Origin of the sequence: Massilia sp. BSC265 (assembly GCF_000740675.1) — a bacterium.
In the GTDB taxonomy this organism is placed as follows: domain Bacteria; phylum Pseudomonadota; class Gammaproteobacteria; order Burkholderiales; family Burkholderiaceae_D; genus Telluria.
In genome coordinates this window covers 285,911-401,253 of record NZ_JPXI01000042.1, presented here as the reverse complement: position 1 = coordinate 401,253, position 115,343 = coordinate 285,911, and the positions used below count along the sequence as shown (strand labels likewise).

Annotated in this window: 100 protein-coding genes, 1 tRNA gene and 1 pseudogene (2 of these 102 running past the window's edge); 38 read left to right on the top strand and 64 right to left on the bottom strand. The window is 65.2% G+C overall.

Annotation, left to right across the window (positions count from 1 at the left end):
- Together MA09_RS22850 and hemE are read right to left on the bottom strand one after the other, a co-directional pair.
- A protein-coding gene (locus MA09_RS22850) for a primosomal protein N' (RefSeq protein WP_036253437.1) crosses the window boundary here: on the bottom strand, positions 1-879 show its start. Its footprint begins 1,128 nt before the window's first position; the window shows 879 of its 2,007 coding nt (coding positions 1-879); its start codon is at positions 877-879; its stop codon lies off the left edge, out of view.
- Positions 880-1,468: 589 nt separating this feature from the next.
- The gene (gene hemE / locus MA09_RS22845) at positions 1,469-2,551 is read right to left on the bottom strand and encodes a uroporphyrinogen decarboxylase (protein WP_036253434.1); all 1,083 of its coding nucleotides are present in this window, start codon (positions 2,549-2,551) and stop codon (positions 1,469-1,471) included.
- 92 nt (positions 2,552-2,643) lie between these two features.
- Here hemE and MA09_RS22840 point away from each other — a divergent pair, with 92 nt between their 5' ends.
- The 5 genes from MA09_RS22840 (at position 2,644) to MA09_RS22820 (ending at position 11,881) form a co-directional block, all read left to right on the top strand.
- Positions 2,644-4,557 carry a prolyl oligopeptidase family serine peptidase gene (locus MA09_RS22840; RefSeq protein WP_036253431.1) on the top strand — a complete coding sequence of 638 codons (1,914 nt, stop codon included), beginning with the start codon at positions 2,644-2,646 and terminating at the stop codon, positions 4,555-4,557.
- Positions 4,554-8,675 carry a DEAD/DEAH box helicase gene (locus MA09_RS22835; protein ID WP_036253428.1) on the top strand — a complete coding sequence of 1,374 codons (4,122 nt, stop codon included), beginning with the start codon at positions 4,554-4,556 and terminating at the stop codon, positions 8,673-8,675. Before MA09_RS22840 ends, MA09_RS22835 begins: the two co-directional genes overlap by 4 nt.
- Before the next feature lie 42 nt (positions 8,676-8,717).
- Positions 8,718-9,200 carry a hypothetical protein gene (locus MA09_RS22830; RefSeq protein WP_036253425.1) on the top strand — a complete coding sequence of 161 codons (483 nt, stop codon included), beginning with the start codon at positions 8,718-8,720 and terminating at the stop codon, positions 9,198-9,200.
- A gap of 139 nt (positions 9,201-9,339) precedes the next feature.
- Positions 9,340-11,259, top strand: a complete 1,920-nt coding sequence (locus tag MA09_RS22825) for a DUF885 domain-containing protein (RefSeq protein ID WP_036253422.1) — start codon at positions 9,340-9,342, stop codon at positions 11,257-11,259.
- A 238-nt stretch (positions 11,260-11,497) separates the two neighbouring features.
- A complete protein-coding gene (locus tag MA09_RS22820) occupies positions 11,498-11,881 on the top strand; it encodes a hypothetical protein (protein ID WP_152594765.1) in 384 nt (127 codons plus the stop codon).
- 12 nt (positions 11,882-11,893) lie between these two features.
- Here MA09_RS22820 and tatC read toward each other — a convergent pair whose 3' ends face one another.
- From tatC to MA09_RS22665, 31 genes are all read right to left on the bottom strand, one after another.
- The gene (tatC, locus tag MA09_RS22815) at positions 11,894-12,649 is read right to left on the bottom strand and encodes a twin-arginine translocase subunit TatC (protein WP_036253418.1); all 756 of its coding nucleotides are present in this window, start codon (positions 12,647-12,649) and stop codon (positions 11,894-11,896) included.
- Positions 12,650-13,159, bottom strand: a complete 510-nt coding sequence (tatB, locus tag MA09_RS22810; protein ID WP_036253416.1) for a Sec-independent protein translocase protein TatB — start codon at positions 13,157-13,159, stop codon at positions 12,650-12,652.
- A 9-nt stretch (positions 13,160-13,168) separates the two neighbouring features.
- Complete coding sequence (gene tatA, locus MA09_RS22805; RefSeq protein ID WP_036253414.1) at positions 13,169-13,408, bottom strand: Sec-independent protein translocase subunit TatA; 240 nt, start codon at positions 13,406-13,408, stop codon at positions 13,169-13,171.
- Between the two features lie 126 nt (positions 13,409-13,534).
- Positions 13,535-13,909 carry a histidine triad nucleotide-binding protein gene (locus tag MA09_RS22800; protein ID WP_036253412.1) on the bottom strand — a complete coding sequence of 125 codons (375 nt, stop codon included), beginning with the start codon at positions 13,907-13,909 and terminating at the stop codon, positions 13,535-13,537.
- A 142-nt stretch (positions 13,910-14,051) separates the two neighbouring features.
- On the bottom strand, positions 14,052-14,390 hold the full coding sequence (locus MA09_RS22795) for a phosphoribosyl-ATP diphosphatase (RefSeq protein WP_036253409.1): 339 nt from the start codon (positions 14,388-14,390) through the stop codon (positions 14,052-14,054).
- Positions 14,383-14,796 carry a phosphoribosyl-AMP cyclohydrolase gene (gene hisI / locus MA09_RS22790; RefSeq protein WP_036253406.1) on the bottom strand — a complete coding sequence of 138 codons (414 nt, stop codon included), beginning with the start codon at positions 14,794-14,796 and terminating at the stop codon, positions 14,383-14,385. The genes MA09_RS22795 and hisI overlap by 8 nt, the downstream gene beginning before the upstream one ends.
- A 3-nt stretch (positions 14,797-14,799) precedes the next feature.
- The gene (hisF, locus tag MA09_RS22785; protein WP_036253403.1) at positions 14,800-15,561 is read right to left on the bottom strand and encodes an imidazole glycerol phosphate synthase subunit HisF; all 762 of its coding nucleotides are present in this window, start codon (positions 15,559-15,561) and stop codon (positions 14,800-14,802) included.
- 5 nt (positions 15,562-15,566) lie between these two features.
- Positions 15,567-16,343: a 1-(5-phosphoribosyl)-5-[(5-phosphoribosylamino)methylideneamino]imidazole-4-carboxamide isomerase gene (gene hisA / locus MA09_RS22780; protein WP_036253400.1), complete on the bottom strand. Its 777-nt coding sequence runs from the start codon at positions 16,341-16,343 to the stop codon at positions 15,567-15,569.
- Between the two features lie 40 nt (positions 16,344-16,383).
- Positions 16,384-17,025 (bottom strand): imidazole glycerol phosphate synthase subunit HisH, encoded by a 642-nt coding sequence (gene hisH / locus MA09_RS22775; RefSeq protein ID WP_036253398.1) that lies wholly within the window; start codon positions 17,023-17,025, stop codon positions 16,384-16,386.
- A 19-nt stretch (positions 17,026-17,044) separates the two neighbouring features.
- Entirely contained in the window at positions 17,045-17,635 is a 591-nt protein-coding gene (gene hisB / locus MA09_RS22770; RefSeq protein WP_036253395.1) for an imidazoleglycerol-phosphate dehydratase HisB, read from the bottom strand.
- Positions 17,636-17,688: 53 nt separating this feature from the next.
- A complete protein-coding gene (hisC, locus tag MA09_RS22765) occupies positions 17,689-18,777 on the bottom strand; it encodes a histidinol-phosphate transaminase (protein WP_036253393.1) in 1,089 nt (362 codons plus the stop codon).
- Positions 18,774-19,616, bottom strand: coding sequence for a site-specific DNA-methyltransferase (locus MA09_RS22760; RefSeq protein WP_036253391.1), 843 nt, complete (start codon positions 19,614-19,616; stop codon positions 18,774-18,776). Before MA09_RS22760 ends, hisC begins: the two co-directional genes overlap by 4 nt.
- Positions 19,613-20,935 carry a histidinol dehydrogenase gene (hisD, locus tag MA09_RS22755; protein WP_036253389.1) on the bottom strand — a complete coding sequence of 441 codons (1,323 nt, stop codon included), beginning with the start codon at positions 20,933-20,935 and terminating at the stop codon, positions 19,613-19,615. Before hisD ends, MA09_RS22760 begins: the two co-directional genes overlap by 4 nt.
- A 6-nt stretch (positions 20,936-20,941) precedes the next feature.
- Complete coding sequence (gene hisG, locus MA09_RS22750; RefSeq protein WP_036253387.1) at positions 20,942-21,616, bottom strand: ATP phosphoribosyltransferase; 675 nt, start codon at positions 21,614-21,616, stop codon at positions 20,942-20,944.
- On the bottom strand, positions 21,613-22,869 hold the full coding sequence (gene murA / locus MA09_RS22745) for a UDP-N-acetylglucosamine 1-carboxyvinyltransferase (RefSeq protein WP_036253384.1): 1,257 nt from the start codon (positions 22,867-22,869) through the stop codon (positions 21,613-21,615). Before murA ends, hisG begins: the two co-directional genes overlap by 4 nt.
- Positions 22,870-22,871: 2 nt before the next feature.
- Positions 22,872-23,108, bottom strand: a complete 237-nt coding sequence (locus MA09_RS22740; protein WP_036253382.1) for a BolA family protein — start codon at positions 23,106-23,108, stop codon at positions 22,872-22,874.
- 21 nt (positions 23,109-23,129) lie between these two features.
- Positions 23,130-23,891: an ABC transporter permease gene (locus MA09_RS22735; RefSeq protein WP_081897780.1), complete on the bottom strand. Its 762-nt coding sequence runs from the start codon at positions 23,889-23,891 to the stop codon at positions 23,130-23,132.
- Positions 23,892-23,893: 2 nt separating this feature from the next.
- A complete protein-coding gene (locus MA09_RS22730) occupies positions 23,894-24,829 on the bottom strand; it encodes an ABC transporter ATP-binding protein (protein WP_036253377.1) in 936 nt (311 codons plus the stop codon).
- A 240-nt stretch (positions 24,830-25,069) separates the two neighbouring features.
- Positions 25,070-25,339 carry a lipid asymmetry maintenance protein MlaB gene (locus MA09_RS22725; protein ID WP_036253375.1) on the bottom strand — a complete coding sequence of 90 codons (270 nt, stop codon included), beginning with the start codon at positions 25,337-25,339 and terminating at the stop codon, positions 25,070-25,072.
- Positions 25,339-25,971, bottom strand: coding sequence for a phospholipid-binding protein MlaC (locus MA09_RS22720; RefSeq protein ID WP_036253372.1), 633 nt, complete (start codon positions 25,969-25,971; stop codon positions 25,339-25,341). The genes MA09_RS22725 and MA09_RS22720 overlap by 1 nt, the downstream gene beginning before the upstream one ends.
- Before the next feature lie 105 nt (positions 25,972-26,076).
- Positions 26,077-26,889, bottom strand: a complete 813-nt coding sequence (locus MA09_RS22715; protein WP_051933713.1) for a VacJ family lipoprotein — start codon at positions 26,887-26,889, stop codon at positions 26,077-26,079.
- Complete coding sequence (mlaD, locus tag MA09_RS22710) at positions 26,886-27,359, bottom strand: outer membrane lipid asymmetry maintenance protein MlaD (RefSeq protein ID WP_036253367.1); 474 nt, start codon at positions 27,357-27,359, stop codon at positions 26,886-26,888. Before mlaD ends, MA09_RS22715 begins: the two co-directional genes overlap by 4 nt.
- Before the next feature lie 22 nt (positions 27,360-27,381).
- On the bottom strand, positions 27,382-28,164 hold the full coding sequence (gene mlaE / locus MA09_RS22705; protein ID WP_036253818.1) for a lipid asymmetry maintenance ABC transporter permease subunit MlaE: 783 nt from the start codon (positions 28,162-28,164) through the stop codon (positions 27,382-27,384).
- Complete coding sequence (locus MA09_RS22700; RefSeq protein WP_036253365.1) at positions 28,164-28,970, bottom strand: ABC transporter ATP-binding protein; 807 nt, start codon at positions 28,968-28,970, stop codon at positions 28,164-28,166. Before MA09_RS22700 ends, mlaE begins: the two co-directional genes overlap by 1 nt.
- A gap of 453 nt (positions 28,971-29,423) precedes the next feature.
- Positions 29,424-30,896 (bottom strand): helix-hairpin-helix domain-containing protein, encoded by a 1,473-nt coding sequence (locus MA09_RS22695; RefSeq protein ID WP_036253362.1) that lies wholly within the window; start codon positions 30,894-30,896, stop codon positions 29,424-29,426.
- A gap of 154 nt (positions 30,897-31,050) precedes the next feature.
- Entirely contained in the window at positions 31,051-32,514 is a 1,464-nt protein-coding gene (locus MA09_RS22690; RefSeq protein WP_036253360.1) for a glutamate synthase subunit beta, read from the bottom strand.
- A 31-nt stretch (positions 32,515-32,545) separates the two neighbouring features.
- Positions 32,546-37,270 carry a glutamate synthase-related protein gene (locus tag MA09_RS22685; protein WP_036253358.1) on the bottom strand — a complete coding sequence of 1,575 codons (4,725 nt, stop codon included), beginning with the start codon at positions 37,268-37,270 and terminating at the stop codon, positions 32,546-32,548.
- Between the two features lie 322 nt (positions 37,271-37,592).
- Positions 37,593-38,303, bottom strand: coding sequence for a transposase (locus tag MA09_RS22680; protein WP_036253356.1), 711 nt, complete (start codon positions 38,301-38,303; stop codon positions 37,593-37,595).
- Positions 38,304-38,401: 98 nt separating this feature from the next.
- Positions 38,402-39,277 carry a DUF5694 domain-containing protein gene (locus MA09_RS22675; protein ID WP_036253355.1) on the bottom strand — a complete coding sequence of 292 codons (876 nt, stop codon included), beginning with the start codon at positions 39,275-39,277 and terminating at the stop codon, positions 38,402-38,404.
- Between the two features lie 166 nt (positions 39,278-39,443).
- Entirely contained in the window at positions 39,444-40,124 is a 681-nt protein-coding gene (locus tag MA09_RS22670; RefSeq protein ID WP_036253354.1) for a response regulator transcription factor, read from the bottom strand.
- Between the two features lie 12 nt (positions 40,125-40,136).
- A complete protein-coding gene (locus MA09_RS22665) occupies positions 40,137-41,291 on the bottom strand; it encodes a HAMP domain-containing sensor histidine kinase (protein ID WP_051933712.1) in 1,155 nt (384 codons plus the stop codon).
- 172 nt (positions 41,292-41,463) lie between these two features.
- Here MA09_RS22665 and MA09_RS22660 point away from each other — a divergent pair, with 172 nt between their 5' ends.
- The gene (locus tag MA09_RS22660) at positions 41,464-41,712 is read left to right on the top strand and encodes a DUF3297 family protein (RefSeq protein WP_036253353.1); all 249 of its coding nucleotides are present in this window, start codon (positions 41,464-41,466) and stop codon (positions 41,710-41,712) included.
- Positions 41,713-41,815: 103 nt separating this feature from the next.
- Here MA09_RS22660 and MA09_RS22655 read toward each other — a convergent pair whose 3' ends face one another.
- The gene (locus MA09_RS22655; RefSeq protein ID WP_036253352.1) at positions 41,816-43,804 is read right to left on the bottom strand and encodes a BCCT family transporter; all 1,989 of its coding nucleotides are present in this window, start codon (positions 43,802-43,804) and stop codon (positions 41,816-41,818) included.
- Between the two features lie 158 nt (positions 43,805-43,962).
- The gene (locus MA09_RS22650) at positions 43,963-47,097 is read right to left on the bottom strand and encodes a DEAD/DEAH box helicase (RefSeq protein ID WP_036253351.1); all 3,135 of its coding nucleotides are present in this window, start codon (positions 47,095-47,097) and stop codon (positions 43,963-43,965) included.
- A gap of 271 nt (positions 47,098-47,368) precedes the next feature.
- On the opposite strand from MA09_RS22650, the gene MA09_RS22645 reads away from it, so the two are divergent.
- Positions 47,369-49,732 (top strand): Tex family protein, encoded by a 2,364-nt coding sequence (locus MA09_RS22645; protein ID WP_036253350.1) that lies wholly within the window; start codon positions 47,369-47,371, stop codon positions 49,730-49,732.
- Positions 49,733-49,755: 23 nt separating this feature from the next.
- Here MA09_RS22645 and MA09_RS22640 read toward each other — a convergent pair whose 3' ends face one another.
- Complete coding sequence (locus MA09_RS22640; RefSeq protein WP_036253349.1) at positions 49,756-50,043, bottom strand: hypothetical protein; 288 nt, start codon at positions 50,041-50,043, stop codon at positions 49,756-49,758.
- Between the two features lie 70 nt (positions 50,044-50,113).
- Entirely contained in the window at positions 50,114-50,422 is a 309-nt protein-coding gene (locus tag MA09_RS22635) for a hypothetical protein (protein ID WP_036253348.1), read from the bottom strand.
- A 164-nt stretch (positions 50,423-50,586) separates the two neighbouring features.
- Here MA09_RS22635 and grxD point away from each other — a divergent pair, with 164 nt between their 5' ends.
- Positions 50,587-50,901, top strand: a complete 315-nt coding sequence (gene grxD / locus MA09_RS22630; protein ID WP_036253346.1) for a Grx4 family monothiol glutaredoxin — start codon at positions 50,587-50,589, stop codon at positions 50,899-50,901.
- 4 nt (positions 50,902-50,905) lie between these two features.
- A complete protein-coding gene (locus MA09_RS22625; RefSeq protein WP_036253345.1) occupies positions 50,906-51,499 on the top strand; it encodes a UbiX family flavin prenyltransferase in 594 nt (197 codons plus the stop codon).
- A 26-nt stretch (positions 51,500-51,525) separates the two neighbouring features.
- Here MA09_RS22625 and MA09_RS25135 read toward each other — a convergent pair whose 3' ends face one another.
- The 3 genes from MA09_RS25135 to MA09_RS22615 form a co-directional block, all read right to left on the bottom strand.
- On the bottom strand, positions 51,526-51,699 hold the full coding sequence (locus tag MA09_RS25135; RefSeq protein ID WP_169728130.1) for a hypothetical protein: 174 nt from the start codon (positions 51,697-51,699) through the stop codon (positions 51,526-51,528).
- Between the two features lie 183 nt (positions 51,700-51,882).
- A complete protein-coding gene (locus MA09_RS22620; protein ID WP_036253343.1) occupies positions 51,883-52,302 on the bottom strand; it encodes a transcriptional regulator in 420 nt (139 codons plus the stop codon).
- A 268-nt stretch (positions 52,303-52,570) separates the two neighbouring features.
- The gene (locus tag MA09_RS22615; protein WP_036253341.1) at positions 52,571-53,623 is read right to left on the bottom strand and encodes an MBL fold metallo-hydrolase; all 1,053 of its coding nucleotides are present in this window, start codon (positions 53,621-53,623) and stop codon (positions 52,571-52,573) included.
- Between the two features lie 137 nt (positions 53,624-53,760).
- Between MA09_RS22615 and MA09_RS22610 the strand changes: the two genes are divergently transcribed.
- The 7 genes from MA09_RS22610 (at position 53,761) to MA09_RS22580 (ending at position 61,165) form a co-directional block, all read left to right on the top strand.
- Positions 53,761-54,162 (top strand): MerR family DNA-binding transcriptional regulator, encoded by a 402-nt coding sequence (locus MA09_RS22610; RefSeq protein WP_036253339.1) that lies wholly within the window; start codon positions 53,761-53,763, stop codon positions 54,160-54,162.
- 116 nt (positions 54,163-54,278) lie between these two features.
- A complete protein-coding gene (locus MA09_RS22605; protein WP_036253337.1) occupies positions 54,279-55,463 on the top strand; it encodes an isovaleryl-CoA dehydrogenase in 1,185 nt (394 codons plus the stop codon).
- Positions 55,464-55,641: 178 nt separating this feature from the next.
- On the top strand, positions 55,642-57,477 hold the full coding sequence (aceK, locus tag MA09_RS22600; RefSeq protein WP_036253332.1) for a bifunctional isocitrate dehydrogenase kinase/phosphatase: 1,836 nt from the start codon (positions 55,642-55,644) through the stop codon (positions 57,475-57,477).
- Positions 57,470-58,669, top strand: a complete 1,200-nt coding sequence (locus tag MA09_RS22595) for an acetyl-CoA C-acyltransferase (RefSeq protein WP_036253329.1) — start codon at positions 57,470-57,472, stop codon at positions 58,667-58,669. The genes aceK and MA09_RS22595 overlap by 8 nt, the downstream gene beginning before the upstream one ends.
- 138 nt (positions 58,670-58,807) lie before the next feature.
- On the top strand, positions 58,808-59,476 hold the full coding sequence (locus MA09_RS22590) for an SDR family oxidoreductase (protein ID WP_036253326.1): 669 nt from the start codon (positions 58,808-58,810) through the stop codon (positions 59,474-59,476).
- 31 nt (positions 59,477-59,507) lie between these two features.
- Entirely contained in the window at positions 59,508-60,635 is a 1,128-nt protein-coding gene (locus MA09_RS22585; RefSeq protein WP_036253325.1) for an acyl-CoA dehydrogenase family protein, read from the top strand.
- The gene (locus tag MA09_RS22580; RefSeq protein WP_229440824.1) at positions 60,632-61,165 is read left to right on the top strand and encodes a GNAT family N-acetyltransferase; all 534 of its coding nucleotides are present in this window, start codon (positions 60,632-60,634) and stop codon (positions 61,163-61,165) included. The genes MA09_RS22585 and MA09_RS22580 overlap by 4 nt, the downstream gene beginning before the upstream one ends.
- 92 nt (positions 61,166-61,257) lie before the next feature.
- On the opposite strand, the gene MA09_RS22575 is transcribed toward MA09_RS22580, so the two are convergent.
- The 4 genes from MA09_RS22575 to MA09_RS22560 form a co-directional block, all read right to left on the bottom strand.
- On the bottom strand, positions 61,258-62,301 hold the full coding sequence (locus MA09_RS22575) for an LD-carboxypeptidase (protein WP_051933711.1): 1,044 nt from the start codon (positions 62,299-62,301) through the stop codon (positions 61,258-61,260).
- Positions 62,302-62,388: 87 nt separating this feature from the next.
- Positions 62,389-65,145, bottom strand: coding sequence for a TonB-dependent receptor (locus tag MA09_RS22570; RefSeq protein WP_036253324.1), 2,757 nt, complete (start codon positions 65,143-65,145; stop codon positions 62,389-62,391).
- Positions 65,146-65,328: 183 nt separating this feature from the next.
- Positions 65,329-67,086, bottom strand: coding sequence for an ABC transporter substrate-binding protein (locus MA09_RS22565; RefSeq protein ID WP_036253323.1), 1,758 nt, complete (start codon positions 67,084-67,086; stop codon positions 65,329-65,331).
- A 107-nt stretch (positions 67,087-67,193) separates the two neighbouring features.
- Positions 67,194-68,633, bottom strand: a complete 1,440-nt coding sequence (locus MA09_RS22560) for a serine hydrolase (protein WP_051933710.1) — start codon at positions 68,631-68,633, stop codon at positions 67,194-67,196.
- Positions 68,634-68,945: 312 nt separating this feature from the next.
- Here MA09_RS22560 and MA09_RS22555 point away from each other — a divergent pair, with 312 nt between their 5' ends.
- A complete protein-coding gene (locus MA09_RS22555) occupies positions 68,946-70,184 on the top strand; it encodes a nucleoside recognition domain-containing protein (protein ID WP_036253322.1) in 1,239 nt (412 codons plus the stop codon).
- A gap of 10 nt (positions 70,185-70,194) precedes the next feature.
- Complete coding sequence (gene dacB, locus MA09_RS22550) at positions 70,195-71,682, top strand: D-alanyl-D-alanine carboxypeptidase/D-alanyl-D-alanine-endopeptidase (RefSeq protein WP_036253321.1); 1,488 nt, start codon at positions 70,195-70,197, stop codon at positions 71,680-71,682.
- Between the two features lie 16 nt (positions 71,683-71,698).
- Here dacB and MA09_RS24940 read toward each other — a convergent pair whose 3' ends face one another.
- From MA09_RS24940 to MA09_RS22500, 11 genes and pseudogenes are all read right to left on the bottom strand, one after another.
- Positions 71,699-71,854 carry a hypothetical protein gene (locus MA09_RS24940; protein WP_161783251.1) on the bottom strand — a complete coding sequence of 52 codons (156 nt, stop codon included), beginning with the start codon at positions 71,852-71,854 and terminating at the stop codon, positions 71,699-71,701.
- Positions 71,855-72,028: 174 nt separating this feature from the next.
- Positions 72,029-72,616 (bottom strand): PEP-CTERM sorting domain-containing protein, encoded by a 588-nt coding sequence (locus MA09_RS22545; protein WP_161783250.1) that lies wholly within the window; start codon positions 72,614-72,616, stop codon positions 72,029-72,031.
- A gap of 99 nt (positions 72,617-72,715) precedes the next feature.
- Positions 72,716-73,327: a M15 family metallopeptidase gene (locus MA09_RS22540; RefSeq protein ID WP_036253317.1), complete on the bottom strand. Its 612-nt coding sequence runs from the start codon at positions 73,325-73,327 to the stop codon at positions 72,716-72,718.
- Positions 73,324-74,229, bottom strand: a complete 906-nt coding sequence (locus MA09_RS22535; protein WP_036253314.1) for a LysR family transcriptional regulator — start codon at positions 74,227-74,229, stop codon at positions 73,324-73,326. Before MA09_RS22535 ends, MA09_RS22540 begins: the two co-directional genes overlap by 4 nt.
- A 342-nt stretch (positions 74,230-74,571) precedes the next feature.
- Positions 74,572-75,366: pseudogene (locus MA09_RS22530) on the bottom strand (N-acetylmuramoyl-L-alanine amidase); the annotation flags it as partial.
- A gap of 24 nt (positions 75,367-75,390) precedes the next feature.
- The gene (locus MA09_RS22525) at positions 75,391-76,320 is read right to left on the bottom strand and encodes an N-acetylglucosamine kinase (protein WP_036253308.1); all 930 of its coding nucleotides are present in this window, start codon (positions 76,318-76,320) and stop codon (positions 75,391-75,393) included.
- Between the two features lie 93 nt (positions 76,321-76,413).
- On the bottom strand, positions 76,414-78,021 hold the full coding sequence (locus MA09_RS22520; RefSeq protein WP_036253305.1) for a glycoside hydrolase family 10 protein: 1,608 nt from the start codon (positions 78,019-78,021) through the stop codon (positions 76,414-76,416).
- A gap of 19 nt (positions 78,022-78,040) precedes the next feature.
- The gene (locus MA09_RS22515; RefSeq protein WP_036253303.1) at positions 78,041-79,183 is read right to left on the bottom strand and encodes an acyltransferase family protein; all 1,143 of its coding nucleotides are present in this window, start codon (positions 79,181-79,183) and stop codon (positions 78,041-78,043) included.
- A gap of 60 nt (positions 79,184-79,243) precedes the next feature.
- Complete coding sequence (locus MA09_RS22510; RefSeq protein WP_051933709.1) at positions 79,244-80,554, bottom strand: AmpG family muropeptide MFS transporter; 1,311 nt, start codon at positions 80,552-80,554, stop codon at positions 79,244-79,246.
- Between the two features lie 54 nt (positions 80,555-80,608).
- A complete protein-coding gene (gene murQ, locus MA09_RS22505; RefSeq protein WP_036253301.1) occupies positions 80,609-81,487 on the bottom strand; it encodes an N-acetylmuramic acid 6-phosphate etherase in 879 nt (292 codons plus the stop codon).
- 133 nt (positions 81,488-81,620) lie between these two features.
- Complete coding sequence (locus tag MA09_RS22500; protein ID WP_036253299.1) at positions 81,621-82,364, bottom strand: GntR family transcriptional regulator; 744 nt, start codon at positions 82,362-82,364, stop codon at positions 81,621-81,623.
- 246 nt (positions 82,365-82,610) lie between these two features.
- On the opposite strand from MA09_RS22500, the gene MA09_RS22495 reads away from it, so the two are divergent.
- From MA09_RS22495 to MA09_RS22445, 12 genes are all read left to right on the top strand, one after another.
- A complete protein-coding gene (locus MA09_RS22495) occupies positions 82,611-83,993 on the top strand; it encodes a serine hydrolase (RefSeq protein WP_229440823.1) in 1,383 nt (460 codons plus the stop codon).
- Positions 83,994-84,105: 112 nt separating this feature from the next.
- On the top strand, positions 84,106-85,377 hold the full coding sequence (locus MA09_RS22490) for a D-amino acid dehydrogenase (protein WP_051933708.1): 1,272 nt from the start codon (positions 84,106-84,108) through the stop codon (positions 85,375-85,377).
- Positions 85,378-85,434: 57 nt separating this feature from the next.
- Positions 85,435-85,875, top strand: coding sequence for a YchJ family protein (locus tag MA09_RS24355; protein ID WP_081897779.1), 441 nt, complete (start codon positions 85,435-85,437; stop codon positions 85,873-85,875).
- Between the two features lie 24 nt (positions 85,876-85,899).
- Complete coding sequence (locus tag MA09_RS22485; protein WP_036253298.1) at positions 85,900-87,507, top strand: carboxyl transferase domain-containing protein; 1,608 nt, start codon at positions 85,900-85,902, stop codon at positions 87,505-87,507.
- Between the two features lie 26 nt (positions 87,508-87,533).
- Complete coding sequence (locus MA09_RS22480) at positions 87,534-88,319, top strand: enoyl-CoA hydratase/isomerase family protein (RefSeq protein ID WP_036253296.1); 786 nt, start codon at positions 87,534-87,536, stop codon at positions 88,317-88,319.
- Between the two features lie 28 nt (positions 88,320-88,347).
- The gene (gene bioA, locus MA09_RS22475; protein ID WP_036253295.1) at positions 88,348-89,688 is read left to right on the top strand and encodes an adenosylmethionine--8-amino-7-oxononanoate transaminase; all 1,341 of its coding nucleotides are present in this window, start codon (positions 88,348-88,350) and stop codon (positions 89,686-89,688) included.
- A 2-nt stretch (positions 89,689-89,690) separates the two neighbouring features.
- A complete protein-coding gene (bioF, locus tag MA09_RS22470) occupies positions 89,691-90,881 on the top strand; it encodes an 8-amino-7-oxononanoate synthase (RefSeq protein ID WP_036253294.1) in 1,191 nt (396 codons plus the stop codon).
- Complete coding sequence (gene bioD, locus MA09_RS22465; RefSeq protein WP_081897761.1) at positions 90,878-91,702, top strand: dethiobiotin synthase; 825 nt, start codon at positions 90,878-90,880, stop codon at positions 91,700-91,702. Before bioF ends, bioD begins: the two co-directional genes overlap by 4 nt.
- Positions 91,703-91,713: 11 nt before the next feature.
- Positions 91,714-92,745 carry a biotin synthase BioB gene (gene bioB / locus MA09_RS22460; protein ID WP_229440822.1) on the top strand — a complete coding sequence of 344 codons (1,032 nt, stop codon included), beginning with the start codon at positions 91,714-91,716 and terminating at the stop codon, positions 92,743-92,745.
- A gap of 79 nt (positions 92,746-92,824) precedes the next feature.
- On the top strand, positions 92,825-94,855 hold the full coding sequence (locus MA09_RS22455) for an acetyl/propionyl/methylcrotonyl-CoA carboxylase subunit alpha (protein ID WP_036253293.1): 2,031 nt from the start codon (positions 92,825-92,827) through the stop codon (positions 94,853-94,855).
- A gap of 42 nt (positions 94,856-94,897) precedes the next feature.
- The gene (locus tag MA09_RS22450; RefSeq protein WP_036253290.1) at positions 94,898-95,827 is read left to right on the top strand and encodes a glyoxylate/hydroxypyruvate reductase A; all 930 of its coding nucleotides are present in this window, start codon (positions 94,898-94,900) and stop codon (positions 95,825-95,827) included.
- Positions 95,828-95,832: 5 nt separating this feature from the next.
- Complete coding sequence (locus tag MA09_RS22445; protein ID WP_036253288.1) at positions 95,833-96,753, top strand: hydroxymethylglutaryl-CoA lyase; 921 nt, start codon at positions 95,833-95,835, stop codon at positions 96,751-96,753.
- A 164-nt stretch (positions 96,754-96,917) separates the two neighbouring features.
- Here the strand turns inward: MA09_RS22445 and MA09_RS22440 are convergent.
- Positions 96,918-96,994: transfer RNA gene (locus tag MA09_RS22440), tRNA-Pro, on the bottom strand.
- A gap of 97 nt (positions 96,995-97,091) precedes the next feature.
- Here MA09_RS22440 and MA09_RS24740 point away from each other — a divergent pair.
- On the top strand, positions 97,092-97,709 hold the full coding sequence (locus MA09_RS24740; protein WP_152594764.1) for a hypothetical protein: 618 nt from the start codon (positions 97,092-97,094) through the stop codon (positions 97,707-97,709).
- A 39-nt stretch (positions 97,710-97,748) separates the two neighbouring features.
- Here the strand turns inward: MA09_RS24740 and MA09_RS22430 are convergent, their stop codons facing one another.
- Positions 97,749-99,200, bottom strand: coding sequence for a glycoside hydrolase family 3 protein (locus MA09_RS22430; protein WP_081897760.1), 1,452 nt, complete (start codon positions 99,198-99,200; stop codon positions 97,749-97,751).
- Between the two features lie 200 nt (positions 99,201-99,400).
- Between MA09_RS22430 and MA09_RS22425 the strand changes: the two genes are divergently transcribed.
- The gene (locus MA09_RS22425; RefSeq protein WP_036253284.1) at positions 99,401-99,598 is read left to right on the top strand and encodes a hypothetical protein; all 198 of its coding nucleotides are present in this window, start codon (positions 99,401-99,403) and stop codon (positions 99,596-99,598) included.
- Between the two features lie 33 nt (positions 99,599-99,631).
- On the opposite strand, the gene MA09_RS25495 is transcribed toward MA09_RS22425, so the two are convergent.
- The 4 genes from MA09_RS25495 to rsmI form a co-directional block, all read right to left on the bottom strand.
- A complete protein-coding gene (locus tag MA09_RS25495) occupies positions 99,632-101,281 on the bottom strand; it encodes a methyl-accepting chemotaxis protein (protein ID WP_081897759.1) in 1,650 nt (549 codons plus the stop codon).
- Positions 101,282-101,296: 15 nt separating this feature from the next.
- Positions 101,297-103,489 (bottom strand): bifunctional diguanylate cyclase/phosphodiesterase, encoded by a 2,193-nt coding sequence (locus MA09_RS23880; RefSeq protein ID WP_161783249.1) that lies wholly within the window; start codon positions 103,487-103,489, stop codon positions 101,297-101,299.
- Positions 103,486-106,080 (bottom strand): EAL domain-containing protein, encoded by a 2,595-nt coding sequence (locus tag MA09_RS22410; protein WP_036253282.1) that lies wholly within the window; start codon positions 106,078-106,080, stop codon positions 103,486-103,488. Before MA09_RS22410 ends, MA09_RS23880 begins: the two co-directional genes overlap by 4 nt.
- A gap of 524 nt (positions 106,081-106,604) precedes the next feature.
- Positions 106,605-107,510, bottom strand: a complete 906-nt coding sequence (rsmI, locus tag MA09_RS22405; protein WP_036253280.1) for a 16S rRNA (cytidine(1402)-2'-O)-methyltransferase — start codon at positions 107,508-107,510, stop codon at positions 106,605-106,607.
- 11 nt (positions 107,511-107,521) lie between these two features.
- Here rsmI and MA09_RS22400 point away from each other — a divergent pair, with 11 nt between their 5' ends.
- The 5 genes from MA09_RS22400 to MA09_RS22380 all read left to right on the top strand — a co-directional run bounded on the left by MA09_RS22400 (position 107,522) and on the right by MA09_RS22380 (position 111,212).
- Positions 107,522-108,787 (top strand): penicillin-binding protein activator, encoded by a 1,266-nt coding sequence (locus MA09_RS22400; RefSeq protein WP_036253278.1) that lies wholly within the window; start codon positions 107,522-107,524, stop codon positions 108,785-108,787.
- A 191-nt stretch (positions 108,788-108,978) separates the two neighbouring features.
- A complete protein-coding gene (locus tag MA09_RS22395) occupies positions 108,979-109,335 on the top strand; it encodes a YraN family protein (protein WP_036253275.1) in 357 nt (118 codons plus the stop codon).
- 78 nt (positions 109,336-109,413) lie between these two features.
- Positions 109,414-110,007 (top strand): phosphoheptose isomerase, encoded by a 594-nt coding sequence (locus MA09_RS22390; protein WP_036253269.1) that lies wholly within the window; start codon positions 109,414-109,416, stop codon positions 110,005-110,007.
- Positions 110,004-110,636 carry a BON domain-containing protein gene (locus MA09_RS22385; RefSeq protein WP_036253266.1) on the top strand — a complete coding sequence of 211 codons (633 nt, stop codon included), beginning with the start codon at positions 110,004-110,006 and terminating at the stop codon, positions 110,634-110,636. The genes MA09_RS22390 and MA09_RS22385 overlap by 4 nt, the downstream gene beginning before the upstream one ends.
- A gap of 48 nt (positions 110,637-110,684) precedes the next feature.
- Positions 110,685-111,212, top strand: a complete 528-nt coding sequence (locus tag MA09_RS22380) for a TlpA disulfide reductase family protein (protein ID WP_036253265.1) — start codon at positions 110,685-110,687, stop codon at positions 111,210-111,212.
- Positions 111,213-111,277: 65 nt separating this feature from the next.
- Here the strand turns inward: MA09_RS22380 and MA09_RS22375 are convergent, their stop codons facing one another.
- Positions 111,278-111,703 (bottom strand): PaaI family thioesterase, encoded by a 426-nt coding sequence (locus tag MA09_RS22375; RefSeq protein WP_036253264.1) that lies wholly within the window; start codon positions 111,701-111,703, stop codon positions 111,278-111,280.
- A gap of 74 nt (positions 111,704-111,777) precedes the next feature.
- Positions 111,778-112,770, bottom strand: a complete 993-nt coding sequence (locus MA09_RS22370) for a GlxA family transcriptional regulator (protein WP_036253263.1) — start codon at positions 112,768-112,770, stop codon at positions 111,778-111,780.
- Between the two features lie 117 nt (positions 112,771-112,887).
- On the opposite strand from MA09_RS22370, the gene MA09_RS22365 reads away from it, so the two are divergent.
- Positions 112,888-113,790: an MBL fold metallo-hydrolase gene (locus MA09_RS22365; protein ID WP_036253261.1), complete on the top strand. Its 903-nt coding sequence runs from the start codon at positions 112,888-112,890 to the stop codon at positions 113,788-113,790.
- Positions 113,791-113,814: 24 nt separating this feature from the next.
- Here the strand turns inward: MA09_RS22365 and MA09_RS22360 are convergent, their stop codons facing one another.
- On the bottom strand, positions 113,815-115,343 hold the 3' portion of the coding sequence (locus tag MA09_RS22360) for a helicase-related protein (RefSeq protein ID WP_036253259.1). The gene runs 445 nt beyond the window's last position; only the last 1,529 of its 1,974 coding nucleotides appear in the window; its start codon lies beyond the right edge, outside the window — the gene reads right to left on this strand; it ends in the stop codon at positions 113,815-113,817.

The following is a 115,343-nucleotide window of genomic DNA, read 5'->3' as shown; positions in this document are numbered from 1 at the left end:
CGGGATCGCCAGCTGGCGGGCGCGCCACACGGCCAGGTCGCGCGCCGAGTAGCGCAGGCCTTCCTGCTGCTTGTACGAGGGGTCGTGCTCCTCGTCGATGATGATCAGCTTGAGGTTCGGCAGCGAGGACAGGATGGCCAGGCGCGTGCCCAGCACGATGCGCGCCCTACCCTGGTGGGCGGCCAGCCAGTGCAGCATACGCTCGCCCTCGGCCAGGCTGCTGTGCAGGGTGGCCAGCATCACGCCGGGGAAGCGCGCGCGGATGTTCCCTTCCAGCTGCGGAGTCAGGTTGATTTCGGGGACCAGGATCAGGATCTGGGCGTCCTGCTCGCGCGCCAGCACCTGGGCGCAGGCCTGCAAATACACTTCGGTCTTCCCGCTGCCGGTGACGCCGTACAGCAGGATCGGCGTGAAGCCCTGCGCGCCGCCGATGCTGCTGGCTGCTTCCTGCTGCGCCGGGTTCAGCACCGGCATGCCGGACGGTGTCGGATCGTGCGATGCCGCTTCCTTTGCCAGTTTTTTCAGCGCGCGGTCGAGCGCCACGGTCTTCGGCACCCGCAGGTTCTTGGGCAGGCCAGGCAGCGCCACTTCCCCGAGGGGGCGCTGGTAATACTCGGCGGCGAAGCGCACCAGCGCCAGCCAGCGCTCCGGCAGCGGCGCTAGCTGGCTGCGCACGGCGATTGCATCCTTCAGCTTGTCCAGGGGGACGAGGGTATCCCCCTTGACGGCGACGATCAGGCCCACCACTTCGCGCCGCGCGAACGGCACCAGCACCAGTTGGCCCACTGCCGGCTCCTCGCCCGGCTGGCATTCCCAGCGGTAATCGAAGCAGCTGTTGAGCGGTGTATCGAGCGCAACCTGTAGGAAGCAGTGTGCCAAATCCAACCTTCTTGAGTAAGGAAACCAGGACCAATAAGCTGTGGAAAACTTTGTGAATAGTGCTGCACTTGACCCCGTTCGAGGTTTACGTTAGATCAACTCAAATCGCCCGATTCACTGAAACAACAATAATTTTCCCAATAAATTCAATAGCTTACAAACTGTGAGTTATCCCTGTTAACAACCTGGTCTGGAATCGGCTTGCTGTGCATAACTGCACATATGCAATGGGAAAACTCGTTGCGGTGCACCAGAATCTTCACACCTTACTTGAAGAGTTGAGCTAAGTCCGCGTAAACCAAGCACTTTTCCCAGCTCATCCGTGCGCCTGTGAATAACTTTGTGAACAATGGACAGGAAGCCGGGACAATCTACCCGTTGACGGTCTCAGCTACTGTGTATACCTACAGCTCACCGTGGAAAAAACGTCTAAGAATCATTGGCTTAGGTATTTCCACACTGGACGGAGATGTCCACAGGAACAATTTTGGGGTTTGACGAACTTGTGAACAAGTGTGATTTTGCTGCGGCAACGCGATTGGCCCCATGAGGGCCAATCCAAACACAGCTGGGGACAATGCAGCCCGACTTATGCGGCGCGTTGTTGGCGGCTGAAGCTGTGCACAGCCTCCACCATGGCAGTGACCGATTCCGGCGGGGTGAACTGCGAAATGCCGTGGCCCAGGTTGAACACGTGGCCATGGCCGGCCGAGGGTTTGCCGTAGGCGCTCAGGGAACGCTCGACTTCTGCGCGGATCTGCTCCGGTTCTGCGAACAGGATGGCCGGGTCGAGGTTGCCCTGCAGGGCCACGCGGTCGCCGACCAGGGCGCGCGCCTTGCCCAGGTTGACGGTCCAGTCCAGGCCCAACGCATCGGCGCCGATGTCCGCCATCTCGTCCAGCCACAGGCCGCCGCCCTTGGTGAACACGATCGCCGGGATGCGCACGCCGTCCTTCTCGCGTTGCAGCTGGCTGAGCACCTGCCGCATGTACTGCAGCGAGAACTGCTGGTAGGCGCCGTCGGCCAGCGCGCCGCCCCAGGAATCGAAGATCATCACGGCCTGGGCGCCGGCGTCGATCTGGGCGTTCAGGTACTGCGCCACGGCGCGCGCATTGGTGTCCAGGATGTGGTGCATCAGGTCCGGACGCGCATACATCATCTTCTTGATGGTGTGGAATTCACGCGAACCTCCGCCTTCGACCATGTAGCAGGCCAGGGTCCAGGGACTGCCCGAGAAGCCGATCAGCGGCACGCGGCCGTTGATGGCGGTGCGGATCTGGGTCACCGCCTTGAAGACATAGTCGAGCGACGCCATATCCGGTACCTGAAGGGCGCGCACTTCCGCTTCCGTGCGCAGCGGACGCTCGAACTTCGGGCCTTCACCGTCGGCAAAGTACAGGCCCAGGCCCATCGCGTCCGGCACGGTCAGGATGTCCGAGAACAGGATCGACGCATCCAGCGGATAGCGGTCGAGCGGCTGCAGGGTGACCTCGGTGGCGAAATCCGGATTCTTTGCCAGGCCCAGGAAGGAGCCTGCCTGCTTGCGTGTCGCACGGTATTCCGGCAGGTAGCGGCCCGCCTGGCGCATCAGCCACACCGGGGTGTAGTCGGTCGGCTGGCGCAGCAGCGCACGCAGGAAGGTGTCGTTCTGGAGCGGGGCGAATTGTGGCATGGCTGACAATGAATGCGGAGGGAAAACCTCCATTATCGCATCTTTGGCAGCACACTTATAATGCGTTTCTTGTCCTATTGAGAGAACCCGTCATGACCAAACAGCAAGCACCCTGCGGTACCTGGACGTCCCCGATCACCGCATCCGTCGTGGCGGCGGGCGCCACGCCGCTGGCCTCGCTGGTGCTCGACGGCGCCGAGCTGTACTGGCTGGAGGGACGGGCCAGCGAAGCGGGACGCTCCACCCTGGTGGCTAGCCGCGGTGAATTGACCCCGGCCCCATTCAACGTGCGCAGCAAGGTGCATGAATACGGCGGCGGCGCCTATGCGATTGCCGATGGCGTCGCCTGGTTTTCCAACCATGCCGACAGCCGTTTATATCGGGTCGAGCCGGGCTCGCAGCCGGTGCCGGTCACGCCCCAGGACAACAAGCAGCGCTATGCCGACTTCGTGGTGGATGCGCAGCGCCGGCGCCTGGTGACCGTGCGCGAAGACCACTCCGCCGGCGGCCACTACCCCGAAAACACGATCGCCGCCATCGGCTTCGACGGTGTCGAAACCGTGCTGGTGGACGGCAACGATTTCTATGCCGCCCCGCGCCTTTCTCCGGACGGCCGCCAGCTTGCCTGGCTGTGCTGGGATCATCCGCGCATGCCCTGGGAAGGCAGCGAACTGTGGCTGGCCGAGGTCCTCGAGGACGGCACGCTGGTGAACGGCCGGCTGGTGGCCGGCGGGCCGCAGGAATCGGTCTGCCAGCCGGAATGGTCGCCTGGCGGCGTGCTGCACTTCGTCTCCGACCGCAGCGGCTGGTGGAACCTGTACCGGTACGAAGGCGGCGTGGTGGAAGCGCTGTGCCCGCGCGAGGCGGAATTCGGCGGGCCGCTGTGGACCTTCGGCGGTTCGCTGTACGGTTTTCGTTCGGACGACGAGATCGTCTGCGCCTACATCGAGGGCGGCGTCAGCAAGCTGGCGCGCCTGCGTGGCGGGCAGCGCACGGAAATCCCCACACCCTACGAGGAAATCCGCGAACTGCGCGTGAACGCGCACACGGTCGCGCTGCTGGGTGGCGCGCCCACCATCGCGCTCGAGCTTGCGCGCATCGATCTGGACGGCGGCCAGCACGAAGTGCTGGCGCGCTCGATCGTGCAACTGCCGGATGTCGGCTACCTGTCGGTGCCGCGCTCGATCAGCTACCCGAGTGCGAACGGCCGCATCGCGTACGCCTTTCACTATCCGCCCACCAATGCCGACTTCGCCCCACCAGATGGCGAACTGCCGCCCCTGATCGTCATCGGCCACGGCGGCCCGACCGGCATGGCGGCCAGCACCCTGAAGCTGGCGACCCAGTTCTGGACCAGCCGCGGCTTCGCCGTGCTGGACGTGAACTACGGCGGTAGCACCGGCTTCGGCCGCGCCTACCGCGACCTGCTCAAGGGCCAGTGGGGCGTGGTCGACGTGGAAGACTGCGTGGCCGGCGCGCGCCACCTGGCCGAACAGGGCCTGGCCGACCGCGAGCGCCTGCTGGTGCGCGGCAGCAGCGCCGGCGGCCTGACCACCTTGTCCGCCCTCGCCTTCCACGACCTGTTCAAGGCCGGCGCCTGCTACTACGGCGTGTCCGACCTGGCCGGGCTGGATGCGGATTCGCACAAGTTCGAGTCGCACTACAACCAGTACCTGATCGCCCCGCCGGAGCGGGCCGAACAGGTCTACCGCGAACGCTCGCCGATCCACCACACCGATAAGCTGAAGCGCCCGATGATCTTCTTCCAGGGCCTGGACGACATGGTGGTGCCGCCGCAGCAGTCCGAAACCATGGTCGCGGCGCTGCGGGCGCGGCAGGTCCCGGTGGCCTATATCACCCTGGAAGGCGAAGGCCACGGTTTCCGCAAGGCCGAGAGCGTCGTGAAGACGCTGGAATCCGAGCTGGTGTTCTACCTGCGTGTCTTCGATATCCCTGTACCTGCCGGCCTGCCTGCGGTGGAGATCGAGAACCTGCCGGCTGCATGATTTTTAACGAACTCGATACCGGCGAGGGGGCAATCCTGTCCCTGCTGGCGCTCTCCGGCGAGCCGATGGGCCGCCAGCGCATCCTCGAACACCTGATGGCCGCCGGCCTGCCGCTGCCGCCTGAACAATGGGCGGCCGAGCTGACGCGTCTGCGTGAAGCGGGCCTGGTCATTGACGCCGGCGAACGCGGGGTCACGATCGTGCCGGCCGCCGCATGGCCCGCCATCGAGCATGCGCTGTCCGGCGAGCTGTTCGCCAGTCTGCGCGCAGCCTACGAGCGCGTCACGCCATTGCGGCGCGACTGGCAGGGCACGCCCATCCTGCGCAGCTACCGCCAGGGCCTGGCCCTGCTGCGCATGTCCCTGCTGGCCGGAGAGAATGGGTCGGCGGTCACGCCGCTGCTGGCGGCCTGCCTGCGCTGCCACGAGGCGTCCTACCTGCATCCGCTGGTCGAGGTCTGCGCGCGTCCCTTCGAACCCGCCCTGCTCGACCGCATCGACCCTTCGCTGCGCGACGGCGTGCTCGCGACCCTGGTCCAGCATGCGCAGCGCGAGCCTCTGCTTGCGCCCGCGATCCGCGTCGCCGCCGAAGCTCACGCGGCCCAGGGCGATCCTTCGATCGCGCTGCGCATTGCGCTCGGTGAGCACCTGATCCTGTGCGGCCGCCTGGATGACGCATCGACGCTGCTGCTGGAGGTCGACGACGCGGCCGGCCTGTTCTTCCGCAGCGTGATAGCCCTGCTGCGCGACGACCTCGACATCGCCCAGCCCGGTGTCGAGGGAGCGCTCAAGCAGCTGCGCCGCGAGACCGGCAAGCGCAAGGCCGTCTTCGACGGCATCGGCGCCCACCTCTCCCTGGCCGCCCTCCTGCGCAGCAACCAGCCCGTGCACCTGAAGCTGGCCGATGCCTGGCTCGACATCGCCACCCGCGCAGTGCAGCGTCCGGAGACCGCGGTGGTCTTCCAGCTCAGCATGCTCCAGGAGATCCGGCGCGGCACGGTGGACGCCGAAGTGCTGGCCTCGCGCAGCTGGGAGATGGCGCTCGAGCCCTTCACCTTCCGCGCCCTGATGCACCACTGGCTCGGCCTGCCGCAACTGCAGGGCAAGCGCCAGGACATCGAGGACATGCTGGCCCAGTCCGAGCGCGCCGGCTTCGACCTGCTGTCGGCCCAGCTGGCCGGACTGCTGGGCCAGATGGGCGGACCCGGCGGCATCAGCCAGGAAGCGCGCGCCGGCGAGCTGCGGCGCCGCCACCGCCTCACCGACCTGACCCACTGGTTCGAGCGCGAGGAGCCGTGGGAGCGCCAGCTCAACGCTCTGATCAACCTGCAGCCGGCCCTCAATGCCGAGGTGGTCCGTGAATCGCGCCTGGTGTGGATGATCCGCTACGACGAGCACATGGGTGTGCGCGAGCTGGAGCCGCGCGAACAGAAGCGCGACGCGCAGGGCGGCTGGAGCCGCGGCCGCGCCATCGGCCTGAAGCGCCTGGCCGAAGATGCGCAAAACCTCGACTTCCTCACCGCCCAGGACGTGCAGGTCGTATCGAGCATCGCCGGCCGCCGCTACTACGGCAGCACCGGCATCCGCTTCGAGTTCGAGCTGGACAAGGCATTGGGCGCGCTGGTCGGCCACCCGCTGCTGTTCTGGATGGATTCGCCGGGCACCCGCGTCGAACTGCTGCCGGGCGAGCCGGAACTCTTGGTTAAGGCGCGCGGCGGCAAGGTGACCATTTCCCTGCATCCGGCGCCGGGCGAGCAGGACGGCGAGGTGATCGTCACCCGCGAAACGCCGACCCGGCTGCGCCTGGTACGCGTCAATGAAGAACACCGCCGTATCGCCGCCATCGTCGGCGAAGGCCTGGAGGTGCCGGCGGAAGCCGAACGCCGCGTGCTGCGCGCGATCAGCGCGATCTCCTCGATCGTCACGGTGCAGTCCGACATCGGCGCCAGCCCGGGCGACATCGAACAGGTCGCGGCGGACCCGCGCCTGCACCTGCACCTGCGTCCCTACCAGCAGGGCCTGCGCATGCAGGTGCTGGTGCGCCCGCTCGACAATGGCGCCTATTATGCACCCGGCGCCGGCGCCGAAAGCGTGATCGCCGACGTGAACGGCGTGCGCCTTGAAGCCAGGCGCGACCTGAACGCCGAGCGAGAGGCCGAGCGCCAGCTGGTCGGCGCCTGCCAAGCGCTCGAACACGGTGAACTCGACCACGGCGAATGGCTGCTCGGCCAGCCCCTGCAGTGCCTGGAGCTGGTGGACGAGCTGCGCAGTCTCGATCCGGCCAAGGTCGTGGTGGCCTGGCCGGAAGGCGAGAAGTTCCGCGTGTCGAAGCGCGCGAATGCGAAGTCGGTGCGCATCCAGGTCCGGCGCGACCGCGACTGGTTCGCGGCCAACGGCGACATCGTGGTCGACGAGCAGCGGGTGATGGACCTGCGCTCGCTGCTCGAGCGCGTGCGCGAACAGAAGAGCCGCTTCGTGGCGCTGGGCGACAACGAATACCTGGCCTTGAGCGACGAGCTGCACCGGCGCCTCATGGAGTTGGCCGATTACGGCACGGTGGTTGGCGAAGAGCTGCGCATGCATCCGCTGGCAAGCTTCTCGCTGGCCGAACTGGCACGCGATGCCGGGAGCGTGGAAAGCGACGCCGCCTGGCGCAAACACCTGCAGCGCATCGCGGACAGCGAAGCCTTTACCCCTGCCCTGCCGTCCACGCTGCAGGCGGAACTGCGCGACTACCAGCGCGAAGGCTTCGAATGGCTGGGGCGCCTGGCCCATTTGGGCGTGGGCGCCTGCCTGGCCGACGACATGGGCCTTGGCAAGACCCTGCAGGCGCTGGCCCTGCTGCTCACGCGCGCACCCGACGGTCCGGCACTGGTGGTGGCGCCGACCTCGGTCTGCCTGAACTGGATCGCCGAGGCGCAGCGCTTCGCGCCGACCCTGACGATGCACCTGTTCGGGCCCGGCGACCGCGCCGCGATGCTGGAAGAAGCGGGGCCCTTCGACGTGGTGGTGGTGAGCTACGGCCTGCTGCAGCTGGAAGCGCCGCTGTTTGCAAAACGGCCATGGCACAGCATCGTGCTGGACGAAGCGCAGGCCATCAAGAACATGCACACCAAGCGCTCGCAGGCCGTGATGGCGCTGCAGGGGGACTTCTGCATGGCGGCCACCGGCACCCCGCTGGAAAACCACCTGGGCGAGCTGTGGAACCTGTTCAGGTTCATCAACCCGGGCCTGCTGGGCAGCGCCGACCAGTTCCAGCTGCGCTTCGCCGGACCGATCGAGAAGGCACAGGACAAGCGTGCCGAAGCGGGAGCACGCGCCCGCCTGCGCCGGCTCACGCAACCCTTCATCCTGCGCCGCACCAAGGCGCAGGTGCTGACCGAGCTGCCGCCGCGCACCGAGATCGTGGTGCCGGTCGAGCTGACCCAGGAGGAAAGCGCGCTGTACGAATCGCTGCGCCGCGACGCGCTCGACAAGCTGGCCGCGCTGGAGGCGCCGGAAAGCCAGAAGTCGATCGAGATCCTGGCCGAGATGATGCGGCTGCGCCGCGCCGTCTGCAATCCGGAACTGGTGGCGCCCGGCGCGGGCATCGCCAGCAGCAAGCTGATCGCCTTTGCGCGCCTGGTCGACGGCCTGCTGGAGAACCGCCACAAGGTGCTGGTGTTCAGCCAGTTCGTCGACCACCTCAGCCTGATCCGCAAGTACCTCGACGCCAAGCATATCCCCTACCAGTACCTCGACGGCGCCACGTCCATGCAGGAGCGCAAGCGCCGCGTGGACGCCTTCCAGGCCGGAGAAGGTGAGCTCTTCCTCATCAGCCTGAAGGCGGGCGGCGTCGGCATCAACCTGACCGCGGCCGACTACGTGATCCACATGGACCCGTGGTGGAACCCGGCGGTGGAGGACCAGGCCTCGGATCGCGCCCACCGCATGGGCCAGCAGCGGCCCGTCACCATCTACCGGCTGGTGGCGCGTGGCACCATCGAGGAAGGCATCGTCGAACTGCACCACCGCAAGCGTGACCTGGCCGACAGCCTGCTCGAAGGGACCGAGATGGCGGCGCGCATGTCGCCGGGCGAAATGCTGGCCATGCTGATGCAAGGTCTTGGCGCTGCATGACATTCATGTGATCATGCCGCTTTTATGGATGAGTAAAGACACATGGAACTGGACAAAGCGGCAACGACGCCACAGGCCCGCGTCATCGGCGTCAAGTCGTGGACGGCCTATGCGGGCGTGGCGGCGCTGGCCGCGCTGCTGTTCTTCGTCGTACTGCGGCTGGCCTTCCGCTATGACGATCTCGTCGCCGCCGCGGTGCTGGCCGGTTCAAGCCTGATCGTCGCTTACCGGTTCCTGGCGGTGCGCAGCGTGCAGCTGTACTACGACGACGTTGGCGTCTGGGTAGTCTCAGGTGTGCTGCCGTGGCAGCGCGGCGTGCGTGGGGTAAAGTGGCGCGACATGGACGACGCAAACTATGCCGGCGGTTTCCTCGCCTGGGTAACGCGCTCGTACACGGTGCGCATCGGCCACCGCTTCACCAGGGAGAGCGAGATCGTCCTGCACCACATGGCGAACGGGCGCAGGGCGGTCGAGACAATTAACGCCATCCACCAGCAGATGATCCGCTCCGGCGCCATCGATTAAGCGACATTCAGTCTCAATTCAAGTGTCGGAATGTTTCAGCGGCCCGCAAGCGCGCTGAATGGTGCTACTCTTCCGTGGTTCCGCCTTGCGCTTGCCGCGCGGACGGACTCCGACCTTTTAATTACAGGGTTCGAACAGGATGATGAAAACGAAGATCGCGCTGGCAGTCCTGCTGGCGAGTTTCGCGCTGGCGCCGGCCAGCGCCAAGACCACCAAGCCCGCCAAGGACAAGGCCAAAGCCGCCAAGGTGGTCAACGCGAAAGCGGGCAAACCGAAGGCACCAGTCAAGAAGGGGGCAAAGCCGGCTGCGAAGGCGGCTGGTGCTGCCGTCGCCACTGCGGCCGTAGCAACGGCGGCCACGGCAGTCGCAGCCACTCCGGTCGCGAGCGCAAGCGACAAGCGCCTCGACCGCCGCTTCGACTCCATGAGCATGCAGTACCTGACCGCGTTATGGCGCATCGACCCGGAAGGCGGCATCTACGTCGGCAAGTTCGACCAGGCTGCCAATCTCACCATTCCAGACGCCGCCACCCGCGCCAAGAAACTGGCCTTTGCCAATGAATGGCTGGAGAAGTTCGGCAAGCTCGATACCCGGCAGCTGTCGGATCGCCAGCGCACCGACCTGGTCCTGCTGGTGAACAAGCTGGAGAAGGATCGCTGGAACCTCACCACCTGGCGTGAATACGAGTGGAACCCGGCGCTGTACAACGTCGCCCAGCCGCTCGACCTGATCCTGAATACCGAATACGCCGCCAAGCCACAGCGCCTGCGCACCATCCTCAAGCGTTTGGCCAACGTGCCGGCCTTCTATGCGGCGGCGCAGGCCTCGATCGTCAACCCGACCCGCGAGCACACCCAGCTCGCCATCGCCCAGGCCCCTGGCACCATCGCGGTGCTGGCCGACCTGGGCAAGGCGGCGCAGGAATCGATCCTGAACGCGCAGGAGAAGGCGATCTTCGCGCAGCGCATCGCCAATGCCGGTACCGCGGTGCTGGCCTACGTCGACTTCCTGGACGCACTCGACAGGAACGCGGCCAGGCCGCGCCCCTTCCGCGCCGGGAAGGAGCTGTACGAGCAAAAGTTCGCGCTCGAGATCCAGTCGTCCAGCAGCGCCGAACAGACCTTCCGCAAGGCCCTGGCCACGCGCGAAGAGCTGCTCGCCCGCATGGATACGATCTCGGACGAGCTGTGGCCGCGCTATATGGCCGGCGTGGCCAAGCCGCGTGACCGCTTCCAGAAGATCGGCATGATGATCAATAAGCTCTCCGAGCGTCACGTCTCGCGCGAGAACTTCCTGCCCGAGATCCGCCGCCAGATCCCGGCCCTGCACAAGTTCGTCACCGAGAAAAATCTGCTCACCCTGGATGCCGACAAGCCCTTGGAGGTGCGCGAGACCCCGATGTACCAGCGCGGCGTGGCCGGCGCCAGCATCGACGCGCCGGGCCCCTACCGCCCGAAGGACAAGACCTATTACAACGTGACGCCGCTCGACAACCTCACGCCGGAACAGGCCGAGAGCAGCCTGCGCGAGTACAACGAGTGGATCCTGCAGATCCTGAACATCCACGAGGCCATTCCCGGCCACTATGCCCAGCTGGTGTACGCGAACCGGTCACCTTCGCTGGTCAAGTCGCTGTTCGGGAACGGCGCGATGGTCGAGGGATGGGCCGTGTACGGCGAGCGCATGATGCTGGAGAACGGCTACGGCGACAACGCGCCGGAGATGTGGCTGATGTACTCGAAGTGGAACCTGCGCAGCGTCACCAACACCATCCTCGACTACAGCGTCCACGTGCTCGGCATGCAGCGACCGGAAGCGATCGACTTGCTGGTGCGCCAGGCCTTCCAGACCCGCCAGGAAGCCGAGGAAAAATGGCGCCGCGTGACGCTCACGTCGGTGCAGCTGACCAGCTACTACAGCGGCTACGAGCAGATCATGGAGCTGCGCGAACGCCGCAAGCAGCAGCTGGGCGAGCGCTTCAACCTGAAGGAATTCCACGACCAGTTCCTCAGCTACGGCAATGCGCCGGTGAAGATGATCTCGGAGCTGATGCAATAGCAATATTTTAATTTTGCACGGCCCCCCCCTGGGCAAAAGCGCACAAGCAGCGTGCTCACGCGCTAGCTTGTGCGCAATATCTCCAAGGCTAGAATGGGTATGCAGCCCCATAACCATTGGCGGCAATGAGCGCCATCAGCCGGAGACACCGATGGCTTCCCTCCCCGTACCGCCGTCCTGACGGACGCACTCCCGCCAGTTTTCCTCTTGTTTGAACCAGTTCACGAACGAATACCGCATGCAGAGCACGGTGCCGCTGCTGCGCATGATCATCCAGCAGTCCAACTGCTTCGTCATCGTCGAGCGCGGGCAGGCCTTCCGCAGCATGCAGGGCGGGCGCGCCCTGATGGAATCGGGCGAACTGCGCAAGACCGGCAATGTTGGCAAGGGCATGATGGCCGCCGCCGAGGGCAGCGCGCAGAACTGGGACTTCGGCATGCTGGCCGTCTTCTTCAAGGGCGGGCTGGCGGGCGCGCACGGCTTCAGCAACTCGCCCCAGGGCAAGGTGCTGGCTGCTTCCTTCATGGATTCGTACAACCAGATGGTGAAGGCGGTGCGCGCCTACAAGGCCCAGTCGGTGGAGGGTGGACTGGGCAATGGCGGGGTGCTGCGGTCGAACTGAGGTCGAACCTGCTTACGCGTGCTCTTCGGGAGCGCGCGTCATGCGCGCAAATATCGGCGCCACGATCAGGCCCAGCTCGTAGAGCAGGCACATCGGGATGGCCAGCGCCAGCTGGCTGACCACGTCCGGCGGAGTCACGATGGCGGCGATCACGAAGGCGCCGACGATCACGTAGGAGCGGATTTCCTTCAGCTTTTCGATGCTGACGATGCCCATGCGCACCAGGATCACCACCGCCACCGGCACCTCGAAGGTGAAGCCGAAGGCCAGGCACATCGACATGACGAAATCGAGGTAGTTCTCGATGTCCGGCGTCACCGCGATGGAAGATGGCGCGAACTCCCCGATGAACTGGAACACCCGGCCGAACACGAGGAAGTAGCAGAAGGCCACGCCGGCGATGAACAGCAGCGAGGACGAGATGACGAGGGGCAGCACCAGGCGCTTCTCGTGCGCGTACAGGCCGGGCGCAACGAAGGCCCACAGCTGGTAGAACACCCAGGGAAGCGCCAGGATGAAGGCCAGCAGCAGGGTGACCTTCATCGGCACCAGGAAGGGCGAGATCACGCCGGTGGCGATCATGGTGGAGCCTGCCGGCAGCGAGGCGACCATCGGCGCGGCCAGCAGGTCGTAGACCTGCGAGGGTCCTGGCCAGATGAACAGGGCCACGCAGGCAATGGCGATCCCGATCGAGGCCTTGACCAGGCGGTCACGCAGTTCGACGAGGTGGGAAATGAAGGTTTCTTCGCCTGCGGCTTCTTCGGTCATCTAGAAAAAGGATGTCTTGGATTTGCTTGAACCCGGCCGGAACTTACGCACGCGCGCCGCGCCGGAGAGCACATGGGTCTTGCCGCCGTTGCGGTGCTTGTACCAGGCCGGCACGCTTGATGTGCGCACGAGCTTCTTGCGGCGAAAGTCGCGCGCCTTGCGCTCGATGTCGGCGGTGCTGACGAAGGAGGACGTGCCGGAGGAGGAAGGGGAGGAAGTGTGCTCCCTGCCGTCCCACAGCGCCTCGACTTCGTCGACGTGGCTGGCCATGGACTGCTCCACCTCGTCCTTGAACGATTGCGCGCTCTCGTGCACTTCCTTGTGCAGGTTGCGCAATTCGTCGAGCTCGATCTCGCGGCTGACCTCGGACTTGACGTCGCTGAGGTAGCGCTGGGCGCGCCCGTACAGGGTGCCCGCCATGCGCGCCACCTTGGGCAGCTTTTCAGGGCCGATCACGATCAGCGCGACAACACCGATGATCGCCAGCTTCGACAGTCCGAGATCGATCATGCCCGGATATCAATGACGGGTCTTGTCGCGGGTTTCGACGTCGATGGTGGTCTTGTCCGCCACCTGCTGCGGCGGCTGGGTGGCCGAGGCGTTTGGGTTCGCCTTGTCTTCCTCACCCTTCACGCCATCCTTGAAGCCCTTCACGGCCTTGCCGAGGTCACCACCGATGTTGCTGATTTTCTTGGTGCCAAAAATCAGCATCACGACGACCAGGACAATCACCCAGTGCCAAATACTCATCGAACCCATGTTTATCTCCTAGCAAGGCGCATTGCGCCTGTAATTCGGGAAAGCGTACGTTTCAGTATACGCTATGCAGACGCTGTTGCCTTACTTCTTGCCTGCATTAAAAGTTTAGTTGCATCCAGGTAGCGTTCAGGTACCCAGTCCGCGCCATGGGCGCTTGCCGCCGTACATGTGCAGGTGCAGGTGGTAGACCTCCTGCCCGCCGTCCGGTCCGCTGTTGATCAGGGTCTTGAAGCCACCGCTGTGTCCGCCGTTACCGTCGGACTTGACGGCAACACGGTGCTCTTCTGCAAGCTTCGGGGCCAGCATCAGCATCTTGCCCAGCACGGCCGCGTGTTCGTCGGTGCAGTCGGACAGGGTGGCCACATGCTGCTTCGGGATCACCAGGAGGTGCACCGGAGCGGCCGGGTTGATGTCCTTGAAGGCCAGCACGTCGTCGTCTTCATAGACGACGCTGGCCGGAATCTGCTTGGCGACGATCTTGCAAAAAATGCAGTTGTCCATCTTGTCTCCAGATCTTTGTTACAGCGTTCCCTCAGAGGAAGCCTGTGCATCCTACCGGCACCGCATGACATCGGTATGACCGCGTATGCCTGATTATGACATCGCCAGCAGGCATGGCAAGCATGAGTAGGCGCTTACTTTGTTATTCCTTGCGCGCGGCTTTTTCATCGATGCCGGATACGCCTTCGCGGCGCGCCAGCTCGTCGATCACCTGTTGCGGGCTCAAGCCGAATTGCGCCAGCAGCACCATCGAGTGGAACCACAAGTCGGCGGTCTCGTACAGCACCTTGGAGGCGTCGCCGGAGACGCGCGCGTCCTTGGCGGCCATCACGGTTTCGGTGGCTTCCTCGCCGATCTTCTTCAGGATGGCGTCGTCGCCCTTGCTGAACAGCTTGGCGACGTAGGAAGTAGCGGGGTCGCCGCCGGCTGCCGGCTTGCGCGACTCGATGGTGGCCGCAACGCGGGCCAGGATGTCACTCATGGGATTTCTTGTTCGGGGAATAGATGGTGTCGGGGTCCTGCAGCACGGGTTCGGTCGCCTGCCAGTCCTCGCCGTCGAATTTCTGGAAGAAGCAGGAGTGGCGCCCGGTATGGCAGGCAATGCCGCCCTTCTGCTCGATCTTGAGCAGCACGACGTCTTCGTCGCAGTCGAGGCGCATCTCCAGCACTTTCTGGGTATGGCCGGACTCTTCGCCCTTGTGCCACAGCTTCTTGCGCGAGCGGCTCCAGTAGACGGCTTCGCCCAGCTCTGCCGTCTTCGCGAGCGCCTCGCGGTTCATCCAGGCGAACATCAGGATGTCGCCGGTGGCGGCTTCCTGGGCGATCACCGGCACCAGGCCGTTCTCGTCCCAGCGCACCTTGTTCAGCCATTTGGCATTGCTGGCCATTGCTTACTCCAGGCGCATTGGGATGCCACGCTCGGCCATGAAGCGCTTGGCTTCGCCCACCGTGTGCTGCCCGTAGTGGAAGATGCTGGCGGCCAGTACCGCGTCGGCATGGCCTTCGAGGATGCCGTCGGCCAGGTCCTCTAGGGAACCGACGCCGCCCGAGGCGATGACAGAAATGCCGACCGCGTCGGACACGGCGCGGGTCAGGCCCAGGTCGAAGCCGGACTTGGTGCCGTCGCGGTCCATCGAGGTGAGCAGCAGTTCGCCGGCGCCGAGCGACTCCATCTTGCGGGCCCATTCGACAGCATCGAGGCCGGTCGGGTTGCGCCCGCCATGGGTGAAGACTTCCCACTTGCCGGGTGCGACCTGCTTGGCGTCGATCGCCACCACGATGCACTGCGAACCGTGCTTCTGCGAGGCGTCGAACACCAGCTGCGGGTTGGTCACGGCCGAGGTGTTCATCGACACCTTGTCGGCGCCGGCGTTGAGCAGGCGCCGCACGTCCTCGACCTTGCGCACACCGCCACCGACGGTGAGCGGGATGAACACGGTGGAGGCCACGGCTTCGATGATCGGCAGGATCAGGTCGCGGCCGTCGCTCGAGGCGGTGATGTCGAGAAAGGTGATCTCGTCGGCGCCTTGCCCGTCATAGCGGCGTGCGATCTCGACCGGGTCGCCGGCGTCGCGCAGCTCGGTGAAGTTGACGCCCTTGACCACACGGCCGCCGGTAACGTCGAGGCAGGGGATGATGCGTTTTGCGAGCATACGGCTTAGGCCTGGGCACCCTCGGTCAGTTCGTCGGCGCGTTCCTGCGCCGAAGTCAGGTCCAGCGTGCCTTCGTAGATCGAACGGCCGCAGATCACGCCCTCGATGCCTTCGTCCTGCACCGCGCACAGTGCTTCGACGTCGGCCAGGTTGTGCACGCCGCCCGAGGCGATGATCGGGATCTTGACGGCCTGGGCCAGCTTGACAGTCGCCTCGATGTTCACGCCGGCCATCATGCCGTCGCGGCCGATGTCGGTGTAGACGATCGATTCGACGCCATAGCCTTCGAACTTCTTGGCCAGGTCGATGACTTCGTGGCCCGACATCTTGCTCCAGCCATCGGTCGCGACCTTGCCGTCCTTGGCGTCCAGGCCGACGATGATCGAGCCCGGGAAGGCGCCGCAGGCATCGTGCAGGAAGCCCGGGTTCTTCACCGCGGCGGTGCCGACGATGATGTAGGTGATGCCGTCGTCCAGGTAGCGCTCGATGGTGTCGAGGTCGCGGATGCCGCCGCCCAGCTGGACCGGGATCTCCTCGATGCCCATCTCTTCGGCGTAGTCCTGCACGGTTTTCAGGATCGACTTGATCGCCTCCTCGTTCTTCGGCTTGCCCGCGAAGGCGCCGTTCAGGTCGACCAGGTGCAGCCGGCGCGCGCCCTTCTTCAGCCAGTGCAGCGCCATTTCGGCGGGGTCTTCGGAAAACACGGTGGCGAGGTCCATGTCGCCCTGTTTCAGGCGGACGCAGTGACCGTCTTTCAGGTCGATGGCAGGGATCAGCAGCATGGTGGTTGTGGGTTGATTGACGTCGGGTTCAAAGGAAAACTCACGGATTCCAGTGGATGAAATTGCGGTACAGGCGCAAGCCGGCGGCTGCGCTCTTTTCAGGGTGGAACTGGGTGGCGACCAGGTTGTCGCGCGCGACGGCACAGGTGTACATGCCGCCATAGTCTGCTTCACCGATCGTGTCGGCTGCCTGCTCGGGCACGGCATAGTAGCTGTGCACGAAATAGAAATAACTGCCGTCCTCGACGCCTTCCCACAGCGGGTGGGCGCGGGTCTGGCGCACGCGGTTCCAGCCCATCTGCGGCACCTTGAAGCGCGAGCCGTCGCCTTGCCGCTTGCCGTCGAGCTGGAAACGGACGACGCGGCCCGGCAGCAGGCCCAGGCCCGGCGTGCCTTCGTTTTCTTCGCTCTCGTCGAACAGCATCTGCTCGCCGACGCATACGCCCATCACCGGACGGGTCTTGACGGCGCGCAGCAGGGCCTCTTCGGCGCCGGATTCGCGCAGGCTGCGCATGCAGTCGCGCATCGCGCCCTGGCCCGGCAGCACGATACGGTCGGCAGCAATGATGTCGGCCGCCTTGTTCGACACCAGGATATCGGCCTCGGGCGCAGCGGCGCGCAGCGCCTGCGCGACCGAGCGCAGGTTACCCAGGCCATCGACCACCACAATCTTGTTCGTCATGATCTCAGTTTAGCGGAGCTTACAGGCTGCCTTTGGTCGAAGGGATGATGCCGGCGGCGCGCTCGTCCAGCGCGGTAGCCATGCGCAGCGCGCGGCCGAAGGCCTTGAACACGGTCTCGCACTGGTGGTGGGCGTTCACGCCGCGCAGGTTATCGATGTGCAGGGTCACGCCGGCGTGGTTCACGAAGCCGCGGAAGAATTCGCCCGTCAGGTCGACGTCATAGGTGCCGATCATGGCGCGGGTCCATGGGATGTGCATTTCCAGGCCCGGACGGCCCGAAAAGTCGATGACCACGCGCGACAGCGCTTCGTCCAGCGGCACGTAGGAGTGGCCGTAGCGCACCATGCCTTTCTTGTCGCCCACGGCCTTGGCCACCGCCATGCCGAGGGTGATGCCGGTATCCTCGACGGTGTGATGCGCATCGATGTGCAGGTCGCCGACGGCTTCGACTTCGAGGTCGATCATGCCATGGCGCGCGATCTGGTCGAGCATGTGGTCGAGGAACGGGACGCCGGTGTTGAGCTTCTGGCGGCCGGTGCCGTCGAGGTTGATCGCGACGCGGATCTGCGTCTCGTTGGTGTTGCGCGTGATTTCGGCGGTGCGGGTCATTGCTGGGGCTCGTCGTTGCGGCCTTCCGGATGGAAGAGCTGCGTTCGTAGGGACTATAAGGACGCTTTCAGGGCATTCAGGAATGCGGTGTTTTCTTCGGGCGTGCTGACCGTGACGCGGATGCAGTTGGTCAGCATCTTGTCCATTTTACCCAAATTCTTAATCAGCACCTTTCCGGCGCGAAGTTCCGAGCAGACCTTCTCTGCATCCGGCACGCGCATGGAGATGAAATTCGCCGCCGATGGAAACACTTCGACTCCCGGCAGAACCGCCAGTTCGGCGGCCAGGCGCGAACGCTCGGCGTTCAGCAGCTCGGCCTGCCGGTCGAGCACGTCGAGGTGGTCGAGCGCGAACTCGGCCGCGAGCTGGGTCAGCACGTTGACGTTGTAGGGTGGGCGCACCTTCTCGAACTGCTCGAGCAGCTTCGCATCACCCGACAGGTAGCCGAGGCGGATGCCGGCCAGGCCCAGCTTGGACAGGGTGCGCATGACGACCAGGTTCGGGAACTCGGGCAGGCGGCCCATGAAGCTCTTCTTGGCGAAGGGCTGGTAGGCCTCGTCCACCACCGCGATGCCGGTGTCGCCCAGGGCGCGGATGATGGCCGCCATGTCGTCGGCGTCGAACAGGTTGCCGGTCGGGTTGTTCGGGTAGGCCAGGAATACCAGCGCCGGCTGGTAGCGTTCGATGGCGGCCAGCATGGCAGGCAGGTCGAGCGAGAAGTCGGCCTTGACCGGCACGCCGACGAAATCCGCTCCTGCGAACTGGGCCGAGCGCGAGAACATCACGAAGGCCGGGGTCGGCGCCAAGATGACCGCCCGTTTGTCCTGGCGCGCCACGGCGGTGGCCATGATCGAGATGAGCTCGTCCGAGCCATTGCCGAGCAGGACATCGTAGCCCTGTGGGACGCCGAGCCCGGCGCAGATCTTGCCCTTGAGTGTCGCGTAGGAAGCGACCGGGTAGCGGTTCAGCGCGGCATCGGCCAGGCGCTGGCCCAGTTCGGCGCGCAGTTCTTCCGGCAACTGGTAGGGGTTTTCCATCGCGTCGAGCTTGATGTAGCCGCTCGCATCCGGCACGAAATAGCTGGCGATGTCGCGGACGTCTGCGCGGATGGTGTTTTCGATCAGCTTGTCAATCGTGGTCATGCGGTTTCCTCGTTCAGGGGGCTGCTCTTCGCGGCTGCCTTACGCTTTTTGCTCAGTTGCTTGCTTATCTTGCCCGCCACCGGCACTTCGGGCGCGGCCAGGCGCTCACGGATGATGTCGCAGTAGGCAGGATTCAGTTCGAAGCCGGTGAAGTGGCGCCCCGCCTGGCGCGCGGCGATGGCCGTGGTGCCGCTGCCCATGAAGGGGTCGAGCACGATGCCGCCCGCCGGGCACGAGGCCTTGACCATGCGCTCGATGATCTCGAGCGGCTTCTGGGTCGGGTGGTCGGCGCGTTCCGGATGCTCACGATGCAGGCGCGATACGCTCCACACGTCCTTCGGGTTGTAGCCGACTTCGAGCCACTTGGCGCCGATGAAGATCGAGCGCGAGCGCGCCTTTTTCGTCTCCGGATCGTAGGGGATGCGCACGGCGTCGAGGTCGAAGTAATAGTCCTTGCGGTTTACGAAGAAACCGATGGTATCGTGCACCGACGAGAAGCTGCGCACGCTGCCGCCCATCGAGGGCACGCGGCGGTCCCAGATGATTTCGTTCATCATCGTCATGCGTTTCTTCAGCATGACAAAAATCTCCGGCGCGAAGCGCCAGGTCAGGAAGATGTACAGGCTGCCGTTGGGTTTCAGCTTGGGCAGCGCGGCATCGATCCAGCGCTCGGTCCAGGCGAGGTATTCCTCGACACCCTGCTGGTCCGACGTATTGCCGTAGTCCTTGCCGAGGTTGTAGGGCGGATCGGTCAGGATCAGGTCGATGGACGCATCCGGGATGCGCGCCATCCCGGCAAGCGCATCCTCGCAGAAGACCTGGTCGACCCAGGTGCTCATGATTTCTTGATTCGAAGTTCTGCGCTGCGGGCGTGCGCCTGCAAGCCTTCGCCGTAGGCCAGTTCGGCCGCCACCTTGCCCAGCGTCTGGGCGCCCTGCTCGCTCACCTGGATCACCGAGGAACGCTTCTGGAAGTCGTACACGCCCAGCGGCGAGGAGAAGCGCGCGGTGCGCGAGGTCGGCAGCACGTGGTTCGGGCCGCAGCAGTAGTCGCCCAGCGACTCCGACGAGAAGCGGCCGAGGAACATGGCGCCGGCGTGACGGATCTGGTCAGCCCACCTCAATGGCTCTTCGGCAGAGATTTCCAGGTGCTCGGCGGCGATGGCGTTCGCGATTGCACAGGCTTCTTCCATGTCGCGTACCTTCACCAGGGCGCCGCGGTCCGTGAGTGAAGTGGTAATGGTCTCGGCGCGCGGCATGGTCGGCAACAGCTTGTGGATGCTGGCTTCCACGCGCGCGATGTAGTCCGCATCCGGGCACAGCAGGATGGCCTGGGCCAGCTCGTCGTGCTCGGCCTGCGAGAACAGGTCCATCGCCACCCAGTCCGGATCGGTGGTGCCGTCGCACAGCACCAGGATCTCGGACGGCCCGGCGATCATGTCGATGCCGACCACGCCGAACACGCGCCGCTTGGCAGCGGCCACATAGGCATTGCCCGGGCCGACGATCTTGTCCACGGCCGGGATGGTCTCGGTACCGTAGGCCAGCGCGCCCACGGCCTGGGCGCCGCCGATGGTGATCACGCGGGTCACGCCGGCAATGGCGGCGGCGGCCAGCACCATCTGGTTCTTCACGCCGTCCGGGGTCGGTACCACCATGACGATCTCCTGCACCCCTGCCACCTGCGCAGGAATCGCGTTCATCAGGACCGACGAGGGATAGGCGGCCTTGCCGCCAGGGACGTAGATGCCGACGCGGTCCAGCGGCGTCACGCGCTGGCCCAGCACGGTGCCGTCGGCTTCGGTGAAAGTAAAACCGTTCAGCTCCTGCTTCTGGCGCTCGTGGAAGACACGGATGCGCTCGGCGGCCGTGCGCAGCGCATTGCGCTGGGCTTCCGGCAGCGAGGCCAGGGCGGCTTCCAGTTCGGCCTGCTTGACGTCGAAGGCCGCCATCGAGGTGGCGCCGCCGTTCGGGATGCGGTCGAACCGGTTGGTGTATTCGAGCACGGCAGCATCCCCGCGATGCTTCACGTCCGCCAGGATCTTCGCGACGCTGGACTCGATGGCGTCGTCGGTTTCGGCCTCGAAGGCCAGCAGCGCATCGAGCGTCTGCTTGAAGTCGGGGGCGGTGGAGTCGAGCTTGCGGATCCGTACTGCCATGATGCTTTAGCCTTTTGCTTGGGATGCCCGTTGGAAGGCATCGAGGATGGGTTGCAGGCGCTCGCGCTTGAGCTTGAGCGCGGCCTGGTTGACCACCAGGCGCGAGGAGATGTCCATGATCTTTTCGACTTCGACCAGGTTGTTGGCACGCAGGGTGCCGCCGGTCGAGACGACGTCGACGATGGCGTCGGACAGGCCGACCAGCGGCGCCAGTTCCATCGAGCCGTACAGCTTGATCAGGTCGACGTGCACGCCCTTGCTGGCGAAGTGCTCGCGCGCGGTGTTGACGAACTTGGTCGCCACGCGCAGCCGTGCGCCCTGGCGCACGGCGGTCTCGTAGTCGAAGCCGGCGTTCACCGCCACCGACATGCGGCAGCAGGCGATGCGCAGGTCGATCGGCTGGTACAGTCCTTCGCCGCCATGCTCGAGCAGCACGTCCTTGCCGGCCACGCCGAAATCGGCCGCGCCATGCTGGACATAGGTCGGCACGTCGCTGGCGCGCACGATCAGCACGCGCACGCCCGGGTCGTTGGTCGGCAGGATCAGCTTGCGCGAGGTTTCCGGATTCTCGGTGACGGTGATCCCGGCCGCCGCCAGCAGCGGCAGCGTGTCTTCGAAAATACGGCCCTTGGAGAGGGCCAGGATCAGGCCCGGCTCGACAGATTTGCTTGTAATAGTCATTCCTTGATACGCACGATGTCGGCGCCGACCGCCGAGAGTTTGACTTCCATGCGGTCATAGCCGCGGTCGAGGTGGTAGATGCGGTCGACCAGGGTGGTGCCGTGCGCCGCCATGCCCGCGATCACCAGCGAGGCCGAGGCGCGCAGGTCGGTCGCCATCACCGGCGCACCCACCAGGCGGTCCACGCCCTTGATGAAGGCGGTGTTGCCCTCGGTGGAGATCTGGGCGCCGAGGCGGTTCATCTCCTGCACGTGCATGAAGCGGTTCTCGAAGATGGTCTCGGTGACGCGGCTCGGGCCGTCGGCCAGGATGTTCACTGCCATGAACTGCGCCTGCATGTCGGTCGGGAAGCCCGGGTATTCCGTGGTGCGGAACGAGACCGGATGCGGACGGCCGTCCATGCGCGCGCGAATGGTGTCGCGGCCCACGTCGAGCTGCAGGCCGATCTCGCGCAGCTTGTCGAGCGCGACGTCGAAGATGTCGGTGCGGGTGTTGCGCAGCATGATGTCGCCGCCGGTGGCCGCCACCGCGCACAGGAAGGTCGCGGCTTCGATGCGGTCCGAGATCACGGCGTGGCTGGCGCCATGCAGGCTTTCCACGCCCTGGATCACCAGGCGGTCGGTGCCGATGCCCTCGATCTTGGCACCCATGGCCACCAGCAGGTTGGCCAGGTCGGTCACTTCCGGCTCGCGCGCGGCGTTTTCCAGCACGGTCTCGCCTTCGGCCAGGGTGGCGGCCATCAGGAGGTTCTCGGTGCCGGTCACCGTGATCATGTCGGTGTGGATGCGTGCGCCCTTGAGCTTGCCCTTGGTCCTGGCATGGATGTAGCCGCCCTCGATGGTGATCTCGGCGCCCATCTGGCGCAGGCCCTTGATGTGCTGGTCGACCGGACGCGAGCCGATCGCGCAGCCACCCGGCAGCGAGACCTTGGCCTGGCCGAAGCGCGCCAGCAGCGGGCCGAGCACCAGGATCGAGGCGCGCATGGTCTTCACCAATTCATACGGTGCTTCCAACGAGGTGATATTGGCGCCGTTCAGGGTGACGCGTTCGTCGTCCTGGGTCACCTTCAGGCCGGTCTGGGCGAGCAGCTTGAGGATGGTGCGCACGTCGTGCAGGCGCGGCACGTTCGACAGTTCGACGTCGCCGCTAGTCAGCAGGCCGGCGCACAGGATGGGCAGCGCGGCGTTCTTGGCGCCCGAAATGGAGATGTCGCCATTCAGGCGCTTGCCGCCATTGATCTGCAGCTTGTCCATGTTTAGCCTCCGTACTCTTCGGGAGTAAGGGTTTTCATCGACAGCGCGTGGATCTCTTCACGCATGCGGTCGCCGAGCGCGGCGTACACCAGCTGGTGGCGCTGGATCGGGCGCTTGCCGGCAAAGCTTGGGGACACGATGACTGCCGTGAAATGCTGGCCGTCGCCTTCCACCTCCAGGTGGGTGCATTCGAGGCCTGCGCTGATGTAGCTGTGGATCAGTTCGGGTGTAGTCGACACGAGGAAACTCCAGTGAATTCTTTAGTGGCGTAGCTTGTAGCCACGCTTGAGCATATTGATCGCAATGGCCGCCAGCACCACGAAGAACACCGACACGATGGCCAGGCTGGTCCAGGGCGAGACGTCGGACTTGCCGAAGAATCCATAACGGAACCCGTCAATCATATAAAAGAACGGGTTGAAATGCGAGACGGCGAGCCAGAATGGCGGCAGTTTTTGGATGGAATAGAACACCCCGGCCAGGAAGGTGGCCGGCATGATCAGGAAGTTCTGGAAAGCGGCCAGCTGGTCGAACTTCTCGGCCCAGATGCCGGCAATAACGCCCATGGTGCCGAGGATGGCGGCGCCCAGGAAGGCGAACACCAGGATCCACAGCGGCGCAACAAAAGTCAGGTGGGCAAACCAGGCCGTAATGACGAACACGCCGAAGCCCACCACGACGCCACGCAGCACTGCCGCCAGTACATAGGCCGACAGGATCTCGGCATGCGACAGCGGCGGCAGCAGGATGAACACCAGGTTGCCGGTGATCTTGGACTGGATCAGGGACGAGGACGAGTTGGCGAAAGCGTTCTGCAGCACGCTCATCATCACCAGGCCCGGGATCAGGAAGGCGGTGTAGCTGACGCCGTCCAGCATCTCGACGCGGCCGTCCAGCACGTGGCCGAAGATCAGGAGGTAGAGCATGGCCGTGACGACCGGCGCAGCGATGGTCTGTGTCGCCACTTTCCAGAAGCGCAGCGATTCCTTGTAGAACAGGGTGCGGAAACCGACGGAGAACAGGCTCACTGCGGGCCTCCCGGCTGCGGGTTCAGCTGACTGCTGCCAACGATCTGCAGGAAGATGTCCTCCAGGTCGGCCTGTTCCAGCTGCATCTCGTCGATCACGGCGCCGTTCGCGCGCAGGCTGGCCAGGATCGGCTCGACTTCGTTGACGTCGTTGACGCGCAAGGTATAGCGGTTGCCGTTGGTGTGTTCGTCATGGGAGACCAGGTGGCGCAAGCCTTCCGGCAAGTCGCCGCTTTTCAGGTGGACGACGAGCTGCGAGCCCGACACGCGGCGCAGCAGCGCCGACATGGTGTCCAGCGCCACCACCTCGCCCAGTTTCAGCATGGCCACGCGCTGGCACATGGCCTGCGCTTCTTCCAGGTAGTGGGTGGTCAGGACCACGGTGTGGCCTTCGCGGTTCAGGCGCGAGATGAACTTCCACAGGGTCTGGCGCAGCTCGACGTCGACGCCGGCGGTCGGCTCGTCCAGCACGATGACCGGCGGCTTGTGCACCAACGCCTGTGCCACCAGCACGCGGCGCTTCATGCCGCCCGACAGGGCGCGCATGTTGACGTCGGCCTTGTTGGTGAGGTCCAGGTTGTGCATGACCTCGTCGATCCAGGCGTCGTTGTTCTTGATGCCGAAGTAGCCCGACTGCAGGCGCAGGGTCTCGCGCACGGTGAAGAAGGGATCGAACACCAGTTCCTGCGGCACTACGCCCAAGCGCTTGCGCGCTTCGCGGAAGTCGCTCACGACGTCATGGCCATGGATCTTCACGCTGCCCACGTCCGGGCGGATCAGGCCGGCCACGGTGGAGATCAGGGTGGTCTTGCCGGCGCCGTTGGGGCCGAGGAGGCCGAAGAACTCGCCTTCCTCGACGTTCATCGAGACGCCCTTGAGGGCCTTGAAGCCCTTGTAGCTTTTCTCGACGCTGTTAATCTGGATCGCTGTCATTCTTGTTGGGAGGCGGCGCGAACGCGCCAGGCCGTGCGGGGAAACGACCCATTATAGGGGAAATCGACAATGCAAGAGGCCGGCGGGGAATTTTGCTGCGAGGAGAGTTTCGTAGGGTGGGCGGCTTGTGTTCTGGTCCACCGGACCAGAACACCCCACGCGGTGATAGGTAGGGCTTTCGGTGCCGCGCCGGTCTTTCAACCGCCAACAATCACCGCGTGGGCGGGAGACCCGCCCACCCTACCGAATCAGCTGGTCCACGCCATACAGCGCGGCCAGCTTCTGCACGTTCTGGGGCACGTTGATGAAGGTGAGACGCTGGCCGGCCTTCTGGGCGCGGCGCTGCCATGCCAGCAGCAGGGCGACGCCGGACGAATCGGCGGCGCCGACGCCGGCCAGGTCGAACACGGTTTCGCCGGCCGCGATCGCTGCGCAGCCCTGCTCCAGGGCGCCACGGGCGCTCTGGAAGGTCAGGGCATCGAGCGAGAGCATCGGATTGGCTTCGGCCATTACTTCGGCGCCTTCAGCGGCTTGGCAGCCAGCTGCTGGTTACGCTCGGCCAGCTTCTTGATCAGGCCATCGATGCCGCCCTTGCTGATCTCGCTGGCGAAGGTGCTGGTGTAGGTCTGGACCAGCCACGCGCCCAGCACGTTGATGTCGTAGATCTTCCAGCCCTGCGGGCCGTTGGCCAGGCGGTAGTTCAGGGTGATCGGCTCGCCGCGGGCAACCTTCACCTGCGAACGCACTTCCACGTCGGTGGCGCCTGCTTCGGCGCGCATCGGCTGGAATTCCACGGTCTCGTTCTTGATCTGCGACAGCGCGCCCGAGTAGGTGTAGACCAGCAGGGTGGTGAATTCCTTGGTCAATGCCTTTTGCTGCTCCGGGGTGGCCTGGCGCCAGAAGCGGCCGGCCGCCTGCTGGGTCATCTTCTGGGTGTCGACGTGCGGCAGGATCTTGGAATTGACCAGGTCCATGATCTTGTTGCGGTTGCCGGCCTGGATGTCCTTGTCGGCCTTGACGGTCTCGACGACGTCGGCGCTGATGCGCTTGACCAGCGCATCCGGCGCTTCGGAGGCAATGGCCGAGGTGGCGAAGGCAATGGTGGCGCTTGCTGCTGCGATCAGTTGGATGATGGGTTTCATGTGGTTTCCTTGTCGTTGGGTGGCGCGCCGTTACTGTGCCGGCGCGGCAGTCCCCGGTTAACTCTTCTTGCTACCTTACGGATGACACCGGTATGTAAGGACTTGTTACTTCGCCGGCGGCGCAGGCTGTGCGGACGGCTCGGCCGCTTTGCCAGCCGGGTCCGCAGCCGGTTCGGCATTGCTGGTCGCCTCGTCGGCATGATCGTCGGCCTGGCGCGGCACGTTGCCGTCGTAAACCTGGCTCTGGCGGCGCTGCATGTAGCCGTCGCGGATGAACTCATAGCGGTCCAGGGCGGCGTCTTCCAGCAGGTTGCCCGCATCCAGCAGGGTGGCACGCTTGTCGACCACGCGCACCGCGGCGCCGATGTTGCGCCAGTTGTCTGGACGCTTGTACTTCCAGATGTCGCCGCCGAAGTCTGCCGGCAGCGCGGCGGTGTCACGCACAGTAGATGGGCCCAAAACCGGCAACATCAAGAAGGGACCGCTTGGAACGCCCCAGACGCCCAGGGTCTGGCCGAAATCCTCGTTGTGTTTCTGGATGCCGGCTTCCGAGGCGATGTCGAGCAGGCCGAAGATGCCGAAGGTCGAGTTCACGGCAACACGGGTAACGTCGCCCATGCCGGCTTCGGCCTTGCCTTGCAGCAGGTTGTTCACCGCGCTCCAGGCATCGGACAGGTTGCCGAAGAAGTTGTTGACGCCAGTCTGCACGAAGCTTGGCGTGACGTTCTTGTAGGCGGTGGCGGTCGGCTTCAGGACGGTGCGGTCGACCGCGTCGTTGAAGCGGAACACGGTGCGGTTATAGCCTTCCAGCGGGTCCTGCGGATTCTGGGTCGTGGCGCAGCCGGTCAGCAGCATGGCTGCGGCGATTGCCGCAAGCCCATGAATACGGCCGGTGGTACGGTGTGGTGCGTGCTTCATTCACTACCTTCCTTTCCTTCGGCGGCCTTGCTATAGATGAATTGGTTGATCAGGTCTTCGAGCACCGTCGCCGACTGGGTGCGGTTGATGCGGTCGCCGTCGACCAGATTCTGGGTGTCGCCACCCGGTTCGATGCCGATGTACTGCTCGCCCAGCAGGCCGGCAGTCAGGATCTTGAGCGAACTGTCTTTAGGGAATTTATAACCTGGCTCCATATCGAGGCGCACGTTCGCCTGGTAGGTCTTGTCGTCGAAGGTGATTTTCCCCACGCGGCCAACCACCACGCCGGCGCTCTTGACCGGCGCCTGCGGCTTGAGGCCGCCGATGTTGTCGAACTTGCCGGTCACGGCATAGGTCTTGCTAAACGAGATCGTGCTCATGTTGCCCGCCTGCAGGGCCAGGAACAGCAGCGAGGCCATGCCCAGCAGGACAAACAGGCCAACCCAGACGTCGATAGTTTTGCGGTGCATACGAATACCCTAGTAACTCTAATTATTTATTGAACATCAGTGCGGTCATGATGAAGTCCAGGCCCCAGACCATCAGCGACGCGATGACGACGGTACGCGTGGTCGCGCGCGACACGTCCTCCGGGGTCGGCTTGGTCTGGTAACCCTGGAACAGCGCCGTGAACGTGACCGCGATACCGAAGATAAAGCTTTTCAAGACACCGTTCAGTACGTCAGCGCGCACATCCACGCCGGCCTGCATCTGCGACCAGAAGGCGCCTTCGTCTACGCCGATCAGTTGCACGCCGACCAGGTAGCCGCCGAACACACCCACCGCCGAGAAAATGGCGGCCAGGACGGGCATCGCAATGACCCCGCCCCAGAAGCGCGGCGCCAGCACGCGCTGGACCGGGTTGATCGCCATCATTTCCATGGCGGACAGCTGCTCGCCGGCTTTCATCAGGCCGATCTGGGCGGTGAGCGAGGTGCCGGCGCGGCCGGCGAACAGCAGCGCGGTCACGACCGGACCGAGCTCGCGCACCAGGGCCAGCGCCACCACCTGTCCCAGCGCCTGCTCGGCGCCGTACTGGTTCAGCGTGTAATAGCCCTGCAGGCCAAGCACCATGCCGACGAACAGGCCGGACACGATGATGATCACCAGCGAATAGTTGCCGATGAAGTGGATCTGTTCCGAGATCAGGGACGGGCGCCTGAAGGCGCCGGGCGAGACGCCGAGCAGGTTGAAGAAGGCGCGAGTAGCGAAGCCGACACTCCCGATGGCTTCGCGCACGGTACGGCCGATGGTTTCCAGGAAGCGCGTGATCATCATTTGCGCACGCCTCCCAGGCCGAGGTCGTCGGCCAGCGACTTGCCCGGATAGTGGAAGGGCACCGGGCCATCCGGCGCGGCATTCACGAACTGCTTCACGTAGGGGTCTTCCGAGACGCGCAGCTCGGCCGGCGTGCCTTCGGCAACGATCTTGCCCGCCGACATGAAATACACGTAGTCGGCGATTGCGAAGCACTCGTGCACATCGTGTGACACCAGGATCGAGGTCGAGCCGAGGGCGTCGTTCAGGTTGCGGATCAGGTTGGCAGTAACGCCCATCGAGATCGGGTCGAGGCCGGCGAAGGGCTCGTCATACATGATCAGTTCGGGGTCGAGCGCGACGGCGCGGGCAACGGCAACGCGGCGTGCCATGCCGCCCGAGATCTCGGCCGGCTTCAGGCGGTGCGCATTGCGCAGTCCCACCGCATTGAGTTTCATGAGCACCAGGTCGCGGATCACTTCTTCCGGCAGGTCGGTGTGCTCGCGCAGCGGGAAGGCGACGTTGTCGAACACCGACAGGTCGGTGAACAGCGCGCCGAACTGGAACAGCATGCCCATGCGACGGCGCAGGCGGTACAGACCTTCGGTATTCAACTTGTGCACGACTTCGCCGCCCACGCGCACCTCGCCGCGCTGCGGGCGGATCTGGCCGCCGATCAGGCGCAGGACCGTGGTCTTGCCACAGCCCGAACCGCCCATGACGGCCACGAGCTTGCCGCGCGGAAAGTCCATGCGCAGGTTCGACAGGATGGAACGCTCTCCGTACGCAAAGTGCAGATCGCGGATTTCAACTAGGTTGGACACAGCGTGTTTGATATTTAGGTAATCCGTTATTGTAGTGCAGAAAGCTTAAGCCTCGCTTGAGGTGGCCCATTTTGCGTCGCTGTCTCGACGTCCCATTACAACAAAATTGACCGCTGAGTCAGATATTTTGTCGCGTAAGATGCTGTTTTTAAAGAGATATGTATATTGCGCAATCTTACTGTTAATTGCACAGAAGCAATATATTCCTCAGCGCAACTATTTTTGCTGTCGTTCGACACGGCCGTGCCGGCGGCCCAGCGCGTCGGATGTGACGCACTGCAATAAACCACAGCCTAGGGAAACTGTTTAACTTTTGGTCGTGCGGGTACGCACATAAGTCCCCTGATCAGCAGCGAATCAGCCTGAGTGTTGGGTCGCGCCCACGGTATGCGGCATGGGCGAAAACGCGGCCATGGACACCGGGCCCTTTGCTGCGGTTCCGCCCACCAGGGCTTATTCGCGCAAATTCGGGCCGAGCTTGCTGGCTGCCTGGGCCATTGCTTCGAGGGAAGGGGTCAGCGCGGGAGCGAGTCCGGCCCGCGCCGCGAAGTCCTGGATGCTACGGAAATTCCCGCCTGTGGCGCGGCTTTGCAGGGCGCGTCCGGCAGCGCTGCCATCGATGCCCGGCAAGGCGAGCAAGTGCTCCTGCTCCGCGGTATTCAGGTCGATGAGCATGCTTTCTGCACCGGGCAGGAGCAGCCACAGCGCCGGCCCGGCGTGTGCGGCCAGGCGTTCCGGCTGGGCCGTCACCTGCTCCAGCTCGGCCGCAAACTGCTTGCGCACCGCCTGCAGCAAGGGCACGAAGGCGGCCCCATCGCCGACGCGTCCCGGCCGCGCCAGCGCTTCGGCCGCGGCGGCCAGTTGCGGCGAGGCCAGCGCGCCATGGCTGACCTCCATCAGCGTCGCAATGAAGCGCCTGCCCTGCTCCGGACTGGTGCGCAGCAGCGCCTGCGCCAGGGCCGGCACGAGCGGAGTGCTCGCACCGAGGGGCTCGGCCGACAGCGCGTGCAGCGCTGCGAACATCGGCGCATAGCGCGCCTCCAGCCCGGCATCCTGCCCAGGCGGCGGCACCAGATGGCGGTAGAAGAAGGTGGCGACCACGCCCTCGGAGGCGAGCATCTGCGCCGGATTCTTCAGGCGCGCGCGGTCGAACAAGGTGGACAGCTGGCGAGCCTGGATCGGATCGTCCATGGAAGGGAGCGGCACCTGGGCATGCACGAACCAGTTGCGGCGCATGCCGTCGATGCGTGTCGCACGGTCCAGGTTGCTCAACCAGAGCGGCAGATAGGGCTTGCCTTCCAGGCCGGCATCCTCGGCTCGCAGGCGCTCGTTCCGGGTGAAGCGCCGTGCCAGCCCCTGGAAGTGGATCGCCCAGCCTTCGTCGAAGGCGGTTTGCTGGTCCGTGATGCTGAAGCTGTGGTGCGGCGTGCGCGAGTAGCCGTGCGGCAGGTTCGGCAGGAGGCGGCGCAGCATCACGTGTCCCAGCTCGTGGGCGAAGATTTCCTCGAAACTGCCATCGGCGACACTGCCGGCATCGACCACCAGGTCGACCATCGGCTCGTCCACCCAGCGCAGCTTCCCGCCTTCGTCGAGCCAGAAGCCGCGCCGCGCGAAGCCGCCGTCTTCCTGCGACAGCATGAGCCAGGTGGTGCGCCCCGGTTGCCCGGCGCCGCGCATCGCCAGTTCGTCCAGCGCCAGCGCGGTGGCCGTGAAGCCGTGCCGGGCTTCGTGCTGGATGGCCTCGAACAGCTTGCCTCCGTGGATCCGCTTCACCACGGGCGCTTCGGCCTTGCTGCCGGGAATGGGACGGGTCAGCATGCCTTGGGCACCGGACAGCGGCACCAACACGCCCAGCTCGGCGGCACCGGCGAAGCTGGTGACGAATGCCGCAACAAGAGAAATGGATTGGAGCAAGTACTTCAGCATGAGGTCGCCTCGCAAAAAAAAAACAGCGCGAGGATAGCGGGTTTCCATGCAGTCGTGTCAACAATCGAATATGTACGACCGGCGCCGGACAGGCCATGAAAAAGGCCTCCGAAGAGGCCTCGAGACGTCGAACTGCCGCCCTCGGGCGTACGCGCTAGCGCGGCAGCACCGAGCTTCCCATCAGGAACTCATCGACTGCACGGGCGCATTGCCGGCCTTCGCGGATCGCCCACACCACCAAGGATTGGCCGCGGCGCATGTCGCCGGCGGCAAACACCTTGGGGACCGAGGTGTAATAGGAACGTTCGCCCTCGGTGACGGCACGGGCATTGCCGCGCGCATCTTTCTGCACGCCGAAGGCGTCCAGCACGTTCTGCACCGGCGACACGAAACCCATGGCCAGGAAGACCAGGTCGGCCTTCATCTCGAATTCCGAGTCCGGGACCTCGATCATCTTGCCGTCCTTCCACTCGACGCGGCAGGCCACCAGTTTTTCCACCTTGCCGCCCTTGCCTTCCAGGCGCTTGGTTGCCACGGCCCAGTCGCGCTGGCAGCCTTCCTCGTGCGAGGACGAGGTGCGCAGGCGGGTCGGCCAATAAGGCCAGACCAGCGGCTTGTTTTCCTGCTCCGGCGGCATCGGCATCAGTTCGAACTGGGTCACAGATAGCGCGCCGTGGCGGTTCGAGGTGCCGACGCAGTCCGAACCGGTGTCGCCGCCGCCGATCACGACCACGTGCTTGCCGGTGGCCTTGATCTGGTCCTTCAGCTTGTCGCCGGCATTGACCCGGTTCTGCTGCGGCAGGAAATCCATGGCGAAGTGCACGCCCTTCAGCTCGCGGCCCGGCACCGGCAGGTCGCGCGGCTGCTCGGCGCCGCCGGCCAGCACGATGGCGTCGAATTCCTTCGCCAGGTCTTCCGGGAAGATGGTGTCGCGGGCCATGTTGCTGACGGTGGCGGGAAAATCCTTGCCGATCAGGACGCTGGTGCGGAAGACCACACCTTCCGCCTTCATCTGCTCCACGCGGCGGTCGATCAAGCCCTTTTCCATCTTGAAGTCGGGGATGCCGTAGCGCAGCAGGCCGCCGATGCGGTCGCTCTTCTCGAACACGGTCACGTCGTGACCGACGCGCGCCAGCTGCTGGGCCGCGGCCAGGCCGGCCGGGCCGGAGCCGACCACGGCGACCTTCTTGCCGGTTTTACTTGCTGCCGGCTGCGGCACGATCCAGCCGTGCTCCCAGCCGCTGTCGGCGATCTTGCGCTCGATCGACTTGATGCCGACCGGGTCGTTGTTGATGCCGAGCGTGCAGGCCGATTCGCAGGGCGCCGGACAGATGCGGCCGGTGAACTCGGGGAAGTTGTTGGTCGAGTGGAGGTTCTCGACGGCCGCACGGTAGTTGCCGTGATAGACCAGGTCGTTCCAGTCGGGGATCATGTTGTTGACCGGGCAGCCCGTATTACAGAACGGGATGCCGCAATCCATGCAGCGCGCGCCCTGCACCTTGGCCTGGCCATCGGTCAGGGTCAGCACGAATTCCTTGTAGTTCTTGACGCGATCGGTCGGCTCGAGGTGGTCCTCTTCCTGCCGTTCGAATTCCATGAAGCCGGTAATTTTGCCCACTTTGTGTTTTCCTTATCTCGCTTATTACTGATTAAGCTGCGAGCTCGATCTTGTCGTTCGCCTCTTCCATGCTCGAGTTGTGCATCTCCTCGAGGGCGCGCTTGTAGTCGGTCGGGAAGACCTTCACGAACTTGGTGCGGCTGTTGGCCCAGTCGTCGAGCAGGTTGCGCGCGCGGGTGGAACCCGTGTGCTTGAAGTGGCGCTCGATCAGGCGGCGCAGGATGACTTCGTCTGACTCGCGCTCGCCGTTGCGGGTCTGGCTATGCCAGCCGGCGATACCATCCTGGCTCTGCTGCTTGGTCGTGAGCACCGGCTCCAGGTTCACCATCGTCGTATTGCACTTGCCCTCGAACTCGCCCTTCGGGTCGTACACGTAGGCAACGCCGCCCGACATGCCCGCCGCGAAGTTGCGGCCGGTCTCGCCCAGCACCACGACCGTACCGCCGGTCATGTATTCGCAACCGTGGTCGCCGCAGCCCTCGACCACCGCCGTGGCGCCCGAGTTACGCACCGCGAAACGCTCGCCGGCCACGCCGTTGAAGAAGGCCTCGCCGGCGATCGCGCCATACAGCACGGTGTTGCCGACGATGATGTTGTCCACCGCCCAGCCACGGAACTCGGTGTTCGGACGCACGATGATGCGGCCGCCCGACAGGCCCTTGCCGACGTAGTCGTTGCCTTCGCCCACCAGGTCGATCGTGATGCCCGCCGCCAGGAAGGCCGCGGCCGACTGGCCGGCGGTGCCCTGCAGCTGGATGTGGATGGTGTCGTCCGGCAGGCCGGCGTGGCCGTAGCGCTTGGCCACTTCGCCCGACAGCATGGTGCCCACCGTTCGGTTCAGGTTCCTCACCGGCGAGATGAAGGAGACGCGCTCGCCCTTCTCCAGCGCGGCCTTGGCCTGCGCGATCAGCTTGTGGTCCAGCGCCTTGTCCAGGCCATGGTCCTGGGCGTCGGTGTGGAACAGCGCGCGCGGCGAATCGGTCTTCGGCTGGTAGAAGATGTTCGAGAAGTCCAGGCCCTGCGCCTTCCAGTGTCCAACGGCCTTGGCCTTGTCCAGCAGGTCCGTTCGCCCGATCAGTTCGTCGTAGCTGCGGATGCCCAACTGCGCCATGATCTGGCGCGCTTCTTCGGCGACGAAGAAGAAGTAGTTCACCACGTGCTCTGGTTTGCCCTGGAACTTGGCGCGCAGGACCGGATCCTGGGTCGCGACACCAACCGGGCAGGTATTCAGGTGGCACTTGCGCATCATGATGCAGCCTTCGACCACCAGCGGTGCGGTGGCAAAACCGATTTCGTCGGCGCCCAGCATCGCGGCAACGACCACGTCGCGGCCGGTACGCATCTGGCCATCCGCTTGCACCCGGATTCGGCTGCGCAGGCCGTTCAGCACCAGCGTCTGCTGGGTCTCGGCGAGGCCCAGCTCCCACGGGGTGCCGGCGTGCTTGACCGAGGACAGCGGCGAAGCGCCGGTGCCGCCGTCGTGGCCGGCGACCACCACGTGATCGGCCTTGGCCTTGGACACACCTGCGGCCACGGTGCCGATGCCGACTTCGGACACCAGCTTCACCGAGATCGAGGCGTTCGGGTTGACGTTCTTCAGGTCGTGGATCAGCTGCGCCAGGTCTTCGATCGAATAGATGTCGTGGTGCGGCGGCGGCGAGATCAGGCCGACGCCCGGCACCGACACGCGCAGCGTCGCGATGTACTCGGACACCTTATGGCCCGGCAGCTGGCCACCCTCGCCCGGTTTTGCTCCTTGCGCCATCTTGATCTGGATCTGGTCGGCCGATGCCAGGTACTCGGCGGAGACGCCGAAGCGGCCCGACGCCACCTGCTTGATCTTCGAACGCAGCGAGTCACCCTCTTCCAGCGGGATGTCGGCCACCACGCGGTCCGAGCCCAGGATCGAGGCCAGGGTCTCGCCCTTGGCGATCTTGATGCCCTTGAATTCGCCCATGTAGCGGCGCGGGTCTTCGCCGCCTTCGCCGGTGTTCGATTTACCGCCGATGCGGTTCATGGCGATGGCCAGCGTGGCGTGCGCCTCGGTCGAGATCGAGCCGAGCGACATCGCGCCGGTGGCGAAGCGCTTGACGATTTCCTTGGCAGGCTCGACTTCTTCCAGCGGGATGGCTTTCGACGGATCGATCTTGAACTCGAACAGGCCGCGCAGCGTCAGGTGGCGGCGGCTCTGGTCGTTGATGATCTGCGCGTACTCTTTATAGGTGCTGAAATTGTTGGCACGGGTCGAGTGCTGCAGTTTCGCAATGGCGTCCGGGGTCCACAGGTGGTCTTCGCCGCGCACGCGGAAGGCGTATTCGCCACCGGTGTCGAGCGCATTGGCCAGGAGCGGATCGTTGCCGAAGGCGAGCGCGTGCAGGCGCAACGCTTCCTCGGCCACTTCGAACAGGCCGATGCCCTCCACCGTCGAGGAGGTGCCGCGGAAGTACTTGTCGACCAGCGACTTGTTCAGGCCCACGGCCTCGAAGATCTGCGCGCCGCAGTAGGACATGTAGGTGGAGATGCCCATCTTGGACATCACCTTCATCAGTCCCTTGCCGATCGCCTTGGTGTAGTTGGTGATCGCCTTGTCGGCGTCCATCTCGGCTGGCAGCTTGTGCGCCAGATCCGCCAGGGTCTCGAGCGCCAGGTAGGGGTGCACGGCTTCCGCGCCGTAGCCTGCCAGCAGGGCGAAGTGGTGGGTCTCGCGGGCCGAGCCGGTTTCGACGACCAGCCCGGTGGAAGCGCGCAGGCCTCTAGCGACCAGGTGCTGGTGGATGGTCGAGGTGGCCAGCAGCGCGGGAATCGCGACCTGTTCGCTGGAGAGGTTGCGGTCCGAGACGATCAGGATGTTATGGCCCGACTTGACCGCATCCACGGCTTCCGCGCACAGCGAAGCCAGGCAGGCTTCGATGCCTTCCTTGCCCCAGGCGACCGGATAGCAGATATTCAGCTCATACGACTTGAACTTGCCGCCGGTGTGCAGGCTGATGGCACGCAGGCGCGCCATGTCGTCGAAGCCGAGGATCGGCTGCGACACTTCCAGGCGCATCGGCGGGTTGACGTTGTTGGTGTCCAGCAGGTTCGGCTTCGGTCCGATGAAGGACACCAGCGACATCACCATGCTTTCGCGGATCGGGTCGATCGGCGGGTTGGTCACCTGCGCAAACAATTGTTTAAAGTAGTTATACAAAGGTTTGAGCTTGTTCGACATCACCGCCAGCGGCGAGTCGTTGCCCATCGAGCCGGTGGCTTCCTCGCCCAGCACCGCCATCGGCGCCATCAGGAACTTCAGGTCTTCCTGGGTGTAGCCGAAGGCCTGCTGGCGGTCCAGCAACGGGACTGCCGCCTTTTCACCCTGCGCGCCATCCTTGGCGCGGTGCTGGGCCAGTTGCGATTCGGACAGCTTGATTTCGTTGAGCTTGATGCGCACCGACTTGATCCAGGCTTTATACGGCTTGGCGTTCGAGTAGGTGTCCTTCAGTTCCTTGTCGTCGATGATGCGGCCGGCTTCCAGGTCGATCAGGAACATCTTGCCCGGCTGCAGGCGCCATTTCTTGACGATGCGCGATTCCGGAATCGGCAGCACGCCGGATTCCGAGGCCATCACCACCAGGTCGTCCTCGGTGATGACGTAGCGCGCCGGGCGCAGGCCGTTGCGGTCCAGGGTGCCGCCGATGTGGCGGCCGTCGGTGAAGGCCATGGCGGCGGGGCCGTCCCACGGTTCCATCATCGCGGCGTGGTATTCGTAGAAGGCGCGGCGGTTGTCGTCCATCGACGTATGGTTCTCCCAGGCTTCCGGGATCATCATCATCATGGCCTGGGCGACCGGGTAGCCGGCCATGACCAGCAGTTCGAGTGCGTTGTCGAAGCAGGCGGTGTCGGACTGGCCTTCATAGATCAGCGGGAACAGCTTGCCCAGGTCTTCGCCCAGCACGGCGGATTTCAACATGCCTTCGCGGGCGCGGGTCCAGTTGAAGTTGCCCTTGACGGTGTTGATCTCGCCGTTGTGCGCGATCAGGCGGTAGGGGTGGGCCAGCGGCCATTCCGGGAAGGTGTTGGTGGAGAAGCGCTGGTGCACCAGGGCCAGGGCGGAGATGCAGCGCGGATCCTGCAGGTCCCTGTAGTAGACGCCCACCTGGTCGGCCAGCAGCAGGCCCTTGTACACGATGGTACGGGCCGACATCGAGGGCACGAAGAATTCCTTGCCGTGCAGGAGTTTCAGCGCCTGGATCGCGTGGCCGGACGACTTGCGGATCACGTAGAGCTTGCGCTCGAGCGCGTCGGTGACCATGATGTCCGGGCCGCGGCCGATGAAGATCTGGCGGATCACCGGTTCTTTCGCCTTTACGAACGGCGACATCGGCATGGTCTCGTCGACCGGCACGTTGCGCCAGCCGAGCACGACCTGGCCTTCGATGCGCACGGCACGCTCGATTTCCTGTTCGCAGGCGATGCGCGAGGCATGCTCCTTCGGCAGGAACACCATGCCGACGCCGTACTCGCCGGGCGGCGGCAGTTCCACGCCCTGCTTGGCCATCTCGTCGCGGAAGTACTGGTCAGGGATCTGGATCAGGATACCGGCGCCGTCTCCCATCAGCGGATCGGCACCGACCGCACCGCGGTGGTCGAGGTTCTTCAGGATCTGCAAGCCCTGCTCGATGATCGAATGGCTCTTGTTGCCCTTGATATGGGCGATGAAGCCGACGCCACAGGCATCGTGTTCATTGGCGGGATCGTACAAACCTTGGGCAATCATGAGGCAATCTCCACAGCTTATCTAGGGTCGAAAATCGAGAATAGTGCAACGCAACACAAACGTAAACAAGAATAATTAGGGTCAGAGTCGAATTGTTTGATAACTTTTTTAACCTGCCATTAATTAGGGACAGAGTCCAGAAAGGCCAGCAAAGTATGATCGGTTCATCGATAAGTACTTGATTTTATGAATGGAACCTAGAATGTCTGGTGCCATGGCAGACGGGCTGGGATGTAACAAACCGCTGTGCCGGGCACGTCTGGGACAGGTGCTGAACAAAAAAAGGCACGAATAATCGTGCCCTTGATTGTTTGCTGATTGCTTATGCTTGCGGAAGCGGAGGAATCGGCTCCCTGAACGGGCGCCCGCGCTTGGCCGGGAGGATCTGGCGCTTCGTCCGGCGCTCCAGCTCGGCCTTGAAGGCATCCGAACCCAGGGGCCGGTTCTTCAGGACCGAGGTGGTCACGAAATCGACCTCCTCCTGTGGGATGCCTTGCATGACCAGCTCGGTATAGGCGGCTTCGCGCTGGAAGGGGGTGTTGCCCAGGCTCCAGTAGAGCAGGTGGTCGGTGACGAGGCCGTCCGCGCGTACGCCGGTGTGGTGGGCGTAGCTCGACCACGGGTAATCGAGCGGCGCTGCCGCCAGGCCGGCCCGCACCGGATTGAGCTCGATGTAGCGGCTGCAGGCCAGGAAATAGTGCTCCGTATCGATGAGCGAGGTGCGGAAACGCCCTTCGAACAGGCCGCCGCTGCGCTCGTACTTGTTGTTGAACCAGGGGACGTAGAAGCGGCCGACCTTCTGCATCATCAGCGCCAGCCCGGTATCGTTGGAAGGGGTTGCCAACAGGTGCAGGTGGTTCGGCATCAGCACGTAGGCATGGATCGCCACCTCGTAGAAACGCGCCGCTTCCTTGAGCCAGGCGAGGAAGCGCCGGTAATCTTCCTCGTCGCGGAAGATCGGCTGGCGGTTGTTGCCGCGCTGGATGACGTGGTGCGGCTGCTTGGGAATGATGAGTCGGGGAAGGCGTGCCATGGTATTTGCAGAGTTGATGGAGGATTGTAGCCCAGAAGATCGACTCTGTCCCCGATTAATTTTGCGACCGCGCAAACACCGCCCGGCTCTGTCCCCAATTACTGTCCAGCTGCCGACCTGAGCAGGGGAAGCGGATCCACGACCGTGAATGCTCCCGACTGTTCGGCGTATTGGCGCAGCGGGAAAACATGGCCCTGTCCGTAGATGACCAGCACCCTGTCCTGCGGATTGTCCGCCAGCGTTACCAGATTGGCGAAAATCTTGAGGTTGCGCGCATACCAGTTGCCAACCCAGTTCGCTCCCGGGTAATCCTTGCCGTCATTGAACATCGGATAATCGAAATAGGCGCGGTTCATCTTCGCCAGCTTTTCCGGCTGGTTGAAGTGCAGATACCAGCGCGTCACTGGTTCGCTGCGCATCATCGCGTTCTCCTGCTGCACTGAGCCCGGATTGGCCATGGCGGCAAAGCGCGCCTGGTGGCCGCTGCCCTTGTTCATGGCCCAGGTCTTGAAGTCATATTCGGCGATCGGGCCCGGCGGCATCTCGTTCCAGTCCACCGCATGGATGCGCGAATGGCCGAGCCTGGCCGCGATGCGCATGCCGAGCTGGTCTGTTTCATCGCGCGTGAGCCGGTAGCTGCCCTTGCGGTAAGCGGTGTATTTCTCGTCGAGCTTGCCCTGGCTGGACAGCTTGACCTCCACCGCCACCTTGGTCGGATTGAAGCGCGCGAGCGCCTCGGCCAGGGCCTCGATCTCCTTCTGGCGCTGTGGTTCGAGCACATCCGGCACGCTGGTGTTGACCAGGTCCCGGCCGTGGTTCGCCAGGTGGGTGCTGGCGATGAACATGATGTGCGGGCGCTGCGCTGCCGCACGGTCGCGCAGCAGGTCGGCGCCCTGGGCACGTACGGCAGCAGGGAGGGTGGCCAGCAGGCCAAGCGACAAGACGCAGATGGCGGGAAGACGATAGTTCGGCATGCTTTTTCCTTTGCTTCGGTCGTTCAACACCGTCTTACCTACCGAGCAATTTTGAACGATGGGCAAGACGCGTAGGAAGTGTAGCGACCGGCGAAGGAGCGGGAGAAGTGCCAAGCGACAGACGGCAGGAATACCGTGCTGGAATGAATTATCGCGGAGAAAAACGTCAGGCCAGCGTGAAGCCGGCGGAAAGGCTGTAGCCTTCGCCATAGGCGCTGCGCAGGGGCAGGTCCTGGCCGAGGCCGGAGCGGGCTTTCTTGCGCAGGCGGTAGACTAGCATGTCGACCCGGCGGCTGGCGTCCGGGTCTTCGCCGCCCATGCCGGCGACGATCACCTGGCGCGGTACCGGTCGGGTGTTGATGGTCAGGAGGTGCAGGAAGTTGCACTCCTTTTCGGTGAGGTCGATCACCTTGCCGCCCAGCTCGAGCTGGCGCGCGCTCACGCGCAGGGTCCACTTGCTCGGCGCCGGCGCCGGGTCGGCCGGGCGCACGCGGCGGTCCAGCGCTTCGATATGGGCCGCCAGCTCGGGGAACTTGATCGGCTTGGTCAGGTAGTGGTCGGCTCCCAGGCGCAGCCCGAGGATGCGGTGATCGAAAGCAACGCGGCCGGTCAGCACCAGCAAGCCAATCTCGGGGTAGAGCTGGCGCATCCGCGGAATGACGTTGAAACCGTCCTCGTCCGGCAGGCCGAGGTCGAGCACGACGACCGCTGCCGGGGTGCGCGTCAGCGCCGCCCACATCTCGCTCGCGGTCTTGGCGATCGTGACGTCATGGTCCAGCTCCCGCAGGAACTCGGCCATGTCATCGGCGTATTCGCCATTGTCTTCAACAATCAGTATCTGCGTCATGGATTGGCCATGTTAATGATCGGTCCGATTATCACTGTTGGGAGAGGATGAGGCAAGTTGTTGTTGACCGCTAATATCCAGGGCGGGTAGCCAGAGCCTGAATTCCTTGCCGTCTTCCCCCAGGCGCAGCATGCCGCCGTGAACGTCGACGATCGAACGTGCCATGTAGAGCCCCAGGCCACTGCCTGGCAGGCCGGCAGCGTTGCTGCCGCGGTAGCCCTTGTCGAAGATGCAGGCGGCATCCTCCGGCGGCACGCCGGGGCCTTCGTCGCGTACCGTGAATTCGAGCCCGTTGCCGCTGCGGCGCGCGCCCAGCGTCACCTTGCTGCCGGCCGGCGAGAACAGCAGGGCGTTGTCGATCAGGACTTTGAGCGCCAGCCGCAGTCCCTCGGGCTCGCCACGCAGGCTCGGCGTCGGTTCCTCCGCTTCGACGACCGCTGCGCGTCCTGCCTCGCGCAGCTGTTGGACACCCGCTTCGAGCAGCTCGCGCGCAGCGATCGTGTTCGGCTGGCGCACCTTGCCGATCGCGGCCATGCGGTCCGGCGACAGGTATTCGTCCAGCATGGCGATCAGGCGGTCCGTCGCGACCGCGATCTTGCGGTAGCGCTGGCGCACCGCCTCGTCGGCGCCCTGCGCGGTCGCTTCCAGGCGCTGGATCGCGCCGTCGATGGTCGCCAGGGGCGTGCGGAATTCATGGTTCAGCATGCTGGCGAAACGGCGCTGGTCGACGAGGTGGGCGCGCTGCGGCGACAAGTCGCGCAGCAGCCCCACCAGCGAGCAGCTGGCGTCGTCGTTGCACACCACGGTGGTGATCACCTGCAGCCCGACCGGATGGCCGTCCGCGTTGCGCACGTCGACTTCCTCCACGCGGCGTTCGCCCGGCGGCATCTTGCCGCTGGATGCGAGGTGCGTGCCGAGCGCACCCAGCGCTTCTTGCCCGCCCTTGCCTGCGATTGCGGCCTGCAGCTCAGCGGCTTCGTGGCCCAGCAAGGCGGAGAACGCCGGGCTCAGGTAGCGCAGCGTGCGCGCGGGCAGGTCGATGCTGATGGCGATGTCGCCGGCCAGTTCCGCAATGGTGCGAAAGTGGGCATCGGTGCCGGCGGCACCGGCGCCTGGGCGCTCCAAACTGGCCGGAGCATGGGGATTAGCAGCCGTGCTACGGGTCATGGGGCACTTTCTGTTGTCGATGGTGCAATTAACATTGTCATTCAGTATATCCTTGCTTTCGCCTCTTTGCATAGAAGCGGCCTCGGCCTCATTCAGCACAGGCAGGCGGGTGCAGCGTCCACGTGATGAAAAATGCGCCATAGTGCGCGCAGTTGGTGGATAATTCGCGTCTATGAACGATACCGCTACCCTCCCCCCACTCCCGGACCGGCTCTCGATCGACCCGAGCAGCCCTTTTCATAACCGTGACGCCTTCATGCGTGAGATCGGCATCCGCTTCAACGACAAGGATCGCCACGACGTCGAAGAGTATTGCATGAGCGAAGGCTGGATCAAGGTCGCCGCCGGCCGCACGCTTGACCGCAAGGGCAAGCCGATGCTGATCAAGCTGAAGGGCAAGGTCGAGGCTTACTACAAGTAAGGCTGCACCACTCACAGTACCCGAACGCAGGAAGGCTGCCGGTTCATGCCGGCAGCCTTTTTTCATGGTGCGGCGACTGGGTGGCGCACGTCGGCCCTGCCGTTCAGGGGAGCCGCCGCACATGGCGAAAGCGCGTGTAACGTTTCAGCAGATCGTTGATCAGCTGCTCGCGCGTGTAGCCGGTCACGTCGTGCGCCGGGTCGCCTTCGGAGCTGGTGGCCATGGCGCGGTAATGCCGGCTTCCCGGATCCGGTCCTTCCTTCTCGGCCCAGGCAAAGCTGGGCGAGCGGAAGCTGCGTGCACGGATCGTGTAGCGGAACACCCCGCGGTCGCCGTGCGGCACGTCCAGGTCGAGACGGTCTTCCGTATAAGTCGCTTCCGGTTCGAAGCCGCTCTCGCGCATCTGCGCGGCGACCGCCTCGAGCGCGGGGCGCGCGGTGCCGTCGAGGAAAGCTGCGATTTGCGTCCTGTCGTAGAAGTTGGTGATGCTGGCCAGGCGCTGCTGCCAGCTCAGGCCCGTGGCGGACGACGGCGCGTCGGCGGCGATGGACAGGTCCATCCCCGTGCCTTGTCTTTCCGTCTGCAAGGCGCGCAGCAAGCCGTAGCAGATGAACAGCATGATCACCGCGAAGGGCAGTGCACTGGCAAGCGCGGCGGTCTGGAGCGCCTGCAGCCCTCCGGCCAGCAGCAGCACGGCGGCCACGGTGCCGGCGCAGACCGCCCAGAAGATGCGTTGCCAGACCGGCGGGTGCGGCGCCGCACCGGAAGTGATCATGTCGATCACCAGCGCACCGGAATCGGCCGAGGTCACGAAGAAGGTAATGACCAGCAGCGTGGCCAGCCCGGAAGTGATCACGGAAAGCGGCAGTTGTTCCAGCACCTCGAACAGCGCCACCGGCAGATTGTCGGCCACCGTCTGCACGATCGGCGCGGTGCCGCCCAGGTCGAGCGCGATCGCCGTGTTGCCGAACACGGTCATCCACAGGAAGGTGAACAGCACCGGTACCAGCAGCACTCCGGAGATGAATTCGCGGATGGTGCGCCCGCGCGAGATGCGCGCGATGAACATGCCCACGAAGGGCGACCAGGAAATCCACCAGCCCCAGTAGAACAGGGTCCAGTCGCCGAGCCAGGTGTTCGGCTCGTAGGCGTACATGCGGAAGGTGCGCTGCACCACCGCGCCCAGGTAGGCGCCGATGTTCTGGACGAAGGCTTGCAGCAGGAACACCGTCGAGCCCACCGCCAGCACGAAGAGGAGCAAGGCGATCGCCAGGATGATGTTGAGCTCCGACAGGCGCTTGACGCCCTTGTCGAGTCCCATGAAGACCGACAGCGTCGCCATGCCCGTGATGACCGCGATCAGCACGATCTGGACCGTCGGGCTGACCGGCAGGCCGAACAGGTGGGCGAAGCCGGCATTCACCTGCAGCACGCCGAAGCCCAGCGAAGTCGCGACACCGAACATCGTGCCCAGCACCGCGAAGATGTCGATGGCATGGCCGATCGGACCGTGAATGCGCTTGCCGATCAGCGGAAACAGGCTCGAGCGCAGCGTAAGCGGCAGGCCGCGCCGGAAGGCGAAATAGGCCAGCGCCAGACCGACGACGATGTAGATGGCCCAGGCATGCACGCCCCAGTGGAAGAAGGTCAGCACCATGGCCTCGCGTGCCGAATCGATGGTACGGCCCTCGCCCACGGGTGGCCGCGCGTAGTGCTGGACCGGCTCGGCGACCCCGAAGAACAGCAGGCCGATGCCCATCCCGGCGCTGAACAGCATCGCGAACCAGGATAGGTAGCTGTACTCGGGCTCGCTCTCGTCGGGGCCGAGCTTGACGTCGCCATAGCGGCTCATCATCAGGAACAACACGAAGATCAGGAACAGGGCGACGGCGAGGATATAGAACCAGCCGAAATCGCGCACAATGCCGGCCTGGAGCATATCGAACAGGCTGCCGGCGTGCTGCGGGAACAGCGCGCCGAACAGGGCAAAGGCGAGGATCAGTCCGGCCGAGATGAAGAAGACCGGCGGATTGACCTGCATCTTCGGATGAGGGCGGGAACCGGCGGCTTCCTTCAGCACAGGATCAGTCATCGTTCGGCATTCCTCCGCGATTCCGGCACACCAGGATGAGTGAGGCTGCCGCGTTCGAGAAAAAGTCTAGCATGCGAGACCCTCGCGTCCGATTGCCGGACACGATTGGATGGGGGAGTGCGGCGATCCGATGGGATCATCGGATCGCCAGGCGCAGATCAGCCCGCGCCGTCGTCCAGCGGTGCGAAGATGGCTTGCAGGTCTTCCTGCGTCAGCGCCATCTTCTGCGATTCGCCTTCGGACAGGATCGACTGCGCCAGCTCGGACTTTTTCTGCTGCAGCAGCTGGATCTTTTCTTCCAGCGTGCCCTTGGCGATCAGCTTGTACACGAACACGGGCTTGTCCTGCCCGATGCGCCAGGCGCGGTCGGTGGCCTGGTTCTCGGCCGCGGGGTTCCACCACGGGTCGTAGTGGATCACGGTGTCGGCCGCGGTGAGGTTGAGGCCCACGCCGCCGGCCTTCAGGCTGATCAGGAAAATCGGCACCGCACCCTGCTGGAAGGCCGCCACCTGGGCCGAACGGTCGCGCGTCTCGCCGGTGAGCAGCGCGTAGTGGATGCCGCGCGCGGCCAGCTCTTCCTCGATCAGGAACAGCATGCTGGTGAACTGCGAGAACACCAGGATCTTGCGGCCTTCCTGCAGCAGGTCTTCGACCATCTGCATCAGGTCGGTCAGCTTGGCCGACACCGCGGCGGTGTTCTTCTTGCCCGGCATGGCCTTCACCAGGCGCGGATCGCAGCAGACCTGGCGCAGCTTGAGCAGCGCCTCGAGGATGACGATCTGGCTGCGCGCCACGCCCTTGCGGTCGATCTCTTCGCGCACCTTCTTGTCCATCGCCAGGCGCACGGTCTCGTACAGGTCGCGCTGCGGGCCCGAAAGCTCGATCCTGCGCACCATCTCGGTCTTTTCCGGCAGTTCCTTGGCCACGTGGTCCTTGGTACGGCGCAGCAGGAAGGGCTTGATGCGGCGGCTCAGCAGCGTGCGGCGCACCGTGTCGTCCTGGCGCTCGATCGGGTGGCGGAACTGGTTGTTGAAGGTCTTCTCGTCACCGAGCAGGCCAGGCAGCAGGAAGTGGAACTGCGACCACAGCTCGCCCAGGTGGTTCTCGAGCGGAGTGCCGGACAGGCACAGGCGGTGGTTCGCATTCAGCGAGCCGGCCGTCTGCGCCGCCTTGGAGCGGGTGTTCTTGATGTAGTGCGATTCGTCCAGGATCACCAGGTGATAGTGGTGCTCGCGCAGTTTTTCCTCGTCGCGCGGCAGCAGCGCATAGGTGGTGAGCACGATGTCGGCACTGTCGATCTGGTCGAACAGGTCCATGCGCTCCTTGCCTTGCAGGAGCAGCACCTTCAGGCTCGGGGCGAAGCGCGCGGCTTCGTCGAACCAGTTGGTCATCAGGCTGGTCGGCGCGATCACCAGGGCTGGGCTGGTGAGGCGGCCCGCTTCCTTCTCGGTGAGGATGTGCGCGATCGTCTGCACGGTTTTACCGAGACCCATGTCGTCGGCCAGGATGCCGCCGAGGTCATACTCGCGCAGGAACTGCATCCACGACAGGCCGTCGAGCTGGTAGTCGCGCAGCGTGGCCTGCAGCCCCTTCGGCGGCTCGACCTTCTTGACCGAGCCGAACTGGCTCAGCTTGCGGCCGGTTTCGCGCAGGCGCTCGCCGCCGGTCCAGCGCAGCTCGAGGCCGCGCGCCAGGTCTTCCAGGCGCGCCGCGTCCAGCGTGGACATGCGCATGCGGCCCTTGATCTTGTCGTTGAAGTACAGCTCGCCCAAGGTGGCCAGGATGGGCTTCAGGCGCCCCCACGGCAGCGCCACCCGCGCGCCGTCCGGCAGGGTGGCCAGCATCTGGTCGGCCTCGGCATGCGCGGCCAGCACGGCCGGGTCGAAGTCGCTTGGTGCGCTGCGGATCAGCTGCACCAGCACCGGCAGCAGCGGCACGCGCTTGCGCGCCACCACGATGCCCAGCTCCAGCTCGAACCAGGCATTGCCCGCTTCTTCGGGTTCGTCGATGTCGGCATACCAGTCTTCGACCGGGACGACGTCATACCGGTACTTGGCCGACTTCTGCACGTGCCAGCCGGCGTCGGACAGGGCGTCGAGATCGTTCTCGGCGAAGCGCAGCCAGTGCGCCTGGCTGTCCAGCACCAGGGCGCCGGCCATGGCGTTGAAGGGCGCGGTGGCCGGCTTGCGGAAAGCCATGTCGTTCAGTTTGTTGAGGGCTGCGGCTTCGGCCTTCGGGTCGCGTTCGATGACCTCGGTGACGTCGCCGATCTGGCGCACCACGCGCTGGGCCGGATCGAAGGACACGCGCTGGCCGTCGTAGTCGTAGGCCAGCACGGCGAAGTCGTGCCAGCGCGGCGTGCCGCCGTCGGACAGCTGCACCGAATCGAGCAGCAGGTGCGGAATTGGTTTTACGTCATTCCGCAGGCGCTGGGTGAGCGGCTGCGGCAGCGGCATCAGCTGCTGCAGGCCGTGCGCCAGCAGCAGTTGCGAGACGCGCTTCTTGTCGGTGCCGGAGAGCGCCGGGGCCTGGGCCACCAGGGCCTGCAGCTCGGCCAGCGAGATGTCGATGCCGCCGCGATTGAGTTCGAGCGGGCCGATCGACAGGTTGTCGATGTACCACGGCGGGTCGGTCGGCAGCATGTAGTCGATCAGGTCGGCCCCGCTGTGCGTGGCGCCGTTGGCCGGCTCCACCGACCACCCCAGCTTGGCCACGCGGCCTTCGTCGCGCCAGGCCAGGCTGGCCAGGCGGGTCGGACCTGCCTGCAGCGGGTAGACCAGGCCATTGGCCATGTCGGACCACGAGTTCGCCCACAGCAGCTTGCCTTGTTCAAGCAGCATCTGGAGCAGGATGGCGCCGACCTTGCCTTTGGGTTCGGTGGCGCTGGTGCCCTGGGCCGAACCGCTGCGCATGGCAATGAAGAAGCGCACCAGGTCGACGTCGTCGCCTTCGAGATAGGCGGGTGGCGCCGACAGCAGCGAGAACACTTCGCTCACCGGGCTGGCGGCGGCGACGTCGCCGTTCGGGCGCAGGCGCGCCTTGCACAGGCAGATGGCGACATGGCGGCCGCCGCTGGTCGGCGCCATCACGTAGACAAACTTGTACTGCACGGCCTTCGGATCGGCGACCTCGTCGGTCAGCTTGGGCTGCGGATGCGCAGCCGCCTCGACCCTTTGCAGCCAGCTCACCACCGGCGCGGGCAGGGCGGGAGCGCGTGCGGGAGCGCGGGCGACGGCAGGTGCAGCTGCGGGTGCGTCGGCGGCGTTCTCGCGATGATCATCGACTGTGTGCATGGGTCTCGTGTGTCTGTATTAAAAACGACAATAAAGAACATTATCCTTCATACGGACGCTTCCGTTTTGTTCGGAATCGCACGTAGCGGACAAAACTTGTCCACTGCATCTGCGTACATCATGTTCGTGCATGTACTTCACGCGCGAAGCCTTCTGTTCTCGCATGATCACGTGGCCCTGTCAAGACTGGCGTATCCCCCGCGTTTGCGTATCATTGTTCGCTTGACCTTTTAGAGACATGCGCGTAGCCACGCGCGCACCAGATCCGCACATGCTGCCATCCATCGAACAACGCCTCGCCCTCGAACTGTCCGCCAAACCAGCCCAGGTGGCCGCCGCCGTCGCCCTGCTCGACGAAGGGGCCACCGTCCCGTTCATCGCACGCTACCGCAAGGAAGCCACCGGCGGACTCGACGATACCCAGCTGCGACTTTTGGAAGAGCGCCTGCGCTACCTGCGCGAACTCGAAGACCGGCGCGCGTCGATCATCGCGTCGATCACGGAGCAGAACAAGATGACGCCGGAACTCCTGGACGCGATCGCCCATGCCGAGGACAAGACCCGCCTGGAAGACCTGTACCTGCCCTACAAGCAGAAGCGCCGCACCAAGGCGCAGATTGCGATCGAAGCGGGGCTGGCGCCGCTGGCCGACGCGCTTCTGAACGATCCGACGCTGAATCCGGATGACGTGGCCACGGGCTACCTGCGCGAGGCCTTCACCAACGCGGACGGCGGCGCCAACCCGGGCGTGCCGGATGCGAAGGCAGCCCTCGACGGCGCGCGCCAGATCCTGATGGAGCGCTTCGCCGAAGACGCGACCCTGCTGCAGTCGCTGCGCGAATACGTGCAGGAGCACGGCGTGGTCGAGTCCAGGGTCGTGGCCGGCAAGGAAGACGAGGGCGAGAAGTTTGCCGACTACTTCGACTATTCGGAGACCCTGTCCACGATTCCCTCGCACCGCGCGCTGGCCTTGATGCGCGGCCGCCGCGAGGGCGTGCTGGACGTGACCCTGCGCCTCGATTCGGAGCCGGAAAAACCGAAGTGGGACGCGCCGCACAATCCCTGCGAGAGCCGCATCTGCGCCGCCTTCGGCATCAAGGCGGCGGGCCGCCCGGCCGACAAGTGGCTGCTCGACACCGCGCGCTGGACCTGGCGCGTGAAGAGCTTCATGTACATCGAGACCGAACTGATGGGCGCGCTGCGCGAGAAGGCCGAACTCGATGCCATCGGGGTGTTCGCACGCAACCTGAAGGCGCTGCTGCTGGCCGCGCCGGCCGGGCCCCGCGCCACCATGGGCCTGGACCCGGGCCTGCGCACCGGCGTCAAGGTGGCGGTGGTGGACCCGACCGGCAAGGTGGTCGACACCGCCACGGTCTACCCGCACCAGCCGCGCAACGACTGGGACGGCGCCCTGCACGTACTGGGCCAGCTGGCAGCCAAGCACAATGTGTCCCTGATCTCGATCGGCAACGGCACTGCCTCGCGCGAGACCGACAAGCTGGCCGGGGACCTGATCAAGCAGAATCCGGAGCTCAAGCTCCAGAAGATCGTCGTGTCGGAAGCCGGCGCCTCGGTGTACTCGGCCTCGGAATTCGCCTCGCGCGAGCTGCCGGAGCTGGACGTCTCGCTGCGCGGCGCGGTCTCGATCGCGCGCCGCCTGCAGGACCCGCTGGCGGAACTGGTCAAGATCGACCCGAAATCGATCGGCGTGGGCCAGTACCAGCACGACGTCTCGCAGACCCAGCTCGCGCGCTCGCTCGACGCCGTGGTCGAGGACTGCGTGAACGCGGTGGGGGTGGACGTGAACACCGCCTCGGCGCCGCTGCTGGCGCGCGTCTCGGGCTTGTCGAGCAGCGTGGCGCAGAGCATCGTGACCTACCGCGACATGAAGGGCGCCTTCACCTCGCGCGCCGCCTTGAAGAGCGTGCCGCGCCTGGGCGACAAGACCTTCGAGCAGGCGGCGGGTTTTCTCCGCGTGATGAACGGCGAGAACCCGCTCGACGCCTCGGCGGTCCACCCGGAATCCTATCCGGTGGTCGAGAAGATCCTGGCGGACATCAAGCGCGACATGAAGTCGGTGATCGGCGACAGCGCGCTCATCAAGTCGCTCAACCCGGCGAAGTACGCCGATGACAAATTCGGTGTGCCGACCGTGACGGACATTTTGAAGGAACTGGAAAAACCGGGCCGCGACCCGCGTCCGGAATTCACCACCGCGACCTTCAAGGAAGGCGTGGAAGCCATCTCGGACCTGCGTCCGGACATGATCCTGGAAGGCGTGGTCACCAACGTGGCTGCCTTCGGGGCCTTTGTCGACATCGGCGTGCACCAGGATGGACTGGTACACATCTCGGCGCTGTCGAACACTTTTGTCAAGGACCCGCACACCGTGGTCAAGGCCGGCCAGGTGGTCAAGGTGAAAGTGCTCGAAGTGGACGTCAAGCGCAAGCGCATTGCTCTCACCATGCGCCTGTCGGATGCCGCGCCGCAGCCGGGTGCGCGTCCGGAACAGCGCGGCGACCGCACTGACGGCAAGCGCCTGGTCGAGCATCAGCAACAGCGCCAGCGCCAGGAGCGCCCAACCCAGGCGGCCGGCGGCGCGATGGCCGCGGCCTTCGCCAAGCTGAAAAAGTAAAAGCGGCCGGTCGGCCGCTGTCCTCAGCCCGCGTGCTTGAGGTAGAGGCCGACCATGTATACGCTCAGGAAGCCGAAACCGATCAGGATCATGCGCGATTGCGGCATGGCCGGGCGGCCGGTCTTGCGGATCGACAGCGCGTCGCGCACCAGCAGCAGGGCATAGCCGAGCGCCGCCAGGCCGCAGATGATTTCACCTGTCCCGCCGCGCGTAATACCGCCGGCAAGGTTGATCAGGCCGGGAATGCCCAGCAGGGCGGCGATCAAAAAATTGGTGCCGGCGTTGGGGCCGCGGCGGGGTGGCTGTTGCATGGCGGGGAACCTGGGAATGAACGATGGGCGCGATCATACCGCAGTCGATGTCGCGCGCCCAAGCGGCCGCCTAGAAGATGCGTACTGCGGTCGCGCCCACCTTCACCACGAAGCACAGGCAGAACAGGCCGAAGCAGGCGTAGCCGACCATGGTCGTGCGCGGCGACGCCAGTTCGCCGCGCCGGCCGCGCCAGGCCTGCACGACGCAGTACAGGAGGAACAGGCCTGCCGGCAGTTGGCCGATGTAGAGCAGGACGTCTTCCAGTGCTTCCCGGTACATCCCGTTGATGACTTCGTACAGGCCGGCAATGACGAAAAAGGCAGCCATGAACCACAGCAGGGGCGATGGCATGGAGGCGAAGCCGCGGTAGGCCGTCATGATGACTCCGGTCGAGTGGCATGAAAGTCAATCATAGCGGGGATTTTCCTGTCAATATCCGCCGATTGTCACAGCCGGCCGGGCAAGGAAGCTGCGGCCATGCCCGCCCTGCCGAATTCTTATAAAATGACGGCATCTTATCCATTCCCACTGAAGGCATACACATGAGCGACGTTCAAACCTGGATCAAAGACACCGTGACCAATACCCCGGTCGTGCTGTTCATGAAGGGCACCGCCCAGTTCCCGCAATGCGGCTTCTCGGGCCGCGCCATCCAGATCCTGAAAGCCTGCGGCGTCGATAACATCGCCACCGTCAACGTCCTGGAAGACGCGGAAGTCCGCCAGGGCATCAAGGATTACTCGAACTGGCCGACCATCCCGCAGCTCTACGTGCGCGGCGAGTTCATCGGCGGCGCCGACATCATGAACGAGATGTACGAATCGGGCGAACTGCAGACCCTGCTGAAGAACGGCTGATCGCATGAGCGGCCGCCCGCGCAGAATCATTGTTGCCATTACTGGCGCAACCGGCGCGGTCTATGGCGTGCAGCTGCTGCGGCGGCTGCACGCGTCTCCCGGCGTCGAAACCCACCTGGTCATTTCCGACGCCGCCTCCCTCACCCTGCACCAGGAACTCGGCCTGCAGCGGCGCGACGCCGAGGCACTGGCCCACGTCGTCCACCGCAACCGCGACATCGGCGCCTCGATCGCCAGCGGCTCTTACCAAGCCGACGGCATGGTGATTGCCCCCTGCTCGATGAAGACGCTGGCGGCCGTCGCCCATGGCCTGTCGGACAACCTGGTCACGCGTGCCGCGGACGTGATGCTGAAGGAAAGGCGCAGGCTGGTGCTGATGGTGCGCGAGACGCCTTTCAACCTGGCGCACCTGCGCAATATGACGGCCGTGACGGAAATGGGCGGCATCGTGTTCCCGCCCCTGCCGAGCTTTTATCACCGTCCGGCGACGATCGAAGAGATGGTCGAGCACACGGTCGACCGGGCGGTCGACCTCCTCGGGCTCGACAACGCCCATGCCCCGCGATGGGGCGGCATGAAAGACGCGCAGGGCGACTGAGTTTCGACCGGCTCCCGGCCGGTGGCTCAGCGCTTGTCGCCGTCGAACGGCTCGTCGGCCTTTTTCGCTTCTCGCGCTTCCTCGAGCATCCGCCGCCGGGCATTGCGTTGCCGCATCACCTCGGCATGGCGCGCCGCCGTCATCGGCGGTGCGGTCATCAGTTCCTTGAGCTGGGCGGTGTTGGCGTAGTTGTTTCGCATACGGCAGCTGCTCCTTGACGTGACCCGGTGGCGGCGGATCCGCTCGCCACGCATTGATTATGACCCAGCTCCGGCCGTTTGTGCCGTTCTGACATCACGAAAAGTGCAGGTGCGAAACTTTGAGGCACCTTGAGAAACCGTCGCAAGCGCCAGTGCAACGCGCAGCAGGTTTCTCGAAGTGTCTTATTTTTGCTCTGGCTTCTGGTGATTCATGCGCACCAGCATGCGGATGAACTCGCGCGCCAGCTGGCGATGATGCTCGTCCAGGCGTTGTAAATCTGCAATCAGCTTGACGTCGGCGGATTCAAAGCGGGCGCCGCCGCCATTGGTATCGCTGCCGGCAGCGGCATGCTCGGCGCCGCCGAAGCGCAGCCAGTCGGCGGGCACGCCCAGCCACTGAGCGATCATGCGCAGTTTTTCCTGGGTCGGGATGGCTTCGCCTACCAGCCACTTGCGCGCGGCATGGACGGTGATCGGGCGGCCTTCGAAACGGATGTTGAATTCCCTGGCGAGGCGGGTGGGACTATCGGGCGAGTAGTGGGCATTCTTCAGCGCCTGCTGCAGGCGCTCACTGAAGCTCTCCCGTTCATTGGTCGAATTCATTGCAATGCTTACGTTATGTGCGGATGGCCCATGGAGCGGCCGGGCGTTCTATTGCTGAGAAGCCTCAACGAACAATCATACCTTTAAAAAGTAACAAAGATGTGATTATTTAATAGAATTTGCATTTTTTTTCGGTCTGGAAATATTACCCGCAATTCCCCATTTGGGGAATTGCAAATATATCCTAAAGGAAAAAGTATGACATTGCCGCACGATTGCATGCAACAAATATGCATATTTGTTGCATTTGCGACGCTACAGGGAGGACTCAGGCGAGGCGGAAGCGGATGATGCCGTCACTGTCTTTACTACGGCACAGCATGCCGTCACGCCATAATTTATGCAGGTGCGCCAGTGCTTCGCCCAGAGCGAAACTGAGCTGGTGGGCATCGAGCTTGCGGCGGAACATCAGGGGGACGATCTCGACGGCAGACTTCGGCTCGACGCAGGCCGCCAGCACCTCGCCCAGGCGCGCCGCATGGTGATCATGTAACTGGGCAATCCGGGTATGCAGGCCGCGGAAGGGCTTGCCGTGCGAAGGCAGGACAAGAGTGTCTTCAGGCAAGTTTGTGAACTTTTTCAAGGACTGCAGATACAGCTCGAGGGGGTTGCCTTCCGGCTCGACCGCGAACACCGACACGTTGGTCGAAATGCGCGGCAAGACCATGTCGCCGGAAATCAGGACCTTCAGTGCGTCGGAGTATAGGGAAGCGTGCTCGGGCGAGTGGCCGAAGCCGGTGATCACGCGCCAGCTCGTGCCGCCGAGCTCGACCAGGTCGCCGTCCTGCAGGCGGGTATAGGCTTCGGGCACCGCCGGCACCAGGGAGGGATAGTAATTCCGGCGGCTGCGCATCTGTTCCAGCATGGCCGGGTCGACCAGGCCGTGGCGCTCGAAGTGCGGAATGGCCGAAGGGCCGTCCACGCCTGGCAATGCCGCCGCCATCATGCGTGCAAAGGCGAACTCCCCGGCCGTGGCCAAGAACGGCGCCTGGAAGCGGCTGCTGAGCCAGCCGGACAGGCCGACGTGGTCCGGATGGCAGTGCGTAGCGAATACGCGCAGCAGCGGCGCGCCCTGCAGGCCCTCGGCCAGCACCTGCTCCCAGGCCGCCCGGGTGGCGTCGGTTCCGGCGCCGCAATCGACCACGCTCCAGCCGCCCTGCCCCTCATGTTCGTCGCGCAACAGCCACAGGTTGATGTGGTCGAGCGCGAAGGGCAATGGCATGCGGATCCAAACCAGACCCGGCGCCAATTCCTGGACCATGCCCGGTGCAGGGACAGTGTCGCCAAAGGGGTAATCGAGCTGGGCTTCGAGCGGGTTCATGGAAAACTTTCGTGTTCGTCGTGGAGCGGTCGCGCTACAATGCCGTTAACGTAAACGTAAACTGGACGCGCAGGCATCGATTGTAAGCGATTCCCTGTTTTGCTTCCCTTGCCCAAGCTTTCTTCACCCATAGCACCATGGTCACCTACACCATCGCCGAACTGGCCCGCGAATTCGACATCACTGCCCGTGCCATCCGCTTCTACGAGGACCAGGGCTTGCTCAGTCCGAAGCGCGAAGGCGTGGGTGGCCGCAACCGTGTCTACACCCCGCGCGACCGTACCCGGCTGAAGCTGACCTTGCGCGGCAAGCGCCTCGGCCTGACCTTGTCGGAGATCAAGAGCATCGTCGATATGTACGAATCGCCGCGCGACACCGTGGCCCAGATCGAACGTTTCCTCGGCGTATTGGCCCACCAGCGCGTGACGCTGGAACAGCAGCGCGCCGACATCGAGATGGCGCTCGAAGAAATTTCTGCGCATGAGGAAGAATGCCGCCGCCTGCTGGCGGAAAGCGCGGAACGCAAAGACGCTGCCTGAAGCATCGGGAGGGACTGGCCCTCCCGTTTTTTCGCCATCCAGTTGACGTTTACGTTAACGTAAGAGGCGAGTATCATGCACCCTATTCTGCTCAACCACCGTTCACGAGGACGACAATGCTGCATCTCCCAGGCTTGACCTTTGACCATGGCGAAGACATCGCCGCGCTGCGCGAAGCCGTACAACAGTTCGCGGAAGCCGAAATCGCACCGCGCGCTGCGGAGATCGATCGCACCGACCAGTTCCCGATGGACCTGTGGAAGAAGATGGGCGAACTCGGCCTGCTGGGCATCACCGTCGGCGAGGAATACGGCGGCGCCAACATGGGCTACCTGGCGCACATCGTCGCCATGGAAGAAATCTCGCGTGCTTCGGCCTCGGTCGGCCTGTCCTACGGCGCCCACTCGAACCTGTGCGTCAACCAGATCAAGCGCAACGGCAACGAAGAGCAGAAGCGCAAGTACCTGCCCAAGCTGATCTCGGGCGAGCACGTGGGCGCGCTGGCCATGTCCGAGCCGAACGCCGGTTCCGACGTCGTCAGCATGAAGCTGAAGGCAGAGCTCAAGGGCGACCGCTACGTGCTCAACGGGACCAAGATGTGGATCACCAACGGCCCGGATGCCGATACCCTGGTGGTGTACGCCAAGACCGACCTGGAAGCGGGCCCGCGCGGCATGACCGCCTTCCTGATCGAAAAAGGTTTTAAAGGTTTCTCGATCGCGCAAAAACTCGACAAGCTGGGCATGCGCGGCTCGCACACCGGCGAGCTGGTGTTCCAGGACTGCGAAGTCCCGGTCGAGAACGTGCTGGGCGGCGTGGGCAAGGGCGTGAACGTGCTGATGTCGGGCCTGGACTTCGAGCGGACCGTGCTGTCGGGTGGCCCGCTGGGCATCATGTCGGCCTGTATGGACGCGGTCGTGCCGTACATCCACGAGCGCAAGCAGTTCGGCCAGGCGATCGGCGAGTTCCAGCTCATGCAGGGCAAGATCGCCGACATGTACTCGACCATGATGGCTTGCCGCGCCTATGTCTACGCGGTCGGCCAGGCCTGTGACCGCGCCACCACCCCGGAAGCCGTGCGCGCCCTGCGCAAGGACGCCGCCGGCGCCATCCTGTACAGCGCCGAGAAGGCGACCTGGATGGCCGGCGAAGCGATCCAGACCCTGGGCGGCAACGGCTACATCAACGAGTACCCGGTCGGCCGCCTGTGGCGCGACGCCAAGCTGTACGAGATCGGCGCCGGCACCAGCGAGATCCGCCGCATGCTGATCGGCCGCGAACTGTTCGGCGAGACCATGTAAAAACGGGTATCGGATCAGCCAAGGATACGTAGGGTGGGCGGGTCTCCCGCCCACGCGTTCAATCACCGCGAGAACAGCCGATGCGTTTGTTCATATTCGGTTTGAACGCGTGGGCAGGAAACCTGCCCACCCTACATTGCCATAAACTGTACGCTGACCACTGCGCGCGAGACGAACGATGACCCAGCAAGCGTTCCCCAAACTGCTGTCTTCCCAGATCGCCTTCGACATCGCGCGCACCATCCTGGACGGCTTCGACAAGCATTACCGCCTGTTCCGCCAGGCCAGCCAGGGGGCGCGGCGCCATTTCGAGGCCGCCGACTGGGCCACCGCGCAGGGCGCCGCGCGCGAGCGCATCGATTACTACGACCAGCGGGTGCAGGAATGCGTGCACGTCCTGCAGGACGAGTACGAGCCGGAAGAACTCCTGGACCCCGTCTGGCGCGAAACCAAGCTGCACTACATCGGCCTGCTGTCCGGCCACAAGCAGCCGGAACTGGCCGAAACCTTCTTCAACTCGGTCAGCTGCATCATCCTGCACCGCAGCTACTACCATAACGACTACATCTTCGTGCGCCCGGTGATCTCCACCGAGTACATCGAGACCGAGGAGCCGTTGCCGACCTACCGTGTCTACTACCCGGCGGCCGACGGCCTGCGCTTCGCCTTGCGCCGGGTGGTCACCAACTTCCAGTTCGCCGTGCCCTTCGCCGACCTCGACCGCGACGTGGCGAACGTCGAGGCGCGGCTGAGCGATGCCTTCGGGCTGGCGCGTGCGGAACCGAACCTGCAGCTGCAAGTGCTGTCCAGCCCCTTCTTCCGCAACAAGGGCGCCTATATCGTCGGCCGCGTCATCAACGGCCCACGCGACTACCCCTTCGTGATCCCGGTGCTGCACGATCGCCAGGGGCGGCTGGTGCTGGACACGGTACTGACCGAGGTCTATCACATCACCCTGTTGTTCAGCTTCACGCGCGCCTATTTTTTGGTGGACATGGAGGTGCCGTCGGCCTACGTGAGTTTTCTACGCAGCCTGATGCCGCGCAAGCCGCGCAGCGAGATCTACACGGTGCTGGGCCTGCAGAAGCAGGGCAAGACCCTGTTCTACCGCGACTTCCTGCAGCACCTGAAGCACAGCTCGGACCTGTTCCGCATCGCGCCCGGCATTCGCGGCCTGGTGATGCTGGTGTTCGAGCTGCCGTCCTTTCCCTACGTGTTCAAGGTGATCAAGGACTTCTATCCGCCGCCGAAGGAAACCACGCGCGCCCAGGTCAAGGAAAAATATTTGCTGGTGAAGCACCACGACCGCGTCGGGCGCATGGCCGACACGCTCGAGTATTCCGACGTCGCCTTCCCGCTGGCGCGCTTCTCGGAAGAGTTATTGAACGAGCTGAAGCAACACGCGCCCTCGCTGGTCGAGATCGAAGGCGAGCGCATCATCGTGCGCCACCTCTACATCGAGCGCCGCATGGTGCCGCTGAATATCTACCTGGGCGATGCCCAGGCCGCCGGCGACGAGGAACGCATCGAGCACGGCGTGATCGAATACGGCAATGCTATCAAGGACCTGGTCGCCGCGAATATCTTCCCGGGCGACATGCTCTACAAGAATTTCGGCGTCACCCGCCACGGCCGCGTCGTGTTCTATGATTACGACGAGATCGAGTACCTCACCGACTGCAATTTCCGCGACATCCCGGAAGCGCGCAACGAAGAGGATGAGATGTCGTCCGAACCTTGGTACCCGATCGGCAAGCACGACGTCTTTCCGGAACAGTTTGGCCGTTTCCTGCTTGGAAATCCGCGCATTCGACACTATTTCATGAAGCACCACGCGGAGCTGTTAACCCGCGCGTATTGGCAATCTCACAAGGACCGCATATTGGCGGGCATCGTCGACGACGTGTTCCCTTATCCCCAGCAGATCCGTTTCTGTCACCAAGCAACCACCACCCCGGCGCAGCACATCACTGAACCCGCGCCACCCATTTTGGAGAACTTACACAATGAATGATCCAGTCGTTATCGTTGGCGCCGCCCGTACCCCGATGGGCGCCTTCCAGGGCGATTTTTCGTCGAAGTCGGCGAGCGACCTCGGCGCGGTGGCGATCAAGGCCGCGGTGGAGCGCGCCGGCGTCGACGCCAACAGCGTCGAGCACGTCTACTTCGGCAACTGCCTGATGGCCGGCCAGGGCCAGGCCCCGGCGCGCCAGGCGCTGATCAAGGCCGGCCTGCCGCTGTCGACCGGCGCCGTGACCCTCTCGAAGATGTGCGGCTCGGCGATGCAGGCTGCGATCTTCGCCCATGACCAGCTGGTGGCCGGCAGCGCCGACATCGTCGTCGCAGGCGGCATGGAATCGATGACCAATGCGCCCTACCTGATCCCGAAGGCGCGCGGCGGCTACCGCATCGGCCATGCGCCGATGTTCGACCACATGATGCTCGACGGCCTCGAAGACGCCTATTCGCGCAACGAGAAGACCGGCGAAGGCCGTTCGATGGGCACCTTCGCCGAAGAGTGCGTGGCCACCTACCAGTTCTCGCGCGAGGACCAGGACAACTTCGCGATCGAGTCGGTCAAGCGCGCACAAAACGCCAACAACGAAGGCTGGTTCAACTGGGAAGTCGCACCGGTCGCAGTCAGCACCCGCACCGGCGAACTGCTGGTCGAGAAGGACGAAGGCCCGATGAAGGCCAAGGTCGACAAGATCCCGTCGCTCAAGCCGGCATTCAAGAAGGACGGCACCGTGACCGCCGCCTCGTCCTCGTCGATCAACGACGGCGCCGCCGCCCTGGTGATGATGCGCGAATCGAAGGCCAAGGAACTGGGCCTGACCCCGATCGCCCGCGTCCTCGGCCATGCGACCCACGCCCAGGAACCGAACCTGTTCACCACCGCCCCGATCGGCGCGATGCAGAAGCTGTTCAAGAAGACCGGCTGGACTGCCGGTGATGTCGACCTGTTCGAGATCAACGAAGCCTTCGCCGCGGTGCCGATGGCCGCCATGCGTGACCTCGACATCCCGCACAGCAAGGTCAACATCCACGGCGGCGCCTGCGCCCTGGGCCACCCGATCGGCGCCTCGGGCGCGCGCATCATCGTCACCCTGCTGGGCGCGCTGAAGCGCACCGGCGGCAAGCGCGGCGTGGCTTCGCTGTGCATCGGCGGCGGTGAAGCGACGGCAATGGCAATCGAGCTGATCTGACGCTGTTGCAGTTGTAGGGTGGGCAGGTCTCCTGCCCACGCGTTCAAATTACGCAGGCGTTACGATGACGCATTCTTTAGTTGAACGCGTGGGCGGCGAAGCCGCCCACCCTACGAAACCCAAACACAAGGAGCTGCTATGCCTACCGCTTTGATCCTCGGCGCTTCGCGCGGCATCGGCCACGAGATGGTGCGCCAGTACCGTATAGAGGGCTGGCGCGTGATCGCCACTGCACGCAAGCAGGAAGACTGCGACGCGTTGGCCCGCATGGGCGCGACCGCCCACCAGCTCGACGTCACCAGCGCCGATTCGATCGCCGCGCTCGGCTGGCGGCTCGACGACGAGAAGGTCGACGTGGCCTGGCTGGTGGCCGGCGTCTACGGCCCGTCGGGCTCGGGCTTCCCGACCGGCCCCGAATTCGACACCGTCATGCGCACCAACGTGCTGTCGGCCATGCGCCTGATCCCGATCGTCGGCCCGCTGCTGGCCGATACGCGCGGCAAGCTGGCCGTGCTGTCTTCGAAGATGGGCTCGATCGGCGCGCGCAGCTCTACCGACGGCACCCTGTACCGCGCCAGCAAGGCGGCGCTCAACTCGGTGCTCGCCGATGCCGCCATCACCTACGGGGCGCAGGGCGTCACCTGCGTGTCCTTCCACCCGGGCTGGGTGCAGACCGACATGGGCGGCAGCGGCGCCACGCTCACGGTGGAGCAGAGCGTGCGCGACCTGCGCGCCACGCTGGACAGGCTGGATGCGTCCAGCAACGGCAGCTTCCTGAACCACGACGGCACGCCCATTCCCTGGTAAGCCGGACAACACAAACAAGATACGAGACACGATGATACTGAGCGAAGAACACCAGATGATCCGCGACGCCCTGCGCAGCTACGCGCAGGAGCGCCTGGCCCCGAACGCCGCGCGCTGGGACCGCGAACACTATTTTCCGAAGGACGAGCTGAAGGAACTGGCCGGCCTGGGCGCCTTCGGCGTCGCGGTGCCGGAGCAGTACGGCGGCGCAGGCCTCGACTACGTGTCGCTGGCGCTGGTGCTGGAAGAGATCGCGGCCGGCGACGGCGGCACCTCGACCATCATCTCGGTCAACAACTGCCCGGTCTGCTCGATCGCCATGATGTATGCGAACGAAGAGCAAAAAGCACGATACCTGGTCCCGCTGGCGCAAGGCGAGATGCTGGGCGCCTTTGCCCTCACCGAACCGCACACCGGCAGCGACGCCTCGGCCTTGCGTACCACCGCCGTCCGCGACGGCGACCATTACGTCCTCAACGGCACCAAGCAGTTCATCACCAGCGGCAAGTACGGCGATGTGGCCATCGTCATGGCGGTCACCGACAAGACTGCCGGCAAGAAGGGCATCAGCGCCTTCTGGGTGCCGACGACTACGCCGGGCTACATCGTCGCCGGCCTGGAACAGAAGATGGGCCAGCACTCCTCGGACACCGCGCAGATCGTGTTCGACAACTGCCGCGTGCCGGCGGCGAACCTGATCGGCGAGGAAGGCATGGGCTACAAGATCGCCCTGTCCGGCCTCGAGGGCGGCCGCATCGGCATCGCCTCGCAGTCGGTCGGCATGGCGCGCGCGGCGTATGAAGCCGCGCTGGCGTATGCGAAAGACCGCGAGAGCTTCGGCAAGCCGATCTTCGAGCACCAGTCGGTGCAGTTCCGCCTGGCCGAGATGGCGATGCAGATCGAGGCCGCGCGCCAGCTGATCCTGCACGCGGCCTCGATGAAGGATGCCGGCCTGCCCTGCCTGAAGGAAGCCGCGATGGCCAAGCTGTTCGCCTCCGAGATGGCCGAGCGCGTGGTCTCCAGCGCCATGCAGGTGTTCGGCGGCTACGGCTACGTGGCCGACTTCCCGGTCGAGCGCATCTACCGCGACGTTCGCGTGTGCCAGATCTACGAAGGCACCAGCGACATCCAGAAGATCCTGATCGCGCGGGCACTGTGATCACGATCCGTCCCGCCACGCTTGAGGACCTGCCGGCGCTGTTCGCCTACCTGGGCGAGCAGCTGGCGGAGAACGGTCGCGACGGCCTGCTGTTCCAGCCGATGGAACCGACGCCCGATGGCGTGCCGCCGGCCATGCGCGAGCGCTTCGCCACCGGTATGACAAGGCCCGCAGGCCAGCCGGGCTGGCGCCAGGTATGGATCGCGCTCGACGAGAACGGCCTGGTGGCCGGCCACATCGACCTGCGCGGCCGGCCGGAGCCGGCCTCCGGCCATCGCACCCTGCTCGGCATGGGCGTGCGCCACGACCTGCGCCGCGCCGGCATCGGCACGCGCCTGGTGCAGGAGGCGCTGGCCTGGGCCCGCGCCGGCGGCTTCGCCTGGGTCGACCTCGAAGTGCTGGCGCAAAACCACAAGGCACGCGCACTGTACGCGCGCACCGGTTTTCACGTCACCGGCGAAGTGCCGGACCTCTACCGCATCGGCGGGCAAGCAGTCGGCGCGGTGTCGATGAGCCTGCAACTGGCCTGATCGCCATGATGCAGCGCTTCAAGCCGGCGCTGTGTGCCGGCAAGCCCTGCCCGATGATCTTCCCGCTCATGTTCAGTTTCGATCCCGAGTGATCACGAAACGGCAGGCTCGAGCAGGGTCACGGTCTGGGCCTCCGTGTCCAGCCGGCCGCGCACGCCGACCGGAATGGTGAACTGGTGGCGGATATGCCCGATCGAATAACCGGTCACCGCCGGCACGGTCAAGGGTTTCAGGTGCTGATCGAAGGTCTCGTCCAGGCTCAGCGAGCGCCTTCCTTCTTGCGGTGCGCAATCCTCGCAGATGCCGACCATGACGCCGGCCGCATTGGCGAAACCGAATGACAGGTCGAGCTGGGTCATCCAGCGGTCCAGGCGGTAGGGCGCCTCGTCCACCTCTTCCAGGAACAGCAGGGCCTTGCTGAAGTCGGCCGCATACGGCGTGCCGCACAATGCCGCCACGATCGACAGGTTGCCGCCCAGGAGCGGGCCGGTGGCCACGCCCGCGGTCAGGGTGCGGATGCCGAAGTGCGGCGCGGTGTGCGCCTTCAATGCATTTTCCGGTGCCATCGGGATCGTGTAGCTGGGCCGCGGGTCGGTCAGCACGGCCATCATGTGCTCGCGCGGATAGTCGGCCAGCGTCGACGAGGCCACCGGGCCGTGGAAGGTCACCAGGCCGGTCCTGTTGTAGATCGCCAGGTGCAGCGCGGTGATGTCCGAGTAGCCGAGCAGGATTTTCGGATTACGCCGGATCAGGCCGTAGTCGAGTTTCGAGAGCAGCGAAATGCAGCCCGAGCCGCCGCGGATCGGCCAGATCATCTTCACTTCCGGGTCGGCGAACATGGCATGCAGGTCGGCCAGGCGCTGCTGGCTTGAACCGGCATAGTTGCCGTGCACGGCCTTGATGTAAGTGCCTACTTTCGCCCGCATTCCGAGGGCTTCGATATTCTGGACCGCTTTCTCGATCAGGCGGTCGTCGGCGAAGCCGCCGGGCGCGATCAGGCCGACCAGGTCGCCGGGGCGCAGGCGTGGGGGTTTGATGAGGCGTTTGGGAGAACGCTGCGGCGCGGCAGCCGCGAGTCCGGAGGCGGAGAAACCGGCTGCGACCAGGGCGCCGAAGCTGCGTCGGCTGAGAGTCATGCGAAATTCGCGTGAAAAAAATGAAAAACGGCCCGCGCCGTGGAGGCTTGCGCCTCCATCGACAGCGGGCCGCTGACAACGGTCAAGTTAGAAGAACTTGTACTTGACGTTGAAGGTGAAGGCACGGCCACGCGGATCGGCCACGCGCGGATCCCAGGCAGCGCCGACCACTTCGTCAACGTTGTGGGCGGTGAACGGCGGATCGCGGTCGAACAGGTTCTGTACACCGAGCGTGAGCGTGGTGTTCTTGAAGCCGGTATAGGTGGCCGCCAGGCCGAAGCGGGTGTAGCTCGACACGTCCGGGTTGAAGCCCGGCGGCGGCGTGCCCTTGCCGGCGTTCGGCACCTGGTCCTTGTAGCCCGAGGCGAAGTTGTTGCTCACCAGGACGTTCCAGTCGCCGCGGCTCACGCTGAAGGTGGCAGCGTGCTTCCAGCGCAGGTACAGGTCGCGGGTGAAGAACATGCCGACGTATTCCTTGTACGGCTGGCCTTCGATCTCGGCGAACTTGAAGCTGTCGGTCCAGGTGCCGTCCAGGGTGGCGCTCCACTTGAAGCCGTCGCCGAACTTGCCGTCGCCGCGCAGGCCGACGTCGATGCCGCGGGTCTTGGCGCCCGCCGCATTGATCCAGCCGGCCTGGACGTAGTTGATGGTGTCGTCCGGGTTGCGGATGATGTTACCCGGCAGCAGCGCGGCATTCTGCAGCACGACGGTCGCGCTGCGGTTCAGGATGCGGTTCTTCATGTTGACCGCCCACCAGTCGATCGAGGCCGAGAAGCCCTTGAACGGCTCGATGACCAGGCCCAGGGTGCCCTGCTTCGAGGTTTCCGGCACCAGGTTCGGGTTGCCGCCGGACTTGAAGTCGAAGCGCTCCGGTGCGCAGAAGCGGATGTCGCCAGGATGACGCGCGCAACCGACGCTGTCGATCACGCCGTTCGACAGTTCGCCATCGAGCGAGCCGGTGTACAGCTGGACGAAACTCGGCGCCAGGAAGCCCTTGTTGGCCGAACCGCGGAACAGCAGCCAGTTGGCCGGCTGGTAGCGGAAGGCGACCTTCGGATTGGTGGTCGCGCCGATCACGCTGTAGTCGTCGCGGCGCACGGCCAGCTGCAGTTCCAGGTCCTTGGTCACCGGCACGATGAACTCGGCGAAGAACGCCTTGACGTCGCGCGAGGCCTTCGGCAGGTTGGCGTTGCCCGGCGCCAGCAGGATCGGCTCGGCGGCCACGTCCTGGCTGTACAGGTAGGTTTCACGGCGGAAGTCGAAGCCGGCGGCCATTGCCAGCTTGCCGGCTGGCAGGTCGAACAGCTCACCCGAGACGGTGCCGTCGATCTGGGTCATGGTCGTCTTGCCGGTCTGGAAAGCGCCGCGGTACTTGGTCTTCTCGATCGCGTCGATCGCCGCCTGGGTCTGCTTGCCGTCGAGCGACCACGGGTTGACGATGCCGCTGCCGAGCACCTTGTAGAAATCGGCAGTGTAGGCATAGCCGTCGAGCAGGTCCATGTGCGACGTGCTCTGCGCCTTCGACAGGCCCAGCTTGTAGTCCCAGTCACGGATCACGCCCTCGAAACCGACCAGCAGGCGGCCGCTCTCGGTGGTGTTGTCCTGGGTCCGGTTACCCAGCGCGTTGGCGCGCCATTTGTAGATGATCGGCAGGTTGCGGTTGTAGGTCGGGATGAAGGCCGACAGATCCTGGTAGTAAGGACCGCCCACCGGATAAGCGTTGCCGTTGGCGAGCGAGGTCGAGATCTGGGCCGGGGTCAGGATCGAGATCACTTCCGAACGCGAGCCGATCGCCTCGACGAACATCCTGTGGTCCGCCGCCAGTTTATAGGTGCCGCGCAGCAGCAGGTTGGCCTGCTCGGACGGCGACTGCATCACGTAGTCGGCACCGTAGTCGTAGGCGCAGGAATAACGCGTGCGCAGCGGCGAAGTGACGTCCTTCCACAGCGCGGTCTGGTACTGCGACATGCCTTCGACCGTGTCGCACTTGCCCTGGAAGCTCAGCGGGTTGGCCTGCAGGTAGGTGGTCGGGTCGTTCGGCATCTTGAAGCCGGTGCCCAGCGCGGTGCCGGCGCCGGTCAGCTGGTTCGCGTACGGGGTGCCGGTGGTGTCCGGCGACAGGCCGCGCGAAGGCTGGAAGCCGTTGGCGAAGTCACGCTGGCGCGATTCGAGCTTCTCGTTCTTGGTGAACGAGGCGGTAGCCATGACGTTGAAGCCGTCGGTCTCCAGGTCGCCGGTACCGACGATCAGCGAGCCGCGGTGGATGTTGCCGCCGCCCGCCTCGGTGATGTTGGTGTAGGCCGAAGCTTCGGCGCCCTGGTAGTCGGTCCGCAGGATGATGTTCATCACGCCACCGATCGCGTCGGTGCCGTAGATCGCGGAGGCACCGTCCTTCAGGATCTCGATGCGGGAAATCGCCGCCATCGGGATCGAATTCAGGTCGACCGCCTTGCCGCTCTTGCCGTGGGTGGGCGCGCGGCGCCCGTTGATCAGGACCAGGGTGCTGTTCGGTCCCAGGCCGCGGAAGGACGCGAAGGAAGCGCCGCCGCTGACGCGGTCGGCATCGGCGCCGAACACGTTGTTGCCCGAAGTCGGATTGTCGGCACCGGTGCCGTTCGCCGAAATCGTCGCCATCAGTTGCTCGGCGGACGTAATACCCTGTTTCTGCAGGGTGTCGGCGCTGATCACCTGCACCGGCAGTGCGCCTTCCTTGGCGACGCGCTTGATGCTGCTACCGGTGATCTCGACACGCTGGATTGGACCAGACGTTTGCACGTTTTGTGCGACGGCCGGGCTGACCGCACCCATCAGGGCGATCAATTGGGCGAGCTTCTTTAACTTCACGCGTTTCTCCTAACGTTTTCCCTTGGCGGCCTGGTTTTCCGGCCGGTTTTCATTTTCGCAATGTCTTAGCATTACGTTATTTTTGATTTCAGGGTAAGCCCAGTTATTTAGGGCTATCCAATGAAATATCCGGCGGCAAGTATAACTAAGGGGAATGTTTTATTTAGGAAAAACTCACGAAATCTAGCGCTCTCCTCTGGCGAAGCGTGCCCTTTGCGCAACATCGACATCCAGATAGCGCCAGGTGGTGAATTCGACAGGGTGGCGTTTGTAGTTTTTCAGCCACGGATGACGCAAATCGCCGGACAAGACCTGGGTCAACGGCACCCATGGGTTATATGCATGGATCAGCTGGTTCATCTCGAAATACAGCTTCTGGCGCGCGGGGCCATCGGTGAGACGGCGCGCCTGTTCGTAGCGCTCGTTGTAGGCCGGCAGGTTGAAACGCGCGTAATTGGCGCGGCCGGCGTTGGGGCCGTACAGGAGCTGGTAGAAGTTGTCGCCGTCGGGGAAGTCGGCGATCCAGTTACTCTCGAACATCTGGACCGTGCCCAGGCGCGACGCCTTGATGATCTCGGTCTTTTTATCGGACTTGAACACGACGCGCAGGCCGATCGCGTTCAGGCACTTGCGCCACAGCTCGTCGCGCAGGCGGCCGCTGACCGTCGCTTCGCTGTGCATGGTGAGCGTCAGCGGCCTGTTGTCGGGCGTACGCCGAAACCCATCCGGGTCGCGCCGGGTATAGCCGTAGCGGTCCAGCAGCGCGTTGGCCAGCTGGGGGTCATAGGGTACCGGGCTGCGGTAGTCCGGGTCGTAGCCCAGCACGTTGGGCGGCAACGGCGACTCGGCCTTGATCGCAAAGCCCTTCTTCAGCAGCGCGATGTCCTCGGCATTGTTGTAGGCCATCGAGATCGCGCGACGCAGCGCCACCTTGTCCTTGCCGTAGCCCCCGACCACCGGGTCGTTCATGTTCATCCACATGTAGTAGGTCTGCAGTACCGGAAAGCGCGACAGCACGATGCCGCGCGCCGCCAGCTCGGGCTTGAGCCGGCCGTCACGCACCACCATGTCGGTCATGGATTCGGGAATCTGCTCGAGGTAGTCGTACTCGGCGTTCAGGAAGCCCAGCATGCGGCCCTGGAATTCCTCGGCGACGCGCAGCTCGATCCGGTCCACCCGCGGCAGGCGCTTGCCGTCGAGGGCGGCGGCGATGGCCTTGTCCTCGGCGCTGTACTTCGATGCGTCTTCCGGCGCCGCATGGAACACGGCGGTCGAATGCGGATTGGCCAGCAGGACGATGCGGTCGCTGCGCTTCCACTCGCCGACCATGAAGGGGCCGGTGCCGACCGGGTGGTTGCCTGCCTGGCCCGGATAGGCCTCGATGACTTCGCGCGCCACTGCGCTGGAAGCCGGCATCGCCAGGTAGAACAGGAAGTTGTTGTCCGGCGCCTTCAGGCGGATGCGCAAGGTATGGCGGTCGAGGGCGCGCAGCTCGGCCACGCCCTCGAACGTCGCGGCCCAGGGCGACCTGGTCGCCGGGTCGAGCAGGCGCCCGATGCTGTAGACGTAATCCTGCGCCGTCATCTCGCGTTTCGCCCCTTTGAAGGCCGGATCCGGGGTGAAGTGGATACCGGGGCGGATACGGAAGGTGTAAGTCAGTCCGTCCGCGCTCACCTCCGGCATGGCGGCGGCCGTGTTCGGGCGCAGCTTCGCCGGACGCGCCAGGTAGTCGTAGCGCAGCAGCGGGTCGAACAAGTTTTCCAGCAGCGAGAGCGTGGCATTGTCCGAAGCCACGGCCGGGTCCAGGCCGGTCTCGCTGGTGGACAGGAACATGCGCAGGACTTTTTCCTGCGCGGGCGCCTTCGGGGGAAGCTGCGCGCTCGCGCTAGCGGCGCACAGCAGGGGGAACAGGAGGGCGGCGGCAGCCAGGCGGAGTGTCATGACGGAGGCGATATCGAAGCAGCGGGAAAACCTTGCGTATCATATCCGCGGCTGCGGGAAAACGGTGAGCCGCCCCCCGGCTTTGCGTTTTCCGGTCCTGAACATGCTTATTGATTCACCGGCGGCTTCGCCGGCGTGAGCGTGATCTCCTGCACCTTGGGCTCGCGTTCGGGAGTGAGCGTGAATTTGACGTTCACCGTGCCGCGCTCGCCGATGAGCGGGAACGTGCCGCGCAAGGCGTTCTCGGCCTCGATCGGGCCAACCGAGGTGATCTTCCCGATCGGCTCCAGCTTTTCGCGCGCGTGCGCGATCCAGTCTACGCGCGAGCGGTCGAGGAACAGGTTGTCGGCCGCAATCGCACTTCCCAGGGATGCATCCCACGACTGCACCAGTTGTGCCACTTGCGGATGGCGCTTCGCCAGGATCGGCGAGACGGCAATGGCCCGGGGCCCCAGATCGGCGCGCTCGACCAGCATGCTCAGTATCCTATTGGTGGGTCCGTACACCGGCCCGTAGCGCAGGTTGGTGAAGGCAAACACCCCGACACCGTGGTCCGGTGCGAAACGGAACTGGCTGCCGAAGCCGGGCAGCCCGCCCGAATGGCCGGCCGTCACCACGTCGTGGCTGTCGCGCGTCCAGTCCAGGCCGTAGTTATAGAAATGCATGCGCGGATTTGGCGTCTTCCTGTCGGTCAGGGTCGCCTTGACGGCGAAGCCGGTAAACACCTGCGGCAGGTGCATCTCGCGCACCGAGGCGCGGCGCAGCGGCCCGCGCTCCGGATCATTGCGGGCCGGCCAGGCGTCCAGGTGGAAGGCGACGTAGCGCGCGAAGTCATCCGCCGTCGTGATCAAGCCGCCCATCGCGGCGCCGTCGCCGTCGGACAGGATCGGCTCAGGCTCCCAGTGGTCGCGGTCCCAGCGGTAGCCCAGCGCGAGCTTGCCCGGTGCGGCTTGCGTATATTCCCAGCGCGTGTTGTGCATTCCCAGCGGCCGCAGGATTTCGCGCGTGACGTAATCCTGGAAGCGCATGCCCGAGGCCTTGCTCACCACCTTGCCCAGGAAGATGTATCCGAGGTTGCTGTACTCGAAGGTCTGCCCGGGAGCGTTGGAGAACGACAGTCCGGCGCCCGCCAGCTGCTCGAGCCGGGCATTGGAAACGGCCATCTGGCGGTCGCCCCAGGGATTGTCCTCGGGCAGTCCGGTGGTCATGGTCAGCAGGTGGCGAATCGTCAGCGCGGGCGAATCCGCGGTCGGCAGCTGGACGCGGCGCAGTTCAGGCAGGTAGTCGGCGACCGGATCGTCGAGCCGCAGCTTGCCCTGGTCACGCAGCTTCAGCGCCGCCATCGCCACAAAGCTCTTGCTCATCGAGGCAATGCGGAATTCGGTCGAACTGGTCGCAGGGATCTTGCGCTCCACATCGGCCAGGCCGAGCGAACGGACGTGCACCAGCTTGCCGTCGAGGACCACGCCGTACACCAGGCCAGGCAGGTGCTCCTTGCCGGCGAGCTCCGTGTAGATCTTGTCAATTTCCGGAAGGAGCGCGGCCACGCGTTCGCTGCGAGCCGCGGCTGGCGCCTGCGCCTGCGCGTCAGCAGGCACGGCGGCAAAGCTACCGAGAACAAATACAAGGCTGCACAAGGTAGGGCGGGCTAGGCAATGCATATGCTCTCTTCTCCAATAGGCGCGAACTGGAGAAAGATTATGCCCTGATTTTCATGCAATTGAGCAAATAGAAAAAGAAAGCCCGACACGTCCTCATAACTTTTAAACATGGCCTTGGCGCATTCTTTCATCTGCGCAGCTTATTCCCGGCCTATACTCTCCGCTGCACAATCGTACGACCTCGGCGGCAGCAAACTCATGGCACTCAATTACATCTGGACTGGCTTCTTCCTCGTCGGCTTCGTCGCGGCACTCGCGCAATGGCTGTTCCTGGGCGATAGCGAAATCTTCAAGCGGATCATCGACGGCACCTTCTCGTCGGCCAAGATGGCGGTGATGGACATCGCCCTGCCGCTGGCCGGCGTCATGACACTCTGGCTCGGCATCATGAACGTCGGCGAAAAAGCCGGCGCCATCAACCTGTTCGCCCGCATCATCGGGCCCTTCTTTTCGCGCATCTTCCCGGGCGTGCCGAAGGACCATCCGGCCAACGGCCACATGGTGATGAACTTCTCGGCCAACATGCTCGGCCTGGACAACGCCGCCACCCCCTTCGGCCTGAAAGCCATGGAAAGCCTGCAGTCCCTGAACCCCAGCAAGGACGAGGCCAGCGACGCCCAGATCATGTTCCTGGTGATCCAGACCTCGGGCCTGACCATCATCCCGCTGGCGATCATGGCCCAGCGCGCGATCCTCGGCGCCGCCAACCCGGCCGACATCTTCATCCCGACCCTGATCGCGACCTACTGCTCGACCATGACCGGCATCATCGCCGTCAGCCTGCGCCAGCGCATCAATCTGCTGCATCCGGCCGTTTTCGGCTGGATCGGCGGCCTGACCGCGCTCATCGGCCTGCTGGTCTGGTACTTCACCGTCTTCCTCGACAAGGCGCAGATCCAGCTGGTCTCGGTGGTCGCGGCCAACCTGATCCTGTTCTCGATCATCGCCGCCTTCATGGTCGGCGCGCTGGCCAGGAAGGTGAACGTGTTCGAAGCCTTCATCGAAGGCGCCAAGGGCGGTATCGAGACCTCGCTGAGAATCATCCCCTACCTGGTCGGCATGCTGGTGGCGATCAGCGTGGTGCGCAACTCGGGCATCCTGGGCATGATCGTCAGCGGCTTCGCCTGGGTCTTCAACGCCCTCGGCCTGCCAACCGACTTCGTCGGCGCACTGCCGACCGCGCTCATGAAGCCCCTGTCGGGCAGCGGCTCGCGCGCCATGATGATCGACGCGATGACCACCTACGGCGTCGACTCCTTCGTCGGCCGCCTGTCCAGCATCCTGCAGGGCGCCGCCGACACCACGTTCTACGTCGTCGCGCTGTACTTCGGCTCGGTCGGCATCCGCAAGACCCGCTATGCGATCGGCTACGGCCTGCTGGCCGACCTGGCCGGCGTCATCGGCGCCATCTTCGTCGCCTATCTCTTCTTCGGTTAAAGGAGTATCCATGCTGCGCCGCCTTGCCCTCGCCACCGTCCTTGTCGCTGTCTTCGGCAGCGCCCACGCCCAGCTGCCGGCCCCGGTGGCACAGGTGCTGGCGCAGCAGGGCCTGCCGGAAGATTCCCTCGGCGTGCTGGTGCTCAAGGGCGACGCCGTGGTGCTGTCGCACCAGGCCGACCGGCCGATGCAGCCGGCATCGACCATGAAGCTCGTGACGACCATGGTGAGCCTGGAGCGGCTCGGCCCCGCCTTCCGCGGCCGTACCGAACTGCGCACCACGGGCGCGATCGAGAAAGACGTCCTGCGCGGGAACCTGATCCTGAAGGGCGGCGCCGACGCCGACCTGTCCGGCGAACACCTCGAGAACATGCTGCGCGTCCTGCACTACCAGGGAATCCGACGCATCGAGGGCGACCTGGTGCTGGACCGCAGCCTGTGGCAACCTGCGCGCACGGACGCGGGCATCGCGTTCGACGAGTCGCCCGAGGCCTATTACAACGTGATCCCGGACGCGCTGCTGGTCAACAAGAACATGATCCAGATCGACATGCGCTCCACGAACAAGCGCCTGAAGCTGGAGATGCAGCCGCAACTGGACCGTGTGAGCATCGGATCGAGCATGGCGCTCATCGACGCCGACTGCTCGAAATGGGAAGACGGCTGGAAGCTGCCGGAAGCCGTGCGCCAGAAGGACGGCCGCATCAAGGTGCTCCTGCACGGTAGCTTCCCGAAGGAGTGCGCGCGTACCTACAGCATCAACGTGCTGGACCGGAACGACTACATCGAGCGGCTGTTCCGCCAGAAGTGGAAGGAACTGGGCGGGAAGTTCAGCGGCAAGGTGGTCGAGCGCACGGCGCCGCCGGAATCGGTCCTGCTGGCCGAGCATACCTCGCGCATGCTGCCGGAGCTGGTCCGCGACACCAACAAGCCCTCTGACAACGCGCTGGCGCGCACCCTGTTCCTGAGCCTGGGCAGCTTGCAGCCGGATCCGGCGGCCGGCAGCTTCCCTCTCCCGCCAAGCGGCGAGAGCACGTTCTCACGGGCCGACGCTGCCGTGCGCGAGTGGATGCGCGGCCAGCGCATCGACGATACCGGCCTGGTGATGGAGAACGGCTCGGGCCTGTCGCGCACGGAACGCGTCACGCCCCAGCAGATGGCTTACCTGCTGCAGGCCGGCCTGCGCAGCAACTGGGCGCCCGAATTCCAGGCCAGCATGCCGATCGCCGGCATCGACGGCACCCTGCGCCGGCGCCTGCAGGGCACCCCGGCGGAGGGCCGCGCGCGGCTCAAGACCGGCACGCTGCGCAACGTGGTGGCGCTGGCAGGCTATGTGCCGGATGCCAGCGGGGTGCAGAACGTATTCGTCGCGATGGTCAACAGCGAGCAGGCCGGCAACGGCCGGGGACGCGCGGTGCTGGATGCGCTGGTGGACTGGGTGGCGCGTTCGGGAACCCCGCCTGCCGCGCCTGCCCTCCCCCAGAACCCATCCGAGTAGTCGCCCGGCGCCGGCGTCAGAGCCCCTGCTGCCCGAGGGCGTCGATCTCGAAGTCGCCGTCGTCCATCAGGCGCAGGCCCAGCTCCGCCGGCGATAGTCCCAGCTGCGCCCCATCGACAGCAGCAGGCTGCGCCCGAGCGCTCCGGCTTGAACTGGTACACGGGATCGGCATAGGCCTGCGCCGGCGTGGTGATGGTCCAGCCCATCTCCTTGAACTGGCGGATCACGTCGTCCAGCCACATCGCATTGATCAGGTTATGGTGCAGCAGCAGGACCTGCGGGATATCCCTGCCCTGCAGCCGCTGCGCCAGCTCGCGGTAGGCCAGCGCACGCTGGCGGATGCCCCTTATCTCTTATGCCGCCAGCGTAAGCCGGCCAGCAGCGCCAGCCCGGCCGCGGCCATGGCGCCGGAAGCCGGTTCCGGCACCGGCAGCTGGACGATGTCGAAACGGGTCTGGTCAGTCCAATACCAGGAGGTCGTCGATTCGTAAAAGTGGCCATAGGAGTAATCGCGCGCGCTGACGCCGCTCCTCACACTCCCGCTCCAGCCCGAGTAATACTCGTCGTAGCCGCCCCAGCCGGCGAAAAAGCCGAGCTCTCCGCCCGGGACGTAGCTGAAGCTGCTGATGCCGCAGCGGCCATACGGACTCGGGGCTTCCATGCAAGGAAAATAATCCCTGCCATGCACCTGGAAGCCGGTCAGTTCGCCGATGTCGATGATGCCATTGCCATTGCGGTCCTCGCCACTGAAGCTGCCGGTGATGCGCGCATCGGGTTCGAAACCCTCGGCATAGTCGTTACGGGGCTCCGGTCCCGTCGACGTGTAGCTGCGCGTAACGAACAGGCCGGTATAGCTGAAGTCCCAGCTGGTCGGTGCGGCCTGCGCGACGCATGCGCTGGCGGCCAGCAGGGAAAGGAGCAGGATCTTGCGCATCGCCATTCTCCCATCGAAGAATCAGATGCCAGACTAGCACCATCCTTGGCACGCACGCGGCCGCTTGTTGCCGCCGCGCTACTCGGCAGGAAAAAAAGCTCAGAGCACCCGACGGTAGGTGGCGCGCACCAGGTCGCGGTCGCCGCAGTCGAAGTGCCACCACTCGGTCCTGATGCCGAAGAAGCCCGCCTCCAGCATGGCTTCGCGCAGCAGGCGGCGGTTGGCCACCTGCTCCTCGCTGAGCTTTCCCGCCACCAGGAAACCTTCTTCCAGCGCCGGGTGCGACAGGTCGGTCATGTCATCGAAGCCGGTGCCCATGTCGAGCTCCCTGCCCGCTTGGTCGAGCAGGGTGATGTCGAGCGCCATGCCGTAGGAGTGGATCGAGCCGCGCGCCGGGTCGGCCAGGTACATCTGCAGGCCGGTGCCTTCGAGCGCATCCCAGAGCTGCTGCTGCACGCGCTGCGGACGCAGGGCGTCGAGCACCAGGGGAGTGAGGTCGGGACGGCGCAGCTTCAGCCAGGCCACGACCTTTTCCAGCGCCTCGGCGGCGTCGCGGTGCAGCCAGGCGCAGTCGAAGGGCGAATACAGGTCGCGCCCGACAAAATTGTTGCTGGTCGCGTAGCGCAGGTCGATCGCGATCCCGTCGATGCTGGTGAGATGGCGGAATTCAGGGCTGCCGGCGATGTCCTCGCTGGCCACAGACAAACTCATGCACAGCCTTTTTCGAGACAGGCGCGCGCGGTCGCGCCGATACAGTTGGCCAGCTCCCGCGCCCCGTGCGACAAGGGAGAGTGGCTGGCGCTCAGGAGATACAGGTGCACCGGCATCGCCGGCGACCACGGGCGGCACTGCACCTTGGCCGGGTCGGCCGAGGCGGCGGTGAAGGGATCGAGCACGGCCAGGCCGGCGCCGGCTTCCACCAGCGAGCGGGCGATCTGGTAGGTCTGCACCACGGTGTGGTAGACCGGCTGCACGCCCTGGGCCTCGCAAGCCGCTACCACGATCTCGCCCAGCGGATCGCCGTCGTTCAGGCCGATCAGTTCACCGGTCAATCCTTCGGCGCCAAAGGGTCTGGACAGGTCTTCTTCGCTCCAGGTGCCACGCGGCGCCATCACGGTGAGCGTCCCGTGGGCGATCGGTTCGGCCACGATGCCGGGGTGACGCGGGTCCTGCAGCGACAGCGCCAGGTCGGCTTCGCCCAGGCGCAGCGCGTTCACGATCTCGCTGGTGTGTTGGGTGGCCAGCTCGCAGCGCGCCTGCGGAAAGTCGCGGCGCCACACCGTCATCGCCTGCGGCAGCACGCTGATCGCGATGGTCGGTGTCGACACCAGGCGCACGGTCTCCACCGCGCGGCTCTTCAGGCTGGCGGCCAGGCGGCGGATACCCTGCAGGTCGCGGTTCAGCTTCTCGGTTTCGGCGAACAGGCGGTGCGCTTCCGGCTTCGGATACAGCTTGCCGCGCACCCGCTCGAACAGCGGCATGCCCAGCTGCAGCTCGGCATGCTGCAGGACTTTCGTCACCGCCGGCTGCGAGATGTGGAGAACCTGGGCGGCACCGCTGATGGTACCGACCTGCATGATGGCGTGGAAAACTTCGATATGGCGCAGACGCATCGCTTCATCCTTCAATAGAGGGTCCGCGCGCACGGCGCGGATTTTCCGAAGGATACAGGGAAAACAGGGCTGCGGCGACCGTCACGGCGTGATCACAACAGCTGGGTTCACCGGTGTCGCTGCCGGTACGGCCGGCGCCGGGGCAGGCGCCGGGACCGGCGGGGTGACCGGCGTCGGCACCGGCGCCGGGACGGCCGGATTCGGCACGGGCGCCGGCGCTGCCGGGGCAGGTGCGGTTTCCGGGACCACCGGGGCCGGCGGCGTCGCCGGCGGCAGCGGCGGCACCGGCGTGGTAATCATCTGCGGCTGGATCACCGGCAGCGGTGCGTTGGCCGGCGTGGTCAGCACCTCGAGCAGGGCAGCGGTCTCGGCATCCGGATTGCCGGCGAAGTCCGCCGGGCGGTATTTCATCTGGAAGGCCTGCAGCACGGTGCGGGTCTGCTGGTCGAGCACGCCGGTCTGCTGGATCGCGAACCCGTGGGTGGCCAGCTTGCGCTGGAACCAGAAGATATCCGGCAGGGTCACGTCGAAGATCGGGCGCACCAGGGCGACCCGGTTCGCATCCGGCCACAGGACCAGGCCTTCCTGGGCCAGGCGCGCCCATGGGAACAGCGGGCCCGGGTCCTGCTTGCGCTGCGGTGCGATGTCGCTGTGGCCGAGGACGTTCTCGGGCGCGATGCCGTGGCGCTGGACGATGTCCTTCAGCAGCGGGATGAGGACATCCATCTGGGCCTGCGGGAAGGGGTAGAACAGCCGTCCGCCATTGGGCGCAGCGGTCCAGCCGGGATTCACGATCTCGATGCCGATCGAGCTGTTGTTCAGCTGTGTAAAGTTTTTCCAGCTCGAGTTACCGGCATGGTAGGCGGCGCGGTTCTCGTCGACCAGGCGGTAGATGATCGGCTGCGCATGGTTCGTGACGAGGTAGTGAGCGCTCACCTGCTGCTCGGTCAGGATCTTGATCGAGGTCGGGTTGTCGGACACGGTGTAGTGCAGCACCAGGAAGCGCGCACGGCTCGACTGCCCCTTGGCATTGTAGGTGGTATCGATCTTCGGGCCGATCGGTTCGAGCGGGGCAGTGGTACAGCCTGCCAGCACGGAAAGAATAATCGGGATGGCGAGAACGTTCAGCTTTTTCATCGGCGTGGAATCCTGTGTGCTGTGTCAGTTGGCGCGGTGCGCCGGCTCTGCCGCCAGCCGCGCGGCCGCATAGTGGGCGCGCATGCCGGTCTGGCTCAGTATGGTATCGGGCGGCAGCGCCGCACGCATGGTCTCGACGATTGCCGGGTGCAGTTCGGCGGCGCGGCCGGCCAGCGCCACCGGACGCGGGCCGAAGCGGCTGACCAGCGCCTGCGCCAGCCGGGCCAGTTCGCGGCCCGCCTCGCGCAGGATGGCGGCGGCGGCCGGATCGCGTTCGGCGGTCGCCGCGACCGCGATCGCCAGCTTGCCGACTTCGCCGCGCTCGCGGCCATAGATGAACTGGCGCGAGAACGCCCAGTCCGAGCCGCCCACGTGCTGGAACACGGCATGCGCCATCGGCGAGGCTTCCCAGGCGCCGGGACGTTCGTCCTCGAGGCGCCAGATGTGGCGCAGCGCTTCACGGGCGATCCAGAAGCCGCCGCCGCCGTCGTCCAGCACCACCCCGCGCCCGCCGGCGCGGTGGAAGCCGCCATGGGCGTCGATGAAGGCGCCGATCGAGCCGGTGCCGGAATACACGAGGTAACCCTCCCCCGGCTTGAAACTGGCGAGGTAGGCGATTTCGATGTCGTTGCTCAGCACGACCGCTTTCGGGTCCAGGCCGAGCAGCGGGCCCAGGGTCTGCTGCAGGGGACCGCCGTCGCCGCCGAAGCCGGTCACGCCGGCGCGCACCGCGACCGGGCGGCCATGGGACAGCACGGCCTGCGCGATGACGCTGAAGGTCGCCTGCACGGCTTCGCGCCCTTCGAGGCTGCCCATCTGCAGGGCAGACAGGCCGGCAGCCGTGCCTTCGGCGACGATGCGCCCGCCCGGCGCCGCGAGGGCCCAACGGGTCTGGGTGCCGCCGGCGTCGATGCCGAGGCCTAGATTGTCTTGTTGCAGTTCGTGATGGAGCATAGCCCGCGAGTGTACGTTGTGGGTCCGCCGGCACGCGAATGAATGCTGGCGGTCCTTGCATGAACCAAGGTTATGAGCCTCGCATGTTCAATATTACGACGGCTGGCGCCATGCCTGCACGCGCGCGCCTTCGTTGCCGAGGCGGTCCACCGCGCTTACATACACCAGGTTGGCACGGCCGAGCTTCGCGTCGTCCGGAATGCTCCAGTCCGCGCGCGATCCCGGCGCCACCGCGAAGCGCCACTCGCTGCCGTGGCGCGCCCAGATGGCATACAAGGCGGTCGCCTTGTCCCCCTTGAGCTTGAACGTGAGGCCGTCCTTGTTTGCCGCGGCAGTGACCAGCGGCCTGCCCGGCCGCGGGCTCGAGAGCCAGGTGGTCGCCGGCACCAGCGCCTGGCCGGTATAGGCGGTGTCGCGCAGCTGGTCGCTGATGCCCTTGCGGTTCTGGCTCAGGGCCACCATGCTGAAGTGGACGTGGCCGGTCGACAGCGGACGCTGGCGGGTCAGCGCGATCTGGTCCAGGATCTCCTTCGGCTCGTAGTTCAGGGTCGGCGGCGCTGCGCCGATGCGGCTGGTGAACAGGCCCGGCCACATGTGGCGGCCCTGCGGGTTCTGCGAGATCCAGTAGTCGAGCAGCACCGGGTAGGACTGGGCGGTCTGGGCGATCGGCCAGTACAGCTGGGGCACGAAGTAGTCGAGCCAGCCTTTCTCCAGCCACAGCTCGGCGTCCGCGTACAGCTTGTCGTACTGCGAGAAGCCCGAGATGCCCGGCGGGCGGCGGTCCGGACGGCCCATGCCGAAGGGGCTGATGCCGAAGCGCACCCAGCTCTTTTCCTTGTGGATGCCCTTGTACATGGCTTCGATCAGGCGGTTGACGTTGTCGCGGCGCCAGGATGGGCGATCGAGCTTGCCGCCACCGGCGAGGTAGCGCTCCCAGGCCGGGCCGTCGGGGAAGTCGAGTTCTTTCGCCGCCGGCTTGCCGTTGCCGTCCAGTGCCTGCGCGTTGCCCGCCACTTCCGGCGCCGCGATCGGATACGGGTAGAAGTAGTCGTCGATGTGCACGCCGTCGATGTCATAGCGGCGCACCACGTCGAGGATGACGTCCATGGTCTGCTTCGACGCGGCTTCCTCGCCCGGGTCCATCCACATGAATTTCCCGTAGCGCTTGACGGCGGACGGGATGGTGTTGGTGATGTGATTCGGTGCGGCGGGCGTTCGCGCGTTGTCGTGGCGCGCGCGATAGGGGTTGAACCAGGCGTGCAACTCGAGACCGCGCGCATGCGCTTCCCTGATCCAGAAGGCAAGCGGGTCGTACCACGGCATCGGGGGCTTGCCCTGGGCGCCGGTCAGGTATTCGGTCCAGGGCTCGATCTTCGATGGATAGATGGCGTCGGCCGCCGGGCGCACCTGCAGCACGATGGCGTTCAGGTTGAGACTGACTGCGCGGTCCAGGATGGCGATCGCTTCCGCCTGCTGCTGGGCGGCGCCCAAGCCGGGCTTGCTCGGCCAATCGATGTTGGCGACGGTGGAGACCCAGGCGGCGCGGAATTCACGGGGCGCCGGCGGCGGATTGTCGGCACCGCCCGCGCGGCCCTCGGGGACGGTCGGCTGGGTGGTGCAGGCGGTCAAAAAACTGCCTAGGGTCAGCGCACCTGCCATGCCGGCCAGGGTGAACGCACGTTTTTTCAGATCGGGCTTCAAATCCGCTCCTTTGTTCTTTTCAGACTTTGACGAACCACCGCTTGCGCCACATGCCGTATGCGATCGCGAACATGCAGGCGTTGAAGAGGATGGCATATAACAGCGAGGTATTGGCGGCGCCCAGCGGCAGCGCCTTGATGGGCGCGTACAGCGTGCGGCCGAGCGAGAGCTGGCTGCCGTCGGGCTGCGCCAGCTTGATAAACCCGAGCATCTTGGCCACGAAACCCGAGAACGCGAAGATGAACAGCGCGTTCATGCCATAGATCACGAAGGGTCTGGCCCATGCGGCGGCGCGTTCGCGCACGACGGCATGGGGGTTGGCGTCGAGCAGCCAGTAGCACATGCCGAAGGCGAGCAGCGCCCAGCCGCTCATCCACAGGCAATAGGATACCGTCCACAGGCTTTTATTGATCGGCATGAGCACCGCATCCAGGCTCGAGCCCAGGGCCAGGAAGACCAGGCCGGCGAACAGCATCCACGTGGCTTGCTCGATGCGCGGCAGGCTTGACGCCAGCATGCGGCCGGCGAGCACGCCGAACAGCTGGCTGCACAGGGCGGGGATGGTGCTGAGCAGGCCCTCGGGGTCCCAGGTTTTCGATTGCACCCACATGTGGCCATCAAGGACCATACGGTCGACCCAGGCGCCGAAATCCTGGCCTGGTTCCAGGACGCCGGCGCCGATACCAGGCACCGGCACCCACAGCATCAACACCGAGTACAGCGCCAGCAGCGCCGCGATCACCGCCAGCTGTGCGCGCCAGCCCAGATAGACGACGACCGGGGCGGCCAGCAGCGTGCACAGGGCGATGCGCTGCAGGACGCCCGGGATGCGCACGGTCTCGAAGTCGAAGCGCGGGATCAGGTTGAGCAGGAAGCCGATCAGGAAGATCAGCGCGGCGCGCTTCGCCAGCTTGAGCAGCAGGCGCGGCTTGTCGGCGCCGCTTGCCGCCAGTCGCCCGAGCGACAGCGTCATGGCGACGCCGCCGATGAACAGGAAGAAGGGGAAGATGCAGTCGGTGAAGGTCCAGCCATGCCACTTGGCGTGGGCCAGTTGCGCATGCAGGTTGCCCCAGTCGCCCGGGTTGTTCACGAGGACCATCGCGGCAATGGTAAAGCCGCGGAAGGCGTCGAGCGATGTCAGGCGCACGGGTGCATCGCGCATTGCTGGCGTGGTCTCCAATATGGTTATGGATGTTGTAGGGTGGGCGGGCGACCGCCCACCCTACTTTTTACCGAACTCGGGATCGATCTTCACGAGCGCCGCCATGATGAAGGCGGGAATCGTCGACAGGCAGGCCCAGATGAAGAAGTTCTTGTAGCCGAGGTATTCCTGCAAATCGCCGCTCCACATGCCCGGCACCATCATGCCCAGGGCCATGAAGCCGGTGCAGATCGCGTAATGGGCGGTCTTGTGCTCGCCCTCGCAGACCATGATCATGTACAGCATCATCGCGGTGAAGCCGAAGCCGTAGCCGAACTGCTCGATCGCCAGCGCGGTGCACACCACGGTGAAGCTGGTGGGCTGGGTCTGCGACAGGTAGACGAACACCAGGTCCGGCAGGTGGATCGCGAACACCATCACCCACAGGCAGCGCTTCAGGCCCAGGCGCGAGATCAGGTAGCCGCCGGCCAGGCCGCCCATGGTGAGGAAGGCGATGCCGATGGTGCCGTAGGCGATGCCGTACTGCTCGGTGGTCAGGCCGAGGCCGCCCGCAGCCAGCGGGTCTTTCAGGAAGGGCGCCACCAGTTTCAGCAGCTGGGCCTCGCCCAGGCGGAAGGTCAGGATGAAGCCGAGGATCAGCCAGATATCGCGCTTGCGGAAGAACAGGGCGAAGGTAGCGAAGAAGTCGCGCAGCGGGTTGCTGGTCCTTGCCACCTTGTGGTCGCTGTCCGGCTTGGGCAGGATCATCCCGTGCCACAGGAAGGCCACGAAGAACAGGGCGGCGAGCACGAAGAAGACGATCGACCAGCCTTGCTTGACGTCGCCCAGCCGGCTTGCCAGGTAGCCGGCCAGCACCACCAGCGGCCCCTGCACCGACAGCGTCGCCAGCCGGTAGAAGGTGGAACGCACGCCCACGAAGGCCGCCTGCTGCTGCTGGCGCAGGCCGAGCATGTAGAAGCCGTCGGCCGAGATGTCATGGGTGGCGGAACTGAACGCCATGATCCACATCACGGCGAGGCTGGCGATGAAGAAGTTAGGCAGCTGCAGCGACAGTCCTACTGCGACCAGCGAGGCCGCAACCGCCAGCTGCAGCAGCACGGTCCAACGGCGCTTGGTGCCGAACATGTCGACGATCGGCGACCACAGGGGCTTGATCACCCAGGGCAGGTACAGCAGGCTGGTATAGAAGGCGATGTCGGAGTTCGACACGCCCATGTCCTTGTACATGATGACGGACAGGCTCATCACCACCACATAAGGGATGGCCTGCGAGAAGTACAGGGACGGTATCCAGGACCACGGATTGGACTGCGACGGACCGGACTGCTGCGGGCTGGCAGTGGAGGAGCTTTTATCGAGCGAAGTCTGCATAAGTCTTTCGTGGTCGGGCAGGTGCGGCGCGCATCGAATGCGCGTCCGACAAAATTACGCGATGGCTTCGCGCACGCTGCCGTGCGCCGCCTCCAGGAGGGCCTGCGCCTGCTCGACACTGGTTTGTTTGATCAGGGCCACCACCGCGGTCTTGACGTGGTAACCGCACTGCGCCAGCACCGCCTGCGCGGCGGCTTCGTCGGCGCCGGTGGCGAACACGGTCAGGCGGATGGCGCGTCGCACCAGCTTGGCGTTGGTAGCCTTCAAGTCTACCATCAGGTTGCCGTACACCTTGTGTAAACGGACCATCAGCGCGCTCGAGAAGGTGTTCAGCGCGATCTTCTGCGAGGTGCCGGCCTTCAGGCGGGTGGAGCCTGAGATGATTTCCGGGCCGGTATCGAGGGTGACGCCGATCTCGGCATCCTTGGCCACCGGTGCGTCGGCATTGTTGGCGAAACCGATCGTCAGTGCGCCAGCATCGCGTGCGGCGCCCAGCGCGCCCAGCACGTAGGGCGTGAAGCCCGAGGCGGCGATCAGGAGCACCACGTCGTTCGCGGTCACGTCGACCTTCTTCAGGTCGGCCGCGCCCTGCTCGAAGTCGTCCTCGGCGCCTTCGACCGCGACGAACATCGCTTCCTGGCCGCCGGCCAGCAGCGCCACCGCGCGTTCGTGCGGCCAGGAGAAGGTCGGGTAGAGCTCGACGCTGTCGAGCACGCCGAGGCGCCCCGAGGTGCCGGCGCCGACGTAGATCAGGCGTCCGCCCGCCTCCACGCGCGGCAGCGCGGCGGTGACGGCGGCGGCGATGCGCGGCGCGGCGGCGCGTACGGCGTTGATCGCATTGAGCTGGTCGTCGACCAGCACATTGACCAGCTCCACGGTCGGGTACTGGTCGAGGGAAGCGTGGTCCTGGGCCGGGGTTTCGGTTTTCAGCATGCCGTGTCTTCTTGGTGCAAAGTAGTCGATGAAACCAGTGTAATACCAATTACGACAGGCAGCTTATGAAAGCTGCGCCCTTCATCATGCCGAAAAGTTATGCTACTCGGAGCGTCCGGCAATGACGGGTTTGTCAGGCGCTCGGACGTCTGAGTTCCGCAACGAAGTCGTAGTGATCACTTAAACAATAAGAATGCGTCAGCTCCACCGGCTCACCCGATTCCAGGTAGCCGACACGGGTAATGAACAGGACCGCACGGCCTTCGGGCACGTCCAGGCGCGTCGCCAGTTCGCTTGACGCGTTCATCGCGCGCAGGTGTTGCAGCGCGCGCACCGGCATGTGCCCGGTCTTGGCCAGGTGGGCATACAGCGAGCCGCCGACGTTCTCGGGACGCGGCAGCACGCTGGCCGGGATGACGCTGACTTCATAGGCCATCACCACGCCATCGGCCAGGCGCAGGCGCTCGAGGCGCGCCACCCGCGTGTGCGGGGACAGGCCCAGCGAGAGCTGCTCGTCGGCGGCGGCCGCCACGACCTCGCGGCGCAGCCAGTGGCTGCTGGGCGTATAGCCGCGCTGCTGGAGCTGCTCGGAAAAGCTCGACAGGTCGGACAAGGGCTGCTCGATGCGCGGCGCGATGTAATTGCCGGAGCCGCGCCGGCGCACCACGAGGCCTTGTTCGACCAACTGGTCGATGGCCTTGCGCGCGGTGACGCGCGAGACGTCGAGCTGCTCGGACAGCGTGCGTTCGGAAGGCAGGGCCTGGTCGGCCTGGTAGCGGCCATCGCGCACGTCTTGCGCGAGCTTGCGCGCCAGCTGCATGTACAGCGGCGAGTTGTCAGTCAGGTCGACCTGGAAGGCGGGGGGGCTTGTCGTCATTGGCAGCATGCTCAGGGGGTTGAAGAAAGTGTAATGGCAACGTCTGTCCCCGACACAGTACGATCCATGAAAAAGCTTTGTATATGCATTCTCCTGGATTATGAGCATACCAGTTGATACCAATATAAAACGGTTATGCCAAGGCGACGGCTATTCATTTGGCAATCCTTCCTGTCACTCCGTATGCTCACCCGAAGATTTACATATTTCACAAACAGCAAGCCGCAGGGGCGAAAGGAAACCGGGATGAACGAGCGCAGGCGTAGCTTACTGGGCATGGCCCTGCTGGGTGCGGTCGAGCCCTTGTTCGCGGCGCCGCTGTCGCCTGCGGCAAGGCCTGGTATTTCCACCGGTGCGCGCCAGGCGCTTGACACCGAGCTTGCCGCCATCGCGAACGATCCGGCAATGCAGTTGGCCAGCCTGTCGGTGCTGGCGATCCGCGCCGGCCAGCCGGTTTACCAGCAGGCTTTCGGACGCCGCTATATTGGAAAAGAAAGCGGCAGCGCCCTGCCCGACCGTCCCGCCACGCCGGACACGCTGTACCGCATCGCCTCGATCTCCAAGATGGTGACCACGCTGGGCCTGATGCGCCTGGTCGAGCAGGGGCGCGCCGACCTCGACGCCGACGTGTCGGGCTACCTCGGCTACAGCGTGCGCAATCCGCATTTCCCGCTGCGCCCGGTCACCCTGCGTACCCTGCTGACCCATACCTCGTCGTTGCGCGACGATGCCGGCTACTCCTGGCAGCTGCCGGTATCGCTCAGGGACGTGCTGGTGCCGGGTGGCGCCCTGTACGGCGAAGGGAAGATGTGGTCCGATCGCGCCGGCCCCGGCGAGTACTTCACCTACTGTAACCTCGCCTGGGGCGTGATCGGCACCGTGATGGAACGCATTGCCGGCGAGCGCTTCGACCTGCTCATGGACCGCCTGCTGTTCCAGCCGCTCGGCATCCAGGCAGGCTACAGCCCGGCAGGTCTGCCCCCCGCTGCGCGCGACAATCTCGCGACCCTGTACCGCAAGCGCACGGTCGATACCGAAATCTGGAATGCGGCCGGGCCCTGGATTCCCCAGGTGGACGATTACAGCGCGAAGCCGCCGGTCCTGCCCGCAGGCACCGCCACCGCAACCCCGGGCAGCAATGCCACACCCTTCAGCCCGACCGGCGGCCTGCGCATCTCGGCGCCGGCCATGGGCGTGGTCATGCGCATGCTGATGAACGGCGGCGTTCATGGAAACACCCGCCTGCTCCAGCGCGCCACGCTCGATCGCATGTTCGCGCGCCAGTGGACCCATGACGGCAGGAACGGCAACGGCGATACCCTGAACGGCCTGTACCAGGCCTGGGGCCTGGGCAACCAGCATTTCCCCGACCGCCCCGGCATGGGCCTGGTCGAAGGCGGCGGTTTCGAGGCGGTCGGCCACCTGGGCGAGGCCTATGGCCTGCGCTCGGTATTCGCGCTGGATGCCGCGCGCGGCAATGGCCTGGTCATGCTCACCGGCGGCAGCGCGGCCGACCCGGAGCTGCAGCAGGGACGCCATTCGGCACTGGCGCGCTACGAGGAACGCATCCTCGGCGCACTGCACCGTCATGCGATTGTCATAAACATCGGCCAACAGGCGGCAACATGACGCCAACGCATGCATATATACCGGTTATGACGCCAGGTCCGACTTTCATTGGCCCTGATTCGGCCGAGCGCCTAAGCTCACCAACCCAGTTCAAAAAGAAAAAGAGTGCAGGATGCAGCAGCAAGTAGTGGAAGCAACAGTGCGAGCGAGAGAACAAGTCCTCGTCATCGGTGGCGGCGTGGTCGGCCTGACCTCGGCCTGGTGGCTGGCGGAAGCCGGCTACCGGGTCCGCCTCCTCGAGCGCGCACCGGAAGTCGGTAGCGGTTCGAGCTACGGCAATGGCGGGCAGCTCAGCTACCGCTACGTGTCGCCGCTGGCCGACGAAGGCGTGCCGCTGAAGGCCTTGCAATGGATGTTCCAGGACAGCGGTCCGCTGCATTTCCGCCCGGAAGCCGACCTGCGCCAGTACCGCTGGCTCGCCAGCTTCCTGGCGCACTGCCGCGCCGACGTCAACCGCAAGACCACGGCCAAGCTGCTGGAGCTGGGCGAACTGTCGCGCCAGGGCATGAAACAGCTCGAACTCACCATCCCGCTCGAGGAATTCGACTGGCGCGATGCCGGCAAGCTGGTGGTCTACCGCTCGCGCGAGGTGTTCGAGAAGGCGGCCGGCAAGGCCGGCGCCGGCGAGATCTGGTCGGCAAGCGAGTGCGCCGCGCGCGAACCCGCCTTGGCGGCGGCCGAGCCGCTGCTGGCCGGCGGCATCTATAACAGTGGCGAAGCGGTGGCCGACTGCCACGCCTTCTGCCTGGCGCTGGCCGCGCGCCTGCGCGCCCATCCGCGTTTCGACGGTTTTGTTCACGGCGAGGCACGGCGCCTGCTTGCCGACAAGGGTCGTATCACAGGGGTCGAACTCGATAGCGGCATCGTCCGGGCCGACAACTACGTGCTGGCGGCCGGCATCCAGAGCCGTACCCTGTCCGACACGGTCGGCATTTCGCTGCCGCTCTATCCGCTCAAGGGCTACAGCCTGACCGCGCCGATCCGCGCCGACGACGTGGCGCCGGAAATCAGCGTCACCGATTTCGAGCGCAAGGTGCTGTATGCACGCATCGGCAACAAGCTGCGCGTGGCGGCCATGGTCGACATGGTGGGCGAAGACCTGAGCCATCCCCCCAGGCGCGTCGAGGGTTTGATACGCCAGGTCAAGGAAACCATGCCGCGCGCAGCCGATTATTCGAAGACCTCGGTCTGGGCCGGCCTGCGCCCCGCCACCCCCAGCAGCGCCCCGATCATCGGCGCCACACCCTACGGCAACCTGTGGCTGAACGTGGGTCACGGCCCGCTCGGCTTCACCTTCGCCTGCGGCAGCGCCAGCTTGCTGGCCGGCGCGATGAAGGGCGAGGCGCCGCCGTTCGCGCTGGATGGGCTGACGCTGCGCGGCTGACCCAGCGCGCATACCTGCCTGCCGTTCCTGCCCCCAAAATGGCGGATAATGGCGGCCATGTCAAAAACGACCCTTCCTGGAGCCTGCCCCTGCGGGGGACCGGCGCTGGCCGCCTGCTGCGGCCCTTTCATCGCCGGCGAAGCCCTGCCGCCCACGGCCGAGGCCCTGATGCGCTCGCGCTACACCGCGTATACGCAGAAAAACGAGCCGTATCTGCTTGCAACCTGGCATCCGACTACCCGCCCGCTTGATTCCATCATAGATGAGCAAGAGCCAATCCGCTGGCTGGGACTTGAGGTAAAATCTACTTTACGTTTACGTCAACGTAAAGTAGATTTGCCGGACGATCCAGACAGCGATACCGTGGAATTCGTCGCCCGCTTCAAGGTCGGGGGACGCGCGCACCGGCTGCATGAAGTGAGCCGCTTCCTGCGCGAGCCCGACCCCGAGACCGGGATGAAGCGCTGGTATTACGTGGACGGCAGTTTCCCAAAATAAATACAGCGAGACAGAGGAAGGCACATGCCCCAGATCGAGAGCAAACTGAACCCACGCGGTGAAGACTTCAAGGCCAACGCAGCGGCCATGCAGGCCATCGTCGACGACTTGCGTGCGAAAGTTGCGCAAATGGCCCAGGGCGGCGGCGAAGCTGCCAGCGCCAAGCACGTCGCACGCGGCAAGCTGCTGCCGCGCGATCGCGTGCAAATGCTGCTCGACCCGGGTACGCCCTTCCTCGAGTTCTCCCAGCTGGCCGCCTACGACATGTATGACGGCGCCGCTCCCGCCGCCGGCATCATCACCGGCATTGGCCGCGTTGCCGGCCAGGAATGCGTGATCGTCTGTAACGACGCCACCGTCAAGGGCGGCACCTACTACCCGATGACGGTCAAGAAACACCTGCGCGCCCAGGAGATCGCCGAGCAGAACCACCTGCCCTGCATCTACCTGGTCGATTCGGGCGGCGCCAACCTGCCCAACCAGGACGACGTGTTCCCGGACCGCGACCACTTTGGCCGCATTTTTTATAACCAGGCGAACCTGTCCGCCAAGGGCATTCCGCAGATCGCGGTGGTGATGGGTTCCTGCACGGCCGGCGGCGCCTACGTGCCGGCCATGAGCGACGAATCGATCATCGTCAAGGAACAGGGCACCATCTTCCTGGGCGGCCCGCCGCTCGTGAAGGCCGCGACCGGCGAGGTCGTCACGGCCGAGGACCTGGGCGGCGGCGACGTCCACACCCGCCTGTCGGGCGTGGCCGACCACCTGGCCCAGAACGACCTGCACGCGCTGTCGCTGGCGCGCACCATCGTGTCGAACCTGAACCGCGTCAAGCCGGTCCAGGGCGCCCTGCGCGAAAGCGTCGAGCCCAGGTACGCGCCGGAAGAGCTGTACGGCGTGATTCCCGTCGACACCCGCAAGCCCTTCGACGTGCGCGAAGTCATCGCGCGCGTGGTCGACGGCAGCGAATTCGACGAGTTCAAGGCCCGTTACGGCACGACTCTGGTGTGCGGATTTGCCCACATCTATGGCATGAAGGTCGGCATCATCGCCAACAACGGCATCCTGTTTTCGGAATCGGCGCTGAAGGGCGCCCACTTCATCGAACTGTGCTGCCAACGCAAGATCCCGCTGGTCTTCCTGCAGAACATCACCGGCTTCATGGTCGGCCGCAAGTACGAAAACGAAGGCATCGCCCGCAACGGCGCCAAGATGGTCACGGCGGTGGCGACCGCCTCGGTGCCGAAGTTCACCGTCATCATCGGCGGCTCCTTCGGCGCCGGCAACTACGGCATGTGCGGGCGCGCCTTCTCGCCGCGCTTCCTGTGGATGTGGCCGAACGCGCGCATCTCCGTGATGGGCGGCGACCAGGCCGCATCCGTGCTGGCGACGGTGAAACGCGACGGCATCGAAGCCAAGGGCGGCCAGTGGTCGCCGGAAGAAGAAGCCGCCTTCAAGCAGCCGATCAAGGAGCAGTACGAGCACCAGGGCCACCCTTATTACGCCAGCGCGCGCCTGTGGGACGACGGCGTGATCGACCCGGCCGATACCCGCACCGTGCTGGGCCTGGGCCTGTCGGCCGCGCTCAACGCGCCGATCGAGGACACGAAGTTCGGCGTATTCCGGATGTAACAGCGCGATGTAAAGGGAACTTGACAATGGAATACCAGACTCTCACGGTTTCGATCGACGCCAAGGTGGCCGCCGTCACCCTGAACCGCCCGGACCTGCGCAATGCCTTCAACGAACACGCCATCGCAGAGCTGGCCCTGGCCTTCGACGAACTCGGACGCAACGAGCAGGTGCGCGCCATCGTGCTGGCGGCGAACGGCCCGGCCTTCTGCGCCGGCGCCGACCTGAACTGGATGAAGAAGATGGCAGGCTACTCGCACAGCGAGAACCAGCAGGATGCCGCGCGCCTGGCCGACATGCTGCGCACCATCTACCTGTGCCCGAAGCCCACCGTGGCCAAGGTGCAGGGCGACTGCTACGCCGGCGGCATGGGCCTGGTGGCGGCCTGCGACATCGTGGTCGCCAGCGAGGTGGCGCACTTCTGCCTGTCCGAGGTGAAGCTGGGCCTGATCCCGGCTACCATATCGCCCTATGTCATCAAGGCCATGGGCGAGCAGGCCTCGCGCCGCTACTTCCTCACCGCCGAGCGCTTCGACGCCCAGGAGGCGCGCCGGATCGGCTTCGCCCACGAGGTCGTGGCGCCGGAAGCGCTGGACGCCACGGTGGCCGGCATCGTGAAAAGCCTCGTATCGAACAGCCCGAATGCCGTGCTTGAAGCCAAGAAGCTGGTGCGCGAAGTCGTGGGACAGCCGGTGGACGACGCGCTGCTGGCCGACACCGCCAACCGCATCGCGGAAATCCGCGCATCAACGGAGGGTCGCGAAGGCGTCGCCTCCTTCCTCGAGAAGCGCAAGCCGACCTGGCTGAATTAAGCTGAACTAAGCAAGTATTGGAATCATCGTGAAGCAGCAAACCTCCTCCGACTGGATCGCACGCAGCCTGCGCAGCGTGTGGCACCCCTGCACCCAGATGCAGCACCACGAAGAGGTGCCGCTGATCGCGGTCAGCCATGGCAAAGGGCCGTGGCTGTACGACCATGAGGGCCGCCGCTACCTGGACGGCATCAGCTCCTGGTGGGTCAACCTGTTCGGCCACGCCAACCCGCGCATCAATGCGGCCCTGAAGGACCAGCTGGACAAGCTGGAGCACGCGATGCTGGCCGGCTTCACCCATGAGCCGGTGATCGAGCTGTCGGAAAAGCTGGCCGCCCTCACCGCCCACAACCTCGGCCACGCCTTCTATGCGTCCGACGGCGCCTCGGCGGTCGAGATCGCGATGAAGATGAGCTTCCACGCATGGCGCAATGCCGGCTATCCGGGCAAGCAGGAATTCGTCTGCCTGCAGGGCAGCTACCACGGCGAGACCATCGGCGCCCTCGCCGTCACCGACGTGCCGCTGTTCAAGGACGCCTACGGCCCGCTGCTGCGCGCTTCACACGTGGTGCCGGCACCGGACGCGCGTAACGCGACCGAAGGTGAATCCGCGCAGGATGTCGCGAAGCGCGCCATTCTGGACGTCCGCACCCTGTTCGAGGAACGCGGCGACAAGATCGCGGCCATCATCGTCGAGCCGCTGGTGCAGTGCGCGACCGGCATGGCGATGTACGACCCGCTCTACCTGGAACTGCTGCGCGAACTGTGCGACCAGCACCACGTGCACCTGATCGCCGACGAGATCGCGGTCGGCTGCGGCCGTACCGGCACCTTCTTCGCCTGCGAACAGGCTGCGATCTGGCCGGACTTCCTGTGCCTGTCCAAGGGCATCAGCGGCGGCTACCTGCCGCTCTCGCTCGTGCTCACCAGCGACGCCATCTACCAGGCCTTCTACAGCGAAGACATCACGCGCGGCTTCCTGCATTCGCACTCCTACACCGGCAACCCGCTGGCCTGCCGCGCGGCGCTGGCCACGCTGGAAATCTTCGAGCAGGACGATGTCTTGATGCGCAACCGCGAGCTGGCCACCAAGCTGACCATCGCGCTGGCGCCGCTGGCCGAGCACGAGCGCGCCCATCACTTCCGCCAGCGCGGCATGATCTTCGCCTTCGACGCGCTGGAGCCGGACCCGGCACGCGCCTCGACCTTTGCGCGCCGCTTCTTCACCACCGCGGTGGAGAACGAACTGCTGCTGCGCCCGATCGGCCGCACGGTCTACCTGATGCCGCCATACGTGCTGGACGACGAGGAGGTCGCCGGCCTGGCCGCGCGCACGCAGAAGGTCTTCGAATCGGTGATGGCGGGTTGAGCATGAAGGACCTGATCTCCAGCATCGACCGCAAGCTCGACGCCATTGCTGCGCAGAGCCTGGCGCGCCGCCTGCGCGTGGCCGACAGTCCCTGCGCGCCACGCCAGGTCGTCGACGGTCGCGAGATGCTGGCCTTCTGCAGCAACGACTACCTGGGGCTGGCCGCGCACCCTGCCATCGTCGAGGCCCTGCGCGAAGGCGCGCAACGCTACGGCGCGGGCAGCGGCGCATCCCACCTCGTCAGCGGCCACAGCCGCGCGCACGCGCTGCTCGAAGAGCGCTTCGGCGAATGGATGTCTCCGTATATCGAGAAGGCGCGCGCGCTCTACCTGTGCACCGGCTACATGGCCAACCTCGCGGTGCTGACCGCGCTCGGCGCCGATGCCGATGCGCAGATCTTTTCGGAGGCGCTGAACCATGCTTCGCTGATCGACGGCGCGCGCCTGGCCAAGGCGGGTGTCAGCGTGTATCCGCACGGCGACGTCGCCGCACTCGAAGCGCAGCTCAGCGCCAGCACGGCGGGCACGAAGATCGTCGTCACCGACAGCGTCTTCAGCATGGACGGCAACCTGGCGCCGCTGCCGGCATTGCTGGCGCTGTGCGAACACCACGGCGCCTGGCTGGTGGTGGACGATGCCCATGGTTTCGGCGTGCTGGGCGAAACGGGGCGCGGCGCCCTCGAGCATTTCGGGCTGTCATCGGCAAACCTGGTCTACATCGGCACGCTCGGCAAGGCGGCCGGCGTGGGCGGCGCCTTCATTGCCGCACATGCCAGCGTGATCGAGCTGCTGGTGCAGCGCGCCCGTCCCTACATCTACACCACCGCCGCGCCACCGGCACTGGCGCATGCGTTGCAGGCCAGCCTTGATATCATCGGCGGCGGCGAAGGCGTACGCCGCCGCGCCCACCTGGCCGCGCTGGTGGACCACCTGCAGGATGCGCTGCGCCCCCGGCGCTGGCAGCTGCTGGCATCAAGCACCGCGATCCAGCCGCTCATCATCGGCGGCAACGAGGACGCGCTGCGCGTGGCCGCCGGCCTGCACGAGCAGGGCCTGTGGGTGCCTGCGATCCGTCCGCCGACCGTGGCGCCGGGCACGGCGCGCCTGCGCGTGACGCTGTCGGCCGCGCACACCCATGACGAGGTGGCGCAGCTTGCAAGCACGCTGAACGAACTGGAAAGGGCCACCGCATGAAGAATCTGAACGAACCCGAGCAGCCGGTCGCGGTGACGCCAGTCGTCAGCGCACCGAAGAAAACGCCCCCGGCCACCGACCCGAAACCGGATGCGCTGGCAGCCGAAGGCATTCCCTCGCGCTTCTGCTGCTTCGTCACCGGCACCGACACCGAGATCGGCAAGACGCTCATCTCGGCCGCGATCCTGCACAAGCTGGCGGCAAGCGGGCGCCGCGCCTGCGGCATGAAACCGGTCGCGGCCGGGGCCGAGATGCGTGACGGCGAGCTGCACAACGAAGACGCCGACATGCTGCGCGCCGCCGGCAACGTGCACCTGCCATCCAGCATCACGACCCCCTTCATGCTGAAGGAACCGGCCGCGCCGCACATCGCCGCCGCGCTCGAGGGCGTGACCATCGAGCCGGTGCCGATCCTGGCCGCCTATACCGAAATCCATGCGGCCTCGGATGCCGTCGTGGTCGAAGGCGTGGGCGGTTTCCGCGTTCCCTTCAATGACGATTTCGACAGTGCCGACCTGGCCTCGCAGCTCAACCTGCCGGTGATCCTGGTGGTGGGCCTGCGCCTGGGCTGCATCAGCCACGCGCTGCTGACCGTGGAGGCCATCGTATCCCGTGGCCTGGTGCTGGCCGGCTGGGTTGCCAACACGGTCGACCCGAACATGCGCTTCGAGCGCGAAAACATCGACGCGCTGGAACAACGCATTCCGGCGCCGCTGCTGGGCCACGTGCCCCGCCTGGAGAACCCGACGGCGCAAGCCGCCGCAGAATATATCGACCTCGCGGGACTGCCGGGCTGGCATTCCCCGCGTGTCCAGACCTAAGGAAAACCAAGATGTCCCAATCGAATACCGTTGCTCTGCACCGCCCAGTCGCCATCAAGCAGCCTGAAAACGTCACCTGGCCGCTAGCCGACGTGCTGGCCCTGTTCGAGCTGCCTTTCAATGACCTGATGTTCCGTGCACAGCAGGCGCACCGCGCGAATTTCCCCGACGGCGACGTCGAGCTGGCCACCCTGCTGTCGATCAAGACCGGCGGCTGCGAAGAAGACTGCGGCTACTGCCCGCAGGCCGCGCGCTACGACACCGGCGTCGAAGCCAAGAAGATCCTCGACCTCGACACGGTGCTGGACGCGGCGCGCCAGGCCAAGGCCAGCGGCGCCACCCGCTTCTGCATGGGCGCGGCATGGCGCAGCCCGAAGGAACGCGACATGGAGAAGGTCGAAGCCATGGTGCGCGAAGTGAAGGCCCTCGGCATGGAAACCTGCGCCACCCTCGGCATGCTGGAAGAAGGCCAGGCCGAGCAGCTCAAGAACGCGGGCCTGGACTACTACAACCACAACATCGATACCGCACCGGATTTTTATGACAACGTGATCTCGACCCGCGAGTACCAGGACCGCCTGGACACGCTGGGCCGCGTGCGCAGCGCCGGCCTGAAGGTCTGCTGTGGCGGCATCGTGGGCATGGGCGAGACGCGCGAGCAGCGCGCCGGCCTGATCGCCCAGCTGGCCAACCTGAACCCGTATCCGGAGTCCGTCCCGGTCAACCACCTGGTGCAGGTCGAAGGCACGCCGCTGCACGGTGTCGAGAAGCTCGACCCGATCGAGTTCGTGCGCACCATCGCCGTGGCCCGCATCACCATGCCGCAGGCACGCGTGCGCCTGTCTGCCGGCCGCCGCGAGCTGGGCGAAGCCGTGCAGGCGATGTGCTTCATGGCCGGCGCCAACTCGATCTTCTACGGCGACAAGCTGCTCACCACCGGCAACCCGGAAGCGGACGACGACCGCGCGCTGCTCGAGAAGCTGGGACTCAAGACCCGCGCCGCAACGCTGGACTCGGCGCCGAAGGCGGCCTGCGGCTGCTGAACAGCACAGCCCTGCATGCGGCCGGGGAGACACGGCCGCAAAGAACCTATTCGAACAACCAGAAGCGAAAGACAAACGCATGTTCACCAAGATCCTCATCGCCAACCGTGGCGAAATCGCCTGCCGTGTCGCCGCCACCGCGCGCCGCATGGGTATCCGCACCGTCGCCGTCTATTCGGAAGCCGATGCGGGCTCAAAACACGTGGCGGTCTGCGATGAGGCGGGCTTGATCGGACCGGCCGCCGCCAAGGACAGCTACCTGCGCGGCCAGAAGATCATCGAGGTGGCCAAGGCCACCGGCGCGCAGGCGATCCATCCGGGCTACGGCTTCCTGTCGGAGAACGCGGAATTCGCCGAAGCCGTGCAGGCGGCCGGCCTGGTCTTCATCGGCCCGCCGGGCTCCTCGATGCGCGCAATGGGCTCCAAGTCGGCCGCCAAGCAGCTGATGGAAGGCGCCAACGTTCCGCTGGTGCCGGGCTACCACGGCGACAACCAGGAGCCGGCTTTCTTGCGCGAGCAGGCCGACCGCATCGGCTATCCGGTGCTGCTCAAGGCCAGCGCCGGCGGCGGCGGCAAGGGCATGCGCGTGGTCGAGCGCTCGGAAGACTTCGAAGCCGCGCTGGCATCCTGCAAGCGCGAAGCGATCAGCTCCTTCGGCGACGACAAGGTGCTGGTCGAGAAATACCTGATCCGCCCGCGCCACATCGAGATCCAGGTGTTCGCCGACACCCACGGCAACTGCGTCTACCTGCACGAGCGCGACTGCTCGGTGCAGCGCCGCCACCAGAAGGTGCTGGAAGAAGCACCGGCGCCGGGCATGACCCAGGACCGCCGCGCCGCCATGGGTGAAGCGGCCGTGAACGCCGCGCGTGCGGTCGGCTACGTCGGCGCCGGCACAGTGGAATTCATCGCCAACCAGGACGGCTCCTTCTACTTCATGGAGATGAACACCCGCCTGCAGGTGGAGCACCCGGTCACCGAGATGATCACCGGCACCGACCTGGTCGAGTGGCAGCTGCGCGTGGCAAGCGGCCAGCCGCTGCCGAAGAAGCAACACGAGCTGGCCATCCACGGCCATGCGATCGAGGCGCGCGTCTACGCCGAGAACCCGGAAAAGGGTTTCCTGCCTTCGATCGGCACGCTGCGCCACATGAGCACCCCGCAGGCCGTCGAGTTCGAACTCGGCGCATCCGGGACCGACCCGGCCGCCGTGCGCGTGGACTCGGGCGTGCGCGAAGGCGACGCCATCTCGCCCTTCTACGACCCGATGATCGCCAAGCTGATCGTCTGGGGCGCCGACCGCACCCAGGCCCTGGCGCGCCTGTCCCAGGCCCTGGCCGAGTTCCAGATCGTGGGCCTGGCGACCAACATCGCCTTCCTGAAGCGCCTGGTCGACGGCGAAGCCTTCTCCACCGCCGACCTGGACACCGGCCTGATCGACCGCCATGGCGAAGCACTGTTCCCGGCGCCCGCTGCCGCGCCGCTGGGCGCCCTGGCCCTGGCCGCGCTGGCGCTCAGCAGCGGCGAAACCGTCAGGGGCTCGGTCAATCCGGCCGACCCGTGGGCCCAGGCACGCGGCTGGCGCATGAACAGCGCCTACCGCCGCGCGCTCTCCTTTGCCGACGAGTTCAGCGGCGAGGCGGGCTACAAAGTGGGCCTCCAGTATGGAACTGCGGGCGCCCACGGCTGGGAAATCGACGCCAACGGCGAGCGCCAGCCTTTGGCGCTGGTCCGCCACGAAGGCGCCGAGCTGACCATCCGCCTGGGCGACTCCTCGCTGCACGGCAGCGTGCGCCGCGATGGCGACCTGTTCCACGTGTTCACCGGTGGCCGTCATTACACCCTGGCGTACAATGACCCGATGGCGCATGCCGGCGAGGTCGAGTCCGCGGGCGGGCGCCTGACCGCGCCGATGCCGGGTAAAGTGGTGGCTGTGCTGGCCTCGTCCGGCAAGGAAGTGAAGAAGGGCGAGCCGCTGGTCATCATGGAAGCGATGAAGATGGAACACACGATTTCCGCGCCGAGCGACGGCCTGGTGGAAGAAGTGCTGTACCAGGTCGGCGACCAGGTAGCGGATGGGGCGCCGCTGCTGGCCTTCAAGGCAGCTTGACAGGGCGGCGTAACACCAACACAAGAATAAAGAGGGGGAGACATGCGCATACTCCTGTACCGGGGAGACGGCGTCATCGAGCCATGGGCACGCGAATTCGCCGCCGTCATGCCGCAGGCGGAGACCGTCGGGTGGAAGGAGGGCGCGACCCTGCCGCCCTGCGACTACGCGATATTGTGGAGCCCCACGCCAGCCCTGCTGGACCAGCTTGCGCACGTGCGTGCGATCTTCCTGATGGGCGCCGGCGTCGATGCCCTGCTCAAGCTGGGTGACGCGCTGCCGCCGGTCCCGATCGTACGCCTGGGCGATGCCGGCATGGGCGTGCAGATGGCGGAGTACGTGACGCATGCCGTGCTGCGTTATTACCGCCACTTCGACGACTATGAGCAGCAGGCGCGCCACGGCGTCTGGGACCCGCTGCCGCTCACGCCCAAGGAAGAATTCACGGTCGGGATCATGGGCTTGGGCAAGCTCGGCCTGGCGGTGGTCGAGGCGATGCGCCTGTTCGGCTTTCCGGTGCGCGGCTGGAGCCGCACGCCCAAGGACATCCCTGGAGTAGAGTGTTTCCACGGCGCTGACGCTCTGGATTCATTTCTGCGCGGCACCCGCGTGCTGGTCTGCATGCTGCCGCTCACGCCCGAGACGGCCAACCTGCTCGACCGCCACAATCTGGGCAAGCTGCAGCCGGGCGCCTACCTGATCAACGTCTCGCGCGGCGCCATCCTGGCCGAGCCCGACCTGATGACGCTGATCCGCTCCGGTCACATTGCCGGCGCCACCCTCGACGTGTTCCGCCACGAGCCGCTGCCGGCGCCCCACCCCTTCTGGAACGAGCCGCGCATCAGCATCACCCCGCATATCTCGGCGCTTACCGTGCGCCGCGACGCCGTGCTCCAGATCGCCGACAAGATCGCGAAGCTGGAGAGCGGCCAACCCGTCGACGATATCGTCGACCGCGACCTAGGATATTGAAGAGAATGAACCAGCAAGCCAGCCTGCCGAAAAAGGTCAAGATTGTCGAAGTGGGGCCGCGCGACGGCCTGCAGAACGAGAAGGAGGCGCTGTCCGCCGAGGTAAAAATCGAACTGGTGAACCGCCTCGCACGCGCGGGCTTTGCCAACGTCGAGGCGGCGTCCTTCGTCTCGCCGAAGTGGGTGCCGCAGATGGCCACGAGCAGCGAGGTCATGGCCGGCATCGAACGCCTGCCGGGCACGATCTATTCGGCGCTGACCCCGAACATGCAGGGCTTCGAGGCGGCGCTGCTTGCCAGGGCGGATGAAGTGGTCATCTTCGGTTCGGCCTCGGAAGCCTTCTCGCAGAAGAACATCAACTGCTCGATCGCCGAATCGATCGCCCGCTTCGAGCCGGTGGCGAAGGCCGCCAAGGCGAATGGCCTGCGCCTGCGCGGCTCGATCAGCACGGCCTTCGGCTGCCCCTACCAGGGCGAGGTGCCGCTGGATGCGGTGGCCGACGTGGTGCGCCGCATGCGCGACCTCGGCTGCGACGAAATCGACATCGCAGACACCATCGGCGTCTCGACCGCGCGCAAGACCCAGGCCGTGATGCTGCGTGCGGCGCAGGAGTTCCCGCTGGAACGTTTGTCCGGCCACTTCCACGATACTTATGGCCAGGCGCTGGCCAATATCTACGCGGCGATGGAAGTCGGCGTGGCGATCTTCCACTCGTCGGTATCGGGACTGGGCGGCTGCCCATATGCGAAGGGCGCGACTGGCAACGTCGCCACCGAAGACGTGATTTACCTGATGAACGGCTTGGGCATCGAGACCGGCATCGACCTCGACCAGGTGGTGGATGCGGGGCAGTTTATTTCGCAGCAGCTGGGCCGCAAGGGCGCGAGCCGGGCGGGGAATGCCATCGCGGCGAAGCGCGCCGGTTGACCTGTAGGGTGGGCGGGTCTTCCCGCCCACGCGGTGATAGTTAGCGGATGAATGCTGCATCCATGATCTTGCTGCTGGTCGAACGCGCGGTCGGCAAGCCGACCACCCTAGGACCCAAAACGAAAAAGGCCGGCAGTTTTCACTGTCGGCCTTTTCCTTCATGCTGGTCGGAGTACAAGGATTCGAACCTTGGACCCTCTGGTCCCAAACCAGATGCGCTACCGGGCTGCGCTACACTCCGAGGAGAAGAATCATAACCCGTCAGCATAGCTTGGTCAAGGTTTCAGGCTAAATTAAGGACTGTTGTCGTATTCTGCGACAACAATCCAGCCAAGAACATGATGAGTTTGACAGTACCTTACCGCGGCAATCCAGGCATGATGCAGGGGAACCAACGCTTCCTCCTCGGCGTCGGGGTGTCCGCGGCCGTGCACATTCTCTTGCTGTTTGCCTATCGCAACACCGGACCGTCCCTGCCCCCTGTCGAGCCTGAAGCGCCCTCTTCCATTACTGTGCGGATCGCGCCGCCGGCGCCGCTGCGTATCGAGCCGGCACCGGCACGGCGCAGCGAACCGGCAGCGCCCCGTAGCGCCCGTAGGTCGACACCGAAACCCGTGATCGCCGTACCCGCCGCACCCCAGCCGAACGCCGCGCCCGAAGCCTTCGTGGTGCAGCAGGTAGAGGAGCCGGCATCCGCGTCGGTCCGGAACGATACGCCGCAGTTCAACGTAAATTCCGCCAAGCAAACAGCGCGGCAATTGGCCGGTCAAACCAAGCTGGGCCGTGAAGGAAATGCGAACGCGCAATTTCCCGACCCGCCGCTGGAAACGGAATCGAAGCTGGCAAAAGCCATCAGCAAAGCGAAGCGCCGCGATTGCAAGGACGGGATTCCAGGCGGCGTGCTGGCACCGCTGTACCTCATGATGGACAAGAAGGACCACGGCTGCAAGTGGTAAGGCGGGCAGCGTTCACGCTTTACACGCCCTTTTTCGGCTTCAGGTAGCCGTGCATGTCCAGCCAGCGTACAAAGGCGTCGAACCATCCGGTGCTGGTGGTCGTCTTCCGGTCTTCACCGCCATCTCCTCGCCTTCCAGGTCGGCCGTCAGGCCGACCACGGCAACGATGACGTCGGCATCCAGGGTCCCGGCCTTGAAGTCGGCCTCGGCGTCAAGCGAGATGCGTTTCCAGTACAGGCCGGGTACGCCGGTGGAGCCCGTCTCGGCATGGAAGCGCACGGGATAGCGCTGCCCCTTCTCGAGCCGGACCTCGCTCAGCTTCAGCGGCTCGCCCCACTTCGAATAATCGGCGGCCTGCAGCGCCAGTTCCTGGTGCGCCGCCGTGTTGATCGCGCTGAGCGGAACGGCCTTGCGGTCGCGCTGGGGAAGTCCCGCGAGGTCGCCGTTGCGATAGCGCGCGGAGAACAGCCGCACCAGCGCCCGGTCGATGTCGTCCATGCCGATGAGGCCGCGCTGCCAGGCCTCCCGGTGACGCTTGCCCAGGTCCTGGATGTCGCCCAGTGCGCCCAAGGTCTTCGTGCTGCATTCGTTGTCGGTGCCGGCCTTCAGGGCCACGGCCACCGCCGCGGCGGGATCCGGCGCGTATTTGTAATGCTCCGAAATATCGGTCACCGCATCGCAATCGGACACCACATAGCCCTTGAAGCCCCATGCGCCGCGCAGGACATCCTGCATCAGGAGTCCGCTGCCGCAGGCGGGCTGGCCGTTCACGCGGTTGTAGGCGCACATGATCGATCCTGCTTTGGCATCGACAATGGCTGCGCGGAAGGCGGGCAGGTAGGTGTCGTCGAGATCGTGCTTCGATACGTGCACGTCTGCCGAATGGCGCGTCGATTCGGGCCCGCCGTGCACCGCGAAGTGCTTCGGCGTGGCGATCACATGCGGCAAATCCGGGTTCGGTCCCTGCATGCCCTGGATATAGGAAATGCCCAGCACCGCCGTCAGGTGCGGATCTTCGCCATAGGTTTGCTGGCCGCGCCCCCAGCGGGGATCGCGGAAGATGTTGATGTTCGGCGACCACGTATTCAGGCCGGTACCGATGCGTCCCAGGCGCCCGGTCTGGCGTCCCAGCGTGTGCAGGGCGCGCACCTCGACACTGATCGCGGCGGCGACCCCGTGCACGAGAGACGCATCGAAGCTGGCTGCCAGCCCGATGGGTTCCGGGAAGTTCGTGGTCGGCACGGGGCCCATCGCCCCGTGCAGCGACTCGGTCCACCAGTTATAGGCGGGAATTCCCAGCCGCGGCAAGGCGGGGGCCACGTTGAGCAGCTGGCCGATTTTTTCGTCCATCGTCATCCGCGCCACGAGTGTCCGGGCGCGCGTTTCTGCATCGGCCCGCACGTCGGCAGCCTGGACGAGGGCGGGAATCGCCGTCGCCAGGATCAGCACAGCCCCTGCACGACCAATGGTCCCGGTTTTCTGTTTTCGCATGGTGTCTCCTCTTGGAGCAACACAATGATTGCGCTAACATCCTGCGGCAAGACCTTATCGAGGGACCAATAACTTTTTATTGCCTGCCGATATACGAATTGGTATCAAGCCCGATGCACGACGGCCGCCCGGGTGCCTACGTTAGAATGCCCGGAAGCCGATCACATCGACCGGCCGACAACGCAAGTACAGGAACCGGAATGGCAAAGAAAGAAGAACTGGATGAAGAGACGCTCGCATTCATCCAGTGGTGTACCGAAGTGGAGAAATTCCTGGTCGCCGGCGGCGCCACCGTCAGGCAGGCCCAGGACCATATCGAAGAGCAGATCGAATGGTTTACCGACCAGTTCTACGACGGCCTGACGCCGGAAGAAGCCGCGAAAGAAGCGCTCGCCTGAAGGCTTGATTTACAGCTTGCAGGCGAGCCCGGGTCAGACCTGCGCGGCAAGGCCCTTGCCGACATGCGCCAGCAGCTGGACATTCTGTCGGCCTTCGCTGGCGTGATCGGCCGCCGCAGCGCCCCTGACGACCTGCGCACGCAGGCGGAAGGTGCCGACCGCCTGCGCCAGGCTGTCCGCTTCCTCGCGCAATGCCTGGGCCGCGGCAGAGGCCTGCTCGACCAGGGCGGCATTCTGCTGGGTGGCATGGTCCATCTGGATGATGGCCTGGTTCACCTGTTCGATGCCAATCGTCTGTTCCTGGCTGGCCGCCAGGATCTCGGCCATGATGTCGGTCACGCGGCCGACGCTGCGAACGATCTCCTCCATCGTGGCGCCAGCCTGCTCGACCAGTAGCGAGCCTTCGCTCACCGTCCGTACCGAATCGTCGACCAGCGTCTTGATTTCCCTGGCGGCGGCGGCGCTGCGCTGGGCCAGGCTGCGCACCTCGTTGGCCACCACCGCAAAACCACGGCCCTGCTCTCCCGCGCGCGCAGCCTCCACGGCGGCATTCAAGGCCAGGATATTGGTCTGGAACGCGATCCCGTCGATCACGCCCGTGATGTCGCCGATGCGCGCCGCCGAGGCATCGATCGCGGCCATGGTGTCTACCACCTTGGCCACCACCTGTCCGCCCTTGTTTGCCACCGCCGATGCCGACTGCGCCAGCCCGTTGGCCTGACGCGCGTTGTCGGCGTTCTGCCTGACCGTCGAGGTCAGCTCCTCCATCGAGGCCGCGGTTTGCTCCAGCGAGGCCGCCTGCTGTTCGGTACGCGCCGACAGGTCCAGGTTGCCTGCCGCGATCTGGCTGGAGGCGGTCGCGATGGTATCGGTGCCGCCGCGCACGCGTCCGACAATGGCGGCCAGTCCTTCGTTCATGTTGCTCAGGGCCTGCATCAGGCGGCTGGTCTCGTCATGCCCCTGCACCCGGATTTCACGCGTCAGGTCGCCATCGGCGACCGCACCGGCGATCCGCACCGCTTGCTCCAGCGGGACCACGATGCTGCGCACCAGCACGACCCCGACAACGCTGGCCAGCAGCAGGCCCAGGATCATGCCTCCCAGGCAGACCACGCGTACCACTTCAAACTGGTAGCGCGAGGCCTCGCTCGACTTCCTGGCCTCGTCGAGCTGCAACTGGATGAGCGCGTCGATGCCGACGGCGGCTGGACTGAACAGTTCGACCAGCGGACCGTGCACGACCTGCCGTGCACGCTCCAGGTCCGCGGCGCGCAGCGCGTCGACCGCAGGTTGCAGGGCGCGCTCGACGAATGCCGCGCGCGCCTCGAGAAAGCGATTCGCAGCTTCCTGCTCCCGCCCTGCCAGGCCGGCTGCGGCATAGGCCTTCCACTGTTCATCGATCACGACATTGTTGCGCTCGATATCGTCGAGCAGGGCCGGCACGTCGCCGGCATTGGCCGTCAATGCCTCGGATACGTCGAACTGGTTGCGGTTCAGCCTGCGCACGATCTGGTCGAGCTGGCCCAGGCGAACCAGGCGGTCCGAGTAGAGGGACTGCAACTCGTCGTTGGCCTGCCCCAGGCTGAACAGTCCGACAGCCGCGCCGATGACAAGTTCGATCCCGAGCAGGGCGATCACGAGCAGGAGACGGACCTTGATGCTGAGTTGATTGAAGAGACGCATAGGAAATGATGGACTTTAGGTGGTTGAACACACGGCAAGCGCTTCTTCCTCCAACAGGCGCGATACCTCATCGGGCCAGACGGGTCGGCTGAAGTAATACCCCTGGATCTCATCGCAGCCGTTTTCTTTCAGGAAGGCCACCTGCTCCTCCGTCTCGACGCCTTCCGCCACGGCCGAGAGGCCAAGCGAATGGGCCAGGGTGATGATGGCGCGGATGATCGCCACACCGGTGGCATCGCTTTCCATGTCCCTGACAAAGGCGCGATCGATCTTCAGCACGTCGAGCGGGAAGCGCTTCAGGTAGCTCAGCGAGGAATAGCCGGTGCCGAAGTCATCGATGGACACGGTCACGCCGAGCTCCCTCAGCGAACGCAACACGTCGGCGGCATCCTCGGTGTCGTGCATGACGGTGCTCTCGGTGATCTCGAGTTCCAGTCCTTCCGGCGCCAGGCCGCTGTCCTCGAGCGCGGCGCGCACCCGCTGCGCCAGACCGGCCTGCTGGAACTGGCGTGCCGACAGGTTGACCGATACGCGGCCGCTGAACAGGCCCTGCGCGCGCCATGCCGCGGCGCGAGTGCAGGCTTCACGCAGGACCCACAGGTCGAGCTCGTTGATCAGGCCGCTCTCCTCCGCCAGCGGAATGAAGCGTCCAGGCGCCAGCAAGCCAAGCTCGGGATGGCGCCAGCGCACCAGGGCCTCGACCCCGACCATGCGCCCATCCTTCATGCTGATGCGCGGCTGGTACTGAAGCACGAACTCCTTGCGCTCGATGGCACGGTACAGCATGGTTTCGAGGTCGACCCGTTCACGGATCGCGCCGCCCATGCGCGGCGTATAGAAGCACAGGTGCGCCGGGCCTTCGTGACGTGCGCAGGCACTTGCGACCTGCGCCATGTGCAGGAGCTGCGACGCCTGGCACGGTTCGGCCGGCAGGACCGCGATGCCGACACTGACCGACAGGCACACGCTGTGCCCGCCCGGCGCGAACGGAAGGCGCATGCACTCCTGCAGTCCCCTGGCGAACGCCGCCGCGCTGTCCCGGTCGGCATGCCGGCGCACGACGATGAACTCGTTGCCGCTCTGGTGAGCCAAGGTGTCGCCGGCACCCAGCCGGCCCGACAGGCGCGCCACGCATTCGCGCAGCACCTCGTCGCCACCACCCCAGCCATAGTGGCTGTTGATCTTCCTGAAGCCGTCGATGTCGAGCACGATCACCGCGACCGAACCACCCTCGCAACGTGCGGCATCGATGGCCTTGCCCAGCACGTCCAACGCATGCTGCCGGTCCGGCAAGGCAGCCAGCGTATCGTCCGCGGTTGGCGTGACGGGGGCATGTTGGTTCCCTGCGATGGATTCCAGTACGCGACGCGCTTCGTTCCTCCCTTTGGCCAGCAGGCGGCGGTATGGCAGCCGTATGGCGTCTGCAAACAGCGCCCGGTGCAGGCACAGGAGGGCGACCAGCTTGTACAGGTGGGCCAGCAGGTCCGACAGGTCGTCCGGCGCCACGTGAAGCGTGAAGTTGATGCCGCTCAGGCCGGTGACCGCCGCCGCGGCCGCGAGGTAGCAGCTCGCCACGCTGGCCTTGCGGCGTGCCCGCATCACCAGGATCAGGGCCGCGCCGGCGTTGACGCCGACGAGTGCGGTCTCGAAGGCGAGCGTGAAGCCGGTCATTCCCGTACCGGAAACGAAGGTCGGCGGCACCAGCTCGGGACGGACCAGAACCAGCCAGTAGCCCCATGCCGCTACGGCGACGGCGCCCAGCACGCACAGGGCATGCGCACGGCGTCCCACCGTGTGGCCGACCGGCAGCAGCGACGCCGCCAGCAGTGATAGCGCACTCGTGCCGTGCGCCACCACCCAGAATGCGGCGCCGCTGGCGGCACCGATCGGCGCATCGCTCCCCGCCAGCACGGGAATCGACAGAAGGTGGCCGATGCCGAGCAGGGCGACTGCCAGCGCGCTGGACGACAGCAGGGCGACCGTCGACGGAATGCGCCGGCCGGCACCGTGCACGCCGATCGCGAAGATCAGCAGCGTGAGCACGACCGAGCATGCCTCGAGCACGGCGTGGGCAGGCGGATACCAGCGCGGCGTCCAGGGCAGCATGCGCGGGTCGCCCAGGGCCAGCCCCACGGTCAGCATGGCGAGCAGGGCCGTCAGGATCGCCAGGCGCAGGCTGCCCGGCATGCGGCGCGGCAGAATCATCATGCTGCCGCGTCCGGACATCTGCGGCGCAGCAGCCGCTCGATCTCGGCTGCAGGCACTGGCTTGCCGAACCGGTATCCCTGCATGTGCCGGCAGCCGTGCGCTTCCAGGAAGTCCTGCTGTGCCGCGGTCTCGACGCCTACTGCGACGACATCGAGCTTCAGCGAGCCGGCCAGCGCGATCACCGCATGCACGATCGCGGCTGCGTCGTTGTCGCCCGGTATATCGGCGATGAAGGAACGGTCGATCTTCAGGCCGTGGATCGGGAAACGCTTGAGATTCGCCAGACTCGAATATCCGGTACAAAAATCGTCGATGGCCAGTTGGATGCCCATGTTCGACAAGCGCACCATCGCCTCGGCCGCAGCGCCGGGACTTTCCATCAACAGGGTCTCGGTGATCTCCAGCGTCAGGGCGTTCGGGTCGCAGCCCGAGCTTGCCAGCAGCCGCTCGACCTGCGCGCCGATGTCCTGCTGGTGGAACTGGCGCGCAGAGACGTTCACGCTCATGCGCAGCGGCGGCAGCCCCTTGCGTGCGAAGTCCGCCAGCTGGCGCATCGCGGTCGCCAGCACCCACTCGCCGATCGGCACGATCAGGCCCGTTTCCTCCGCCAGCGGAATGAAGTCGACGGTCGGCAAGACCTCCCTGCCGTCGGCTTCCCAACGCAGCAGGGCTTCCAGCCCGATGATGCGGCCGCTGGCGATGTCGACCTGGGGCTGGTAGTGCAAGCTGAATTCGTTGCGTTGCAAGGCGCGCTGCAGCCTGGCCTCGATATGCAGGTGCTCTTCGGCACGCATCCCCATGTCCTCGGTATAGAAATGGAAATGGCTGCCGCCGCTTGCCTTGGAGCGGTACATGGCGGTATCGGCGGCCTTGAGCAGGGCCGTCGGGTCCTGCCCGTCGCGGGGATAGATCGCGATGCCGATGCTCCCGGTCGGGAACAGCTCGTTCCCGGCCAACATCAAGGGCTGGAACAGCTCCGACAACACCTTCTGGGCCACCAGGGCGGCATCGTCCGCACTGGCCAGGTCCGGCAGCACGACGACGAACTCGTCGCCCCCCTGGCGCGCCACGGTATCGCTCTCGCGCAGGCTGCGGCTCAGGCGGCGCGCGATCTCGACGATCATCTGGTCGCCGGCTTCGTGCCCGAGGCTGTCGTTGACGTGCTTGAAGCGGTCGAGGTCGATGAACATCACACCGACCAGGCGCCCGGTGCGCTGGGCCTGCGAAATCGCGTGCGACAGCCGGTCCTGCAGCAGGATGCGGTTCGGCAGTCCGGTCAGCGCATCGTGGTTCGCCATGCGCAGCAGGGCCTCCTCGGCCTGTTTCCTGCGTGAGATGTCTTCGACAGCGACAATCAGGCGCAGCTGGCCACTGAGGGCTTCTCGCATCGCGGAAGCGCTGAGCGTGACCCAGATCGGGTTGCCCCGCTTCGATACGAAGCGCGTCTCACGCTGGAAATCGCGGATCTCGCCGTCGATGAGCTGCCGGAACAGCGCGCGGTCTTCCAGCAGGTCACTCTGGTAGGTAATTTGGTAGAGGAAGCGTTGGAGCAGTTCGATCTCGGTAAAACCGACGATCTGGGTCAGCTTGCGGTTGACCCGCACGAAGCGGCCTTCCCGGGACAGCAGCGCAATCCCGACCGCGGCCTGGGTGAAGGTCAGGCGGAAGAATTCCTCGCTTTCCTGCAGGCGCAGGCGGGCCTGGCGCTTGAAGGTGATGTCGCGGCCGATCAGCAGCAGGATCCGCTCGTCGGCCTGCCTGGTGCGGCGGATATTGAATTCGAAATAGCGTACGCCGTCGGCATGGCCATCGACCGTGATCACGACCCCATCCTGCGGAGCGCCCGATGCCAGTGTCGTGGCCATGCGTTCGGCCAGCTCCGGCGACGGCAGCAGCGATTCCAGCCAGGGATGCGTGTCGAGCGCATCGTCCGGGATGCCGAGCATGTCGCGCATGGTCGCGTTCATCGATCGGATACGGCCGGAAGCGTCGGTGACGATCAAGCCGGCAGGCATGCCGCCGATGATTTGTTCCAGGTAGTTCTGGTGCTGGACCACGCTGCGGTGGTCGGCATGCGCGTAGGTGTCGAGGGCAAGGCCCATGTCCAGGCAGACCACCTTGAGCACGCTGTTGAACATGGCCCGGAAACGCTCGGGATCGGCGTGAAAATGCTTCCACAAGAGGTCGAACATGCCCGCCAGGTACTTGCGGTAGGCCCCGATATACCATTTCGGCTCGAGTCCGATTCGCTGGTGGACCAGGCCAACCCGCAGGCGGTCGCGGACATAGGCGCCATCGTAGTCGCCGGAGGTCAGGCCGCGGAAGTAAGTGGCTTGCGAATGCTTCAGGCGCTGTACCGTGTCGTCGTCCTTCACCAGCTTGCGCAGCTGGGGAAAACCGAGGATGTGCTCGTAGAAGTCGTCCGAAAAGGTGTCGGTGTCCCCGAGGGCCATGTCGTGCAGCTCGCGCAGCAGGGCCAGATCGTCCGCTCGCAGGTCCAGGAAAGCCATGCGTTCGGCCACCTCCTGCTGGTCGAGTCCAATTTCACGTCCGATCGTGTCGACCGTTTCATCCAATGCGTTCGTCGGCATTGACCTCACAAGCTGCGCATGCTGCACCATATTGGATACCCATCGTCGTTAAATGAAGCCTGTTGCGAGCTGGATGACATGACAATGGACGCCAATCCCACCCAGGCATGTGGTTGATTACTCAGCAATCGATCCGGAAGGGCGCTCGAACGAGCGGGGCATGCTTGCGTGTCTTTAGTTGAAGCGCGGAATGCCACTCTGGCTTTGAGTGAAGTACGGCAGCGATGTTGAGTTCTCGCGGTAAAACGCTAATCCATGATTCCCACAAGATATATAAGTGAATGCAATGCAATATTGTAGGTAGGCGATTTGTAGCAATCAAACCATTTGCTTGATCTGAATCAAAAATTGCTTAACTAAAATTTCATTGACATGCAGGAATGGCAACGCGGCGCTGCCGGGCACAGCACATGCAGTACGGGGAAATGGGGAAGGATGGGGGCAGCCTCTTCCGTGCTTCCAGGAACAGGCCACGAACAGCTTACAGGGGGCCGGGCAAGATCATGCCGGCCAGGGGGGAACCATTATTCGCCCTTGATCTGCAGGGCGCGCTCATACAGCGCGTTCTTCTTGCGCCCGGTAATTTGCGCCGCAAGATTGGCAGCTTGTTTCACGGAGCACTCCGTTAGCAGGATCTGCAGGATGCGTTCCGCCTCGGCGTCCTGCGCATCGGTTTCCAGGGTCGCTCCTTCCACCAGCACGACGAATTCGCCGCGCTCGCGGTGCTGGTCGGCCGTCACCCAGGCCCGTGCCTCACTCAGCGGACAGCGGTGCACTTCCTCGAACATCTTGCTCAGCTCACGCGCGAACACCACCTGGCGGGTCGGTTCGAAGACGCTCATCAAGCCGTCGACGCAGTCGACGATCCGATGCGGCGCTTCGTAGATGACGAGGGTCGAGGTCTCGCGCGCCAGCTCGGCCAGGGCGCTTTCGCGCTGCTTCGATTTTGCCGGCAGGAAGCCGACGAAATGGAAGCGGTCGTTCACCAGACCGCTGGCCGACAGGGCCGCGATCGCCGCCGACGGTCCCGGCAGCGGCACGACGTTCAGCCCTGCTGCGCGCACCGCATCGACGATCTTCGCACCGGGGTCCGACACGGCCGGCGTCCCCGCATCCGACACCAGGGCCACGCGCTGGCCGCTTGCCAGGCGCTCGACGATCTTGTCCGCCACCTCGCGCTCGTTGTGCATGTGCGCGGCAATGGTCTGCTTGCTCAAGCCAAAGCGCTGCAGCAGCGCGCCGGTCTTGCGCGTATCCTCGCAGGCGACGACATCGGCGAGCGCCAGCAGGTGCAGAGCGCGCAGCGTGATGTCGGTGACGTTGCCGATCGGTGTAGCCACGACATACAGCGTTGCGGTAGGATAGGACTGCTGGGCCGCCTCGCCCATGACGGGAAGCCGGGCGATGTCGATGGTCTGCTGTTCTGTCATAAGGGATTCCGATGCTGAAGAAAAAGAAAATCAAGGCGCTGCTGGCGACGGCCGCACTGGGTGTTTTGGCTGCATGCAGCAGCACGCCTTTGCCGCCAGATACCGGCTGCGGCGTACCGGGCGGATTTTGCGCGCCCGCCGCGCCGATAGCAAGCCCGCCACCTGCCGAACCCAGCTATACGCCACCGCCGGCCTCCGCCCCGGTCCAGACCAATCCGATCGAGCTGGGGCCATCCGAAGGCCGGCCGCTCGCATCAAGCCTCGACCGCCAGGGCACGCAAGGGGTCCGTATTGCCCTGCTGCTGCCGCTGCAATCCGACGCGCTGGCCCAGCCTGCCGAAGCGGTGCGCGCCGGTTTCATGGCCGGCTACGAACGCGACCGCAACGGCGTGACCGTCAATCTCATTCCGACTGGCGATTCCTCGCAGGCTACGCTCGACGCCTATGCACGTGCGAGCGAACAGAACGACATCGTGGTCGGCCCCCTTGCCCGCCCTGCCGTGGCCGCGCTGGCCACCAGCGGCATCGTGAGCAAGCCGACCATTGCCCTGAACCACCCGCAAACGGGCGGCCAGCTGCCGCGCCAGATGCTGGTGGTCGGTCTCTCGCTCGAAGAAGAAGCCAGCCAGGTGGCGGACTGGGCCGCCGCGGAACAGCCGGGCGCCCGCGCGCTGGTGCTCACCGGGAAGACCGCATGGCAGCAGCGCCTGTCCGGCGCCTTCACCGCGCGCTGGGCGCAGCTGGGCCTGAACAATGCAACCGTCGAGCTGCCCAGCAGCGACGGCTATGTGGATCCCAACGCGCTGGCCGAGCTGCGCTCGCGCATGCAGGTGGATCCGCCGCAGCTGGTGTTCGCTGCGCTCGATGCGGTCCAGTTGCGCCAGGTGCGCAGCGCCATCGGCACCTCGCTGCCGACCTATGGCACCGCCTCGATCAATCCGGGCTCGGACCCGGCCGTGAGCGGACCCGAGCTGAGCGGCGTGCGCATCCTCGACCTGCCCTGGACCGTGCAGCCCGAGCATCCGCTGGTGGCGAGCTATCCGCGCTGGGGCGGCGCCACGAGCGGCTTCGACATGCAGCGCCTGTACGCCCTTGGTATCGACGCCTTCCGCATCGCCCGCGAGCTGGCCCTGCGTCCCAATACCCGATTCCAGCTGGACGGCGTGACCGGCCGCCTGTCCATCGACATGGGTGCCGGCGCAGCCGCGTTCCGCCGCGTCGAGACCGGCACGGTCTACCGCGACGGCATCTACGAAACGGTCGCTTTCGGGCGCTAAGAAGCTATACCAGCAGGGAGGAGGAAGTTGATGGCGACATGCGCGTGTGCGATGCATGACAAGCGCGGGCAAGGCGCGAGGAGGCCGCATGGCGCGCGCCACGGGTTTGCCAACTGCGCGACGAGCAAGGCAGCACCCGCTTGTCAGGCGCGTCAGCAACGACTCATTCCCGACTGGGATAGGTTCTGATTATGTGGCCGCTGCGCCTGTCACCGCGGCAGGCCCAGGGCCGCGACTGGGAGCGGGTCGCCCTGCTCCACCTGAAGCGCCACGGCTTGCAGCCGGTCGAAGAGAATTTCCGCTGCAAGGGCGGCGAGATCGACCTGGTCATGCGCGATGGCGCTACCCTGGTGTTCGTGGAGGTGCGCCAGCGCGCCAGAAGCGAACACGGCGGCGCGGCCGCCAGCATCACCCCTGCCAAGATCCGCCGCCTGGTGCGTGCGGCCCAGGTTTACTTGTTGCGTTTTCCCGTCACGCCGCCCTGCCGCTTCGATGTCGTCGCCATTGACGGCGACCATCTCGAGTGGCTGCAGAATGTGATCAACTAGACAAGGCCCCATTGAGATGTAAGCAATTTTTACCGTGGTTGCCCGACCCGGGTTGCCACTGCACTATAATCCCCGGCTATGAACACTCAACGCATCCTCGCTCACTTCCAGGAGAGTGCCGATCTCAAGATGAAATCGGCTGCTGCCCTGGCACAACCCATTTCGCAGGCAGTCGAACTCATGTTCGGCGCCCTGTCCAACGGCAACAAGATCCTGGCTTGCGGTAACGGCGGCTCCGCCGCCGACTGCCAGCACTTTGCTGCCGAGCTCGTCGGTCGCTTCGAGCGGGAGCGTTTCCCGCTGCCGGCGATCGCGCTGACCACCGACACCTCGATCATCACGGCCGTCGGCAACGATTACAGCTTCAAGGAGATCTTCTCGAAGCAGGTGCAGGCCTTTGGCCAGGCCGGCGACGTCCTGCTGGCCATCTCGACCTCGGGCAATTCGGCCAACGTGCTGGCCGCGGTCGAGGCGGCGCTGGAACGCGAGATGCGCATCGTCGCCTTCACCGGCAAGGACGGCGGCGCCCTGGCGAAGATGCTGACCGACGCCGACATCCATATCAACGTGCCCCACGCACGCACTGCGCGCATCCAGGAAGTCCACCTGTGCGCGATTCACTGCATCTGCGACGGCATCGACGTCGCACTGTTCGGAGGAGAAGAGGAATGACCAATTTGCGCCCGCTGGCCGGCTTGCTGTCGAAAATCGTACTGGGAACGGCGTTGGCAGCCTCGCTGTCGGGCTGCGTGGCCCTGGCGGTAGGCGGCGCCGCGGCGACTGCCCTGGCGACCAACGACCGCCGCACCATCGGCATGCAGACCGAGGACAAGGCGATCAACGTCAAGGCCGAGATCAAGATGGCGCAGCTCACCGGCGAGAACGGCCACGTCAACGTCACCAGCTACAACCGCAAGGTGCTGCTGACCGGCGAAGTGCGCGACGAAGCGATGAAGCAGGCGGCCGAGCGCGAAGTGCGCGCGATCGAGAACGTGGTCTCGGTGATCAACGAACTGGAAATCGCCGGCCCCTCGAGCTACACCTCGCGCTCGAACGACGCCTTGATCACCACCAAGGTCAAGGCCAGCCTGGTCGACAAGAAGACCGTCTCGGCCACCGCCTTCAAGGTGACCACCGAGCGCGGCGTCGTCTACCTGATGGGCCTCGTCACCCCGCGCGAAGGCAATATCGCCGCCGACGTCGCCAAGGGCGTGCCCGGCGTGGTCCGCGTCGTGAAGATCTTCGAGTACATCGCCGACGAAGATCCTCGCGCCAACCTGGCCGCACCGGCCCAGAGTTAATGCCAACGGCAGGACTGCGGTCCTGCCGTTTTACTAACCGCTCCTATCATGACCGCTCCGACCGCTTCCAAACCCGCCCGTTCCTGGATCAAGCCTGCCGCCGCCTGCGCCGTGGTGCTGGCGCTGGCCGGCGTCGGCTACGCCTCGTTCTACAGCACCCCGCCCGCGCCGAACGTCACCTTCATCAGCATCGCCGGCGACAAGATCTCTACCGAGTCGCTGCGCGGCAAGGTGGTGATGGTGAACTTCTGGGCGACCTCCTGCGTCACCTGCGTCAAGGAGATGCCGCAGATGGTCGAGACCTACAACAAGTACAAGGCTCAAGGCCTGGAGTTCGTGGCGGTGGCCATGCAGTACGACCCGCCCAACTACGTGCTGAACTTCACCGAGACGCGCCAGCTGCCTTTCAAGGTCGCCATCGATTCGGCCGGCGACATCGCCAAGCAGTTCGGCGACGTCAGCCTGACCCCGACCACCTTCGTGATCGACAAGAAGGGGCGGATCATCAAGCAGTACGTCGGCGAGCCGGATTTTCCGACCCTGCACAAGCTGATCGAGAAAGAGCTCGCCTCCTGATCTGGAGCGCCTGACAAAACCCCCAGGGCAAGACGCATCGCCGCAGTGGCGGACCACGAAATTTGTTAGGCGCTCTTCGGGTAGAGGATCATCTGGGTGCAGCGGAACAGGGCGATGGTCTTGCCATTTTCCTTGTCGGTGACGACTGCATCCCACACTTGGGTCGTGCGACCGAGGTGCACGGCAGTCGCCACGACGGCGATCGTGCCCTGGCGCGCGGTGCCCAGGTGGTTCGATTTCAGTTCGATGGTGGTGAAGCTGTGTGCGCCTTCTGGCAGGTGGGCGACGCAGGCATAGCCGGCCGCGGTGTCGGCCAGCGTGACGACGCTGCCGGCGTGCAGGTAGCCGTTCGGGGCCAGCAGGTGGGGCTGGACCGGGAGCTCGGCGCAAACGCGGCCCTCGCTCACTTCGGTGATCTGGATGCCGAGGTGGCCGGGCAGGAAGGACCTGCCGAATTCGTTGAAGGATTCGGGGGTGTATTTCGGGTTCATCGTCACTGCTGTTTCCTGATTGTCAAAAAGACGCATCCTACACTGTGCACGCGAGCGCTTCAGCGGCCCGCCTGTCACGCCAACACTTGTTCGCTGCGATACAGCTTGCGGTAGGCCGACGGCGAAGTCTGCAGACTGGCGCGGAAATGCTGGCGCAGCGACAACGCCGAGTTGAAGCCGGCCTGCTGGGCGATGAGGTCGATCGATACGTCGCTGCCTTCCAGCATGCGCTGGGCGTAGGCCAGGCGCTGGTTCAGAAGCCACTGCTTGAACGAGGTACCGGTCGCCTGGCGGAAGTGCCGGGTGAAGTTACGGCGGCTCATGGCGGCGCGTGCGGCAAGCGTATCGATGCTGTGTTCCCGTTCAAGATGCTGCGCCACCCACGCAAGGACCTCCGCGAAACGGCTTTCGCTGTGCGACTCCGGCACCGGACGCTCGATGAACTGCGCCTGGCCGCCCTGCCGGTGCGGCGCTACCAGCAGCTTGCGGGCGACGCGGTTCGCCACTTCGGCACCGGCGAGCCGGCGCAGCAGGTGCAGGCAGCAGTCCAATCCCGCCGCCACGCCCGCCGAGGTCAGGACGCTGCCTTCGTCCACATACAGGACGTCGCGGTCGACCTTCACCTTCGGATAGCTTGAGGCCATCTGGTCGGCACAAGCCCAGTGCGTCGTCGCGCTCCGGTCGTCCAGCAAGCCCGCTTCGGCCAAGGGGAACGCCCCGAGGCACAAACCAACGACAGTCGCCCCGCGTGCGTGGGCGCGGCGCAATGCCTCCAGCAGCAGGCCGGGCGCAGGACGGCAATCGTCGTGCCAGGCCGGCATGAACACGATATCGGCATCGTCCAGCGCCTCCAGGCCACAGTCGGCGAAAATGGCGAAACCGGCCGAGGTATGCAGGGCGCCCGGTTCGACGGCGCAGACCGCGACATCGAAGGCGGGCGCCCGCGGATCGTCGCGTACTGTACCGAAAACGAGGCAGGGTACGGACAGGTGGAACGGCGTCATGTCGTCGAAAGCGATCACGGCAACCCGGTGGCGCCGGCGTGTCTGGTCGGTGGATGTGGCCATGGCCCGATTTTATCGCATATCGTCCTCCAGGCCACTATGACCTCGATGCCGATAACACGAGAATGTGATCACCAGGGAAGCAGATGCTTCCTTTCACAACAACACGACAGGACCGCCATGCACTTTTTCAGCCCTTTGACACAGGTCACCGCCGCGACCGCCCTCGCCCTGCTCGCCGGATGCGCCACGCCGACAGGCACCGCCGATCCGCAATCCGGTGCGGCAAGCGGCACGCCGACCGTACGCGTCCAGCAGATCCGCAATGCAACCCTCAAGATCGAGTATGCCGGCACGCGCTTCCTGGTCGATCCGATGCTGGCGAAAAAAGGCGCCTATCCGGGCTTTCCCGGAACCTACAACAGCGAGCTGCGCAATCCGCTGGTCGAGCTGCCCTTGCCGCTCGACGAGGTCATGCGTGCCGATGCCGTGATCGTTACGCATACCCACCTCGACCATTGGGACGACGCGGCTAAGCAATCGCTACCGAAGAGCATTCCCGTGTTCGCGCAAAATGAAACCGATGCACAGGCAATCCGGAAAGATGGATTCACCGATGTGCGCGTACTTGGCGCGACCACCGAGTTCAAGGGCGTGCGCCTCGCGAAGACGGGAGGACAGCACGGCAACGACGCGATGATGGCCTCGCCCGCAGGCGCCCTGCTGGGCCACGTGTCCGGCATCGTGTTCCAGCGTCCCGGCCACAAGACCGTGTATATCGCTGGCGACACGATCTGGCGCCCGGAGGTGGACCAGGCCATCCGTACTTACCAGCCGGACGTCATCGTCCTGAACACCGGCTACGCCCGGCTGCAGGGCTTCGACGGTTCGATCATCATGGGCAAGGACGATCTGTCGCGCGCCTACCAGGCCGCGCCGCGCGCAAGCATCATCGGCAGCCACATGGAAGCGGTCAACCACATGATGCAAAGCCGCGCCGACCTGCGTGCGCACATCAAGGCGAACGGCATGGACGCGCGGCGCGTGCTGGTGCCGGAGGACGGCCAGGCTTATCAATTCTGAACGGCGGCGACTCAGGACGGTAACTCAGCGGCGGCGCCGTGCATTGCCGCCCTGCCGCTGCCGCGCCGCCGTATTCTGCTGCTGCAGCATCGCATCGACCCGTTCGGATGCCTCGCGCGCCAGCTGCTGCGCCAGGTCGATGCTGGGGAAGTGTTCCGGTTCCCGGTAGCCCAGCCAGGCATAGGCCGAGTACATGCGGCAGGTATCCTCGACCTCCTGCAGGTTCATGTAATACAGCTCCTGGGTAGGCGGGGTCAGCTTGCAGACCTTCTTCTTGGCCAGGGACAGCGCCCAGTGTTCCCAGGCGCTCTGCAGTACCGGTACTCTCGACGAGATCGGCACCAGCGACAGCATGAACTTCTCCGCGACCGAAAGCGGCAGCGTATCCAGCCATTCGGCCCGCTCGTTCTGCTCCTCGGTGATGCGCGGATAGAAGAAGCCGTCCGGCACGTCGATGTTGTGGACGAAGCGGCGCAGCAGCTTTACCAGCGAGGTCTCGCCCGTCACCGAGGAGATGCGGTGCAGCTGCTCGAGCGAGGGCGCGACGGCGAAGCCGGTGGCTGCTACCTGCGGGATCTTTTCCTTCATCAGCGCGCGCATCACCTCGTGGGTGTCGTCATCGTAGCCCGCGACAAAACCTTCCTCGTGCACGCCGTAGCGCCCTGCCCGGCCGGCGATCTGCTTGGCCAGCGCCGCCGAAATCTCTTCTTCCTCGACCCCGTTGTACTTGACCGTGGTCGTCATCACGATGCGCGCGATCGGCATGTTCAGGCCCATGGCCAGCGCATCGGTGCCGACCACGATGTCGGCCTGCCCTTCGCGGAAGCGCTCGGCCTGGGCGCGCCGCACCTCGGGCGACAGGTTGCCGTACACGGTAGCCACCGACAGGCCCTTCTCGGTGATCATGTCGCGCCACATCAGGACGTCGCGCCGCGAGAAGGCGATGACGGCGTCGCCGCGCCGCAGGTTGCCGAGCTTGCGCACCGGCGAGGGTTCCATCGCCAGCGGCGCCATGCGTTTCAAGACATGGACTTCCAGCGGCACTTCGAGGCGTTCGGCCAGCGCCTCGATCGCGCGCCGCGCTTCCGGTGCGCCGACCAGGAACACGGTGGAGGCAGGTGCGCCGCACACGGCCGCGGTCCAGGCGGCGCCGCGGTCGCGGTCGGCCAGCATCTGGATCTCGTCGATCACCGCCACTTCGACCGGCGTCTTGGTGTCCAGCATCTCGACGGTGCTGGCGACGTGGGTCGCGTCCTCGGCGATGCGGCGCTCTTCGCCGGTGATGAGGCTGACCTTGATCTCTTTGCCGTGGGGGCGCGCGTTCTGCAGGCGTTCGTAGTTTTCCAGCGCCAGCAGGCGCAGCGGCGCGAGGTAGACGCCGCTCTTGGCCTTGGCCAGCGCTTCCATCGCACGGTGGGTCTTGCCGGAGTTGGTCGGTCCCAGCAGGGCGATGAACTTGCGCTGCATCTTGCTGGCCGCCTCGAAGGACTCCGGGTACTCGGCCAGGCTGATGCTTTCCTTGGTACGCGCGGCGTGGCGCTCTTCCTGCTCGC

Coding starts and splice junctions, on each gene's coding strand:
- hemE (WP_036253434.1), bottom strand. CDS start 2,551: ATGCCACAATTCGCCCCGCTCCAGAACGACACCTTCCTGCGTGCGCTG.
- MA09_RS22840 (WP_036253431.1), top strand. CDS start 2,644: ATGACCAAACAGCAAGCACCCTGCGGTACCTGGACGTCCCCGATCACC.
- MA09_RS22835 (WP_036253428.1), top strand. CDS start 4,554: ATGATTTTTAACGAACTCGATACCGGCGAGGGGGCAATCCTGTCCCTG.
- MA09_RS22830 (WP_036253425.1), top strand. CDS start 8,718: ATGGAACTGGACAAAGCGGCAACGACGCCACAGGCCCGCGTCATCGGC.
- MA09_RS22825 (WP_036253422.1), top strand. CDS start 9,340: ATGATGAAAACGAAGATCGCGCTGGCAGTCCTGCTGGCGAGTTTCGCG.
- MA09_RS22820 (WP_152594765.1), top strand. CDS start 11,498: ATGCAGAGCACGGTGCCGCTGCTGCGCATGATCATCCAGCAGTCCAAC.
- tatC (WP_036253418.1), bottom strand. CDS start 12,649: ATGACCGAAGAAGCCGCAGGCGAAGAAACCTTCATTTCCCACCTCGTC.
- tatB (WP_036253416.1), bottom strand. CDS start 13,159: ATGATCGATCTCGGACTGTCGAAGCTGGCGATCATCGGTGTTGTCGCG.
- tatA (WP_036253414.1), bottom strand. CDS start 13,408: ATGGGTTCGATGAGTATTTGGCACTGGGTGATTGTCCTGGTCGTCGTG.
- MA09_RS22800 (WP_036253412.1), bottom strand. CDS start 13,909: ATGGACAACTGCATTTTTTGCAAGATCGTCGCCAAGCAGATTCCGGCC.
- MA09_RS22795 (WP_036253409.1), bottom strand. CDS start 14,390: ATGAGTGACATCCTGGCCCGCGTTGCGGCCACCATCGAGTCGCGCAAG.
- hisI (WP_036253406.1), bottom strand. CDS start 14,796: ATGGCCAGCAATGCCAAATGGCTGAACAAGGTGCGCTGGGACGAGAAC.
- hisF (WP_036253403.1), bottom strand. CDS start 15,561: ATGCTCGCAAAACGCATCATCCCCTGCCTCGACGTTACCGGCGGCCGT.
- hisA (WP_036253400.1), bottom strand. CDS start 16,343: ATGCTGCTGATCCCTGCCATCGACCTGAAAGACGGTCACTGCGTCCGC.
- hisH (WP_036253398.1), bottom strand. CDS start 17,025: ATGACGAACAAGATTGTGGTGGTCGATGGCCTGGGTAACCTGCGCTCG.
- hisB (WP_036253395.1), bottom strand. CDS start 17,635: ATGACCCGCACCGCCGAAATCACGCGCAACACCAACGAGACGCAGATC.
- hisC (WP_036253393.1), bottom strand. CDS start 18,777: ATGACCACGATTGACAAGCTGATCGAAAACACCATCCGCGCAGACGTC.
- MA09_RS22760 (WP_036253391.1), bottom strand. CDS start 19,616: ATGAGCACCTGGGTCGACCAGGTCTTCTGCGAGGATGCGCTTGCCGGG.
- hisD (WP_036253389.1), bottom strand. CDS start 20,935: ATGGCAGTACGGATCCGCAAGCTCGACTCCACCGCCCCCGACTTCAAG.
- hisG (WP_036253387.1), bottom strand. CDS start 21,616: ATGACTATTACAAGCAAATCTGTCGAGCCGGGCCTGATCCTGGCCCTC.
- murA (WP_036253384.1), bottom strand. CDS start 22,869: ATGGACAAGCTGCAGATCAATGGCGGCAAGCGCCTGAATGGCGACATC.
- MA09_RS22730 (WP_036253377.1), bottom strand. CDS start 24,829: ATGACAGCGATCCAGATTAACAGCGTCGAGAAAAGCTACAAGGGCTTC.
- MA09_RS22725 (WP_036253375.1), bottom strand. CDS start 25,339: ATGGCCGAAGCCAATCCGATGCTCTCGCTCGATGCCCTGACCTTCCAG.
- MA09_RS22720 (WP_036253372.1), bottom strand. CDS start 25,971: ATGAAACCCATCATCCAACTGATCGCAGCAGCAAGCGCCACCATTGCC.
- MA09_RS22715 (WP_051933713.1), bottom strand. CDS start 26,889: ATGAAGCACGCACCACACCGTACCACCGGCCGTATTCATGGGCTTGCG.
- mlaD (WP_036253367.1), bottom strand. CDS start 27,359: ATGCACCGCAAAACTATCGACGTCTGGGTTGGCCTGTTTGTCCTGCTG.
- mlaE (WP_036253818.1), bottom strand. CDS start 28,164: ATGATCACGCGCTTCCTGGAAACCATCGGCCGTACCGTGCGCGAAGCC.
- MA09_RS22695 (WP_036253362.1), bottom strand. CDS start 30,896: ATGCTGAAGTACTTGCTCCAATCCATTTCTCTTGTTGCGGCATTCGTC.
- MA09_RS22685 (WP_036253358.1), bottom strand. CDS start 37,270: ATGATTGCCCAAGGTTTGTACGATCCCGCCAATGAACACGATGCCTGT.
- MA09_RS22680 (WP_036253356.1), bottom strand. CDS start 38,303: ATGGCACGCCTTCCCCGACTCATCATTCCCAAGCAGCCGCACCACGTC.
- MA09_RS22675 (WP_036253355.1), bottom strand. CDS start 39,277: ATGCCGAACTATCGTCTTCCCGCCATCTGCGTCTTGTCGCTTGGCCTG.
- MA09_RS22670 (WP_036253354.1), bottom strand. CDS start 40,124: ATGACGCAGATACTGATTGTTGAAGACAATGGCGAATACGCCGATGAC.
- MA09_RS22665 (WP_051933712.1), bottom strand. CDS start 41,291: ATGACCCGTAGCACGGCTGCTAATCCCCATGCTCCGGCCAGTTTGGAG.
- MA09_RS22660 (WP_036253353.1), top strand. CDS start 41,464: ATGAACGATACCGCTACCCTCCCCCCACTCCCGGACCGGCTCTCGATC.
- MA09_RS22655 (WP_036253352.1), bottom strand. CDS start 43,804: ATGACTGATCCTGTGCTGAAGGAAGCCGCCGGTTCCCGCCCTCATCCG.
- MA09_RS22650 (WP_036253351.1), bottom strand. CDS start 47,097: ATGCACACAGTCGATGATCATCGCGAGAACGCCGCCGACGCACCCGCA.
- MA09_RS22645 (WP_036253350.1), top strand. CDS start 47,369: ATGCTGCCATCCATCGAACAACGCCTCGCCCTCGAACTGTCCGCCAAA.
- MA09_RS22640 (WP_036253349.1), bottom strand. CDS start 50,043: ATGCAACAGCCACCCCGCCGCGGCCCCAACGCCGGCACCAATTTTTTG.
- MA09_RS22635 (WP_036253348.1), bottom strand. CDS start 50,422: ATGACGGCCTACCGCGGCTTCGCCTCCATGCCATCGCCCCTGCTGTGG.
- grxD (WP_036253346.1), top strand. CDS start 50,587: ATGAGCGACGTTCAAACCTGGATCAAAGACACCGTGACCAATACCCCG.
- MA09_RS22625 (WP_036253345.1), top strand. CDS start 50,906: ATGAGCGGCCGCCCGCGCAGAATCATTGTTGCCATTACTGGCGCAACC.
- MA09_RS25135 (WP_169728130.1), bottom strand. CDS start 51,699: ATGCGAAACAACTACGCCAACACCGCCCAGCTCAAGGAACTGATGACC.
- MA09_RS22620 (WP_036253343.1), bottom strand. CDS start 52,302: ATGAATTCGACCAATGAACGGGAGAGCTTCAGTGAGCGCCTGCAGCAG.
- MA09_RS22615 (WP_036253341.1), bottom strand. CDS start 53,623: ATGAACCCGCTCGAAGCCCAGCTCGATTACCCCTTTGGCGACACTGTC.
- MA09_RS22610 (WP_036253339.1), top strand. CDS start 53,761: ATGGTCACCTACACCATCGCCGAACTGGCCCGCGAATTCGACATCACT.
- MA09_RS22605 (WP_036253337.1), top strand. CDS start 54,279: ATGCTGCATCTCCCAGGCTTGACCTTTGACCATGGCGAAGACATCGCC.
- aceK (WP_036253332.1), top strand. CDS start 55,642: ATGACCCAGCAAGCGTTCCCCAAACTGCTGTCTTCCCAGATCGCCTTC.
- MA09_RS22595 (WP_036253329.1), top strand. CDS start 57,470: ATGAATGATCCAGTCGTTATCGTTGGCGCCGCCCGTACCCCGATGGGC.
- MA09_RS22590 (WP_036253326.1), top strand. CDS start 58,808: ATGCCTACCGCTTTGATCCTCGGCGCTTCGCGCGGCATCGGCCACGAG.
- MA09_RS22585 (WP_036253325.1), top strand. CDS start 59,508: ATGATACTGAGCGAAGAACACCAGATGATCCGCGACGCCCTGCGCAGC.
- MA09_RS22575 (WP_051933711.1), bottom strand. CDS start 62,301: ATGACTCTCAGCCGACGCAGCTTCGGCGCCCTGGTCGCAGCCGGTTTC.
- MA09_RS22565 (WP_036253323.1), bottom strand. CDS start 67,086: ATGACACTCCGCCTGGCTGCCGCCGCCCTCCTGTTCCCCCTGCTGTGC.
- MA09_RS22555 (WP_036253322.1), top strand. CDS start 68,946: ATGGCACTCAATTACATCTGGACTGGCTTCTTCCTCGTCGGCTTCGTC.
- dacB (WP_036253321.1), top strand. CDS start 70,195: ATGCTGCGCCGCCTTGCCCTCGCCACCGTCCTTGTCGCTGTCTTCGGC.
- MA09_RS24940 (WP_161783251.1), bottom strand. CDS start 71,854: ATGCCGATCCCGTGTACCAGTTCAAGCCGGAGCGCTCGGGCGCAGCCT.
- MA09_RS22545 (WP_161783250.1), bottom strand. CDS start 72,616: ATGCGCAAGATCCTGCTCCTTTCCCTGCTGGCCGCCAGCGCATGCGTC.
- MA09_RS22540 (WP_036253317.1), bottom strand. CDS start 73,327: ATGAGTTTGTCTGTGGCCAGCGAGGACATCGCCGGCAGCCCTGAATTC.
- MA09_RS22535 (WP_036253314.1), bottom strand. CDS start 74,229: ATGCGTCTGCGCCATATCGAAGTTTTCCACGCCATCATGCAGGTCGGT.
- MA09_RS22525 (WP_036253308.1), bottom strand. CDS start 76,320: ATGCTCCATCACGAACTGCAACAAGACAATCTAGGCCTCGGCATCGAC.
- MA09_RS22515 (WP_036253303.1), bottom strand. CDS start 79,183: ATGCGCGATGCACCCGTGCGCCTGACATCGCTCGACGCCTTCCGCGGC.
- MA09_RS22510 (WP_051933709.1), bottom strand. CDS start 80,554: ATGCAGACTTCGCTCGATAAAAGCTCCTCCACTGCCAGCCCGCAGCAG.
- murQ (WP_036253301.1), bottom strand. CDS start 81,487: ATGCTGAAAACCGAAACCCCGGCCCAGGACCACGCTTCCCTCGACCAG.
- MA09_RS22500 (WP_036253299.1), bottom strand. CDS start 82,364: ATGACGACAAGCCCCCCCGCCTTCCAGGTCGACCTGACTGACAACTCG.
- MA09_RS22495 (WP_229440823.1), top strand. CDS start 82,611: ATGAACGAGCGCAGGCGTAGCTTACTGGGCATGGCCCTGCTGGGTGCG.
- MA09_RS22490 (WP_051933708.1), top strand. CDS start 84,106: ATGCAGCAGCAAGTAGTGGAAGCAACAGTGCGAGCGAGAGAACAAGTC.
- MA09_RS24355 (WP_081897779.1), top strand. CDS start 85,435: ATGTCAAAAACGACCCTTCCTGGAGCCTGCCCCTGCGGGGGACCGGCG.
- MA09_RS22485 (WP_036253298.1), top strand. CDS start 85,900: ATGCCCCAGATCGAGAGCAAACTGAACCCACGCGGTGAAGACTTCAAG.
- MA09_RS22480 (WP_036253296.1), top strand. CDS start 87,534: ATGGAATACCAGACTCTCACGGTTTCGATCGACGCCAAGGTGGCCGCC.
- bioF (WP_036253294.1), top strand. CDS start 89,691: ATGAAGGACCTGATCTCCAGCATCGACCGCAAGCTCGACGCCATTGCT.
- bioD (WP_081897761.1), top strand. CDS start 90,878: ATGAAGAATCTGAACGAACCCGAGCAGCCGGTCGCGGTGACGCCAGTC.
- bioB (WP_229440822.1), top strand. CDS start 91,714: ATGTCCCAATCGAATACCGTTGCTCTGCACCGCCCAGTCGCCATCAAG.
- MA09_RS22455 (WP_036253293.1), top strand. CDS start 92,825: ATGTTCACCAAGATCCTCATCGCCAACCGTGGCGAAATCGCCTGCCGT.
- MA09_RS22450 (WP_036253290.1), top strand. CDS start 94,898: ATGCGCATACTCCTGTACCGGGGAGACGGCGTCATCGAGCCATGGGCA.
- MA09_RS22445 (WP_036253288.1), top strand. CDS start 95,833: ATGAACCAGCAAGCCAGCCTGCCGAAAAAGGTCAAGATTGTCGAAGTG.
- MA09_RS24740 (WP_152594764.1), top strand. CDS start 97,092: ATGATGAGTTTGACAGTACCTTACCGCGGCAATCCAGGCATGATGCAG.
- MA09_RS22430 (WP_081897760.1), bottom strand. CDS start 99,200: ATGCGAAAACAGAAAACCGGGACCATTGGTCGTGCAGGGGCTGTGCTG.
- MA09_RS22425 (WP_036253284.1), top strand. CDS start 99,401: ATGGCAAAGAAAGAAGAACTGGATGAAGAGACGCTCGCATTCATCCAG.
- MA09_RS25495 (WP_081897759.1), bottom strand. CDS start 101,281: ATGCGTCTCTTCAATCAACTCAGCATCAAGGTCCGTCTCCTGCTCGTG.
- MA09_RS23880 (WP_161783249.1), bottom strand. CDS start 103,489: ATGATGATTCTGCCGCGCCGCATGCCGGGCAGCCTGCGCCTGGCGATC.
- MA09_RS22410 (WP_036253282.1), bottom strand. CDS start 106,080: ATGCCGACGAACGCATTGGATGAAACGGTCGACACGATCGGACGTGAA.
- rsmI (WP_036253280.1), bottom strand. CDS start 107,510: ATGACAGAACAGCAGACCATCGACATCGCCCGGCTTCCCGTCATGGGC.
- MA09_RS22400 (WP_036253278.1), top strand. CDS start 107,522: ATGCTGAAGAAAAAGAAAATCAAGGCGCTGCTGGCGACGGCCGCACTG.
- MA09_RS22395 (WP_036253275.1), top strand. CDS start 108,979: ATGTGGCCGCTGCGCCTGTCACCGCGGCAGGCCCAGGGCCGCGACTGG.
- MA09_RS22390 (WP_036253269.1), top strand. CDS start 109,414: ATGAACACTCAACGCATCCTCGCTCACTTCCAGGAGAGTGCCGATCTC.
- MA09_RS22385 (WP_036253266.1), top strand. CDS start 110,004: ATGACCAATTTGCGCCCGCTGGCCGGCTTGCTGTCGAAAATCGTACTG.
- MA09_RS22380 (WP_036253265.1), top strand. CDS start 110,685: ATGACCGCTCCGACCGCTTCCAAACCCGCCCGTTCCTGGATCAAGCCT.
- MA09_RS22375 (WP_036253264.1), bottom strand. CDS start 111,703: ATGAACCCGAAATACACCCCCGAATCCTTCAACGAATTCGGCAGGTCC.
- MA09_RS22370 (WP_036253263.1), bottom strand. CDS start 112,770: ATGGCCACATCCACCGACCAGACACGCCGGCGCCACCGGGTTGCCGTG.
- MA09_RS22365 (WP_036253261.1), top strand. CDS start 112,888: ATGCACTTTTTCAGCCCTTTGACACAGGTCACCGCCGCGACCGCCCTC.